Source organism: Streptomyces atratus (genome assembly GCF_900119365.1).
GTDB classification, from domain to species: Bacteria; Actinomycetota; Actinomycetes; order Streptomycetales; family Streptomycetaceae; genus Streptomyces; species Streptomyces atratus_B.
Map to the genome: position 1 here is coordinate 229,190 of NZ_FPJO01000003.1, position 112,042 is coordinate 341,231.

107 protein-coding genes, 6 tRNA genes and 9 pseudogenes (2 of these 122 cut by a window edge) are annotated in these 112,042 nt (G+C 71.4%); 81 read left to right on the forward strand and 41 right to left on the reverse strand.

The genetic code is table 11. The features are described 5' to 3' along the window. Positions 1–158 carry the beginning of a RecB family exonuclease gene (locus BT364_RS07905; RefSeq protein ID WP_256259641.1) on the reverse strand. Its footprint begins 688 nt before the window's first position, so the window shows 158 of its 846 coding nt (coding positions 1–158); the start codon lies at positions 156–158; its stop codon lies off the left edge, out of view. Positions 159–329: 171 nt separating this feature from the next. On the opposite strand from BT364_RS07905, the gene BT364_RS07910 reads away from it, so the two are divergent. The 3 genes from BT364_RS07910 (at position 330) to BT364_RS07920 (ending at position 3,373) form a co-directional block, all read left to right on the forward strand. After that, positions 330–1,580 (forward strand): site-2 protease family protein, encoded by a 1,251-nt coding sequence (locus tag BT364_RS07910; RefSeq protein ID WP_072484398.1) that lies wholly within the window; start codon positions 330–332, stop codon positions 1,578–1,580. 61 nt (positions 1,581–1,641) lie between these two features. Next, complete coding sequence (locus BT364_RS07915; RefSeq protein WP_072484399.1) at positions 1,642–2,547, forward strand: tRNA (adenine-N1)-methyltransferase; 906 nt, start codon at positions 1,642–1,644, stop codon at positions 2,545–2,547. 247 nt (positions 2,548–2,794) lie between these two features. Continuing rightward, positions 2,795–3,373 carry a hypothetical protein gene (locus BT364_RS07920; protein WP_072484587.1) on the forward strand — a complete coding sequence of 193 codons (579 nt, stop codon included), beginning with the start codon at positions 2,795–2,797 and terminating at the stop codon, positions 3,371–3,373. Positions 3,374–3,412: 39 nt separating this feature from the next. Here BT364_RS07920 and BT364_RS07925 read toward each other — a convergent pair whose 3' ends face one another. Further along, positions 3,413–3,724 (reverse strand): ferredoxin, encoded by a 312-nt coding sequence (locus tag BT364_RS07925; RefSeq protein WP_072484400.1) that lies wholly within the window; start codon positions 3,722–3,724, stop codon positions 3,413–3,415. Positions 3,725–3,965: 241 nt separating this feature from the next. Here BT364_RS07925 and arc point away from each other — a divergent pair, with 241 nt between their 5' ends. The 6 genes and pseudogenes from arc to prcA all read left to right on the forward strand — a co-directional run bounded on the left by arc (position 3,966) and on the right by prcA (position 9,781). Further along, positions 3,966–5,732 carry a proteasome ATPase gene (arc, locus tag BT364_RS07935; RefSeq protein ID WP_072484401.1) on the forward strand — a complete coding sequence of 589 codons (1,767 nt, stop codon included), beginning with the start codon at positions 3,966–3,968 and terminating at the stop codon, positions 5,730–5,732. A 235-nt stretch (positions 5,733–5,967) separates the two neighbouring features. Further along, on the forward strand, positions 5,968–7,479 hold the full coding sequence (gene dop, locus BT364_RS07940; protein ID WP_072484402.1) for a depupylase/deamidase Dop: 1,512 nt from the start codon (positions 5,968–5,970) through the stop codon (positions 7,477–7,479). Between the two features lie 121 nt (positions 7,480–7,600). Continuing rightward, positions 7,601–7,819: a ubiquitin-like protein Pup gene (locus BT364_RS07945; RefSeq protein ID WP_072484403.1), complete on the forward strand. Its 219-nt coding sequence runs from the start codon at positions 7,601–7,603 to the stop codon at positions 7,817–7,819. A 106-nt stretch (positions 7,820–7,925) separates the two neighbouring features. Beyond that, positions 7,926–8,113: pseudogene (locus tag BT364_RS42625) on the forward strand (endonuclease domain-containing protein); the annotation flags it as partial. Beyond that, a complete protein-coding gene (gene prcB / locus BT364_RS07955; protein WP_072484404.1) occupies positions 8,065–8,910 on the forward strand; it encodes a proteasome subunit beta in 846 nt (281 codons plus the stop codon). The pseudogene BT364_RS42625 and the gene prcB, both read left to right, overlap by 49 nt. Positions 8,911–8,968: 58 nt before the next feature. Then, positions 8,969–9,781, forward strand: coding sequence for a proteasome subunit alpha (prcA, locus tag BT364_RS07960; protein WP_072484405.1), 813 nt, complete (start codon positions 8,969–8,971; stop codon positions 9,779–9,781). 68 nt (positions 9,782–9,849) lie between these two features. Here prcA and BT364_RS07965 read toward each other — a convergent pair whose 3' ends face one another. Further along, complete coding sequence (locus BT364_RS07965) at positions 9,850–10,890, reverse strand: LacI family DNA-binding transcriptional regulator (protein ID WP_072484406.1); 1,041 nt, start codon at positions 10,888–10,890, stop codon at positions 9,850–9,852. A gap of 134 nt (positions 10,891–11,024) precedes the next feature. Here BT364_RS07965 and BT364_RS07970 point away from each other — a divergent pair, with 134 nt between their 5' ends. The 13 genes and pseudogenes from BT364_RS07970 to BT364_RS08030 all read left to right on the forward strand — a co-directional run bounded on the left by BT364_RS07970 (position 11,025) and on the right by BT364_RS08030 (position 24,819). Next, positions 11,025–12,284: an MFS transporter gene (locus BT364_RS07970; protein ID WP_072484407.1), complete on the forward strand. Its 1,260-nt coding sequence runs from the start codon at positions 11,025–11,027 to the stop codon at positions 12,282–12,284. Positions 12,285–12,293: 9 nt separating this feature from the next. Beyond that, entirely contained in the window at positions 12,294–13,655 is a 1,362-nt protein-coding gene (pafA, locus tag BT364_RS07975; protein ID WP_072484408.1) for a Pup--protein ligase, read from the forward strand. 126 nt (positions 13,656–13,781) lie between these two features. After that, complete coding sequence (locus tag BT364_RS07980; protein ID WP_072484409.1) at positions 13,782–14,735, forward strand: FKBP-type peptidyl-prolyl cis-trans isomerase; 954 nt, start codon at positions 13,782–13,784, stop codon at positions 14,733–14,735. Between the two features lie 46 nt (positions 14,736–14,781). Beyond that, entirely contained in the window at positions 14,782–15,156 is a 375-nt protein-coding gene (locus BT364_RS07985; RefSeq protein ID WP_072484410.1) for an FKBP-type peptidyl-prolyl cis-trans isomerase, read from the forward strand. Between the two features lie 131 nt (positions 15,157–15,287). Continuing rightward, positions 15,288–16,935: pseudogene (locus BT364_RS07990) on the forward strand (IS1182 family transposase). Between the two features lie 115 nt (positions 16,936–17,050). After that, complete coding sequence (locus BT364_RS07995) at positions 17,051–18,004, forward strand: helix-turn-helix transcriptional regulator (protein WP_072484411.1); 954 nt, start codon at positions 17,051–17,053, stop codon at positions 18,002–18,004. 16 nt (positions 18,005–18,020) lie between these two features. Then, positions 18,021–18,977 (forward strand): helix-turn-helix transcriptional regulator, encoded by a 957-nt coding sequence (locus tag BT364_RS08000; RefSeq protein WP_072484412.1) that lies wholly within the window; start codon positions 18,021–18,023, stop codon positions 18,975–18,977. 19 nt (positions 18,978–18,996) lie between these two features. Beyond that, the gene (locus BT364_RS08005; protein ID WP_072484413.1) at positions 18,997–19,293 is read left to right on the forward strand and encodes a CpXC domain-containing protein; all 297 of its coding nucleotides are present in this window, start codon (positions 18,997–18,999) and stop codon (positions 19,291–19,293) included. 19 nt (positions 19,294–19,312) lie between these two features. Next, positions 19,313–19,510 carry a hypothetical protein gene (locus BT364_RS08010; RefSeq protein WP_072484414.1) on the forward strand — a complete coding sequence of 66 codons (198 nt, stop codon included), beginning with the start codon at positions 19,313–19,315 and terminating at the stop codon, positions 19,508–19,510. 213 nt (positions 19,511–19,723) lie between these two features. Then, complete coding sequence (gene tatA, locus BT364_RS08015; RefSeq protein WP_072484415.1) at positions 19,724–20,017, forward strand: Sec-independent protein translocase subunit TatA; 294 nt, start codon at positions 19,724–19,726, stop codon at positions 20,015–20,017. A gap of 49 nt (positions 20,018–20,066) precedes the next feature. Beyond that, on the forward strand, positions 20,067–21,014 hold the full coding sequence (tatC, locus tag BT364_RS08020; protein WP_072484416.1) for a twin-arginine translocase subunit TatC: 948 nt from the start codon (positions 20,067–20,069) through the stop codon (positions 21,012–21,014). Positions 21,015–21,031: 17 nt separating this feature from the next. Further along, positions 21,032–21,940: a diacylglycerol kinase gene (locus tag BT364_RS08025; protein WP_072484417.1), complete on the forward strand. Its 909-nt coding sequence runs from the start codon at positions 21,032–21,034 to the stop codon at positions 21,938–21,940. A 44-nt stretch (positions 21,941–21,984) separates the two neighbouring features. Next, positions 21,985–24,819 carry a DEAD/DEAH box helicase gene (locus BT364_RS08030; protein WP_072484418.1) on the forward strand — a complete coding sequence of 945 codons (2,835 nt, stop codon included), beginning with the start codon at positions 21,985–21,987 and terminating at the stop codon, positions 24,817–24,819. Positions 24,820–25,048: 229 nt separating this feature from the next. Here BT364_RS08030 and BT364_RS08035 read toward each other — a convergent pair. The 3 pseudogenes from BT364_RS08035 to BT364_RS42630 form a co-directional block, all read right to left on the reverse strand. After that, positions 25,049–25,324: pseudogene (locus BT364_RS08035) on the reverse strand (LLM class flavin-dependent oxidoreductase); the annotation flags it as partial. 206 nt (positions 25,325–25,530) lie between these two features. Further along, positions 25,531–26,109: pseudogene (locus BT364_RS08040) on the reverse strand (amidase family protein); the annotation flags it as partial. A 62-nt stretch (positions 26,110–26,171) separates the two neighbouring features. After that, positions 26,172–26,861: pseudogene (locus tag BT364_RS42630) on the reverse strand (PucR family transcriptional regulator); the annotation flags it as partial. Between BT364_RS42630 and BT364_RS08050 the strand changes: the two are divergent. Further along, positions 26,785–27,552, forward strand: a complete 768-nt coding sequence (locus BT364_RS08050; RefSeq protein ID WP_256259629.1) for a DUF917 domain-containing protein — start codon at positions 26,785–26,787, stop codon at positions 27,550–27,552. The pseudogene BT364_RS42630 and the gene BT364_RS08050 overlap by 77 nt on opposite strands. Positions 27,553–27,638: 86 nt before the next feature. Here BT364_RS08050 and BT364_RS08055 read toward each other — a convergent pair whose 3' ends face one another. The 4 genes from BT364_RS08055 to BT364_RS08070 all read right to left on the reverse strand — a co-directional run bounded on the left by BT364_RS08055 (position 27,639) and on the right by BT364_RS08070 (position 31,901). After that, the gene (locus BT364_RS08055) at positions 27,639–28,082 is read right to left on the reverse strand and encodes an SPW repeat protein (RefSeq protein ID WP_072484420.1); all 444 of its coding nucleotides are present in this window, start codon (positions 28,080–28,082) and stop codon (positions 27,639–27,641) included. Between the two features lie 148 nt (positions 28,083–28,230). Then, positions 28,231–29,853 (reverse strand): molybdopterin-dependent oxidoreductase, encoded by a 1,623-nt coding sequence (locus BT364_RS08060; protein ID WP_177328060.1) that lies wholly within the window; start codon positions 29,851–29,853, stop codon positions 28,231–28,233. 58 nt (positions 29,854–29,911) lie between these two features. After that, entirely contained in the window at positions 29,912–31,276 is a 1,365-nt protein-coding gene (locus BT364_RS08065; protein WP_072484421.1) for a cryptochrome/photolyase family protein, read from the reverse strand. Between the two features lie 40 nt (positions 31,277–31,316). Continuing rightward, complete coding sequence (locus BT364_RS08070) at positions 31,317–31,901, reverse strand: sigma-70 family RNA polymerase sigma factor (RefSeq protein ID WP_072484422.1); 585 nt, start codon at positions 31,899–31,901, stop codon at positions 31,317–31,319. A 140-nt stretch (positions 31,902–32,041) separates the two neighbouring features. On the opposite strand from BT364_RS08070, the gene BT364_RS39890 reads away from it, so the two are divergent. Continuing rightward, positions 32,042–32,179 carry a hypothetical protein gene (locus BT364_RS39890; RefSeq protein ID WP_371268358.1) on the forward strand — a complete coding sequence of 46 codons (138 nt, stop codon included), beginning with the start codon at positions 32,042–32,044 and terminating at the stop codon, positions 32,177–32,179. A 114-nt stretch (positions 32,180–32,293) separates the two neighbouring features. Continuing rightward, positions 32,294–32,684 (forward strand): annotated as a pseudogene (locus BT364_RS08075) (ABC transporter permease); the annotation flags it as partial. A 9-nt stretch (positions 32,685–32,693) separates the two neighbouring features. Here BT364_RS08075 and BT364_RS08080 read toward each other — a convergent pair. Then, positions 32,694–33,164, reverse strand: a complete 471-nt coding sequence (locus BT364_RS08080; protein ID WP_072484423.1) for an ABA4-like family protein — start codon at positions 33,162–33,164, stop codon at positions 32,694–32,696. After that, positions 33,161–34,135 (reverse strand): hypothetical protein, encoded by a 975-nt coding sequence (locus BT364_RS08085; RefSeq protein WP_072484589.1) that lies wholly within the window; start codon positions 34,133–34,135, stop codon positions 33,161–33,163. The genes BT364_RS08080 and BT364_RS08085 overlap by 4 nt, the downstream gene beginning before the upstream one ends. A gap of 155 nt (positions 34,136–34,290) precedes the next feature. Between BT364_RS08085 and BT364_RS08090 the strand changes: the two genes are divergently transcribed. Further along, complete coding sequence (locus tag BT364_RS08090) at positions 34,291–34,968, forward strand: MerR family transcriptional regulator (protein WP_072484424.1); 678 nt, start codon at positions 34,291–34,293, stop codon at positions 34,966–34,968. Between the two features lie 63 nt (positions 34,969–35,031). Here the strand turns inward: BT364_RS08090 and BT364_RS08095 are convergent, their stop codons facing one another. Both BT364_RS08095 and BT364_RS08100 read right to left on the reverse strand, forming a co-directional pair. After that, positions 35,032–35,874, reverse strand: a complete 843-nt coding sequence (locus tag BT364_RS08095) for a siderophore-interacting protein (RefSeq protein WP_072484425.1) — start codon at positions 35,872–35,874, stop codon at positions 35,032–35,034. A gap of 47 nt (positions 35,875–35,921) precedes the next feature. After that, positions 35,922–36,830 (reverse strand): 5'-3' exonuclease, encoded by a 909-nt coding sequence (locus BT364_RS08100; protein ID WP_072484426.1) that lies wholly within the window; start codon positions 36,828–36,830, stop codon positions 35,922–35,924. 350 nt (positions 36,831–37,180) lie between these two features. On the opposite strand from BT364_RS08100, the gene BT364_RS08105 reads away from it, so the two are divergent. From BT364_RS08105 to BT364_RS08120, 4 genes are all read left to right on the forward strand, one after another. After that, on the forward strand, positions 37,181–38,254 hold the full coding sequence (locus tag BT364_RS08105) for a quaternary amine ABC transporter ATP-binding protein (protein ID WP_072484427.1): 1,074 nt from the start codon (positions 37,181–37,183) through the stop codon (positions 38,252–38,254). Then, a complete protein-coding gene (locus BT364_RS08110; protein WP_072484428.1) occupies positions 38,247–40,883 on the forward strand; it encodes an ABC transporter permease/substrate binding protein in 2,637 nt (878 codons plus the stop codon). The genes BT364_RS08105 and BT364_RS08110 overlap by 8 nt, the downstream gene beginning before the upstream one ends. A gap of 160 nt (positions 40,884–41,043) precedes the next feature. Further along, positions 41,044–41,589: a helix-turn-helix domain-containing protein gene (locus BT364_RS08115; protein WP_072484429.1), complete on the forward strand. Its 546-nt coding sequence runs from the start codon at positions 41,044–41,046 to the stop codon at positions 41,587–41,589. 12 nt (positions 41,590–41,601) lie between these two features. Beyond that, entirely contained in the window at positions 41,602–42,306 is a 705-nt protein-coding gene (locus BT364_RS08120; protein WP_072484430.1) for a helical backbone metal receptor, read from the forward strand. Here the strand turns inward: BT364_RS08120 and BT364_RS08125 are convergent. Then, positions 42,245–43,396 carry a TDT family transporter gene (locus BT364_RS08125; RefSeq protein WP_072484431.1) on the reverse strand — a complete coding sequence of 384 codons (1,152 nt, stop codon included), beginning with the start codon at positions 43,394–43,396 and terminating at the stop codon, positions 42,245–42,247. The genes BT364_RS08120 and BT364_RS08125 overlap by 62 nt on opposite strands. A gap of 70 nt (positions 43,397–43,466) precedes the next feature. On the opposite strand from BT364_RS08125, the gene BT364_RS08130 reads away from it, so the two are divergent. After that, complete coding sequence (locus BT364_RS08130) at positions 43,467–44,402, forward strand: LysR family transcriptional regulator (protein WP_072484432.1); 936 nt, start codon at positions 43,467–43,469, stop codon at positions 44,400–44,402. Between the two features lie 62 nt (positions 44,403–44,464). Next, positions 44,465–45,421, forward strand: a complete 957-nt coding sequence (locus BT364_RS08135; protein ID WP_072484433.1) for an aminoglycoside phosphotransferase family protein — start codon at positions 44,465–44,467, stop codon at positions 45,419–45,421. Positions 45,422–45,490: 69 nt separating this feature from the next. Here BT364_RS08135 and BT364_RS08140 read toward each other — a convergent pair whose 3' ends face one another. Then, positions 45,491–46,186 carry a FadR/GntR family transcriptional regulator gene (locus BT364_RS08140; RefSeq protein ID WP_072484590.1) on the reverse strand — a complete coding sequence of 232 codons (696 nt, stop codon included), beginning with the start codon at positions 46,184–46,186 and terminating at the stop codon, positions 45,491–45,493. Between the two features lie 211 nt (positions 46,187–46,397). On the opposite strand from BT364_RS08140, the gene BT364_RS08145 reads away from it, so the two are divergent. Beyond that, entirely contained in the window at positions 46,398–47,333 is a 936-nt protein-coding gene (locus tag BT364_RS08145; RefSeq protein WP_072484434.1) for a DUF2510 domain-containing protein, read from the forward strand. A gap of 15 nt (positions 47,334–47,348) precedes the next feature. Here the strand turns inward: BT364_RS08145 and BT364_RS08150 are convergent, their stop codons facing one another. Further along, complete coding sequence (locus BT364_RS08150) at positions 47,349–48,551, reverse strand: amino acid deaminase/aldolase (protein ID WP_072484435.1); 1,203 nt, start codon at positions 48,549–48,551, stop codon at positions 47,349–47,351. Between the two features lie 479 nt (positions 48,552–49,030). Between BT364_RS08150 and BT364_RS08155 the strand changes: the two genes are divergently transcribed. Then, positions 49,031–49,933 (forward strand): hypothetical protein, encoded by a 903-nt coding sequence (locus BT364_RS08155; RefSeq protein ID WP_072484591.1) that lies wholly within the window; start codon positions 49,031–49,033, stop codon positions 49,931–49,933. After that, a complete protein-coding gene (gene mycP / locus BT364_RS08160; protein WP_072484436.1) occupies positions 49,930–51,126 on the forward strand; it encodes a type VII secretion-associated serine protease mycosin in 1,197 nt (398 codons plus the stop codon). Before BT364_RS08155 ends, mycP begins: the two co-directional genes overlap by 4 nt. Positions 51,127–51,371: 245 nt before the next feature. On the opposite strand, the pseudogene BT364_RS44080 reads toward mycP, so the two are convergent. After that, a pseudogene (locus BT364_RS44080) lies at positions 51,372–51,698 on the reverse strand (serine hydrolase); the annotation flags it as partial. Between the two features lie 268 nt (positions 51,699–51,966). Here BT364_RS44080 and BT364_RS08170 point away from each other — a divergent pair. Further along, complete coding sequence (locus tag BT364_RS08170; RefSeq protein ID WP_072484437.1) at positions 51,967–52,743, forward strand: SseB family protein; 777 nt, start codon at positions 51,967–51,969, stop codon at positions 52,741–52,743. A 312-nt stretch (positions 52,744–53,055) separates the two neighbouring features. Here BT364_RS08170 and BT364_RS08175 read toward each other — a convergent pair whose 3' ends face one another. Next, entirely contained in the window at positions 53,056–53,418 is a 363-nt protein-coding gene (locus BT364_RS08175) for a DUF1844 domain-containing protein (RefSeq protein WP_072484438.1), read from the reverse strand. Positions 53,419–53,761: 343 nt separating this feature from the next. Here BT364_RS08175 and infC point away from each other — a divergent pair, with 343 nt between their 5' ends. The 9 genes and pseudogenes from infC (at position 53,762) to BT364_RS08225 (ending at position 62,611) form a co-directional block, all read left to right on the forward strand. Beyond that, positions 53,762–54,466, forward strand: a complete 705-nt coding sequence (infC, locus tag BT364_RS08185) for a translation initiation factor IF-3 (protein WP_218172412.1) — start codon at positions 53,762–53,764, stop codon at positions 54,464–54,466. Between the two features lie 123 nt (positions 54,467–54,589). Continuing rightward, complete coding sequence (gene rpmI, locus BT364_RS08190; protein ID WP_072484441.1) at positions 54,590–54,784, forward strand: 50S ribosomal protein L35; 195 nt, start codon at positions 54,590–54,592, stop codon at positions 54,782–54,784. 109 nt (positions 54,785–54,893) lie between these two features. Next, on the forward strand, positions 54,894–55,277 hold the full coding sequence (gene rplT, locus BT364_RS08195) for a 50S ribosomal protein L20 (protein WP_072484442.1): 384 nt from the start codon (positions 54,894–54,896) through the stop codon (positions 55,275–55,277). Between the two features lie 125 nt (positions 55,278–55,402). Next, the gene (locus BT364_RS08200; protein WP_072484443.1) at positions 55,403–56,233 is read left to right on the forward strand and encodes a TrmH family RNA methyltransferase; all 831 of its coding nucleotides are present in this window, start codon (positions 55,403–55,405) and stop codon (positions 56,231–56,233) included. Between the two features lie 103 nt (positions 56,234–56,336). Further along, positions 56,337–57,500 (forward strand): sensor histidine kinase, encoded by a 1,164-nt coding sequence (locus BT364_RS08205; protein WP_072484444.1) that lies wholly within the window; start codon positions 56,337–56,339, stop codon positions 57,498–57,500. Between the two features lie 146 nt (positions 57,501–57,646). After that, positions 57,647–58,774: a phenylalanine--tRNA ligase subunit alpha gene (gene pheS / locus BT364_RS08210; RefSeq protein WP_072484445.1), complete on the forward strand. Its 1,128-nt coding sequence runs from the start codon at positions 57,647–57,649 to the stop codon at positions 58,772–58,774. After that, a complete protein-coding gene (gene pheT / locus BT364_RS08215; RefSeq protein ID WP_072484446.1) occupies positions 58,774–61,287 on the forward strand; it encodes a phenylalanine--tRNA ligase subunit beta in 2,514 nt (837 codons plus the stop codon). The genes pheS and pheT overlap by 1 nt, the downstream gene beginning before the upstream one ends. 413 nt (positions 61,288–61,700) lie before the next feature. Then, a pseudogene (locus tag BT364_RS08220) lies at positions 61,701–61,979 on the forward strand (transcriptional regulator); the annotation flags it as partial. Between the two features lie 101 nt (positions 61,980–62,080). Beyond that, on the forward strand, positions 62,081–62,611 hold the full coding sequence (locus BT364_RS08225; protein WP_072484447.1) for an NUDIX domain-containing protein: 531 nt from the start codon (positions 62,081–62,083) through the stop codon (positions 62,609–62,611). A gap of 72 nt (positions 62,612–62,683) precedes the next feature. On the opposite strand, the gene BT364_RS08230 is transcribed toward BT364_RS08225, so the two are convergent. Next, a complete protein-coding gene (locus BT364_RS08230) occupies positions 62,684–63,544 on the reverse strand; it encodes a 3-hydroxybutyryl-CoA dehydrogenase (RefSeq protein ID WP_072484448.1) in 861 nt (286 codons plus the stop codon). A gap of 189 nt (positions 63,545–63,733) precedes the next feature. On the opposite strand from BT364_RS08230, the gene BT364_RS08235 reads away from it, so the two are divergent. Beyond that, entirely contained in the window at positions 63,734–65,011 is a 1,278-nt protein-coding gene (locus BT364_RS08235; RefSeq protein ID WP_107408188.1) for a glycoside hydrolase family 10-like protein, read from the forward strand. Between the two features lie 96 nt (positions 65,012–65,107). On the opposite strand, the gene BT364_RS08240 is transcribed toward BT364_RS08235, so the two are convergent. After that, positions 65,108–65,320 carry a DUF1918 domain-containing protein gene (locus BT364_RS08240; protein WP_072484450.1) on the reverse strand — a complete coding sequence of 71 codons (213 nt, stop codon included), beginning with the start codon at positions 65,318–65,320 and terminating at the stop codon, positions 65,108–65,110. 85 nt (positions 65,321–65,405) lie between these two features. Beyond that, positions 65,406–66,392, reverse strand: a complete 987-nt coding sequence (locus BT364_RS08245) for a DMT family transporter (protein ID WP_072484451.1) — start codon at positions 66,390–66,392, stop codon at positions 65,406–65,408. Between BT364_RS08245 and BT364_RS08250 the strand changes: the two genes are divergently transcribed. Both BT364_RS08250 and BT364_RS08255 read left to right on the forward strand, forming a co-directional pair. Continuing rightward, on the forward strand, positions 66,391–67,860 hold the full coding sequence (locus BT364_RS08250) for an aminotransferase-like domain-containing protein (protein ID WP_072484452.1): 1,470 nt from the start codon (positions 66,391–66,393) through the stop codon (positions 67,858–67,860). The genes BT364_RS08245 and BT364_RS08250 overlap by 2 nt on opposite strands. Before the next feature lie 146 nt (positions 67,861–68,006). Beyond that, positions 68,007–68,582 (forward strand): histidine phosphatase family protein, encoded by a 576-nt coding sequence (locus BT364_RS08255; RefSeq protein WP_072484592.1) that lies wholly within the window; start codon positions 68,007–68,009, stop codon positions 68,580–68,582. A 333-nt stretch (positions 68,583–68,915) separates the two neighbouring features. Here BT364_RS08255 and BT364_RS08260 read toward each other — a convergent pair whose 3' ends face one another. The 3 genes from BT364_RS08260 to BT364_RS08270 form a co-directional block, all read right to left on the reverse strand. Then, a complete protein-coding gene (locus tag BT364_RS08260; RefSeq protein ID WP_072484453.1) occupies positions 68,916–69,659 on the reverse strand; it encodes a Clp protease N-terminal domain-containing protein in 744 nt (247 codons plus the stop codon). A gap of 79 nt (positions 69,660–69,738) precedes the next feature. Further along, entirely contained in the window at positions 69,739–70,248 is a 510-nt protein-coding gene (locus BT364_RS08265; RefSeq protein WP_072484454.1) for a hypothetical protein, read from the reverse strand. A 109-nt stretch (positions 70,249–70,357) separates the two neighbouring features. Beyond that, the gene (locus BT364_RS08270) at positions 70,358–70,855 is read right to left on the reverse strand and encodes a peptidylprolyl isomerase (RefSeq protein WP_072484455.1); all 498 of its coding nucleotides are present in this window, start codon (positions 70,853–70,855) and stop codon (positions 70,358–70,360) included. Positions 70,856–71,394: 539 nt separating this feature from the next. On the opposite strand from BT364_RS08270, the gene argC reads away from it, so the two are divergent. From argC to BT364_RS08300, 5 genes are read left to right on the forward strand one after another with little or no spacing between them, the layout of a single operon-like run. Beyond that, on the forward strand, positions 71,395–72,423 hold the full coding sequence (gene argC, locus BT364_RS08280) for an N-acetyl-gamma-glutamyl-phosphate reductase (protein ID WP_072484457.1): 1,029 nt from the start codon (positions 71,395–71,397) through the stop codon (positions 72,421–72,423). Continuing rightward, positions 72,420–73,574: a bifunctional glutamate N-acetyltransferase/amino-acid acetyltransferase ArgJ gene (gene argJ, locus BT364_RS08285; RefSeq protein ID WP_072484458.1), complete on the forward strand. Its 1,155-nt coding sequence runs from the start codon at positions 72,420–72,422 to the stop codon at positions 73,572–73,574. The genes argC and argJ overlap by 4 nt, the downstream gene beginning before the upstream one ends. Next, positions 73,571–74,473 carry an acetylglutamate kinase gene (argB, locus tag BT364_RS08290; RefSeq protein ID WP_072484459.1) on the forward strand — a complete coding sequence of 301 codons (903 nt, stop codon included), beginning with the start codon at positions 73,571–73,573 and terminating at the stop codon, positions 74,471–74,473. The genes argJ and argB overlap by 4 nt, the downstream gene beginning before the upstream one ends. After that, positions 74,470–75,666, forward strand: a complete 1,197-nt coding sequence (locus BT364_RS08295) for an acetylornithine transaminase (protein WP_072484460.1) — start codon at positions 74,470–74,472, stop codon at positions 75,664–75,666. Before argB ends, BT364_RS08295 begins: the two co-directional genes overlap by 4 nt. Positions 75,667–75,676: 10 nt before the next feature. Then, positions 75,677–76,213 carry an arginine repressor gene (locus BT364_RS08300; protein ID WP_072484461.1) on the forward strand — a complete coding sequence of 179 codons (537 nt, stop codon included), beginning with the start codon at positions 75,677–75,679 and terminating at the stop codon, positions 76,211–76,213. Between the two features lie 24 nt (positions 76,214–76,237). Here BT364_RS08300 and BT364_RS08305 read toward each other — a convergent pair whose 3' ends face one another. Next, complete coding sequence (locus tag BT364_RS08305) at positions 76,238–76,939, reverse strand: L,D-transpeptidase family protein (protein WP_072484593.1); 702 nt, start codon at positions 76,937–76,939, stop codon at positions 76,238–76,240. Positions 76,940–76,994: 55 nt separating this feature from the next. Beyond that, positions 76,995–77,609, reverse strand: a complete 615-nt coding sequence (locus tag BT364_RS08310; RefSeq protein WP_072484594.1) for a pyridoxamine 5'-phosphate oxidase family protein — start codon at positions 77,607–77,609, stop codon at positions 76,995–76,997. Between the two features lie 282 nt (positions 77,610–77,891). On the opposite strand from BT364_RS08310, the gene argH reads away from it, so the two are divergent. From argH to BT364_RS44090, 4 genes and pseudogenes are all read left to right on the forward strand, one after another. Continuing rightward, positions 77,892–79,325 (forward strand): argininosuccinate lyase, encoded by a 1,434-nt coding sequence (gene argH / locus BT364_RS08315; protein ID WP_072484462.1) that lies wholly within the window; start codon positions 77,892–77,894, stop codon positions 79,323–79,325. Positions 79,326–79,439: 114 nt separating this feature from the next. Beyond that, positions 79,440–80,411: an aldo/keto reductase gene (locus tag BT364_RS08320; protein WP_072484463.1), complete on the forward strand. Its 972-nt coding sequence runs from the start codon at positions 79,440–79,442 to the stop codon at positions 80,409–80,411. Positions 80,412–80,489: 78 nt separating this feature from the next. After that, a pseudogene (locus BT364_RS44555) lies at positions 80,490–80,633 on the forward strand (sigma factor); the annotation flags it as partial. Positions 80,634–80,671: 38 nt separating this feature from the next. Continuing rightward, entirely contained in the window at positions 80,672–80,971 is a 300-nt protein-coding gene (locus tag BT364_RS44090) for a sigma-70 family RNA polymerase sigma factor family protein (protein ID WP_442759018.1), read from the forward strand. Here the strand turns inward: BT364_RS44090 and BT364_RS08335 are convergent. Beyond that, positions 80,961–81,494, reverse strand: a complete 534-nt coding sequence (locus BT364_RS08335) for an HAD domain-containing protein (RefSeq protein WP_072484466.1) — start codon at positions 81,492–81,494, stop codon at positions 80,961–80,963. The two genes, BT364_RS44090 and BT364_RS08335, sit on opposite strands and share 11 nt — an antisense overlap. Before the next feature lie 82 nt (positions 81,495–81,576). Between BT364_RS08335 and BT364_RS08340 the strand changes: the two genes are divergently transcribed. Both BT364_RS08340 and BT364_RS08345 read left to right on the forward strand, forming a co-directional pair. After that, the gene (locus BT364_RS08340) at positions 81,577–82,128 is read left to right on the forward strand and encodes a TetR/AcrR family transcriptional regulator (protein WP_072484467.1); all 552 of its coding nucleotides are present in this window, start codon (positions 81,577–81,579) and stop codon (positions 82,126–82,128) included. Further along, positions 82,125–83,669, forward strand: coding sequence for an MFS transporter (locus BT364_RS08345; protein ID WP_072484468.1), 1,545 nt, complete (start codon positions 82,125–82,127; stop codon positions 83,667–83,669). Before BT364_RS08340 ends, BT364_RS08345 begins: the two co-directional genes overlap by 4 nt. Positions 83,670–83,767: 98 nt before the next feature. On the opposite strand, the gene BT364_RS08350 is transcribed toward BT364_RS08345, so the two are convergent. Further along, entirely contained in the window at positions 83,768–84,439 is a 672-nt protein-coding gene (locus BT364_RS08350; protein ID WP_072484469.1) for a lysophospholipid acyltransferase family protein, read from the reverse strand. Positions 84,440–84,672: 233 nt separating this feature from the next. Between BT364_RS08350 and BT364_RS08355 the strand changes: the two genes are divergently transcribed. The 3 genes from BT364_RS08355 to BT364_RS08365 all read left to right on the forward strand — a co-directional run bounded on the left by BT364_RS08355 (position 84,673) and on the right by BT364_RS08365 (position 87,040). Further along, positions 84,673–85,845 (forward strand): glycerophosphodiester phosphodiesterase, encoded by a 1,173-nt coding sequence (locus BT364_RS08355; protein ID WP_072484470.1) that lies wholly within the window; start codon positions 84,673–84,675, stop codon positions 85,843–85,845. A 94-nt stretch (positions 85,846–85,939) separates the two neighbouring features. Next, on the forward strand, positions 85,940–86,500 hold the full coding sequence (locus BT364_RS08360; protein WP_072484471.1) for a sigma-70 family RNA polymerase sigma factor: 561 nt from the start codon (positions 85,940–85,942) through the stop codon (positions 86,498–86,500). A 36-nt stretch (positions 86,501–86,536) separates the two neighbouring features. Continuing rightward, positions 86,537–87,040, forward strand: a complete 504-nt coding sequence (locus tag BT364_RS08365; protein ID WP_072484472.1) for a GNAT family N-acetyltransferase — start codon at positions 86,537–86,539, stop codon at positions 87,038–87,040. Here BT364_RS08365 and BT364_RS08370 read toward each other — a convergent pair. Continuing rightward, on the reverse strand, positions 87,037–87,474 hold the full coding sequence (locus BT364_RS08370) for a hypothetical protein (protein ID WP_072484473.1): 438 nt from the start codon (positions 87,472–87,474) through the stop codon (positions 87,037–87,039). The two genes, BT364_RS08365 and BT364_RS08370, sit on opposite strands and share 4 nt — an antisense overlap. 2 nt (positions 87,475–87,476) lie before the next feature. After that, on the reverse strand, positions 87,477–87,836 hold the full coding sequence (locus BT364_RS08375; protein ID WP_072484474.1) for a hypothetical protein: 360 nt from the start codon (positions 87,834–87,836) through the stop codon (positions 87,477–87,479). A gap of 618 nt (positions 87,837–88,454) precedes the next feature. Here BT364_RS08375 and BT364_RS08380 point away from each other — a divergent pair. From BT364_RS08380 to BT364_RS08415, 8 genes are all read left to right on the forward strand, one after another. Beyond that, complete coding sequence (locus tag BT364_RS08380; RefSeq protein ID WP_072484475.1) at positions 88,455–89,516, forward strand: methionine ABC transporter ATP-binding protein; 1,062 nt, start codon at positions 88,455–88,457, stop codon at positions 89,514–89,516. Then, complete coding sequence (locus BT364_RS08385) at positions 89,513–90,184, forward strand: methionine ABC transporter permease (RefSeq protein ID WP_072484476.1); 672 nt, start codon at positions 89,513–89,515, stop codon at positions 90,182–90,184. Before BT364_RS08380 ends, BT364_RS08385 begins: the two co-directional genes overlap by 4 nt. 75 nt (positions 90,185–90,259) lie before the next feature. Beyond that, positions 90,260–91,126: a MetQ/NlpA family ABC transporter substrate-binding protein gene (locus tag BT364_RS08390; protein WP_072484477.1), complete on the forward strand. Its 867-nt coding sequence runs from the start codon at positions 90,260–90,262 to the stop codon at positions 91,124–91,126. Positions 91,127–91,267: 141 nt separating this feature from the next. After that, positions 91,268–91,915, forward strand: coding sequence for a GNAT family N-acetyltransferase (locus BT364_RS08395; protein WP_107408193.1), 648 nt, complete (start codon positions 91,268–91,270; stop codon positions 91,913–91,915). A gap of 105 nt (positions 91,916–92,020) precedes the next feature. After that, positions 92,021–93,259: a precorrin-6y C5,15-methyltransferase (decarboxylating) subunit CbiE gene (gene cbiE, locus BT364_RS08400; RefSeq protein ID WP_072484478.1), complete on the forward strand. Its 1,239-nt coding sequence runs from the start codon at positions 92,021–92,023 to the stop codon at positions 93,257–93,259. A 335-nt stretch (positions 93,260–93,594) separates the two neighbouring features. After that, the gene (cobT, locus tag BT364_RS08405; protein ID WP_072484479.1) at positions 93,595–97,125 is read left to right on the forward strand and encodes a nicotinate-nucleotide--dimethylbenzimidazole phosphoribosyltransferase; all 3,531 of its coding nucleotides are present in this window, start codon (positions 93,595–93,597) and stop codon (positions 97,123–97,125) included. 191 nt (positions 97,126–97,316) lie between these two features. Further along, a complete protein-coding gene (cobA, locus tag BT364_RS08410; protein ID WP_072484480.1) occupies positions 97,317–98,573 on the forward strand; it encodes a uroporphyrinogen-III C-methyltransferase in 1,257 nt (418 codons plus the stop codon). Positions 98,574–98,673: 100 nt separating this feature from the next. Beyond that, a complete protein-coding gene (locus BT364_RS08415) occupies positions 98,674–99,492 on the forward strand; it encodes a TrmH family RNA methyltransferase (protein WP_072484481.1) in 819 nt (272 codons plus the stop codon). A 4-nt stretch (positions 99,493–99,496) separates the two neighbouring features. On the opposite strand, the gene BT364_RS08420 is transcribed toward BT364_RS08415, so the two are convergent. Continuing rightward, a complete protein-coding gene (locus BT364_RS08420; RefSeq protein WP_072484482.1) occupies positions 99,497–100,837 on the reverse strand; it encodes a serine/threonine-protein kinase in 1,341 nt (446 codons plus the stop codon). A 610-nt stretch (positions 100,838–101,447) separates the two neighbouring features. Between BT364_RS08420 and BT364_RS08425 the strand changes: the two genes are divergently transcribed. The 3 genes from BT364_RS08425 (at position 101,448) to BT364_RS08435 (ending at position 103,166) form a co-directional block, all read left to right on the forward strand. Continuing rightward, positions 101,448–101,654, forward strand: coding sequence for a hypothetical protein (locus tag BT364_RS08425; RefSeq protein ID WP_072484483.1), 207 nt, complete (start codon positions 101,448–101,450; stop codon positions 101,652–101,654). Between the two features lie 208 nt (positions 101,655–101,862). Further along, positions 101,863–102,825: a phosphotransferase family protein gene (locus BT364_RS08430; RefSeq protein WP_072484484.1), complete on the forward strand. Its 963-nt coding sequence runs from the start codon at positions 101,863–101,865 to the stop codon at positions 102,823–102,825. A gap of 68 nt (positions 102,826–102,893) precedes the next feature. After that, positions 102,894–103,166, forward strand: coding sequence for a TFIIB-type zinc ribbon-containing protein (locus tag BT364_RS08435; protein ID WP_072484485.1), 273 nt, complete (start codon positions 102,894–102,896; stop codon positions 103,164–103,166). A gap of 151 nt (positions 103,167–103,317) precedes the next feature. Here BT364_RS08435 and BT364_RS08440 read toward each other — a convergent pair. The 5 genes from BT364_RS08440 to BT364_RS08460 form a co-directional block, all read right to left on the reverse strand. Then, positions 103,318–103,392, reverse strand: a tRNA-Val gene (locus tag BT364_RS08440). 23 nt (positions 103,393–103,415) lie between these two features. Next, positions 103,416–103,487 (reverse strand) — tRNA-Val (locus BT364_RS08445). Positions 103,488–103,505: 18 nt separating this feature from the next. After that, positions 103,506–103,577: transfer RNA gene (locus tag BT364_RS08450), tRNA-Val, on the reverse strand. Between the two features lies 1 nt (position 103,578). Then, positions 103,579–103,652, reverse strand: a tRNA-Cys gene (locus BT364_RS08455). A 37-nt stretch (positions 103,653–103,689) separates the two neighbouring features. Further along, positions 103,690–103,762, reverse strand: a tRNA-Gly gene (locus BT364_RS08460). Positions 103,763–103,925: 163 nt separating this feature from the next. On the opposite strand from BT364_RS08460, the gene BT364_RS08465 reads away from it, so the two are divergent. From BT364_RS08465 to BT364_RS08475, 3 genes are read left to right on the forward strand one after another with little or no spacing between them, the layout of a single operon-like run. Next, on the forward strand, positions 103,926–104,960 hold the full coding sequence (locus BT364_RS08465; protein ID WP_072484486.1) for a chorismate-binding protein: 1,035 nt from the start codon (positions 103,926–103,928) through the stop codon (positions 104,958–104,960). Continuing rightward, on the forward strand, positions 104,960–105,781 hold the full coding sequence (locus BT364_RS08470; RefSeq protein ID WP_072484487.1) for an aminotransferase class IV: 822 nt from the start codon (positions 104,960–104,962) through the stop codon (positions 105,779–105,781). The genes BT364_RS08465 and BT364_RS08470 overlap by 1 nt, the downstream gene beginning before the upstream one ends. A gap of 42 nt (positions 105,782–105,823) precedes the next feature. Then, on the forward strand, positions 105,824–106,660 hold the full coding sequence (locus BT364_RS08475) for a GNAT family N-acetyltransferase (RefSeq protein ID WP_072484488.1): 837 nt from the start codon (positions 105,824–105,826) through the stop codon (positions 106,658–106,660). A 12-nt stretch (positions 106,661–106,672) separates the two neighbouring features. Here the strand turns inward: BT364_RS08475 and BT364_RS08480 are convergent, their stop codons facing one another. Beyond that, positions 106,673–107,188, reverse strand: a complete 516-nt coding sequence (locus tag BT364_RS08480) for a DsbA family protein (protein WP_072484489.1) — start codon at positions 107,186–107,188, stop codon at positions 106,673–106,675. A gap of 202 nt (positions 107,189–107,390) precedes the next feature. On the opposite strand from BT364_RS08480, the gene BT364_RS08485 reads away from it, so the two are divergent. The 3 genes from BT364_RS08485 (at position 107,391) to BT364_RS41385 (ending at position 109,261) form a co-directional block, all read left to right on the forward strand. After that, entirely contained in the window at positions 107,391–107,846 is a 456-nt protein-coding gene (locus BT364_RS08485) for a hypothetical protein (RefSeq protein ID WP_072484490.1), read from the forward strand. 109 nt (positions 107,847–107,955) lie between these two features. Next, positions 107,956–108,966 (forward strand): LacI family DNA-binding transcriptional regulator, encoded by a 1,011-nt coding sequence (locus BT364_RS08490; RefSeq protein ID WP_371268384.1) that lies wholly within the window; start codon positions 107,956–107,958, stop codon positions 108,964–108,966. A gap of 139 nt (positions 108,967–109,105) precedes the next feature. Next, positions 109,106–109,261, forward strand: coding sequence for a hypothetical protein (locus BT364_RS41385; RefSeq protein WP_177328061.1), 156 nt, complete (start codon positions 109,106–109,108; stop codon positions 109,259–109,261). Positions 109,262–109,265: 4 nt separating this feature from the next. Here BT364_RS41385 and BT364_RS08495 read toward each other — a convergent pair whose 3' ends face one another. Together BT364_RS08495 and BT364_RS08500 are read right to left on the reverse strand one after the other, a co-directional pair. Next, entirely contained in the window at positions 109,266–109,853 is a 588-nt protein-coding gene (locus tag BT364_RS08495; protein WP_072484492.1) for a CGNR zinc finger domain-containing protein, read from the reverse strand. A gap of 312 nt (positions 109,854–110,165) precedes the next feature. Beyond that, positions 110,166–110,579 (reverse strand): SsgA family sporulation/cell division regulator, encoded by a 414-nt coding sequence (locus BT364_RS08500; protein ID WP_003959770.1) that lies wholly within the window; start codon positions 110,577–110,579, stop codon positions 110,166–110,168. A 190-nt stretch (positions 110,580–110,769) separates the two neighbouring features. On the opposite strand from BT364_RS08500, the gene BT364_RS08505 reads away from it, so the two are divergent. Together BT364_RS08505 and BT364_RS08510 are read left to right on the forward strand one after the other, a co-directional pair. Further along, positions 110,770–111,258, forward strand: a complete 489-nt coding sequence (locus BT364_RS08505; RefSeq protein ID WP_072484493.1) for a TIGR02611 family protein — start codon at positions 110,770–110,772, stop codon at positions 111,256–111,258. A 54-nt stretch (positions 111,259–111,312) separates the two neighbouring features. Further along, positions 111,313–111,384: transfer RNA gene (locus BT364_RS08510), tRNA-Val, on the forward strand. A 372-nt stretch (positions 111,385–111,756) separates the two neighbouring features. Here BT364_RS08510 and BT364_RS08515 read toward each other — a convergent pair. Further along, positions 111,757–112,042, reverse strand: partial view of an SCO7613 C-terminal domain-containing membrane protein gene (locus BT364_RS08515; protein WP_177328062.1) — the final stretch only. The gene runs 2,252 nt beyond the window's last position; only the last 286 of its 2,538 coding nucleotides appear in the window; its start codon lies beyond the right edge, outside the window; the stop codon is at positions 111,757–111,759.

Here is a 112,042-nt window from a genome sequence, read left to right on the forward strand (position 1 = left end):
ACCAGAGCCGTGGCCCGGCCCGCCGTGCGCTCCACCGCGGGGTTGTCGAAGAGCCGCTCCAGCACCGCATGCACCAGCGTGCCCCGGGTAGCCGCCTCACTGGGCCTCTCCGGCAGCCTGTCGATGACCCGGAAGCGGTACAGCAGCGGACACTGCATGAAATCGCTCGCCCGCGACGGCGACAGGGACGAAGGCGGCTGAGCGGGCCGCGGCAGGGTGGTCATGTCGAAGACCCTACGGCCCGCCACTGACAGCGGGCGGCATACCATCGACCACACAGCCTCGAACACTGCATGATCGTGCCTCAGGGCACCGACCGAAGGGACCCCGTGGACGAGAGCGGCGACAGCGGGCGGCCGCAGCCCGGCGCAGGGGGAACGACCCCTGGCACCGGCCCCGGCAAGGGTGAACCGCAGCGCCCCGAAGAGCCCGGGGGCGGCCTTCTCATGGGCCGTCCCTTCGGTGTGCCGGTGTACGTCGCGCCCAGCTGGTTCCTGGTGGCCGCGCTGATCACCTGGGTCTTCGGCGGCCAGCTCGACCGGGTGCTGCCCGAACTGGGCACGGCGCGCTATCTGGTCTCCCTCTTCTTCGCGATCGCCTTCTACGCCTCCGTGCTCGTCCACGAACTCGCCCACACCGTCGTGGCGCTGCGCTACAAGCTGCCGGTGCGCCGCATCCAGCTCCAGTTCTTCGGCGGCGTCTCCGAGATCGAGAAGGAGTCCGAGACCCCGGGGCGCGAATTCATGCTCGCCTTCGTGGGGCCGCTGCTCTCCCTGGTGCTCGCGGGCGTGTTCTACGTCGGGATGAAGTTCGTCGCCCCCGGCACCGTGCCCGGTGTCCTGCTCGCCGGACTGATGATCTCCAACCTGCTGGTGGCCGCCTTCAACCTCCTCCCCGGCCTCCCGCTGGACGGCGGGCGGATGCTCCGCGCCGTCGTCTGGAAGATCACCGGACGGCCGATGAGCGGCACCGTCGCCGCCGCCTGGGTCGGCCGCGCCCTCGCCGTCATCACCCTGATCGGTCTGCCGCTGCTCACCCACACCGGGACCTTCGGCAACGACCCCGGCGACCTCAGCGGCATGGACACCATCACCGACGCGCTGCTCGCCGCCATCCTCGCCGCGATCATCTGGACCGGAGCGGGCAACAGTCTGCGCATGGCCCGCCTGCGCGAACACCTCCCCGAGCTGCGCGCCCGCACCCTCACCCGGCGCGCCGTCCCGGTGGAGTCCGCCACCCCGCTCTCCGAGGCCCTGCGCCGGGCCAACGAGGCGGGCGCCCGCGCCCTCGTCGTCGTCGACGGACACGGCGAGCCCAAGGGCATCGTCCGGGAGACGGCCATCGTGGGCGTGCCGGAACACCGCCGCCCCTGGGTGGCCGTCAGCGGCCTCGCCCAGGACCTCACCGAAGGCATGAAGGTCTCCGCCGAGCTGTCCGGCGAGGCGCTCCTGGACCGGCTCAAGGCCAGCCCGGCCACCGAGTACCTCGTCCTGGAGGAGACCGGCGAGATCTACGGCGTCCTCTCCACCACCGACGTCGAACGCGCGTTCGTCGCCGCCCTGGCCAGGCCGGCCGCCTGACCGCCGGGGCCCGCCCCGGGCTCGCGGTCGGCGCCCCGGGAATCACCGGTACGCTGGTCACATGTCTGAACCGACCGGTGCCGCCCGCCGACGCGGGCCCTTCAAGGTCGGGGACCAGGTCCAGCTCACCGATCCCAAGGGACGCCACTACACCTTCACGCTCGAAGCCGGAAAGAACTTCCACACCCACAAGGGTTCTTTCCCGCACGACGAGCTGATCGGTGCTCCCGAGGGCAGTGTTGTCCGGACCACGGGAAACGTCGCCTATCTCGCGCTGCGCCCGCTGCTCCCCGACTATGTCCTGTCCATGCCCCGCGGCGCCGCCGTGGTCTACCCCAAGGACGCGGGGCAGATCCTGGCCTTCGCCGACATCTTCCCCGGCGCCCGCGTCGTGGAGGCCGGCGTCGGCTCCGGCTCGCTCTCCACCTTCCTGCTGCGCGCCATCGGCGACCAGGGCATGCTGCACTCCTACGAGCGCCGCGAGGACTTCGCCGAGATCGCCCAGCAGAACGTGGAGCGCTACTTCGGCGAGCCGCACCCGGCCTGGCAGCTCACCGTCGGCGACCTCCAGGACAACCTCTCGGACACCGACGTCGACCGCGTCATCCTGGACATGCTCGCCCCCTGGGAGTGCCTGGAGGCCGTCTCCAAGGCCCTGGTGCCCGGTGGCATCCTCTGCGCGTACGTCGCGACCACCACCCAACTCGCCCGGACCGTCGAGTCCATCCGTGAGATCGGCTGCTTCGCCGAGCCGCAGCCCTGGGAATCGATGATCCGCAACTGGCACGTCGAGGGCCTGGCCGTCCGCCCGGACCACCGCATGATCGGCCACACCGGTTTCCTCGTCACCGCCCGCCGCCTGGCCGACGGTGTGGAACCCCCGCTGCGCCGCCGCCGCCCCGCCAAGGGCGCCTATGGCGAGGACTACGACGGTCCCGGCAGCCAGAGCGGCTCCTCCCGCGGCTGACCCGCGCAACGCACCGGCGCCGCCGTGGAGTTCCCGGACCGACCCGGGAACTCCACGGCGGCGCCCTTTCGTTGCCGGTACGAGGACACCGTCCCCACCGGCCGGGCAATCCGTTCCCACCCCACCGTTCCGCCGTTCTGCGAGGTGTGGCACGATGCTGGCCACCCCGCGCCACCGCGGCGGTCCCACCGGCGCCGCCGCCCATCCCGGCATCCTCCAACCACAGGAACCACAGGAGACATCCCGCGTGCAGCCCTCCGAGCTCCCGGACCTCGCGCACACCGACACCAAGCCGCTGCACTGGCTCGCCACCGCGACCGCCATAGCCGCCGTCGTCGCGGCCGCCGGCCTGCTCCAGCCGGACCCCACGGCGTCGGCCTCCACCCCCCACCGCACCGAGGCGCGGCACGGCACCACGGCCGCCACCGCTCCCGATCCGGCACGGGCGGACTTCCCGCTGGAATGCGGCGGACAGGAACGCACCGTGGCCAAGCAGGCCACCGGCGACCTGGACGGCGACGACCGCCCCGAGACCGTCGCGGTGGTCCACTGCGCGGCCGGCTCGGGCACCCCGCCCAGCGGCGTCTACGTCCTCACACGCGGAAGCGGGGCCGCACCGCGGGTCGTGGCGACCCTGGTGGACCCCGCTCAGCAGATGAGCATCGGCGATTTCGCGGTGCGTGACGGAATCATTTCGGCCACTCTGTTCGGCTACTCCTCGGACGCCGTGGCACGCTGCTGCCCCGACCAGCAGGAGCGGGTCACCTGGCAGTGGAAGGGCGGCGCATTCGTCCGCGCCACCCAGGCCGCCCCGAGCAGCGCCTGACCCGTCACCGGGCGTGAGCGGAGGCTCGCGACCGCCGGATCAGGCGGCCTCGGGCCCGTACACCTCGACGCTGTCCGAAACGCGGCGTACATGGATGCAGTCGCCCGGGCACTCCTTGGCCGAATCGACGACGTCCTGGAGCAGGGGCAGCGGAACGGGCGTGGTCGCGCCCCTGTCCTGCAGGAGTTCGTCGTCCGCGCTCTTCACATACGCCAGACCGTCGATGTCCAGCTCGAACACCTCGGGCGCGTACTGGACGCAGATGCCGTCTCCCGTGCAGAGGTCCTGATCGATCCAGACCTCCAGCTCCTGTGCGTCGCCTCCGTTGGGAGCGTCCTGCTGCACGGTCATTTCTCCTGCCGTTCCCTGCGTATCCGAACCAAAAGAAGCCAGCCCTGACGGGTGTTGAACGGTTCGACGATACAACCGGCCGCTTTCCGATGTTGAAGGGTGGGTATTCCCCTGTCACGAGGGGGAACGCAAGGGTGAAGATCGGACACGCCCCGCAGTCTTTGTGATCTAGGGGTTTCAATCATCACCCACCCAGGTAGGGTCAGGAAGCGTCCAGCTCCCCTTGGAGGAGGTGAGGACCGTGGCAGCCCACGACGATGACATCAACCGCGGCATCCGGCCCGGGCGGGGGTCCGAAGACCCAGCCGGCCAGGTCGCCTATCTCGAGCAGGAAATCGCCGTCCTGCGACGTAAGCTCGCCGACTCTCCGCGCCATACGAGGATTCTCGAAGAGCGGATCGTCGAGTTGCAGACCAACCTCGCAGGCGTGTCCGCACAGAATGAGCGGCTCGCCAACACATTGCGCGAGGCCCGCGACCAGATCGTGGCCCTCAAGGAAGAAGTCGACCGGCTCGCACAGCCGCCGGCCGGGTTCGGTGTGTTTCTGCAGGGCAATGAGGACGGCACCTGCGACATCTTCACCGGGGGCCGGAAGCTCCGGGTGAACGTCAGTCCCAGTGTCGAGCTCGACGACCTCCGGCGCGGCCAGGAAGTCATGCTCAACGAAGCGCTCAACGTGGTCGACGCCATGGAATTCGAGCGGGCCGGGGACATCGTCACTCTCAAGGAAATCCTTGAGGACGGCGAGCGGGCCCTGGTCATCGGGCATACCGACGAGGAACGGGTGGTGCGGCTCGCCGAGCCGCTGCTGAGCATCTCCATCCGCCCCGGCGACGCCCTCCTGCTCGAACCCAGGTCCGGCTACGTCTACGAAGTGGTGCCCAAGAGCGAGGTCGAGGAGCTCGTCCTCGAAGAGGTGCCGGACATCGACTACGACAAGATCGGCGGCCTGGGCGACCAGATCGAGCTGATCCGGGACGCGGTCGAGCTCCCTTACCTCCACCCCGACCTCTTCAAGGAACACGAACTGCGTCCGCCGAAGGGCATCCTGCTCTACGGTCCGCCCGGCTGCGGAAAGACACTCATCGCCAAGGCCGTCGCCAACTCCCTTGCCAAGAAGGTCGCCGAGGTCACCGGCCAGCCGGCGGGCAAGAGCTACTTCCTCAACATCAAGGGTCCGGAGCTTCTCAACAAGTACGTCGGCGAGACCGAGCGGCACATCCGCCTGGTCTTCCAGCGTGCCCGTGAGAAGGCGAGCGAGGGCACCCCCGTCATCGTCTTCTTCGACGAGATGGAGTCCCTCTTCCGTACCCGGGGATCCGGCGTCAGCTCGGACGTGGAGAACACCATCGTCCCGCAGCTGCTCGCCGAGATCGACGGCGTCGAGGGCCTGGAGAACGTCATCGTCATCGGCGCCTCCAACCGCGAGGACATGATCGACCCCGCGATCCTGCGACCCGGCCGCCTCGATGTGAAGATCAAGATCGAGCGCCCCGACGCGGAGGCCGCGAAGGACATCTTCGCGAAGTACCTCACACCGTCGCTGCCGCTGCACGCGGACGACCTCGCGGAGCACACCGGCTCCAAGGAAGCCGCGGCGCACGCCATGATCCAGTCCGTCGTCGAGCGGATGTACACCGAGTCCGAGGAGAACCGCTTCCTCGAAGTCACCTACGCCAACGGCGACAAGGAAGTCCTGTACTTCAAGGACTTCAACTCCGGAGCGATGATCCAGAACATCGTCGACCGGGCCAAGAAGATGGCCATCAAGGCCTTCCTCGACCAGGGCCAGAAGGGCCTTCGCGTCTCCCACCTCCTCCAGGCCTGCGTGGACGAGTTCAAGGAGAACGAGGACCTGCCGAACACCACCAACCCGGACGACTGGGCCAGGATCTCCGGCAAGAAGGGCGAGCGGATCGTCTTCATCCGTACGCTCGTCACCGGAAAGCAGGGCGCGGACACCGGCCGCTCCATCGACACGGTGGCGAACACCGGGCAGTACCTGTAAGAACACGGACAGGCTGCGGATGCCCGGCCGGGCATCCGCAGCCGATTGCTTTCGGTCCAGCTGACGCGACACCGCAGCAATGACGTAATTGATCTCCCCACCAGCACAGAGGCGCTCTAGGCTCTTGCGTACCGCCCGGTCGCGCAGTGCGAGGACGGGCAGTGCACGCGCACCGACAAGCAGCGGTACTTGAGCGCCGCCCCTCAAGGGAGCGCCGCCGGGCAAGGAGGGCCGCATGACCGTACGGCGAGTAATGGGCATCGAGACGGAGTACGGGATCTCCGTCCCCGGCCACCCCAACGCCAATGCCATGCTCACCTCGTCCCAGATCGTCAACGCCTACGCAGCGGCGATGCACCGGGCGCGCCGCGCCCGCTGGGACTTCGAAGAGGAGAACCCGCTGCGGGACGCGCGAGGTTTCGACCTCGCCCGCGAGACCGCGGACTCCAGCCAGCTCACCGACGAGGACATCGGCCTCGCCAATGTCATCCTCACCAATGGGGCCCGCCTCTACGTCGACCACGCACACCCCGAGTACAGCTCCCCGGAGGTCACCAATCCGCGGGACGCGGTCCTCTGGGACAAGGCCGGCGAACGCATCATGGCCGAGGCCGCCGAGCGCGCGGCCCAGCTCCCCGGCGCCCAGCCGATCCACCTCTACAAGAACAACACCGACAACAAGGGCGCCTCGTACGGCACGCACGAGAACTACCTGATGAAGCGGGACACCCCGTTCTCCGACATCGTGCGCCATCTGACCCCGTTCTTCGTCTCCCGCCAGGTGGTCACCGGGGCGGGGCGCGTGGGAATCGGCCAGGACGGCCACGAGCACGGCTTCCAGATCAGTCAGCGCGCCGATTACTTCGAGGTCGAGGTCGGGCTGGAGACCACGCTCAAGCGCCCCATCATCAACACCCGCGACGAACCCCACTCCGACGCCGAGAAGTACCGCCGGCTCCACGTGATCATCGGGGACGCGAACCTCTCGGAGATCTCCACCTATCTCAAGCTCGGCACCACCGCCCTGGTCCTGTCCATGATCGAGGACGGCTTCATCAACGTCGATCTCGCGGTCGACCAGCCGGTGCGCACCCTGCATCACGTCTCCCACGACCCGACCCTGCAGTACCTCGTCACGCTGCGCAGCGGCCGCACCCTCACCGCCGTACAACTGCAGATGGAGTACTTCGAGCTGGGCCGCAAGTATGTCGAGGAGCGGTACGGGGCCGATGCCGACGAGCAGACCAAGGACGTCCTGATCCGCTGGGAGGACACCCTCAACCGGCTGGAGAACGATCCGATGAGCCTGTCCGGCGAGCTCGACTGGATCGCCAAGCGGGAGCTCATGGAGGGCTACCGCCGCCGCGACAGCCTGGACTGGGACGCGGCACGGCTGCACCTGGTGGATCTCCAGTACGCCGACGTGCGGGCCGAGAAGGGCCTGTACAACCGGCTGGCGGCCCGCGGGAAGATGAAGCGGCTGCTGGGCGAGGGCGAGGTCGAGCGGGCCCGCACGAGGCCTCCGGAGGACACCAGGGCCTACTTCCGCGGCCGCTGCCTGGAGCAGTACGCCGACGACGTGGCGGCGGCCTCCTGGGACTCGGTCATCTTCGACCTGCCGGGTCATGACTCGCTGCAACGGGTACCCACCCTGGAACCGTTGCGTGGCACCCGCGACCACGTCAAGGAGCTCCTGGACCGCTGCCGCACGGCGGAGGAGCTGGTCCAGGTCCTCTCGGGCGGCTGAAAGGGCAGGGATCGGGGAATCATCGGGATGTCCCCCGGACGTTGAGGGAAGTACCGGGCCGATGTCGGAGCCCGTGGGTAGGGTCTGAGTCAAGTGCTTCGAACCGAGCGGGGTGAGCTAGATGGCGACCAAGGACACCGGCGGCGGACAGCAGAAGGCGACGCGTTCCAGCGAGGAGGTCGAGGAGCAGGCGCAGGACGCCCAGGTCTCCGAGGACCTCAAGGACCGCCAGGAGAAGCTGAGCGACGACGTCGACTCGGTTCTGGACGAGATCGATGACGTGCTCGAGGAGAACGCGGAGGACTTCGTGCGGTCCTTCGTTCAAAAGGGCGGACAGTAGTTCACGAGTGTGAACACGGGGAGCGGAGAGAGCGGTGCGCGCGGTACGGGCCGGGTCGGCCCGTACCGCGCGGGCGCAAGCGGCACCGCGAGCCGTGCAGCTGCCCCCCGCCGTTCATGTGGACCACCGCCGCCGGACGGGTAGGGTCCGTGGCGTAACCGCATCAACTGCAATTCGGCCATCCGCAAGTTGGGAGACGATCCTGACGCCTTGCTCAGGGCCGTCGTTTACCTGGAGGGAAACGCGTGGAAGCCAACACTCGTAGCACCGGGCGTCTACCAGCTGCCTTCCTGACGCCGGGATCCTCTTCGTTCATGGATTTCCTGTCCGACCACTTGCCCGGGATGCTCCCGGGCAACAGGAACCTGCCGCCGCTCCAGGGGGCCGTCGAGGCGCCGCACGGGACGACCATCGTCGCGGCGACGTTCGACGGCGGCGTGGTCCTGGCCGGTGACCGGCGCGCGACCATGGGCAATGTGATCGCGCAGCGCGACATCGAGAAGGTCTTCCCGGCCGACGAGTACTCGGCGGTGGGCATCGCCGGCACGGCCGGGCTGGCCGTGGAGATGGTCAAGCTCTTCCAGCTGGAGCTGGAGCACTTCGAGAAGGTCGAGGGAGCACAGCTCTCCCTGGAGGGCAAGGCGAACCGGCTCTCCACGATGATCCGCAGCAATCTGGCCATGGCCATGCAGGGCCTCGCCGTCGTGCCGCTCTTCGCCGGCTTCGACATCGACCGCGAGAAGGGCCGCATCTTCTCGTACGACGTCACCGGCGGCCGTTCCGAGGAGCACGGCTACGCGGCCACCGGCTCCGGGTCGGTCTTCGCCCGCAGTTCGATGAAGAAGCTCTACCGCCAGGACCTGACGGAGCAGGAGGCGCTCACCCTGGTCGTACAGGCGCTGTACGACGCCGCGGACGACGATTCGGCGACCGGCGGTCCGGATGTGGCCCGGCGGATCTACCCGATCGTCACCGTCATCACCGACGAGGGCTTCCGGAAGCTGGACGAGGCGGAATCCTCCGAGATCGCCCGCTCCGTCCTGGAGCGCCGGCTGGAGCAGCCCGACGGCCCGCGCGCCGCGCTGCTCTGACCTCCGTTCCGCTGCTTCTTCGATGCTCTTGTCACTGACAGAAAGGGACGGATAACCGGTGTCGACGCCGTTCTATGTCTCACCTCAGCAGGCCATGGCCGACCGGGCGGAATACGCCCGGAAGGGCATTGCCCGTGGTCGCAGCCTGGTTGTGCTGCAGTATGCCGACGGCATTGTGTTCGTCGGTGAGAACCCGTCCCGTGCACTGCACAAGTTCAGCGAGATCTACGACCGGATCGGCTTCGCCGCCGCCGGCAAGTACAACGAGTACGAGAATCTCCGCATCGGCGGCGTGCGCTATGCCGATCTGCGCGGATACACCTACGACCGTGACGACGTGACGGCCCGTGGGCTGGCCAATGTTTACGCGCAGACGCTGGGCACCATCTTCTCCAGCGCGGCCGAGAAGCCGTACGAGGTGGAGCTGGTGGTCGCCGAGGTGGGCGCCGAGCCCGAGGGTGACCAGATCTACCGGCTGCCGCACGACGGCTCGATCGTCGACGAGCACGGCTCGGTCGCGGTCGGCGGCAACGCCGAGCAGATCAGCACCTTCCTGGACCAGCGGCACCGCGACGGGATGACGCTCGCCGAGGCGCTGAAGCTGGCGGTACAGGCGCTGTCGCGCGATCCCAACGGCAGCGAGCGGGAGATCCCCGCGGAGCGGCTGGAGGTCGCGGTCCTGGACCGTACGCGGCCGCAGCAGCGGAAGTTCAAGCGGATCGTCGGCAGGCAGCTGGCGCGGCTGCTGGAGGCGGACGGCGGCTCCGCGCCGACGGACGCCCCCTCCGACACCGAAGAGGGCGAGGGCGGAGAGTCCGCCGCCGCGACGGATGCTCCCAAGTCCACCGACTCCGGCGGGGACGTGGAGTAGTCCTCCGAGGGACGGCCCACCGCTGTTCCCGTGCCCCGGCCCGCCGCACTCGGCGGGCCGGGGCATTCTCATGCGTGCGGGGCGTCCGCGGGCGGGGCCGACGACGACCCTCGGGCCACCAGGTGCACGGGGAGACTGCCGGGCTCGGCCGGCCGGTCGTCCAGGACCGCCAGCAGCGCCGCCATGCCGCGCTCCCCGACCTGCTCGGCGGGCAGCCGCACGGTGGTGAGCTCCGGCTCGACGGCCGTGGCCAGGGCCAGATCGTCGAAGCCGGTGACGGACAGGTCGTCGGGCACACGGAGGCCGAGCCTGCGGGCGGCCTTGCAGGCACCGGCGGCGAGGATGTCGTCGTCGCAGACGATGGCGGTGGGCCGGGGGCCCGGGGCGGCGAGCGTGTGCTCCGCCGCGATGCGGCCCGCGTGGACGTCGAGCGCCGCGGGGACGGTCCGTACGGAGGTGCCGGCAACCGCCCGCAGGGCGTCCTGGAGCGCCCGGCCGCGCACCGCGAAGGTCCAGGAGTCCACCGCCGAGGCCAGGTGGACGAAGCGGCGGTGGCCGAGGGTCAGCAGATGGTCCGCCACCTGCCGCATCCCGTCGGCGATGTCCAGATTGACGCGGGCCGAGACCCCGGTGTCCGCCGGGTCGCTGTCCAGCATGACCAGCGGCAGGCCCGCGCCGCGCAGCTCGTCGAGCGCGCCGGCGGCCATGGAGGAGGCGATCACGCCGTCCAGGGAGGCGCTCGCCGAGTCGAAGGGGTCCCGGGCCGGGCCGGTGCCGTCGGGGGACGGGTAGAGGACGACGCCGAAGCCGTGTTCGGCGGCGACCGCGGCGGCACCGGTGTAGACGCGTGCGAAGAACTCGTTGGTGAGCGCCGGGACGACCAGCAGCGCGGTCCTGGTGCGGCCCAGGCGCAGGTTGCGGGCGGCGAGATTGGGCCGGTAGCCGAGCTCGTGGGCGGCGCCGCGCACGCGCTCGGCGGTGGCCTCGGAGACCCGGCCGCGCCACTTGCCGCCGAGCACGAGGGAGACGCTGGCCTGCGAGACGCCCGCGGCCCGGGCGACGTCGCGGCTGGTGGGCCGGGTCGGGACGGGCTGTGCTGCGCTGGTCACTCGGACCTCCGGGCCGGTCGGGGCAGGCGCCGTGAGGTGGACCTGCGGACTGGGCACATGGTACGTATGAACCTCGACGTTATACGTAAAACCTCGGGGTCGTCGGACCGCTCGGGGGAGAGGGGCTACGGGACATGGCCGCGGGATATCTGGACATCCTCCGGGCGCGGCATGCCGCCCGGCTGCTGGCGGGAACCCTGGTGGGACGACTGCCGAACGGCACCGCCCCCGTCGCGATCGTGCTGTTCACCCGCGCCGAGGGCGGCAGCTACGCCCTCGCCGGAGCGCTCGCGGCCGTGTACGGGCTGGCCACCGCGGTCGGCCAGCCGCTGCTGGGCCGCGCCGTGGACCTGTACGGCCAGCCACGCGTCCAGCTCCCGGCCGCCGTGGTGTCGGCGCTCGGCATGGCCCTGCTGGCCCTGGCGGGCCTGGAGTCGCTGCCGCTGGCCTATGCGGCGGTGGCGGTGGCCGGCGTCTTCACGCCACCGCTGGAGGGTGGCCTGCGGGCCCTGTGGCCGAGCGTTCTGGGGGGTGAGGACCGGGTGCACCGGGCGTACGCCCTGGATGCCGTCGCCCAGGAGGTCATGTTCACCGTGGGCCCGCTGCTGGTGACGGTGCTGGTCTCCCTCTGGTCGCCCGCCGCGGCCCTGCTCGTCATCAACGCGACGGGGGTCCTGGGGGCGCTCTCCGTCGTCCTCTCCGAGCCCTCCCGGGCCTGGCGCTCCGCACCCCGCGAGGCGCACTGGCTGGGCGCCCTGCGCTCGCCGGGGCTGCTGGCGCTGCTCGGGTCGTTCTTCTTCGTCGGACTGGCGCTGGGCTCGATCACGGTGGCCGGTGTGGCCTACGCCGACGACCACGGCCGGGAGTCGGTGTACGGCTGGCTGATGGCCGCGCTCGGGCTGGGCGCGCTGATCGGCGGCGCGGTCTACGGGGCGCGGCAGTGGGCCGGGGCGCCGGAGCGCCGGCTGCGGGTCATCGTCGCGCTGCTGGCACTGGGCTATCTGCCGCTGATGCTGACCCCCGGAGTGGTCGCCATGACCGCACTGGCGGCAGTGGCCGGAGTCTTTCTGGCACCCGCCATCGCGTGTTCCTTCATCGTGGTCGACCGGCATGCCCCGCGGGGCACCGTGACCGAGGCGTTCTCCTGGCTGGTGACGACCTTCGGAGTCGGTGCGGCGGCGGGAACGGCCGTGGCGGGCCCGGCCGTCGAGCTGGGAGGCACCTCGTGGAGTTTCGCCGTGGCGGCCGCCGGTGGGGTGGCGGCCCTGCTCGTCCTGCTGGCGACGGGAAGGGTACTGGCAGTTCCCGGGCGTACCGCCGTTGCCGTACAGGGATCGGAAAATGATCGAAACGGTGCTGTCGAACCCGGTTTCAGCTCAGGCCATCAGGCGTAATGTTCAGTCATGGACCGCCGCATTTTCGGGCTGGAGAACGAGTACGGCGTCACGTGCACGTTCAGGGGACAGCGCCGACTGTCCCCTGATGAAGTGGCGCGCTACCTCTTCCGCCGTGTTGTGTCATGGGGCCGCAGCAGCAATGTCTTTCTGCGGAACGGCGCCCGCCTCTACCTCGACGTGGGATCGCATCCGGAGTATGCAACCCCCGAATGCGACAACCTGACCGAACTGGTCACCCACGACAAGGCCGGCGAGCGCATTCTCGAAGGCCTGCTCGTCGACGCCGAACGCCGCCTGCACGAGGAGGGAATCGCGGGCGACGTCTATCTCTTCAAGAACAACACCGACTCGGCGGGAAACTCCTACGGATGCCATGAGAACTACCTCGTGGCCCGGCACGGAGAATTCTCCCGGCTCGCGGACATCCTCATTCCCTTCCTCGTCACGAGGCAACTGATCTGCGGCGCGGGCAAGGTGCTGCAGACCCCCCGGGGCGCGGTCTACTGCGTCAGTCAGCGTGCCGAGCACATCTGGGAGGGCGTCAGTTCCGCGACCACGCGTTCCCGCCCGATCATCAATACGCGTGACGAACCGCACGCGGACGCGGAGCGGTACCGCCGCCTCCACGTCATCGTCGGTGACTCCAACATGTCCGAGACGACCATGCTGCTCAAGGTCGGCGCGACCGATCTGGTGCTCCGCATGATCGAAGCGGGCACGGTGATGCGGGATCTGACGCTGGAGAACCCGATCCGGGCGATCCGGGAGGTCAGCCACGACACCACGGGGCAGCGCAAGGTGCGCCTGGCCAGTGGCCGTGAGGCGTCCGCCATCGAGGTGCAGCGCGAGTACTACGAGAAGGCCGTCGACTTCGTCGACCGCCGTGGCATCCGCACCGGAACCGTCGCCCGGGTCCTGGAGCTCTGGGGCCGCACCCTCGACGCGGTCGAGGCCGAGGACCTCGACCGGATCGAGACCGAGATCGACTGGGTGATGAAGTACAAGCTCATCGAGCGGTACCGGGCCAAGCACAACATGACCATGTCGCATCCGCGGGTCGCCCAGATAGACCTCGCATACCACGACATCCACCGCCGTCGCGGCCTGTACTACCTGCTGGAGCGCAAGGGGCAGGCCGCCCGCGTCTGCAACGACCTGAAGATCTTCGAGGGCAAGTCCGTGCCCCCGCAGACGACCCGGGCGCGGCTGCGCGGCGACTTCATCCGCCGGGCGCAGGAGCAGCGGCGGGACTTCACCGTCGACTGGGTCCACCTCAAGCTCAACGACCAGGCGCAGCGCACCGTGTTGTGCAAGGACCCGTTCCGTTCGGTCGACGACCGTGTGGAGAAATTGATCGCGGGTATGTGAGCCGGCGCAGGACGATCCCGGCCACCGACGCGACGCGGGCCCCGTACGTTCCTCGTACGGGGCCCTGCGTACGCCCTAGAGTGTCGGGGACTCAACCAACTGTGCCGTCTGAGATCTGAGGAACAAGTGCGCCGACTTGCCGGCCTTCTCGTCGTCCCCCTGTTGCTGCTGACAGCGGCCTGCGGCAACGAGAAGGGCTCCGATTCCGATTCCGTTTCCGCATCCGCCGCGTCGAAGGACGGGTTCCCCGCGATCACCGCGGGCGCGAAATTCGGTGAGAAGCCGACCCTGGCCAAGGGCACGGGGAACCCGCCCAAGGAACTGAAGACGAGAGTCGTCAGCCAGGGAGACGGCGCCACGCTCAAGAACGGCGACGCGATCCAGGTCAACTACCTCGGTCAGTCCTGGGACTCGGACAAGCCCTTCGACAACAGCTTCGACCGCAAGCAGCCGTTCGACCTGACTCTCGGCGCCGGGATGGTCATCCAGGGCTGGGACAAGGGCCTCGTCGGCCAGAAGGTCGGCAGCAGGGTCCAGCTGGTCATTCCGCCGGACCTCGGCTACGGCGCCCAGGGCCAGGGCGACATCAAGCCCAATGCCACGCTCGTCTTCGTCGTCGACGTCCTGAAGGCGACGCAGATCCCGGCCTCCGCCAAGGGCACCGAGGTAGCCCAGGACAACCTCGACCTGCCGAAGGTCGGCACCAACACGGACGGCAAGGCCCCCAAGGTCACCGTCCCGACCAAGAGCGACCCGCCGACGAAGCTCGTCTCCAACTACATCCTGGAGTCCAAGGGCGACATCGTGAAGGACACCGACAGCGTCGTCGTGAACTACGTCGGACTGACGTGGAAGGACGGCAAGACCTTCGACAGCACCTACGCCACGGGCAAGACGCAGACCTTCCCGCTTGCCCAGGTGACCTTGAAGGGGCTGAAGAACGGGCTGGTCGGCAAGAAGATCGGCAGCCGGGTGCTGCTCGTCATCCCGCCGGACCAGGGCTTCGGTGACAAGGCGCAGCAGAGCATCCCCGCCAAGTCCACGCTGGTCTTCACCGTGGACCTCCTGGCGAAGATGTAAGACTGTCCCGGTTGCCCAGCAGTTCATCAGTAAGAGGAGCAAGTCAGTGAGCATCGAGAAGCCCGAGATCGACTTCCCGGGTGGCGAGCCGCCGGCCGATCTGGAGATCAAGGACATCTGGGAGGGCGACGGCCCGGTCGCCAACGCCGGCGCCACCGTCTCCGTCCACTACGTGGGCGTGGCCTTCTCCACCGGCGAGGAGTTCGACGCCTCCTGGAACCGCGGCACCCCGCTGCAGTTCCAGCTGGGTGCCGGCCAGGTCATCGCCGGCTGGGACAAGGGTGTCCAGGGCATGAAGGTCGGCGGCCGTCGCCAGCTGACCATTCCCGCGCACCTCGCGTACGGCGACCGCGGCGCCGGTGGCGGCCGCATCGCGCCCGGCGAGACGCTGATCTTCGTCTGCGACCTGGTCGCCGTCTGATCCGCATCCGTGTGATACGAGGGCCCGTGCCGCGAGGACGCTGTTGGTAAATCGGGTGTGGGCGTGACGACGGCCTGCACGACCCCGTTGGGGTTGTGCAGGCCGTCGTCGTCGTGTGAGGGGTGGGTTCGGTGTCGTTGCGTGGGGTGGATCTGGGGGAGATCCCGGAGGAGACTGCTCGGCTGGCACGTGCGGTGTTCCCGAAGGGCTGCCTGGTGATGCGGGTGCGGGATGTGCTCGGGCCGGTGTTCTCGGATGCTGATTTCGAGGAACTTTTCCCGGTCAGGGGGCGGCCGGTGGTGTCTCCGGCCCGGCTCGCGCTGGTGTCGGTGTTGCAGTTCGCCGAGGGGCTGACCGACCGGCAGGCCGCGCACGCGGTCCGCTCGCGTCTGGACTGGAAGTACGCCCTTTCACTGGAGCTGGCCGACACCGGATTCGACTTCTCGGTGCTCAGCGAGTTCCGTGCCCGGCTGGTCGGCGGCGAGGCCGGCCAGATGGTGTTCGACGCGGTACTCCGGGCGGCTGGCGAGGCAGGGCTGGTCAAGGCGGGAAAGCGGCAGCGCACGGATGCTACCCACGTGCTGGCCGCGACGAGAGACCTGAACCGGCTGGAGTTCGTGGTCGAGACACTGCGGGCGGCACTGAACCAGGTGGCGGAGGAGGCCGGGGACTGGCTGGTGACGGTGTCGCCGCCGGAGTGGTTCGACCGCTACTCGGCCAGGCCGGAGGACAGCCGCTTCGCGTCCCGGTGGGCAGCCCGCGTCGAACACGCCGACCAGTGCGGGACCGACGGCATGACGCTTCTGAAGGCCGTCCGGTCGGCTGCGTCACCGCCCTCGTTGCAAAGCCTGCCCGCGGTGGAGTTCCTCCGGCAGACCTGGGTGCAGCAGTTCCACCACGTCGAGGGCACCGTGCGCTGGCGCGGGACGAAGGACCTACCCCCCCGGTCTGATCCGCTTACGGACCCCCTACGAGCCCGAGGCCCGCACTGGTTCGAAACGGGACCTGGGCTGGTCCGGCTACAAAGTCCACCTCAGCGAGACCTGCGAGCCCGACGCCCCGCATCTGATCACCCACATTCGCACCACGCCGGCGCCCGTCAACGACGTCCTCGTCCTGGAAGACATCCACACCGCCCTGGCCGAACGGGGTCTGCTGCCGGACGAGCACCTGGTGGACGCCGGATACATCGACGCCGAACAGATCCACCACGCCCGCCGCGATCACGACATCGAGCTGGTCGGCCCGGTCAAGTCCACCACCGTGAAGGGACAGGCGACCGGAGACATCTTCGACAACACCCGCTTCACCATCGACTGGGACCAGCGCCAGGCCGTCTGCCCCGGCGGACAGACCAGCGTCGTCTGGCGGGAAGCCCAGAGCCAGTTCGACGCCCCGGTCACCCGGGTCCGGTTCGCCGCCCGGCACTGCGACCCCTGTGAGCTGCGGACCTCGTGCACCAGCTCCAGGACCGGCCGCAACCTGACCCTGAGACCGAAGACCGAGCACGACATCCTTCAGCAGGCCCGTATCGAGCAGGACACCGACCACTGGCGCCGACGCTACGGACACCGAGCCGGCGTCGAGGGCACCATCTCACAGGGCGTCCAGGCGTTCGGCCTGCGCAGATCCCGCTACCGCGGCCTCGCCAAAACCCGGTTGCAGCACCACTTCACCGGCGCCGCCGTCAACCTCGCCCGCATCGACGCCTGGCTCACCGGCAGACCACTCGCCAGGACCCGCGTCTCACCCTTCGCAGCACTCCGCCCCGCTGGATGAGATCCAGCGGGGCGGAATAAACCAACAGCGTCCGCGAGGCACGGGCCCTCGCTTTTGTCCCGGCACCGCGTAGCGGTACGGTCGACGGTTGTAGAGCGAAACAGAAAGGGCATCGATGGCGATTGCCAAGGCCGAGCGGCTGATGAACCTGGCGCTGTGCCTGCTGGGGACCCGCCGTCCGCTCAGCAAGCGCGAGCTGCGCGGATCCATCGAGGCCTATCTGGAAGCGGGCTCCGACGACGCCTTCAACCGGATGTTCGAGCGCGACAAGGACGACCTGCGCGAGCTCGGCCTGATCATCGAGACCGTGGAGAACCTGGACGGCGAGACGGGGTATCTCGCCCGCCGCGACAGCAACCGGCTGCCCCCGATCACGCTGGACGCCGAGGAGGCCGCCGCGCTCGGGCTGGCCGCCAAGGTCTGGCAGCAGGCGCGGCTGGCCGGCGCGGCCAGCGGTGCGCTGCAGAAGCTGCGGGCCGCCGGGATGCCGGAGGCCGAGGACGCGTACGAGGTGCACAGCGCCCTCGAACCGCGTATCCCCGTCCATGAGGCGGCGTTCGAACCGCTGATGCTGGCCTGCCGCGACCGCCGCCCGGTGACCTTCGACTACCGCAAGGGCAACGCCGCCAAGCCCGAACAGCGCCAGGTCGAGCCGTGGACCCTGGAGTGCTGGCGCGGACACTGGTATCTGGCCGGCTGGGACCGGGACCGCGGCGCCGAGCGGGTGTTCCGGCTCTCCCGGATCACCGGCCGGGTCCGCTCCCGCGCCGGGGCGTTCACCACCGAGGTGCCCGACGTCGTGACCGTACGGGAGACGGTCGAGAGCTGGGCGGGAGAGACGGCCACCAGGACCGCGCTGATCAGGCTGCGTACCGGTGCCGGCTACCCGCTGCGCTCGCGCGCCGTGGCGGTCCGGGAACTCGGGAACGGGTGGGACGAGTTGGAGATTCCGTACGGACACGGTCTGGACGCCTGGCTCGTCGAGTTCGGTCCGGACATCGTCGTACAGGAACCCGCCGACCTGCGGGCCGATGTGGTGGACCGGCTGCGCGCCGTGGCCAAGGACTGAGAGAGAAACAGCACCCATGGCCACGAACGCGATCGACCAGACCCGCCGGATGCTCTCCCTGGTGACGTATCTGCGCGAGCGCCCCGGCGCCCATGTCCAGGATGTCGCCCGCGCCTTCGGGATCACCGAGGACGAGCTGATCTCGGACCTCGACGTACTGCCCATGTGCGGTACGAGCTTCCGCGGCGGGGACCTGCTGGACATCGACACCGACGGCGACCGCATCTGGTGGCACAACCCGGACGACGTCGCCGAGCCGCTGCGGCTCGCGGCCGACGAGGCGACGGCCCTGCTGGTCGCCGCCCGCGCCGTGGCCACGCTGCCGGGGCTGCGCGAGAGCGACCGGCAGGCGCTGCTGCGGGCCACCGCGAAGCTGGAGACCGCGGCCGGCGAGGTGGGGGCGGCGAGCTCGCGGCTCTCGGTCACCTTCGAGTCCGAGGGCGGCGTCTTCGCCGATGTGGACCGGGCGATCTCCGAGCGGCGCCGGCTCTGGCTGCGCTACTACTCCCCCGCGCGCGACGAGCTCACCGAGCGCGAGGTGGACCCGATCCGGCTGTTCGCCGTGGGGCACACCTACATGGAGGCCTGGTGCAGGTCGTCCGAGGACCGGCGTACGTTCCGGCTCGACCGGGTCGCCGAGATCCGGCTGCTGGACGAGCCGGCCGCGCCGCCCGAGCTGGAACTGCGGGATCTGTCCGAGGGCCTCGTCCAGCCGGCCGCCGAGGACCCGGAGGTCGTGGTCGAGGTGGGCCCCGGCGGACGCTGGGTCGCCGAGTACTACCCGCACGACAGCGCACAGGAACTGCCCGACGGCGGAATGCGGATCGCCCTGCGCACCCCCGACCCGGCTTCGCTGCGCAGGCTCGCGCTGCGACTGGGCGGCGAGGGCCGCATCGTCTCCCCGCCGGAGCTGGCACGGAGCGCACAACAGGCGGCCCGTGCGGCGCTCGCCGCTTACGACGTACAGGTCTGAGCGGAAACCTGAGGGAGATATGAGCAATATGTCTGTGGTGTCAGGTGTTCCGACCGTGGTGGTGCCCGAGTCCGTACGGTTCAAGGCGGCCTGCCCGGACTGCCGCGAGCGGTTCGAACTGGCCGCGGCCGCCATCCGCCTCGCCGTGGGGGCGAGCCGCCGGACGACGTTCTACTCCTTCACCTGCCCGCAGTGCGGCGCGGCCGTCCGCAAGCCGGCGGGGGAGCGGATAGTCGAGCTCCTCAGCCGGGGCGGGGTGCGGACGCTGCGCCTCCACACCGGCAACCAGACCCTTTCCACGCCGTCGGCCCCCTAGACATATCGAGGCTCTGCGCATGTTCTGGCCCATGCTCGCCATCGCCCTGGGATTTCTCGGGATCGCCGTACTCGGCGTGCTGGCCGTCAAGGTCTTCATCGAGGCCCAGCGGCTCGGGCGCCAGGTGACGCGGACCACCGAGCGCATCAACCGCGCAGCCGAGGACCTCGAAAGGGCGGCGACGGACCTTGCCGCGACCGGCGAGGCGCTGCGCTAGCAGGGGAGCGGGCTCTTGATCCACTGGCACGGAGGTACGCTGCTGAGATCGGCCCAGGGGGAGGCGCGGGCCGCAAGCGGGAGTATGCACGGGCATTGCCTTGCGTTTACCCCTGCGGGTTACGATCGCTGTCAGCGCGCAGGTCGGACGTGTGTCCGGCCAAATGGGTAGCGAGCCCGCCCTCCAGTCGCCTCAGTGAGAAGGAAGTCGCACATGATCGGCAATCTGAAGCCCCTCGAGATCGTTCTGATCATCGCCGTCATCTTGCTGCTCTTCGGTGCCAAGAAGCTTCCCGACATGGCGCGTTCGCTCGGCAAGTCGGCCCGCATCCTCAAGAGTGAGGCCAAGGCCATGAAGAAGGACGACGCGGAGCCGGCGGGGCCCACCACGGAGACCGCTGCGGACACCGCACCGCAGGCAGCGCCCGCCCGTACCATTCAGGCCGCTCCGGGAGACGTCAGCAGCGCCCGTCCGGTCAGCGAGGCCAAGCCCACCACCCAGAACTGACAGCTGACCCGCTCCACCGACAGCTGCCGCACGAGACGAGGGAAGTGGGTTGCTCAAGTCTGCCCGCAAGCAGGAGAAGGACGACGAGGGGCGGATGCCTCTCCTCGATCACCTGCGTGAGCTGCGCGATCGACTGCTGAAGTCGGTCCTGGCCATCGTGATCACCGTGATCGCGGCAGCGTTCTTCCAGAAGGAAATCTTCGAGTTCCTGATGAAGCCGATCCTGGATTCGGTCGGCTGTAAGAACGGCGCCGTGACCATGATCAATGGTCGACCGTGTGCGGAGATGACCACCAACGGTCTGCTGTCACCGTTTACCATCGCGTTGAAGGTGTCCCTGATGACGGGTGTGTTGGCGGCCACCCCCGTCTGGCTCTACCAGCTGTGGGCATTTGTGGCCCCAGGCCTGCACAAGCACGAGAAGCGCCATGCGATTTCCTTCGTCGCGGCCGGGGTGCCGCTCTTCCTGGCCGGCGCCTACCTGGCGTACGAGATCCTGCCGCAGACTGCCCAGATCATGCTTGGATTCACGCCCGACAACGTGAAGAACCTGCTGCCGCTCGATGACTTTCTCGACTTGATCACCCGCATGGTGATCGTCTTCGGGCTGGCCTTCGAGCTGCCACTGCTGCTGGTCCTGCTCAATATGACCGGGGTCCTGTCCGGCGCTCGCATGCTGCGCTGGTGGCGCGGGATGATCATCGGACTCACCGCGTTCGCGGCCATCGCGACACCGGGCGGCGATCCCATCTCGATGCTTCTGCTCGCGGCTCCGCTCGGGGTGCTGTACTTCATCGCGGTGGGTTTCTCCCTCCTCAACGACAAGCGCAGGCGGCGTTCCAATCCCGATGCTGACCTCGACGACGACGAGGCTTCGGAGCTGGACCTCACCCCCGAGGACGTCGGTGAGATCGAATCGGTCTCGTCCGCCCGGGCGTTGCCCACCCAGGCGAGCTCGGACCGTGACCGGGGCAACGGTTACGACGACATCACCTGACCTTGTAAGGTCCCCGGGTGACCAGCGAGATCACCCTTTTCGTCAATCCCACCGCGGGACGCGGCCGGGGCGCGCACGCCGCGCAGCCGGCCGCTTCCGCGTTGCGGGCCGCCGGATTCTCCGTGCGCACGGTGCTCGGTGAGGACGCCGACGACGCCCTGCGGCGGGCCCGTGAGGCCGTCACGGGTGGGACCGGTGCGCTGATAGCCGTGGGCGGGGACGGCATGATGTCCCTCGCCCTGCAGGCCGTCGCGGGAACGATGACCCCGCTCGGGGTCGTCGCAGTCGGCACCGGGAACGACTTCGCCCGCGCGCTCGGGCTGCCTATACGGGACCCTGCCGCCGCCGGACGGCTGGCCGCCGAGGCGCTCAAGGGCGGTGCCGTGCGCGAGATCGACCTGGGCCGGGTCGGTGAGCGGTGGTTCGGGTCGGTGCTCGCCTCCGGCTTCGACTCCCGGGTCAACGACCGCGGCAACCGGATGCGTTGGGCCGGCGGACGGTTCAAGTACGACCTCGCGATCCTCGCCGAACTCGCCGCGTTCAAGCCCATCCCGTACCGCGTCAGGCTGAACGGCGGACCGGTCAGGGAGATCGAGGCGACGCTCATCGCCGTCGGCAACGGAACGACGTACGGCGGAGGCATGCGGATCTGCGCCGACGCCGTCATGGACGACGGGCTCTTCGACGTGACGGTCGTCGGGGACTGCAGCCGCACCACCCTGCTCAAGGTGTTCCCCCGCGTCTACAAGGGGACGCACCTCGACCACCCGAAGGTCACCGTGCACCGGGTCTCCTCGATCGAGCTGGCCGCAGCCGGTGTCACCGCGTACGCGGACGGTGAACAACTCGGGGCGCTGCCGTTGACCGCGCACTGTGTGCCGGGAGCGGTGAGGGTGCTCGTGCCGGGTTCTCCCACCGGGATTTAAAGATCGCGTCACTGTCAGAGGTGGCGGGTAGGCTCGTAAGCAAGATGACAGAGGACCTCTCACCAGCTGAGCGATACCAGGCTTCTCGGATCCGTGCCGCCGAGCAGGCCACCGCACTCGCGCCCTTCCGTGAGCTGTACGAATTCGATCTGGACCCCTATCAGATCGAGGCCTGCGAGGCCCTGGAGGCCGGCAAGGGGGTGCTCGTCGCGGCCCCGACGGGCTCGGGCAAGACCATCGTCGGCGAATTCGCCGTGCACCTCGCCCTCGAACAGGGCCGCAAGTGTTTCTACACCACCCCCATCAAGGCCCTGTCCAACCAGAAGTTCACCGACCTGGTCAAGCGTTACGGACCGGAGAAGGTCGGCCTGCTGACCGGCGACAACAGCGTCAACGGTGATGCCCCGGTGGTCGTCATGACCACCGAGGTGCTGCGGAACATGCTGTACGCGGGCTCGCAGGCGCTGCGGGGCCTCGGCTACGTGGTGATGGACGAGGTGCACTACCTCTCCGACCGCTTCCGGGGTGCCGTCTGGGAGGAAGTGATCATTCACCTCCCGGACTCCGTGACCCTGGTGTCACTGTCGGCGACCGTTTCCAACGCCGAGGAGTTCGGCGACTGGCTGGACACCGTCCGCGGTGACACCGAAGTGATCGTCTCCGAGAGCCGACCCGTGCCGCTCTGGCAGCATGTCCTGGCAGGCCGCCGGATGTACGACCTCTTCGAGGAGGAGACCGACCACGGCGGCCGCGGCGCCGGACGCCGCGAGGTCAACCCCGATCTCGTCCGGCTCGCCCGGATGGAGAACCAGCGCGGGTACAACCCGCGTGAGCGCCGCCGCGGCAAGATGGTCCGCGAGGCCGACCGTGAGCGTGAGCGGCGCCAGCGCAGCCGGATCTGGACCCCGGCCAGGCCCGAGGTCATCGACCGGCTGGATGCCGAAGGACTGCTCCCCGCCATCACGTTCATCTTCAGCCGGGCCGGCTGCGAGGCCGCCGTGCAGCAGTGTCTGCACGCCGGACTGCGGCTCAACGACGAGGACAAGCGGCGCCTGGTCCGCGAGATCGTCGAGGAGCGGACCGCGTCCATTCCCGGCGAGGACCTCCACGTCCTGGGCTATTACGAATGGCTCGAAGGACTGGAGCGGGGCATCGCCGCGCACCACGCGGGCATGCTGCCGACGTTCAAGGAAGTCGTCGAGGAGCTGTTCGTACGCGGGCTCGTCAAGGCCGTCTTCGCCACCGAGACCCTCGCTCTCGGCATCAACATGCCCGCGCGCTCCGTGGTGTTGGAGAAGCTCGTCAAGTGGAACGGCGAGCAGCACGCCGACATCACCCCCGGCGAGTACACCCAGCTGACCGGGCGGGCCGGGCGGCGCGGTATCGACGTCGAGGGCCACGCGGTGGTGCTGTGGCAGCGCGGCATGGACCCGGGGGCACTGGCCGGGCTCGCGGGTACGCGTACGTATCCGCTGCGGTCCAGCTTCCGGCCCTCCTACAACATGGCCGTCAACCTGGTGCAGCAGTTCGGGCGGCACCGTTCGCGCGAGCTGCTGGAGACCTCCTTCGCACAGTTCCAGGCGGACCGGTCGGTGGTCGGCATCTCCCGGCAGGTCCAGAAGAACGAAGAGGGACTGGAGGGCTACCGGGAGGGGATGACCTGCCACCTCGGTGACTTCGAGGAGTACGCGCGGCTGCGCCGCGACCTCAAGGACCGGGAGACCGAACTCGCCAAGCAGGGCGCCACGCAGCGGCGGGCCGAGGCCGCGGCGTCCCTGGAGCGGCTCAAGCCCGGCGACGTCATCCAGGTACCCACCGGCAAGTTCGCCGGACTGGCACTGGTCCTCGACCCCGGCCTGCCCGCCGGGCGGACCAACGGGCACGGCCACCGCGGGCTCGAATACCACGACGGGCCGCGGCCGTTGGTGCTCACGGCCGAGCGTCAGGTCAAGCGGCTCGCCTCGATCGACTTCCCCGTTCCGGTGGAGGCGCTGGAGCGGATGCGGGTGCCGAGGTCGTTCAACCCGCGTTCCCCGCAGTCGCGCCGGGACCTGGCCTCCGCGCTGCGGACCAAGGCCGGGCACATAGTCCCCGAGCGGCACCGCAAGGGGCGGTCCGCCGCGGCCGACGACCGGGAGATCGCCCGCTACCGGGCGGAGCTGCGCGCGCACCCCTGCCACGGATGCGCCGAGCGCGAGGACCATGCGCGCTGGGCCGAGCGGTATCACCGCCTGCAGCGCGACACCAGGCAGCTGGAGCGGCGGATCGAGGGGCGGACGAACACGATCGCCCGCACCTTCGACCGGATCGTGGCGCTGCTCACCGAGCTCGACTATCTGCGGGGCAACGAGGTCACCGAGCACGGGCGCCGGCTGGCGCGGCTCTACGGCGAGCTCGATCTGCTGGCGAGCGAGTGCCTGCGGGCCGGGGTGTGGGAGGGGTTGAACCCCGCCGAACTCGCGGCGTGCGTCTCGGCGTTGGTGTACGAGGCGCGGCAGGCCGACGACGCGGTGGCGCCGAAGCTGCCGTCGGGGCCCGCGAAGACCGCGATGGGCGAGATGGTCCGGATCTGGGGCCGGCTCGACGCGCTGGAAGAGGAATTCGAGATCAACCAGGCGGAGGGTGTCGGGCAGCGCGAACCCGACCTCGGCTTCGCCTGGGCGGTCTACATGTGGGCGTCGGGGCGGACGCTGGACGAGGTGCTGGGCGAGGCGGAGATGCCGGCCGGGGACTTCGTGCGGTGGTGCAAGCAGGTGATCGACGTGCTGGGGCAGATTGCGGCCGCGGCGCCTCGGGACGGGAGTTCTGTGGCCCGGAGTGCGCACAAGGCGGTGGATGCGGTGTTGCGGGGGGTTGTGGCGTACAGCTCTGTGGGGTGAGCCGGCCGCTGGGTGCGGGTGCGGGTTCCCGGGGCGGGCGTTGTGGTGTGGGCTGCGGTGGGCTGTTGCGGAGGTGCGCCTGCGGCGGGCTTTCCCCTGCCCGCCCCTTCCCGTAGCCGGGGGTCCGCCCCCGGACCCCCGCTCCGCAAGCGCCGGAGAGGCTGTATATGCCGGCCGCAACCGGGGCTCTGCCCCGGGCCCCGCTCCTCAAGCGCCGGAGGGGTCCAGGGGTCGCGAAGGTCTTGGCCGCGAACGTCGGGTACGAGACGTTGGGGCGGTGCGCCACCAGGATCTGGAGCTTCTCGGCGCGGGCCGCGACGTAGGCGGCGGCCGGCGACGGGACGGGGGAGCCGGAGCCGTAGGCGAACAGCACCCGGTCCCAGCCGTGGTCCTCGTGCGCGCGGGCCGGTCTGAGGATGTACTCCTTGTCGAGGGACGGCCCGGAGCGGGGTGTCACCTCGGAACCTTCGTTCGTTGCTGCGATGCCGAGAAACCCGACGGGCATGGCGAAGCCTCATCTCGTGCTGCGGAAAACCGGTCGTGGGAAGCGCTGACGTGGAAACGGTCAGCGGCAACACGAGGCGGACCACACTCGACCGAAGTCGATGTGGTCAGGGGTGACCAGCCGCAGCTGAGGGCGCATCTGCCCAGTGGAACAGGTGTGTTGGTGACCAGTCAACTGTTTCCGGGTCCCATGGCCGGGACCCGGTCCAGCAGGGTGGCGATCCGGGCCAGCCGTTCGTCGGTGTGCGCCGGACCGATCAGCATCACGCCGAACCGCAGGCCGTCCACCTCGCCGGCGGGGGCCGCCACCGCGCACAGGCCGAGCAGGTTGGTGGAGCTGGTGAACCGGCCGAGGCGGGCATTGGTGCCCACCGGGTCCGCAGCGACCTCGGCGAGCGTGGGATGCCCCGGCGCGGCGGGCAGCAGGAGGGCGTCCGCGTCGCCGAGTGCGGCCGTCGCGGCGGTGCGGAGGACGGCCAGCCGGGCCTGGTCGGCGAAGAGCCGGTGTGCCGGGATGTCGCGGGCCGCGGTGATGATCCGGGCCACCACGGGGTCGAGGTCGGGGCCGGCGGGCGTGCCGTCGATGAAGGCGCCGACCGCCGTATAGCGCTCGGCGACGAACGCGCCGCCGTACAGCATCGCCCCGGCCTCGGTGAACGGCGTCAGGTCGACCGGCCGGAGCAGCGCGCCCGCCGCTCGGAGCCGGGCGGCCGTCGACTCGTACGCCGCCGCCCAGCCCGGGGCGAGCTCGCCGAGCTGTCCGGTGGGCGGGACCGCGATCCACCAGAATCCGGCTCGTTCAGATCGGCGCCCGTCAGCTGGACGATCTTGCGGATACGGGCGCCCACCGCGTTCCGGTGCAGATGGAGCGCCTCCGCGGCGCGGGCGGGCGAGTTGTTGTGGTCCAGATAGCCCTGGAGCGTGCGCAGCAGTGGCTCGGCGCGTTCCGGGCCCAACGCCAGCACCGGGGCGAGGAGTTCGCTGACCGCCTCGCGCGCCGTGTCGGAGGTGTACCACTCCAGCAGCATCCGGTCCAGGCCCACCGCGTCGTGCGCCGCCACCGCGGGCCCCGCACCGCGCGGCACTGCGGCCCGGGCCTCACGGGCCGAGGTGCGGATGCCCAGTGGGCCCCGGTGCGATGAGCCCACGCCGCACCGCAATCCGGCCTCCGGACGCAGTCCGGCCAGCCGGTCCACCACTCGGCGGGCGCGGGCCAGGGTGGCGCGCCGCCCGTCGGCTCCCGGGTCGGCGGGCCAGGTGCTGAGCAGGACGAGGGCGTCGTCGACCAGCGCGGCGTTCCACTGGACGGTGTCGGCGGCCTGCGGCGCGGGGGCGGGTGGGGCGGTGGCGGTGCCGGAGAGCGCCGCCGCCCCGTCCCAGGTGCGCAGCAGGGTCAGCGCCTGGGACATCACCGCGTCCAGGGCCTTCGGCCGGGCCGCCACCCACATCGCGCCGATCGAGGTGGGCGGCGTCAACTCCATGCTGCCCATCGCCTGCGCCGCCGAGGCGGGGCTGCCGCTGGTCGACGGCGACGCCATGGGCCGCACCTTCCCCGAGGCGCAGATGGTGCTGCCCGGTCTGATCGGGGTGGCCAACACCCCGATGGCTCTCGCCGACGACAAGGGCAACAGCATCATCGTCGACGCCGTCTCCGACCATGCCGCCGAGCGCATCGCGCGGGCCGTCTGCGTGGAGCTCGGCTGCCAGATCTCCAGCGCCGACACCGTGATGCGGGGCGACCAACTCGCCGACGGGCTCGTCCCCGCCACGCTGACGCTCGCCGAGCGGCTCGGCGCCGCCGTGCGCGAGGCGCGCGCCGCGCACACCGACCCGGTGCTCGCGGCCCGTGCGATGCTGTCCGGCACGCATCTGCTGACCGGCAAGGTGATCGACGTGAGCCGCCGAACCCAGGGCGGCTTCGCCCGGGGCAGCGCCCGGATCGAGGGCATCGGCGAGGACGCGGGCCGGGTGCTGGAGCTCGGCTTCCAGAACGAGCATCTGCTGGCCACCCGCGACGGCGAGACGGTCGCCACCACGCCGGACCTCATCTGCGTGCTGGACACCGACACCGGCGACCCGGTGACCACCGAGGGCCTGCGCTACGGCCTGCGTGTCAGCGTCCTCGCGGCGCCCTGCGACCCGCGCTGGACCACCCCGGGCGGCCTGGCGCTCGCCGGGCCGCGGTACTTCGGGTACGACGTGGACCATCTGCCGTTCCGGGAGAGCTGACCCACGGGCCGGACCACACCGGCGCCCGGCCGGTCCGCGTGGAGCGGGCCGGCCGGGCATCCCCTTCCGCCGGGCGATCCCTTGTCTCAGGCCGCGCGCTTGCCGCTCTTCATGGACACGGCCACGCAGACCAGTCCCAGCAGCACGGTCAGACCGCCGATGATGACGTTGCTGAGGACGATGCCGAGGCCGGGGCTGCTGCCGACGATCCACGTCGAGAGGATCGTCCAGATACCCATGGCACAGATGGCCCAGCTCAGGCCGTACATGCGCTCCGGCATGGCGGTGAACCCGAGGCCCAGCGCGGCGATCGCGATACCCATGATCAGGTTGTGCGTCGCGAGTGCGGGCTGACTTGCCGTGAAGTGCAGTACCCACGGCGAGATGGCGCAGTAAAGACCGACGAGGAACACCGGTGCGTCGACAAGGGCCACATCGCGGCCACCGAGCATGCGGGCATAGCGATCGCGCATTTCGGAAACATCCGGGTGACTGGCCATGTCACGGCCGGTGTGCGAGAGGTTTGACATGGGGTTCGTCTCCTTCGCTCCTGCAGACCAACCCGCCACTTCTGTGCGATAAGCGGCCTGCAATGTCATTCTGCGCTTATGTCGCCCTTATGTGTAGATTCCAGGCCCGCGAAATCCGTGGGAACCGCATGGGACCCCCGTACGCCGTTCAGGACACGTCGACCACCACCGAGTGCCAGCCGGTCGCGCCATTGGGCACGGTGCCCGTGCGAACGCCGGTCTGGGTGGCGCCGGTTCCGTCGGTGGCGCGGACCTGGAGGGTGTGACGGCCGGACGTCGCGGGCCACTCCCACACCCACTGGCGCCAGGTGTCCCGGGTGTCCGCGGCGGCCGGCCGGGCCATGTGCCACTCCCCGCCGTCCACCCGGACCTCGACCCGGGCGATGCCCCGGTGCTGGGCCCAGGCGACCCCGGCCACCGGCACGATGCCGGCCTTCGGGGAGGCGAGCGGGCGGGGGGTGTCGATCCGTGACTCGGTCTTGACCGGTGCCTGCTGGGCCCAGTCCCGTCTGACCCAGTAGGCGTCGTAGGCGGCGAACGTCGTCAGCTCGATGTCCTCGATCCACTTGCAGGCGGAGACGTATCCGTACAGGCCGGGTACGACCATCCGGACCGGGAAGCCGTGCTCGAAGGGCAGCGGCTCGCCGTTCATGCCGAAGGCCAGCATCGCGTCGCGCCCGTCCATGACCTCCTCGACCGGGGTACCGATCGTCATGCCGTCGACGGAACGCGCCACGATCTGGTCGGCGGGGCCGCCCTTCGACGGGGGGCGCACTCCGGCGTCGCGCAAGAGATCGGCCAGCCGCACGCCGAGCCACCTGGCGTTGCCGACATAGGGTCCGCCGACCTCGTTGGACACGCAGGCCAAGGTGATGTCGCGTTCGACGGCCTCCCTTCGCAGCAGGTCGTGGAGGCCGACGGTGACGGGCCGCGTCACACCCTTGCCATGGATCCTCAGCCGCCATGCAGCGGCGTCGACGCGTGGCACGACCAGAGCCGTGTCCACCCGGTAGAAGTCCTCGTTCGGGGTGATGAACGGGCTCAGCCCCCGGATCTTCAGATCGGCTCCGGCCGGGACCGCCGGTGCGGCGGATCGCGGTGCCGGGAGGACCAGGTCATGACGGGAGGCGGAGGCTCCGGCCTGGACGGAGGAGGTGAGCCGCCGGCCCAGGAGTCCCGCGCCGGCGGAGGCCGCCGCCGTGGCGGTGGCCGCGACCACGAAGCCCCGGCGGTCGAAGCCGCCGTCCGCCCCTTTGCCCCGCTCCCCGGCCGGGGTACGAGGCGCAGGTACGAGCCGTCCGACCAGCAGATACAGCACTGCGACGGCCACCGCGGCACCCACCACCGAGGGCAGCGCGTCGGTCGGCACGCCCTCCGGACGCCCTGCCGCCGCCACGGCCCCGACCAGGCCGAAGACCAGGACGGCGGCCGAACCCATCCGCCGGTGCCGCAGCGCCAGCACCCCGATCGCCATGGCGAAGAGCGCCAGAAGGATCAGGATCCCGAGCTGGAGCACCGGCTTGTCGGCGGTGCCGAAGTTCCGTACGGCGAAGTCCCGCACGACCGGGGGAACGCGGTCGATCACCGCACCGCCCACCGCCGTGACCGGGCCCGCCTCGGGACGTACCGGAGCCGCGGCCAGCTCGGCGACCGCCAGGGCGCAGAACCCGGCGATCAGACCGCTGAGCGCGGCGAGGGCGGTGCGCGTCCTGCCCGGTCGCGGGGGCCGAGTGGGCCCGGTCCGCTGTGCGTCGTCTCGATCTCCACTCACGACCGGGATTCGTCGCCCGGCGCCGGGCGGATTGGTCCGTCACCCGATCGGTGGCGGGTCAGTCCAGGCCGCGTGCCCGTTCGAACCGGGCCCGTGCCTCCGCCAGACCGACGAGCGGATCCGGGTAGTCGATCGCGGCCCGGCGCGACCCGGTGATCTTCCACGGCTCGTGGATCTCGCCGTCCGCCAGTTCCGTGAGCTCCGGCACCCAGCGGCGCACATAGGCCCCGTGCGGATCGAAGCGCTTGCCCTGGACCACCGGGTTCAGGACCCGGTGGGGGCGGGTGTCGGTGCCGGTGCCCGCCATCCACTGCCAGTTGAGCTGATTGTTCGCCACGTCACCGTCGACCAGCAGGTCCAGGAAGTGCCGGGCACCCACTCGCCAGTCCGCGTACAGCGTCTTGGTGAGGAAGCCGGCCACGAGCATCCGGCCCCGGTTGTGCATCCAGCCCTCGTACGCCAGCTGTCGCATCGCCGCGTCGACCAGCGGATAGCCGGTGCGCCCCGCACGCCAGGCCTCGATCTCGTCCGCGTCGGACCGCCAGCGGTCGTGCCGTGTGCGGTAGTCCTCGCGGGCGGCGTCCGGCCGTGCGGCGAGTACCTGGTGGTGGAAGTCCCGCCACGCCAGCTGCCGCACGAACGCGTCGGCGCCCGGTCCACCGCGCTCCCTCGCCCGGTTGATCACTTCGGCCGCCGAGAGAGAGCCGAAGTGGAGGTGGGGGGAGAGCCTGGAGGTCGCGTCACCGGCCAGATCGTCGTGGCCACTCTCGTACTCGGCCAGCGGGCCGTGCAGCCAGGACGACAGCAGCCGGCGTCCGGCAGACTCGCCACCCCCGGCGAGCCCGGGGGAGACGCCGGCCACCTCCGCCCGCCCCGGCAGCGGCCCCGACTCCACTCCGTCCGGCAGCCGCACCGCGCGGGGCGCGGCCAGTGTTCCCCGTACGCCCGCCTCCTCCCAACGGCGCAAGTACGGCGTGAACACCGCGTAGTGATCACGGCCCGCCGGGACGACCCGGCCCGGGGCGACCGCGGTGACCACCGCGTCGTGGACGTGCAGGGTGCAGCCGACCGCCGCGAGAGCCGTACGCAGCCCGCTCTCGCGGTGCGTCGCGTACCCGCTCACCCCGCCGGCGACGTGCAGACTCCGCGCACCGGTCTCCACGGCCACGGCACGGGCGGCGGCCACCACGTCGCCGTCCCGGACGACGAGCCGTCCGCCGCGGCGGCGCAGAGCCTCGTCGAGGTCGACGAGGCAGTCGGCGAGGAACGCCCGCCGGTTCGGTACGTCGAAGCCGGCCCGGTGGATGCCCCGGTCGCGTACGAACAGCGGAACGACGGCATCCGCGTCCCGTACCGCGGCCCGCAGCACCGGGTTGTCGTGCACCCGCAGGTCGGAGGTGAACAGTGCGACGGAGACGGTCATGCAGGTGTGTCCTTTCCGGTGCAGGTCATGCGGGCGTCGTTCATGCGTTGCTCCCCAGGCAGTCGCGCAGCCGGATCAGCCCGTCGCGCAGCCGTGTCTTGACCGTCCCGAGCGGTACGGAGAGCAGCTCCGACACCTCGCGCTGGGTCAGCCCCTGGTAGTAGGCGAGGGTCACGGACTGGCGCTGCAACTCGGAGAGCGTCCGCACGCAGCTGCGGACCTGTTCGCGCTCCAGCCGGGTCTCCACCTGCTCGGTGACCTGGTCGAAGGCCGGCGTACGGTCCAGCAGCGCCGCCCTGTGCTCACGGGCCGACGACGCCTCGGCCGAGCGCACCCGGTCCACGGCCCGGCGGTGAGCAAGGGTCAGCACCCAGCTCATCGCGCTGCCCCGGGAGGCCCGGAAGCGAGCGGCCGACCGCCACACCTCGACCAGGACTTCCTGCGCGACCTCCTCCGACTGGGCACGATCGCGCAGCACGTTCCGTACGAGCCCGAGGACGGGCCCGCTCACCGTCTCGTACACCGCGGCGAAGGCTTCCTGGTCGCCCCGGGCGACCAGCCCGAGCAGTTCCTGGAGATCGGGCCCCGCCGACGGCGCTCCGCTGATGTACAGGGCTTCCTTCACGCGGGCTTCCTCCCTGACCGCGCATCGGCTCTCCGAGGTGATCCGGGACCGACGGCAGCGCGGATGGGTCGGTGCGCGAGATCCTTCCACGCCTCCCGAAATTCGCGATGCATCGTGGTTGACGCGTCTGAGCCGGCGCGGTGGTCGCCGCCGTCACCGTGGCCCACCCCTCCCTCGACGACGTCCATCTGCGCTACGCCGGACGCGGCTTCGCCGAGGCCGAAGCCGCGTCGGCCCGGCAGACCCCCGTCCTCACCGCCGCCGGAGGCAACCGATGAGCAGCCGAGCACTTGCCCAGACCTGATACTTGACTCAGCGTCAGCTCATGGGGATCGTCCGGCAGCCGATCTTTCTGGCGATCTCCCTGGTCCAGCCGGTGATCTGCCTGGGCCGCCGGAGCTGCCTACCCGGGCGGCGCGGGCGGACTGCTGATCCTGGTCGTCGCCTCGGTGCTGCTCGGTACGGTCTTCGGCGCGCTCTCCAACGCCCTGGGGATGCTGGTGCGCCGGCGCGGAGTCGATCAGCGGCATCAACACCTTCCTCCTGCTGCCGCTGACCTTCCTCTCCTCCTCCTTCATGGCCCCGGGCCGGATGCCGTCGTGGATGCGGCGCATCGCCGACTTCAAACCTGTCAACTGGGCGATGGTGGCGGGCCGTTCGGCGTTGAACGGCGACCCGGACCGGGGTGTGGTGCTCGGTCGCGGGGGAGCCCTTCTGGTTCTCGCGGTGGTGGCGGTCGGGCTGTCGACCCGTACGTTCCGCTCGTACCAGAAGTCCGTCTGACGCGCGCGCCTACGGCAGCGTCGCACCATCGACCCGGTCCGGGACCGAATCCCCGGGCCGGGTCCTCGGCTTCAGTACCGCCCTCAGCGCGAGGAAGACCAGCAGCCCGAACGGCGAGAGCAGGATCGTCAGCACCAGCAACGGCCCCATCACCAGCGGGGAGATCCCCAGCCGGCGCCCTTCCAGGAACATCCACTGGCCCAGCAGCAGATCCCAGGCGATCACCTGCGCCCAGATCGCCCCGGCCCCGTTCGCCAGCGCCATCAGATCGCGGAAGGTGTCGATGTCGGGGCTGCGCACCGCGTCCCAGAGCTCGGGGAAGACGGGCACGGCCATGACCAGGTAGAGCACCAGCACCGGCAGAACGGTGAGCGGCGAAGCGGCGATGCGTGCCGTGGGGCGCCAGTTGGGCGCCAGGATCATCAGCAGCCAGAACGGAGCCGCCAGGAAGAACGAGAGCTCGAAGAGTGCACCGGTCATGACAGAAGCTCCTTCTGGCTGCGATCGGAATCGGAATCGAAATCGGAACCGGAATCGGGACCGGCACCGGAGCCGTGGTGCGAATAGGGCCGCTGCTGTACGGGAGCAGGCCTCAGCGCCCAGAAGCAGGCGGCGACGGCGCTCGCGACCACGATCAGGGCGGCGGCGCCGAGCGTCGCACCGTCCGGGTGGATCAGCGGCTGGCCGCGCAGCGCCTGCCAGGTGACCAGCGCGACGACCGCCGCGTACGTCCCGGAGGCCACCAGCACCAGCCGCAGCCGGACCCGCGGGTCGCGCAGCCGCGGGAAGCGCGGGGCCAGGCAGACCAGTGCGACCAGGAAGAGCGGCAGCAGCTGGAGCGCGTGCATCCCGATGAAGTGCGGGATGCGCAGATCGCCGCCGGTCGTGGACCAGCCGGTCAGCGGCATCGACGGGCCGCCGTCCGGTACGCCGACGGTGTGCGCGCCGATCACATCGGCGGTGTCCAGGATCCCGGCCGCCCGCTGTTCGGGGGTGGGCTGAGTCATCAGGAAACCGAATCCGGCGCCCACCAGGGTGAGCAGCACGCCGGAGCGGATCGCCCAGGCGGAGGCGCGGTCGGTGATACGGGCGCGCAGCAGCAGGATCGCGATGACCAGTGTGCCGGTCCACAGGATGACGACGGTGACGGCCATCGCGCTGAACAGCGTCTCGTCGAACGGGGTGGCGTGGTTGAAGTGGCTCCGCTTCCCGCGGATCACCTGCCCGGTGATGATCGCCATCTCGACCAGGCTGGACAGCGCGACCACGGTCCCGGCCCACCAGCCGATGCGCCGGCCACGGATGACCAGCGTCAGCATCCAGGCGAGGGCGAGCGCGTACACGACGAACGAGACCGCGAATTTGAATGGTTTGAACCATATCGCCGCGCCCGCCAGGACCCGGTCGTCGGCTATGAGGCCGATGGCCGAGACGACCGTCATGACGGCCATCGCCGCGGTGAAGAGGACCAATGGCCGATGCCAGGAACGCCACGAAGACATGAGGACCCCTCGGAGATTATGGATAGCAGCACTTCCCGCTATCCGATAGCGGAACTATCTATGATGGGTCGGGGGATTGGCAAGGGCGGAAGGGAGAACACGCGGTGCGCATCGGCGAGTTGAGCAACAGGTCCGGGGTTCCGGTGCCGACGATCAAGTTCTATGTGCGTGAAGGGCTGCTGCCCGCAGGGAAGTTGACCAGCCCGAACCAGGCGAGCTACGACTCGGGTCATGAACGCAGGCTGCGGCTGATCCGCGCCCTGCTCGATGTCGGCGGGCTCTCGCTGGCTGCCATCGGTGATGTGCTGAGGGCAGTCGAGGATCCGGCACAGCCGGTGCACAAGGTGCTGGGTGTCGCGGCGAAACGTCTCACCCCGCCGCAACGGGACGAGCCGGGGCCCGAGTCGGAGGACGCCCGCGAAGAGGTGGCGGCGCTGCTGAAGCGGCGCGGCTGGCGGGCCGAGGCGCACGGTCCGGCGGGCGAGTCCCTGGCCGAGGTGATCGTCGCGCTGCGGCGGGCCGGCCACGGGGGGTTCGTCGAGCTGCTCGACGACTACGCGGCTGCCGCCGAACCGGTCGCGAGGGCCGACCTCGACTACGTGGGACGGCGGGTGGCGCGCGAGGACCTGGTGGAGAGCGTGGTGGTGGGCACGGTGCTGGGGGAGGCCATGTTCGGCGCGCTGCGACGGCTCGCGCAGGCGGACGCCTCCGCGCGGATGTACGACGGCGACGGGGCCGGTCCGGGCGGCGACGGGGCGGAGCCGCGCGGCGCCGAGGGGTGATTCAGTGCCCCGGACGCGCGTACGCCCCGGCCGCCGGCCGGGGCGTACGGGGGCGATCCGGTGTTACGCGGCGCTCTCCTGCTCGCGCTCCACCTGTGCGTTCCACTCGCGCTTGACCGAGCGCCAGGCGTCGTCGTTCTGACCGAGCCGCCAGTAGCCCGAGATGGACAGCCGGTCGAGCGGGATCTTGCGCTCCAGGCGCAGATGGCGGCGGATCTCCTTCACGAAACCCGCCTCGCCGTGGACGAACGCCTGGACCTCGCCCGCGGGGAACTCCAGCTCCTTCACGGCCGCGGTCAGCGCCTCGCCGACCGGGCGCTCCCCGCGGTGCAGCCAGGTGACCTCGACGCCGTCGGGCGTCACGATCTTCTGCTCCTCCGCCGCGTCCGCCACCTCGACGAACGCGTGCACCACCGCGCCCGCCGGCATCTGCTCCAGGGCCGCCGCGACGGCCGGCAGCGCGCTCTCGTCGCCCGCCAGGAGGTGCCAGTCCGCCGAGGTGTCCGGGCCGTAGCCGCCGCCCGGGCCCAGGAAGGTCACCTGCTCGCCCGGGACCGCCCGCATCGCCCAGGGCCCGGCAAGGCCCTCGTCGCCGTGGACCACGAAGTCGATCGCCAGCTCGCGGGCGACCGGATCCCAGGAACGCACCGTGTACGTACGGGTCGTGGGCCACAGCTCCCGGGGCTGCTCCTCGCGGATGCGGGCCATGTCGAAGGGGTGCGCGTAGTCGGCGCCCTCGGGGGCGAAGCAGAGCTTGACGTAGTGATCGGTGAACCCGGAGAGCCCGAAGCCGGCCAGGCCCGCGCCGCCCAGCACCACGCGCACCATGTGCGGGGTGATCCGCTCGGTGCGCACCACGTGGGCCCCCTGCGCCTTGGGTGCCTGCCGTGCCGGTCGTTCTGCCACGAGGTTCTCCCTGCTCCGATGTGCTTAGGCTTACCTAAGCTAGCATCTCAGTCGCGCAGAGTGGAGAGCAGGCGCTGGAGCGCACCGCCCAGTCCCCACCGCTTCGCGAGGGCTTCGAGGGTGGCGGGATCGCGCGGCCCGGCGGGCAGCGCGGGGTCGAACTCCGGCAGGGGTACGTCACCGGCGACCCGGACCACCTTCGGCGCGACGGCCACGTACTCCCGTGCCTCGTCGAGCCGCTTGCGCTGCGACGGTGTCAGTTTGGCCTTCGGGTCGTCGACGGCGGCCATGATCCCGGCCAGATCGCCGAAGGTGTCGAGCAGCTTCGCCGCGGTCTTCTCGCCGATGCCGGGGACGCCCGGCAGCCCGTCGCTCGGGTCGCCGCGCAGCAGGGCCAGATCGGCATAGCCGGAGCCGTCCACCCCGTACTTCTCCCGCAGCCACGCCTCGTCCGTCAGCTGGAGCGAGCCGACGCCCTTCAGCGGGTAGAGCACCCGCACCCCGCGCGCGTCGTCGACCAGCTGGTAGAGGTCCCGGTCGCCGGTGACGATGTCCACGGGGCCGGCGGCCAGGCCGGTGAGCGTGCCGATCACGTCGTCGGCCTCGTAGCCCGCGACGCCGACCCGGGCGATGCCGAGGGCGTCGAGCACCTCCTCGATGACCGGCACCTGCGGGGCCAGGGTGTCCGGGGTCTCCTCCTCGTCGGGCAGGCCCTCGGCGGTCTCCACCGCGACCCGGTGCGCCTTGTACGAGGGGATCAGCTCGACCCGCCAGTGGGGCCGCCAGTCCGCGTCCATGCAGGCGACCAGGTCGTCCGGCCGGTGGTCCTGCACCAGCCGCCCGATGAAGTCGAGCAGCCCGCGCACGGCGTTGACGGGTGTCCCGTCCGGGGCGCGTACCGAGTCGGGGACCCCGAAGTAGGCGCGGTAGTAGAGGGAAGCGGTGTCGAGGAGCATCAGGCGTCGCGTCACACCCCGATGATGCCGCACACCACCGACACCGGCCGTCGCGGACACCGGCCGCGAGGGCGCGTGACCAAGGGGGACGGGTGGCTGCAATCATCCGTTCACATGTGACCTGGATCACTCTTGTGTTTGGGTCGTGTAAGCGGGGGCAGGCGCGCAGCCGGAGCGGATCACGTACCGGTTTCAACCGGTGTGCGTGCCATGCGGACCGAATCCGCGCCGCTCCACGGTCTGCCGGAGGGGGTGGCAGACCGTTTTTCGGTTCAACCCGCGAGGTGTATGTGTCAAGGCTGCAAGCTGAACGCTTGTACAAAGTGTTCGGCAGACGACCCGATCAAGCCGTGCAGAAACTCGAAGGCGGCGCGGACCGCGACGAGCTGCGCGCCGACGGAACGACCGCAGCGGTGATCGACGCCTCGTTCACCGTCGAACCGGGACAGATCTTCGTCGTGATGGGTCTGTCCGGGTCCGGGAAGTCCACGTTGCTGCGCATGCTCAACGGACTTCTGGAGCCCACCGCCGGACGCGTGCTCTTCGACGGCCAGGACCTGACCGCCCTGAGCCCCGCCGAACTGCGCCACGTCCGGTCCTCCAAGATCAGCATGGTCTTCCAGCACTTCGCGCTCTTCCCCCACCGCAGTGTGCTGGAGAACGCCGCGTACGGCCTGGAGGTCCAGGGCGTCCCGCGTGCCGAGCGCGAGAAGCGCGCCGCCGAGGCGCTGGAGCTGACCGGCCTCGCCGGCTGGGAGAAGTCCTGGCCCGACGAGCTGTCCGGCGGCATGCAGCAGCGTGTCGGCCTGGCCCGCGCCCTGGCCACCGACGCCGACCTGCTGCTGATGGACGAGTCCTTCAGCGCGCTCGACCCGCTGATCCGCCGCGACATGCAGGACCAGCTGCTCGAACTGCAGAAGCGGCTGAAGAAGACCATCGTCTTCATCACCCACGACCTCAACGAGGCCATGCGCCTCGGCGACCGCATCGCCGTGATGCGCGACGGGAAGATAGTCCAGCTCGGTACCGCCGAGGACATCCTCGTCACCCCGGCCAACGACTACGTCGCCTCCTTCACCCAGGACGTCGACCGGACCAGGGTGCTGACCGCGGGCGCCATCATGGCCGAGCCGCACACCGTCCTGGGCAGCAGCACGGAGGACGGCAAGGAACTGCGCACCCCGGCCGACGTGCTCGCCGCCGCCCCGGCCACCGTCACCGAGTCCACGCCGATCATCGAGCTCTTCACGCCCTGCTCGCAGAGCGGTGTCGCGGTCGCCGTGACCGACGCCGAGGGCGAGCTCGTCGGTGTCGTACCGCGCGCCCGGCTGCTCGCCGTCCTCGGTGAGCCGATGACCCCCGCCGAGGCCCCGCAGGACGTCAGGCCCGGCACGGTCGGCACGAAGAAGGTGGCCAGTGTTTAGGCTCCCTCTCGGCGACTGGGTCGACTCCGCCGTCGACTGGCTCCAGACCCATCTGGCCTGGCTGTTCGACGCGATCAGCTCGATCGTCAGCAATATGTTCGACGGCATCGCCGCCGTGCTCTCCGCCCCCGCCCCGCTGCTCTTCGCGGGCATCGTCGCGGTCATCGCCTGGTGGCTGCGCGGCCTGCTCGCCGGTGTGCTCGCCTTCGTCGGCTTCGCCGTCATCGACTCCGTCGAGCTGTGGGACGAAGCGATGGACACCCTCACCCTGGTGCTCGTCGCCACCATCATCGCGCTGGTGCTGGCCGTACCGCTGGGGATCTGGGCGTCCCGCTCCAAGACCGTCAGCGCGGTGACCCGGCCGGTCCTGGACTTCATGCAGACCATGCCCGCCATGGTCTATCTGATCCCCGGCGTCATCTTCTTCGGCGTCGGCGTGGTGCCCGGCATCATCGCCACCATCATCTTCTCGCTGCCTCCGGGCGTCCGGATGACCGAACTCGGCATCCGCCAGGTCGACAGCGAGCTCGTCGAGGCTGCCGAGGCCTTCGGCACCACCAAGCGCAACACCCTGCTGCGGGTCCAGCTGCCGCTGGCCCTGCCCACGATCATGGCGGGCATCAACCAGGTCATCATGCTGGGCCTGTCCATGGTGGTCATCGCCGGCATGGTCGGCGGCGGCGGCCTCGGCGGCGCCGTGTACCGGGCCATCGGCAACGTGGACGTCGGTCTCGGCTTCGAGGCGGGCATCTCCATCGTCATCGTGGCGATGTACCTGGACCGGATGACCGGCGCGCTCGGCCGCGAGGTCTCCCCGCTCGCCCGCCGCGCGCTCGCCAGGGCGCAGGCGATGGCCGGCGGATTCAAGATCTGGAACCACCGCCCGCAGCCCGTCGTCGCGATCTCCGGCGTCGTCGTCCTCGCGCTCGTCGCGGGCGCCCTGGGCATCTTCGGCTCCTCCGGCCCGGACAAGGGCGAGAGCACCGCCGACGGTTCGGACATCGGCGCGGGCAAGAAGATCAGCATGGGTTACATCCCGTGGGACGAGGGCATCGCCTCCACCTTCCTCTGGAAGGAGATGCTGGAACGGCGCGGCTTCGAGGTCGACGTCAAGCAGTACGAGGCCGGCGCGCTCTACACCGGCATGGCCAACGGCCAGATCGACTTCGAGACCGACTCCTGGCTCCCGGTCACCCACGCCAGCTACTGGAAGAAGTACCAGGACCGCCTGGAGGACATGGGCTCCTGGTACGGCCCCACCTCGCTGGAGCTGGCCGTCCCCTCGTACGTGAAGGACGTCCGGTCGCTGGAGGACCTCAAGGGCAAGGGCTCACAGTTCAAGGGCCGGATCGTCGGCATCGAGCCGAGCGCCGGCGAGACGGGCCTGCTCAAGGACAAGATCCTTCCGGGCTATGGCCTGGACAAGGAGTACAAGGTCGTCGACGGCTCCACGCCGTCGATGCTGGCCGAGCTGAAGCGCGCGTACGCCAAGAAGGAACCGATCGTCGTTCCGCTCTGGTCGCCGCACTGGGCCTACAACCAGTTCGAGCTCACCAAGCTCAAGGACCCCAAGAACCTCTGGGGCAAGGGCGACGGCATCCACACCCTGGCCCGCAAGGGCTTCTCCGCCGACAACCCCGAGGTCGGCAGCTGGCTCAAGAACTTCAAGATGAGCGAGGACCAGCTCACCAGCCTTGAGGCGCAGATCCAGAAGTCCGGCTCCGGCAAGGAGCAGGAGGCGGTCCGCACCTGGCTGAAGGCCAATCCGGGCGTCGCCGACAAGTGGACCCCGGTCGCCGGGGCCGGCACGGCCAAGGGCGCGAACGGCAAGGACGAGCGCGACCGCGCCGTCGAGATGGCCTGGTTCCCCTGGGAGGAGGACATCGCCGCCACGTACCTGTGGAAGGCGGTCCTGGAGGAGCGCGGTTACAAGATCAACCTCAAGCAGTTCGAGGTCGGCCCGATGTACACCGCCATGTCGCGCGGCCAGATCGACGTGCAGTTCGACGGCTGGCTGCCCTACACCCAGAAGAACTACTGGGAGAAGTACGGCTCGCAGCTGAGCGACCTCGGTTCGTGGTACGGCCCGACGTCCATCGAGGTCGCGGTGCCCTCCTACGTGAAGGACGTCAAGTCCCTCGCCGACCTCAAGGGCAAGGGCTCGCAGTTCAAGGGCCGGATCGTCGGCATCGAGCCGGGCACGGCCACGATGGAGAACCTGAAGAAGAACGTCCTGCCGGCCTACGGCCTGGACAAGGAGTACAAGGTCGTCGACTCCTCGACCCCCGGCATGCTCGCCGAGCTGAAGCGCGCGTACGCCAAGAAGGAGCCCGTCGCGGTGCTGCTCTGGACCCCGCACTGGGCGTACAGCGAGTACGGCATGACCAAGCTGAAGGACCCCGAGAAGGCCTTCGGCGACGGCGACCGGCTGCACACCATCGCGTCAAAGGACTTCCCGGAGAACTACCCGCAGCTGACGAAGTGGTTCAAGGACTTCAAGCTGAGCGAGGACCAGCTCGCCGGCCTGGAGAACCAGATCCAGAAGCGCGGCGCGGGCCACGAGGAAGAGGCCGTGAAGGCCTGGATGGAGAAGAACCCGGGCATCGTGGACAAGATGGCCCCGCAGTAGGGCCTCCCGCAGGACCCGGAGCACCGGAAAGGGTGGGCACCGCCGACGGCGGGCCCGCCCTTTCCGGGTTTCCGGACGTTCATCATCCGGACGACCTTGCGCAACCGTATGCGTAATGTGCTGGCAGCCGGAAGGATGACGAGTCGGGAGGGAGCCGGACATGGACGAGAAGGAAGCACTCCGCGTGGGCGCCGCGGTCCGCCGAAGGCGCAGAACCCTGGGACTCACACTGGCCGCGGTCGCCGGCCGCAGTGGTCTGTCCGTACCGTTCCTCAGCCAGATCGAGAACGAGCGGGCCAGGCCCAGCGCCCGGTCCCTGGACCGGGTCGCCGAAGCGCTGGAGACCACCACGGCACGGCTGCGCGCCGCCGCGGACTCGGCGCGCGCCGTCGACGTGGTGCGCGCCGGCGAGGGCGACGGGGTACGCAGGGTGGTGCGTGGACGCCATCAGCTCAGCGCCCTGGAGTTCACCGGGGAGCTCGATCTCCGGCGCGAGTTCCAGCACCGGAACGACGAGGTGATGTACGTGGCGCAGGGCGCCGTCGAAGTGGAGGCCGAAGGGCAGGCGTACCGGCTGGAGCAGGGCGACACCCTCTTCCTGTCCGGCGGGGTGCGGCACCGCTGGCGGGCCACGGTGCCCGGCACGAGGCTGCTGGTCGTCGCGGTCGCCGAGCACATCGACGCCACCTACGACCCGCGCCGCTGAGCGGGGGCCGCCGTGCGAGTCGTCTCCCTGGTCCCCTCGCTCACCGAGGCCGTCGCGGTGACCGCGCCCGGACTGCTGGTCGGGGTCACCGACTGGTGCACCCACCCGGCCGGCCTGACCGCCGCCCGGATCGGCGGGACCAAGAATCCCGACGTGGCCGCGGTGCTCGCGCTCCGGCCGGATCTCGTCGTCGCCAACGAGGAGGAGAACCGCGAGGCCGACCTCGCGGCGCTCCGGGCCGCCGGTACCGAGGTGCTGGTCACCGAGGTCCGCACCCTCGACCAGGCGTTCGCGGAGCTCGGACGTGTCCTGGCCGCCTGCGGCCGGTCCGGGCCGCGCTGGCTGGACGAGGCCGAGGCGGCCTGGGCCGCACTGCCGCCGCCCCGTGCGCCCCGCCGCGCGATCGTGCCGATCTGGCGCAGGCCCTGGATGGTGCTGGGCCGCGACACCTTCGCCGGGGACCTGCTGGCCAGGCTCGGCGTCGAGAACGTCTACGCGGACCACGCCGAGCGCTATCCCCGTATCCCGCTCGACGTGCTCAACGCGGCGGGCGCCGGCCTGGTGGTGCTGCCCGACGAGCCGTACCGCTTCACCGCGGACGACGGGCCCGAGGCTTTCCCCGCACTGCCCGCCGCGCTCGTCGACGGGCGGTACCTCACGTGGTACGGGCCGTCACTGGTGCGGGCGCCTGCGGTGCTGCGAGCAGCGCTCCGCTGAACAGCCCGCGCAGCGTCCGTACCCCGGCCACCGCCCAGGCCGCCACCAGCAGCACGTACAGCGCGACGGCCAGCCAGGTGAGTGCCGTGAGACCGGTGTGCCGGGCCAGACCCGCGGCGCCCGTGACACAGGTACCGACCGGGAAGGTGAAGCCCCACCACGTCATGCCGAAGGTCATGCCGTTCCGCGCGGCCCGCACCACCAGCGCGACGGCCAGAGTCAGCCACAGCAGCGCGAAACCCATCACCGGCACCCCGTACACCACGGCGAACACCCCGAGCCCCGAGGCGTACGGCGCCCCGATCGCACCCGGCGCCACATCGGCGAGCTGATTGACCGCGGTCGTCGACTGCCCCAGCGGGCCGAGGACCAGGAACAGCGTGGGCGTCAGCGCGAGCGGCAGCGGCCCCCGGTGGACGAGCCGGGCGAAGATCAACGGCAGCATCACCAGCGTGGCCAGCAGACTCAGGCCGAACATCGCGTAGCAGGCCAGCAGCATCGCCTCCCGCCACTGACCGGCCGGCAGTTCCGGCACCAGCAGCGGACCGAGAGCCGCGGAGACCATCGGGGCCACCAACGGCAGCAGCCACACCGGCGACGCGGTGCCGGGCTCGATCCGGTGGCGTACGACCATCAGATACGGGATCGCGACCGCGGCGGCCAGCCCGATCAGCGTGCCCGCCGTGTACAGCACCACGTCCAGGGCGAGAGCGGCCCGGTGCCCGATGACATCCTGGCCGACCACCATCGTCGAGCCGCCGACGGCCAGCAGGGCCATCGACAGACAGCCGTAGAACGGGGCCACGGCCGGGTCGAGCAGATGGCTGCGGGCCTGGTCGCGATGGGCGACCCAGTGCCCGGTGCGGGCCACCAGCACCGCGACGAGCGCCACCACCGCCAGCACCCACACCACCGTGCAGGCCATCCGAAGCCCCGGGACGTGCACGGGCAGCGCGACACCCGCGCTCGCGACGATCGAGGTGCCCATGACGGCGGCGTACCAGTTGGGGCCGAGATACCGCAGGGAAGGCAGCCGCTCGGCGGCAGGGAGCGGGACCGGGGACTGCTGGGTCTGCGGAAAGATGGCCATGCCACGATTTTCTCGGCGGGGGCCGGGCCCCACCAGGGAGTCCACATCTATGAGGTCATAAGGTGGATTTATGACCGGCGAAGCGCATGTCCCTCTCTCCCACCGGATCCCCGACCTCGGAGCGCTGGAACTCCTGCTCGCCGTCGCCCGGCACGGCAGCCTGGGACGCGCGGCCCGGGAGACCGGCGTCACCCAGCCCGCCGCCAGCAGCCGCATCCGCTCCATGGAACGGCAGCTCGGCGTGGCCCTGCTGGACCGCTCACCGCGCGGCTCCCGGCTCACCGACGCGGGCGCGCTGGTCACCGACTGGGCGCGCAGGATCGTCGAAGCCGCCGAGGCGTTCGACGCGGGCGCCCAGGCGCTGCGCGACCGGCGCGACTCCAGGCTGCGGGTCGCCGCCTCCATGACCATCGCCGAGTACCTGCTGCCCGGCTGGCTGATAGCGCTGCGCGCCGAACGGCCGGACACGGCGGTCTCGCTGCTCGCCGGGAACTCGGCGGCGGTCGCGGGCCGGCTGCTGGCCGGCGAGGCCGACCTCGGATTCGTGGAGGGCCTGTCCGTGCCGGAGGGGCTCGACGGCACGGTCATCGCCCATGACCGCCTCGTCGTCGTGGTCGCCCCGTCCCACGCCTGGGCCCGCCGCCTCACCCCCCTCACCCCGCAGGAACTGGCCGCGGCCCCGCTGATCCTGCGCGAGCAGGGCTCCGGCACCCGCCAGGTCCTGGACGCCGCCCTCGCCGTGCACGGCGGCCTCGCCCAGCCGCTGCTCGAACTCTCCTCCACGACCGCGGTGAAGGGAGCGGCGGAGAGCGGCGCCGGACCGTGCGTCCTGAGCGAACTGGCGCTCGGCGAGGAGCTGTCCTCGCGGCGCCTGATCAAGGTCCCGGTCGCCGGAGTGCGCCTGCGACGCCAGCTCCGCGCGGTCTGGCCCTCCGGCCACCGCCCGACGGGACCGGCCCGCGACCTGCTGTCACTGACCGCGAGGGACGGCCGGGCGCGTCCGTGAGGTCCCGTACGCCCCGGCAAAACCGCTGGCGGGTGCCCGGCTCCGTGGCCAAGGATGCGCGGATGGATGTGATCGCTCCACCCGCCACCGGCGTCCGCCACCACTGGGCCGGCCTCCCCGCTCTTGTCCGGAGCGCCGTCGAGGACATCCTCGGCGCCCGTGTCGTCGAGGCGCGCAGCCAGAGCGGCGGGTTCTCGCCGGGCGTGGCCGCCCGCGTCCGGCTCGCGGACGGGCGGCGCGCCTTCGTCAAGGCGGTGAGCGCCGAGACGAACCCCAGCAGCCCGGACCTGCACCGGGCCGAGGCCCGGCACACCGCGGCGCTCCCGCCCGGCACCCCCGCGCCCAGGCTGCTCGGTTCGTACGACGACGGCACCCTGGTCGCCCTCGTGCTCCAGGACATCGACGGCCGCCAGCCCCGCATCCCCTGGGAACCCGCCGAGCTGGACCGGGTCCTGGCGGCGGTCGGTGAGCTGGGCACCGCCCTGACCCCGGCGCCGTTCGACGCGCCCGCCGCAGCCGTCCGCAAGGCCAGGATGTTCACCGGCTGGCGGACCCTGCCGGCCGAGGGGGACACGAGCCGGCTCGACCCGTGGGCGGCCCGCAATCTCGGCCTGCTCGCGGAGCTGGAATCGGGCTGGGAGGAACCGGCCGCCGGGGACAGCCTCGCCCACAGCGACCTGCGGGCCGACAACATCCTGCTCACGGACGAGCGGGTGGTCTTCGTCGACTGGCCCCACGCGCTGAGGGCCGCCCCCTGGTTCGACCTGCTGACGATGCTGCCGTGCGTGGCGGCACAGGGCGGCCCCGATCCGGAGACCGTCTTCACCACCCACCCGCTGGGCCGGGACGCCGATCCGGCAGGAGTCACGGCCGTACTCGCCGCGCTGACCGGCTACTTCGTAGCGAGTTCGCTGAAGCCGGCCCCGCCCGGCCTGCCGACGCTCCGGGCCTTCCAGCGTGCCCAGGGCGCTGCGGCGCTCCGCTGGCTGCGGGGGAGGCTCGGCCACAGGGCTCCTTGAGGCCACCCCACGGACATAAGGTGCCAATGGTGACGGAGCAGACCTTTGCGTCTTCCGTGTGCTCCGGGCTCAGGTCAGGAAACCGCGCAGCAGCGCGGCCGTACCGGCGCAGTGCTCGCGCATCACCGCGCGCGCGGCCTCCCCGTCCCCGTCGAGGACCGCCTCGACGAGGCTGGTGTGCTGGTGCTGCGAATGCTCCAGGTTCCGTACGAGCAGCGGGATGCAGTCCAGCAGGTCGTTCAGGGTGGCCCGGACGGCCGCGTACTGCGTGGTGAGCGAGGCGGACCCGGAGAGTTCGGCCAGGGTCAGATGGAACAGGGTGTCGCGCCTGCGGTAGTCCTGGAGCGGTGCCTCGTGCGTCGCCGTCAGGGCGGCGCGCAGCCGGTCCGCGCCCTCGCCGTCGAGCCCCCGCGCGGCGCACAGCTCGGCCGCTCCGGCCTCCAGCACCTCGCGGAAGCGCAGCACGTCCTCGATGTCGACGGACGCCACCCTCCGGCGCAGCTCGTCCTCGCCGGGGCTGTCGGTGCGCAGCAGCACGAACGTGCCGCCGTACCGGCCGCGCCTGCTCTCCACCAACCCCTGGTCCTGCAGGACCTTCAGCACCTCGCGCAGGGTGACCCTGCTGATCCCCAGCAGCTCGGAGAGGTCGCGTTCGGCCGGCAGCCGCCCGCCGCCCGGCACCAGCCCCAGCCTGACCACCTGGAGGATCTGCTCCAGGGCCTCCTCGAAGCCGTTCCCCGCCCGGACCGGCCGCAGCACGGGCATCAGGCGGTCGATGAACTCGCTCTCCCCGGCCACGGCCCGTTCCCCTTCCCCGGTCACTGGTCGGCCAACAATGGTTGACACTCACACCTTAAGTCCTGCGGCCGGCCCGGAACGGAGCATCCCCCGGCGGACCGGGCACCCCTCTGCGGACGATTCGGACAGACTGTCAATCGCCGGGTCCGGGCCGGTGACCGAACCCTAGAGTGGGGGAATGAGCAACGTGACACCGCCCGGCTGGTACCCGGACGCCGAGGCACCGGGCACCGAGCGCTGGTGGGACGGCACGGCGTGGACCGCGCTCACCCGCCCGGCGGCCCCGGCACCCCAGGGCTTCGGCCCGCCCGAGCCGGTCGCCGCCGCATCCGGCACCGGCACCACCGCCGACGGGGGCGGCACCAGGATCGTCGCGCTCGCCGTGGCCGGCCTGATCGTCGTCGGCGCCGCCGTCACCGGAACCGTCCTGCTGGGCAGGGACGACAGCGGTACGCGGCCCGAGGCCGGCCCGAGCAGCTCCGCACCCCCGGCCACCCCCACCGCGACGGCCACCCCGTCGCCCGGCGACTCACCGGCCGAGGACGACCCGAAGGTCCTCGTCGACCAGCTCAACGGCATCACACTGCCGATCCCCGACGGCTGGGAGAAACCCGGCAGGACCGTTGAAAAGGTCCTCACCATGCGCACCGTCGACTCCTACGACTGCCCCGGCAGCTCCTCCGACTTCTGCTACCACGCCACGGTCACCAGCCGCATCGCGAGCGCCACGGACATCACCTCCCCCGAGGAGCTCGCCAAGCAGGACATCGCCACCGCCGCCGACAGCGCCTACGAGAAGAACATCGTCGGCGACCGGATCCACGGCGGCATCACGTCCCACAAGCAGCTCGACTCCGGGTCCGTGAGCGTCGCCGGGCGCACCGGCTACCAGGTGCGCTGGCGTGTCAACACGGCCGAGGGGCCCGGCGGTTACGTGCAGTCGCTCGTCTTCCCGTCCACGATCGGCAGTGAAGCGCTGATCATCGTGCGCTGCGCCTTCGACGCGGGCCCCGACGGACCGCCGCTCTCGCTCATGGACACCATCACCAAGGGGATCCGGCCGATCGGCGACAGCGCGACGAGCGGTGGCGCGGGCAGCTCGATCGCGCCCTGACCCGGGCCGCCCCGCTCAGAGGAACGTACGGCCCTCGCCCCGGTACGTCGGCACGGTCGCCGTCACCCGGTCGCCCTCGATCAGCTGCAACTCGTCGAAGCGCTCGCACAGTTCACCGGCCTTCGCGTGCCGGAACCAGACCTTGTCGCCGATCAGCAGATCGTCGGCCGGGGCACCGAGCAGCGGGGTCTGCACCTCGCCCGGCCCCTCCTGCGGGTCGTAGCGCAGTCCCTCCGGCAGATACGGGACGGGCAGCCGGTCCGCGCCCGCGGGGCCGGACGCCGGATAGCCGCCACCGAGGACCGTCACCACCCCCACACCCGGCCGGCGCACCACGGGATGGGCGAACAGTGCCGCCGGACGGGCCGTGAACGACGTGTAGTTGTCGAACAGCCTCGGTACGTAGAGCCCCGACCCGGCCGCGATCTCGGTCACCGCACGCTCGGCGGCCGTGTGCTGCACGCTGCCCGTGCCGCCGCCGTTCACGAACTCCAGGTCCGGCGCCACCGCCCGTACCGCGCGCACCACCTCGGCGCGTCGCACGGCCAGTTCCCGCCGGGCCGCGGATTGCATCAGCCGGACCGCCCGGGAGCGCAGCGGCCGGCCCGCGACCGCGTCCCCGACCCCGGCGACATGACCTTCGTACGCCATCAGGCCCACCAGCCGGAATCCCGGCCGCCGCGCCACCGAGCGTGCCAGCTCCGCGAGTTGGGCGGGGGAGCGCAGCGGGGAACGCAGGGCGCCGACCCGGACCCGGCCGCCGAGCAGCTGGAGCGAGGTGTCCAGCTCCAGGCAGACCCGGATCTCCTCGCGGCCACCCGCCCGCGCCGCGTCGATCAGCTCAAGCTGGGCGTGGTCGTCGACCATCACCGTCACCGCGGCGGCCAGCTTCGGATCGGCGGCCAGCTCGGCGAGGGCGGCCCGGTCGGCCGTCGGATAGGCGAGCAGTACGTCCTCGAACCCGGCCCGCGCCAGCCACAGCGACTCCGCCAGCGTGAACGACATGATCCCGGCGAAGCCGGGCCGCGCGAGCACCCGTTCCAGCAGCGCCCGGCACCGCACCGACTTGCTCGCCACCCGTATCGGCTTCCCGGCCGCGCGGCGGACGAGATCGTCGGCATTGGCGTCGAACGCGTCGAGATCGACGATGGCGATCGGGGCGTCCAGATGGGCGGTGGCCCGGTTGTAACGGGTCCGGTCAGCGGCACGGGCAGTCATGGCCGCAGCTTGCCAGACGTCCGTACCGCTGGGTAGGGGGATGATCTGTACAGATCGTCCAGGGCGGGACGGCTGGCTCCCGCCGGGGGCCTCCCACCCCGTAGAGTGACGGGACGCGGCAACCAACGGGCCTGCCTGTGACGTCGATCCGCGCACGGTACGGAATGGGACCAGGGGGGCGGATGAGTACCGAGGCGCAGCGTGCTCCTGTCCCGCCCCGCCCCACGACCCCGCCAACACCGCCCCCAACGCAGGACTTGGCGGCGGCCTCCGCGGGCGCACCCGTTCCCGAACGCCCGGACACACCGCCGCCCGCGGCCCCCGCCCCGCCTGTGGAGACCACGGCCCGGCTCCGCCCCGTGCCCCCGGCCCCCGCGGCCGCCGCACCGGCCGTCAGCCCGCCTCCCACCACTCCGCCTCCCGCCCCGCCGCGCCCCGAGCAGCCACCCGCGGCGACCCGTCGGCGGCCCGTCGGCGCCGTGGACCTCACCCCGCGCCCGGGAGCCGCCCCGCCACCGGCCGGGCGGGCCCACGTCCCGTACCGGCAGCCGCAGCCGCAGCCGTACCGTGCACCCCACCCCGAAACACCCGCCGAGACCACCACCCGGCTGCGCCCGATCCGTACCCGGCACCCCGCCAGGACCGCGACCGCCGCGGTGTGTGTCGTGCTCGGGCTCGGACTGATCGGCGGCGCGGCCACCGGCGCCTGGCTCACCAGCGACTCCTCGGCCGACGCCGCCGCCCACAGCGCCTACACCGTGGGCCGCTCCGCCTGGCACAGCGTCCCCGTGGACACCCTCTTCCCCCGCACGCTGAAGGGCGACGGAGCGGGCCCCGGCGGCGCCGACCGGATCTGGACCCGGATCGCCGTCGCCCCGGACGGCGGCTGCCGGGCGGCCCTGGACCCGCTGCTGGCCAGGACGCTCGGCCCGGTCGGCTGCGAGCGCCTGCTCCGCGCCACCTACACCGACGCCACCACCAGCAGCGTCACCACGGTCGGGGTGATCTTCACCGAGGGCGACGCCGCGGCGATGAAGGCGCTGAGCACCCGCTTCACCGGCCAGCACCTCGGCCGGCGCACCGACCTGATGCCCCGTACCCACCCCGTCAAGGGCACGGCCGCCGCCGGATTCGGTGACCGGCAGCGCGCCAGCTGGACGGTCCACGTACTGACCGAGGTGCCCGTCGTCGTGTTCGCCGTGTCCGGCTTCGCCGACGGGCGCACCGTCACCGACCCGCAGCCCGCCGACCGGGCCATGGCTGCGAACGCCACGACGGCCGCCGCCCAGGCCGGGCTCGGCCACGAGGCCAAGGGCATTGCCGACCGGATCGAGCGCGGCCTGCGCCGGACCGTCACCGACCTCACGGAGAAGCCGGAATGAGCCGCCGCAGCCGCCGCCACCGCGCCCTGGGCGCGGTCTGTGCCGCCACCGCGTTCGCGCTCCTGCCCGCGGCGCCGGCCAGGGCCGACGCCATCCGGGACCAGCAGTGGGGCCTCCAGGCGATCCACACCGCCAAGGCGTGGCAGACCACCAAGGGCCGCGGAATCACCGTCGCCGTCGTCGACACCGGGGTCGACGGCAGCCTCCCCGACCTGGCCGGCCAGGTGCTGCCCGGCAAGGACATGATCGGCTTCGGCGCCCGCCGCGGCGACCGCTCCTGGGCCCGGCACGGCACCGCCATGGCGGGCATCATCGCCGGTCACGGCCATGGAGCGGGGCGCGACGACGGAGTGCTCGGCATCGCGCCCGAAGCGAAGATCCTCCCGGTGCGGGTCATCCTCGAAGCCTCCGACCCGGCCCGCGCCAAGGCCCGGGAGTCACGCGGCACGGCCCTCGCCGACGGCATCCGCTGGGCCGCCGACCACGGCGCCGACGTCATCAACCTCTCCCTCGGCGACGACAGCAAGTCCGCGCACCCCGAACCGGGCGAGGACGCCGCCATCCAGCACGCGCTGAAGAAGGGCGCCGTCGTCGTCGCCTCCGCCGGCAACGGCGGCGAGAAGGGCGACCACATCTCGTACCCCGCCGCCTACCCCGGTGTGATCGCGGTCGCCGCCGTCGACCGGTACGGCACCCACGCCGCGTTCTCCACCCGCCGCTGGTACGCCACCGTCAGCGCCCCCGGGGTCGACATCGTCGTCGCCGCGCCCGACCACCAGTACTACGTGGAGTGGGGCACCTCCGCCGCCTCCGCGTTCGTCTCGGGCGCGGTCGCGCTGGTCCGCGCCGCGCACCCGGAACTGACCCCCGCCCAGATCAAGAAGCTCCTCACGGACACCGCCCGCAGCGCCCCGGCGTCCGGCCGGGACGACGCCCGGGGGTACGGGATCGTCGACCCCGCGGCGGCGATCGAGGCCGGAGCCGCACTCCGCCCCGCCGGTCTGCGCGCCGAATCCGCCGAGACCGGCTACCGGAAGCGGTACTTCGGTACCGGCCCCACCCCCGAGCGCCAGGAGAGCAGCCCCGCGGGCTGGCTTGCCGCCGGCGCGGGCGGCCTCGGAGCGGTGCTGCTGGCCCTGGCCGTGGTGCTCTGGCGCGGCAGGGGCCGAGGTCCGGCCGCCGCACGGGGCTGACCGCCGCACCCGCTCACCGCGCGGCGCCGAGCGCTCCCACCGCGGCCCTCGCCACCGCCTCGACCAGCGCGATCCCCGATTCCTTCGTCCGGTGCCCGTCCGAGAGCACCGCCAGCAGACAGGTGCGCGCGCCGGCCCGGACCCGCCCGATGCTGTTGATGTCCCAGAGCCCCGGTCGTCGTCCGTGGCATCCTGCCGTTCTTCAGGGCCCAGTCGCCGCCGGCCGCCGACACACCCCACCGCTGACCGGCCTCGACCCGCTCCATCAGCCCGCGCAGATACGCGCGGGAGTCCTCGCTGAGCTCCGAATCCGTGCCGAACACCGCCCGCAGCAAGGCCAGTTGGTCCGCCGCCGTGGTCCGGGTCAGCCCCCACGCGTGCGCTGCCGTCGTCCCGGTCAGGCCCAGACGCGCATGGGCCGCGTCGAGCGCCTCCGGGCCGCCGACGGCCCGCAGCAGTGCGGTGGCGGAGGCGTTGTCGCTCCGCTCGATCACGGCGGTGGCACGGTCGTGCTCGACGGCGGTGAGCGCGCGCTGCTCGTCCTGGGCGAGCAGCAGCAGCGCCGCGACCATGTCCACCTTGACGATGCTGGCGGTGTCGAACGAGCCGCCCCCGCAGGCCGCCCGCGCCCCGCTCCCGGTGTCCAGCGCGGCGGCCGACACCCTCGCCCCACCCGCGTCGGTCAGCAGCGGCTCCACCGCCGCGGCCAGTGCCGCGTCGAGATCCACCGGCCGCTCCTCACTCCTCGTCGCAGGGACCGACGATACGGACCCGGCCGCGGGGACCGGCCGATGCCGACCTGTCGGCGGGGCGGGAAAGCCCAGGCACTACGCTCGCCCTGTGGCGCAGAAGAACATTCCGGACCCCGGATACTCCGACGACGACGGCACGGCCGACCCGGCACTGACCGAGGCGCTGGCCGCCTGGGCCGAGGACCGCAAGGCCGTCGGCCCGGTACTCGAAGCCCTCAAAGGCACCCGGCTCCTGGTCCCGGTCGTCGCGGTACTGGGGGAGGTGGAGGAGGACGATGAGGGGAGCCGCGGAGCGTCCGGCAAGGGTGATGGTGGGCGACGGGCGGGCGGGCTGCGTCGCGAGAAGACCAGCGACATGGCTGTCCCCACCCTCCGGGCGGGGGACCGCCGGGCCCTGCCCGCCTTCACCTCGACCGCCTCACTGGCCCTCTGGGACCCGCAGGCACGTCCCGTCGCCGTACCCCTGCACCAGGCGCTGCAGGCCGCCGCGCACGAGAAGGCGGACACGGTCGTCCTCGATCTCGCCGGCCCGGTCGCCTTCGAGCTGACCGGCCCCGCACTGCTCGCCCTCGCCGAGGGCCGCACCAGCGCCGACCCGCTGGACGACCCGGCCGTCACCTCGGCGGTGCGGAACGCGGTCGCCGCCGAGCCCGCGGTGCTCCGCGCCCACCTCGGCCCCGGCCAAGCCGACGGCACCCTCGCCCTCGTCCTCGCCCCCGGCGCGGACCCCGCCGAAGCGGCCCGCCGGGTCGCGGAGCTGCTGGCGGTCGACGAGGTCCTGCGCGCCCGCCTGGTGCGCGGACTGGATCTGGCACTGCTGCCGGCCGACGCCGCCGCGCCGGGCGAGCCCCTGTTCACCCGCTGAGCACGAGAAGAGCCCCCCGCCCGGAAGGGCGGGGGCTCTCGATGCTCGCGGAGACAGAAGGGAACAGCGGGGCGGGGCTGAGCCTGTCGGGTGACCCCTGATCGGGCGGTCACGCCCTGGCACGCACTCCCCCAAGGCCTTAAGGGCCAGGGGGGACCCCCTCCCGCGTTGCCGAAATGTCCTGGTAGCTCTTTCCCCGAACTCTCAGCTTCGTTCGAGCAGGGGAGACCCCATCCGAGGACATCCCGGCGCCCTGGAATCGTACGCACCAGACCGCGCCCGCTAGCCGATCGAAGGTCACCCGACAGGCTCTCAGCCGAAGACCGGGCCGGTGTACTTCTCGCCGGGGCCCTGGCCGGGCTCGTCCGGCACCAGCGACGCCTCGCGGAACGCGAGCTGCAGCGACTTCAGGCCGTCCCGCAGCGGGGCCGCGTGGAAGGAACTGATCTCGGTGGTGCTGGCGTCCAGCAGGCCGGCCAGCGCGTGCACCAGCTTGCGGGCCTCGTCGAGGTCCTTGTGGTCCTCGCCGTCCTCGGTCAGCCCGAGCTTCACGGCGGCGGCGCTCATCAGATTGACCGCGACCGTCACGATCACCTCGACCGCGGGCACCTCCGCGATGTCGCGGGCCATGTCGTCGAAGCCGGGGGAATCACTGGTGGGGGTCGCGTCACTCATGCGCCATACGATAGGCCCACGCCGATGCCGCCCCGCTCGCGGGAGCGGTGGGTGAGCAGCCGGTTAGCGTACGCCGGGGGGAGCTGCTAACCTTGTGTAACGACCGGCTGGGCAGCTATGTGCCCGGCCCACAAGTGGAGGCTCCGATCTCCCACCTGGCCGTCCTTCAGGGCGGCGGGTCATCCGGTCAGGCGGTGACCATCGTTCCGTACGGACGATGGGGCCGCCCGATGTGCCCCGCGGTTGACCGCGGTGGTTCCGGTTGTTCCAGGAGCCCCGCCTGTGTCCCGTCCGGGGCATTTTTGTTGCACTGGTGCGGTTGGTCTCACGAAACAGACGTTACGTGGCTGTCCGCCAGGCGGCCGCGTGGTGCTACCGAGGAGGATCCATCAGCGCCGAGCCCCGCATCAACGACCGGATTCGCGTTCCCGAGGTGCGACTTGTCGGTCCCAGCGGCGAGCAGGTCGGGATTGTTCCGCTTGCCAAGGCCCTGGAACTCGCACAGGAGTACGACCTCGACCTGGTCGAGGTGGCGGCGACCGCCCGTCCGCCCGTGTGCAAGCTCATGGACTACGGGAAGTTCAAGTACGAGTCGGCCATGAAGGCCCGTGAGGCGCGCAAGAACCAGGCGCACACGGTCATCAAGGAGATGAAGCTCCGGCCGAAGATCGACCCGCACGACTATGACACCAAGAAGGGTCATGTCGTCCGGTTCCTCAAGCAGGGCGACAAGGTCAAGATCACGATCATGTTCCGTGGTCGTGAGCAGTCCCGCCCTGAGCTGGGCTTCCGACTGCTCCAGCGTCTGGCTTCGGACGTGGAGGAACTCGGCTTCATCGAGTCCAACCCGAAGCAGGACGGCCGGAACATGATCATGGTTCTGGGCCCGCACAAGAAGAAGACCGAAGCCATGGCCGAGGCCCGCGAGGCCCAGGCCGCCCGCAAGGCGGGGCGTCAGGGTTCCACCCCCGACGCCGACGCCGAGGCCGCGGACACGGCTGCGCAGGCGCAGCCCGAGGCTCCGGCCGAGACACCTTCCGAGGCGTGACCTCAGGGGGCCGCCATCCAGGCGGCCCCCGGTCCCTCCCCGGAATTCCCACCAAGATCTGACGCCCCTGCTGCCCGGTGCCCGCACCGCGAGGGGCGCCACTGACGAGGAGAGAACGGCGCGATGCCGAAGAACAAGACGCACAGCGGTGCCAGCAAGCGCTTCAAGATCACCGGCTCCGGCAAGGTGCTCCGTGAGCGCGCAGGCAAGCGCCACCTTCTTGAGCACAAGTCGTCCAAGAAGACCCGCTCGCTGACCGGCACGGTCGTAGTGGCTCCGTCCGACGCCAAGAAGATCAAGAAGCTTCTCGGCAAGTGAGTCCGCGGCCCGCGGTGAACCCGTGGGCGGCGAACTCGACTCAGACCGGGACCAATTCGTTTCCGGGCCGTGTGAGTCCAACCACGGCCCCGCTACAAGGAGTTAAAAAGTGGCACGCGTCAAGCGGGCAGTAAACGCTCACAAGAAGCGCCGGGCAATCCTCGAGCAGGCCAGCGGTTACCGGGGCCAGCGCTCCCGCCTGTACCGCAAGGCGAAGGAGCAGGTCACCCACTCCCTCGTCTACAACTACAACGACCGCAAGAAGCGCAAGGGCGACTTCCGTCAGCTGTGGATCCAGCGCATCAACGCCGCTGCCCGCCAGAACGGCATGACGTACAACCGCCTCATCCAGGGTCTGAAGGCCGCCAACATCGAGGTGGACCGCAAGATCCTGGCCGAGCTCGCGGTCAACGACAGCAACGCGTTCGCCGCCCTCGTCGAGGTTGCCCAGAAGGCCCTCCCGAGCGACGTCAACGCCCCGAAGGCCGCCTGATCCAGGTCGCACTTCCTGTCTTCTGAGCCGGACCCGCAGGCGCTCGCCGTCTGCGGGTCCGGTGCGTTGCACGACACATTCCGTACGTCCGTCACCTCCGTACGCAGAGAGGCTCGCCGCCGACCATGGGCACCCCCGAACTGATCTCCCCGCGATCGCCGCGCGTCACCGCCGCCCGGCGGCTGGCCAAGCGCAACTTCCGCGGCAAGGAGCGCAGGTTCATCGCCGAGGGGCCGCAGGCCGTGCGCGAGGCCGCCGAGCACCGCGGCAGTGACGGCGAGCCGACACTGATCGAGCTGTTCGCCACCGTCGAGGCGGCCGAGCGGTACGCCGACATCGTCGCCGCCGCCCACACGGCCGGCGCCCGGGTGCACCTCGCCGACAGCGATGTGCTCGCCGATGTGTCGCAGACCGTCACCCCGCAGGGCCTGATCGGCGTCTGCCGCTTCCTCGACTCCCCGTTCGACGCGATCCTCGCCGCGAAGCCGAAACTCGTCGCCGTTCTCGCCCACGTACGCGACCCCGGGAACGCCGGTACGGTGCTGCGCTGCGCCGACGCCGCGGGCGCCGACGCCGTGGTGCTCACCGACGCCTCGGTGGACCTCTACAACCCCAAGTCCGTGCGGGCCTCGGTCGGTTCGCTCTTCCACCTGCCGGTCGCCGTCGGCGTCCCGGTCGAGCAGGCCGTGCAGGGGCTCCGGGCGGCGGGTGTACGGATTCTCGCCGCCGACGGCGCGGGCGACGATGATCTCGACGACGAGCTCGACGCGGGCACCATGGGCGGTCCGACCGCCTGGGTCTTCGGCAACGAGGCCTGGGGCCTGCCGGAGGAGACCCGGGCGCTGGCCGACGCCGTCGTACGGGTGCCCATCCACGGCAAGGCGGAGAGCCTCAACCTCGCGACGGCGGCCGCGGTCTGCCTGTACGCCTCCGCGAGGGCCCAGCGCCCGAGGTGATCGCGCCTCCGCGCCACCGCAGGGTGTCGCTCCGTCACCGACGACTAGTAGGGTGGCGAACTCGGGGGCCCACTGCACCGGTTCGAGAGGTGGGGTACGGGATATGGCTGTCGGCATGAGCAGGCCGCGCGAGACACATGCGGCCGTCGTGCGCGCCTGTGAACCCCCCGGCACGGCCGGTGAACCGGACGGGAGCCGGGAGCTCGGAGCCGTGGACGTGGGCGTCGATCCCGACGACCTGCCCGACGGCCTGGTCGTCGCCGACGAGACCGGCCGGGTCATCTGCTTCAACTCCGCCGCCGTCCGGATCACCGCGGTGCCCCGGGCCGCCGCCCTCGGCCGCTGTCTGGAGCACGCGCTGCCGCTGGAGGACCTCAAGGGCCGCCGCTGGTGGACCCTGACCGATCCCTACGGCGGCCTCGCCACCCGCGTCGGCCAGCCCGAACGCAATCTGCTGCTGCCCGGCGGCCGGGAGGTCCTGGTCTCCGCCCGTTACGTGCGCGAGCGCCCCACCGGCCCGGTGCGCCGGGTGGTGATCTCACTGCGCGGCACCGAGGCCCGCCGCCGCAACGAGCGCAGCCATGCCGAGCTGATCGCGACGGTCGCCCATGAGCTGCGCTCCCCGCTGACCTCGGTCAAGGGCTTCACCGCGACCCTCCTCGCCAAATGGGAGCGGTTCACCGACGACCAGAAGCGCCTGATGCTGGAGACGGTCGACGCCGACGCCGGCCGCGTCACCCGGCTCATCGCCGAGCTGCTCGACATCTCCCGGATCGACTCCGGGCGCCTGGAGCTGCGCCGCCAGCCCGTGGACCTCTCCGCCGCCGTCGAACGTCACATCCAGGCCCTCACCGCGAGCGGCCAGAACCCCGACCGCTTCCTCGTCCGCACCTGCCAGCCGCTGCCCGCGGTCTGGGCCGACCCGGACAAGGTCGACCAGGTGCTCGGCAACCTGCTGGAAAACGCGGTGCGCCACGGCGAGGGAACCGTCACCATTGAAGTCGCACCCGCACCCGCGAAGAGCGACGAGAAGGGAACGGCCGTCACCGTGAGCGACGAAGGCCCCGGCATCCCCGAGGAGTCGATGGGCCGTGTCTTCACCCGCTTCTGGCGGGGGAGCAAGCGCGGTGGCACCGGCCTGGGCCTCTACATCGTCAAGGGCATCGTCGAGGCGCACGGCGGCACGATCACGGTCGGCCGCGGCCCCGGCGGCGGCGCGGAATTCCGATTTATCCTGCCCGTGAGCACGCCGGCCTACCTGGTCTGAGCGGCCCACGGGCCTCCCACACATCCTGTGGCCCTTAGACTCGACCTTTGGCACCTTTGCGTCCTCCAGTCGTCGATCGGGGCCATGGGGGTCCGGGGCATTCCCCCGGTAAGCGCAGTATCAGCCAATCGGAAGCACGGGAAGAGATGTCGGCACCGAACAAGTCGTACGACCCAGTCGAGGTCGAGGCACTGAAACCGGAAGAGATCGAGCGCATGCGGGACGAGGCGTTCGCCGCCTTCGCCGCCGCCGGTGACCTCGACGCGCTCGCCCAGGCGAAGACCGCGCACACCGGGGGCACCTCGCCGCTGTCGCTCGCCAACCGCGAGATCGGCGCACTGCCGCCGCAGGCCAAGGCCGAGGCCGGCAAGCGCGTGGGCCAGGCCCGCGGCGCCGTCTCCAAGGCCCTCGCCGCCCGCCAGGCGGAGCTGGAGGCCGAGCGGGACGCCCGTGTGCTGGTCGAGGAGGCGGTGGACGTCACACTGCCCTACGACCGCACCCCGGCCGGTGCCCGCCACCCGCTGACGACCATCATGGAGCGTGTCGCGGACGTCTTCGTGGCCATGGGCTACGAGGTCGCCGAGGGCCCCGAGGCCGAGGCGGAGTGGTTCAACTTCGACGCCCTGAACTTCGTGCCCGACCACCCGGCCCGGCAGATGCAGGACACCTTCTTCGTCCAGGGCGCCGACGGCGCCAGGAACGACGAGTCCGGTGTCGTGCTGCGCACCCACACCTCGCCGGTCCAGGCCCGCTCCCTGCTCGACCGGGAGCCGCCCGTCTACGTCGTCTGCCCCGGCCGCGTCTACCGCACCGACGAGCTCGACGCGACGCACACCCCGGTCTTCCACCAGATCGAGCTGCTGGCCGTCGACGAGGGCCTCACCATGGCCGACCTCAAGGGCACCCTCGACCACATGGTCCAGGCGCTCTTCGGCCCGGACATGAAGACCCGGCTGCGGCCGAACTTCTTCCCGTTCACCGAGCCGTCCGCCGAGATGGACATGGTCTGCTACGTCTGCCGCGGCGCGTCCGTCGGCAACCCGGACCGCCCCTGCCGCACCTGCGGCAGCGAGGGCTGGATCGAACTCGGCGGCTGCGGCATGGTCAACCCCAAGGTGCTCATCGCCTGCGGCGTCGACCCCCAGAAGTACAGCGGATTCGCCTTCGGGTTCGGCATCGAACGGATGCTGATGTTCCGCCACAACGTCGAAGACATGCGAGACATGGTCGAGGGTGACGTCCGGTTCACCCGGCCGTTCGGGATGGAGATCTGATGCGCGTCCCGCTTTCCTGGCTGCGGGAGTACGTCGACCTGCCGGCGACGGAGACCGGCCGTGACGTACAGGCCAAGCTCGTCGCCGTGGGTCTGGAGGTCGAGACCGTCGAGCAGATCGGCGCCGGCCTCAAGGGCCCGCTGGTCGTCGGACAGGTACTGACCATCGAGGAGCTGGAGGGCTTCAAGAAGCCCATCCGCTTCTGCACGGTCGACGTCGGCGACGCCAACGGCACCGGCGAGCCGCAGGAGATCGTCTGCGGCGCCCGCAACTTCGCCGTCGGCGACAAGGTCGTCGTGGTCCTCCCGGGCGCCGTGCTGCCCGGTGACTTCGCGATCGCCGCACGCAAGACGTACGGCAAGACCTCGCACGGCATGATCTGCTCCACCGACGAGCTCGGCATGGGCGACGACGGCACGCACGGCATCATCGTGCTGCCGCCGGAGCACGAGGCGGGCACCGACGCGATCGAGCTGCTCCAGCTCGTCGACGAGGTCCTCGACATCGCCGTCACGCCCGACCGCGGCTACTGCCTCTCCATGCGCGGTGTGGCCCGCGAGACCGCCATCGCGTACGGGCTGCCGCTGCGCGACCCGGCGCTCCTGGACGTGCCCGCGCCGAACGCGTACGGCTACCCGGTCAAGGTCGCCGACCCGACCGGCTGCGACCGCTTCACCGCGCGCACCGTCGTCGGCCTGGACCCCGAGGCCCGCTCCCCGATCTGGATGCAGCGCCGGCTGCAGAAGGCCGGGATGCGCCCGATCTCGCTCACCGTCGACATCACCAACTACGTGATGCTGGAGCTCGGTCAGCCGCTGCACGCCTACGACCGCACCCGGATCGACGGGCCGATCGGCGTGCGCCGCGCCCAGCAGGGCGAGAAGCTCACCACCCTCGACGGCACGGTCCGCGTCCTGGACACCGAGGACCTGGTCATCACGGACAACCGCGGGCCGATCGGCCTCGCGGGCGTCATGGGTGGTGCCAACACCGAGATCGCGGACGTCCAGGACGGTGAGCACCGCACCACCGAGGTCGTCGTCGAGGCCGCGCACTTCGACGCGATCTCGATCGCCCGGACCGCGCGCCGCCACAAGCTGTCCTCCGAGGCGTCCAAGCGCTTCGAGCGCGGCGCCGACCCGCAGGCCGCGGCAGCCGCCGCGCAGCGCACCGTCGACCTGCTGGTGCTGCTCGCCGGCGGCACCGCCGAGGCCGGGGTCACCGAGGTCAGCGCCCCGGCCGTGCCCCGCACCATCGCGATGCCCGCCGACCACCCCGACCGGGTGGCCGGTGTCGCGTACGGCCGCGAGACCGTCGTACGCCGCCTCCAGGAGGTCGGCTGCGACGTCTACGGGCAGGACGAGCTGATCGTCACCGTGCCGTCCTGGCGCCCCGACCTCAGCGAGCCCAACGACCTCGCCGAAGAGGTCATCCGCCTGGAGGGCTACGAGAACCTCCCGTCCACCCTCCCGACCCCGCCGTCCGGCCGCGGGCTCACCGACCGCCAGCGGCTGTACCGCAGGGTCGGCCGGGCGCTCGCCGGATCCGGCTACGTCGAGGCGCTGAACTACCCGTTCATCGGCGACGCCGTCCTCGACCAGCTCGGGCTCGACGCCGACGACGCCCGCCGCCGCACCGTCAAGCTCATCAACCCGATCTCCGACGAGGAGCCGGCGCTGCGCACCACGCTGCTGCCGGGTCTGCTCGGCGCACTGCGGCGCAACGACGGCCGCGGCAGCCACGACCTCGCGCTCTTCGAGACGGGCCTGGTCTTCAGGCCGACCGGCGCCGAGACCAAGGCCGTCCGGCTGCCCGTCGACCGCCGTCCCACCGACGAGGAGATCGCCGGGCTCGACGCCTCGCTGCCGCGTCAGCCGCGCCGCGCCGCGGTCGTCCTCGCGGGCGCCCGCGAGCAGGCCGGCTGGTGGGGCAAGGGCCGCCCGGCCGACTGGGCGGACTCCATCGACGCCGCCCGCACGATCGCCCGTGAGGCCGGCGTCGAGGTGACCGTCCGCAGTGACCGGCACGCGCCGTGGCACCCGGGCCGGTGCGCCGCGCTGTACGTCACGGTGAACGGCGAGGAGACCCTCTTCGGGCATGCCGGTGAGCTGCACCCGCGCGTCGTGAAGGACCTTCACCTGCCCGAGCGCACCTGCGCCATGGAGGTCGAGCTCGATGTCCTGGAGCAGGCCGTCGACGGCGCGCTCCAGGCGCCCCGGATCTCCGCCTTCCCGGTGGCGACCCAGGACGTCGCGCTGATCGTCGCGGAGAACGTCCCGGCTGCCGACGTGGAGCGGGCGCTGCGCGAGGGCGCGGGCGAACTGCTCGAATCGGTGCGGCTGTTCGACGTCTTCACCGGTGAGCAGATCGGTGCGGGCCGCAAGTCCCTGGCGTACGCGCTGCGCTTCCGCGCGGCGGACCGCACGCTGACCGTCGACGAGGCGACGGCCGCGCGCGACGCGGCGGTGGCCCTCGCGGCCGAGCGGACGGGCGCGGTGCTGCGGGGCGCGTAGCGTCCGGCGCGGACACGGCGAGGAGGGGCGCATCCGGTGACCGGGTGCGCCCCTCCCGCATGCTCGCCGAGCGGCGAGGACCGCACCCGGGCTCCGGCGCGGCCCGGGGGAACCCGGATCCGAGCCGACCCCGCAGCCACCCTCCGATCCGTGGGCAGTGGGTCGTGCGGTCCGGCACCGTCCGCGCTGCCACGGAGTGCCGGGCAGGTCGGCAGAGCGGACGGTGCGGGTGCGGGTCGTCGTGCTGTACGAGGGGGAGCGGACGACCCGTCCGCCTCTCGCGAGACGACTGATTCAACCGATCCGCGCGTCGGCGCAACAGGGTGCGCAGCGTGACGGTTCGGGCATTGCGTTCACACCCCGTGTGAATCGTGCTCCACTGGTTCGGCACGCCTCGGCGTGCCGAACCACCGGTGGCGGTCGCGGGGATCTGCGCCTACGACTCCGACGCGCACGGGCTCGCCCAGCGCTACTTCCACCAGGCGCTGCGGCTGGCCAAGTCCAGCGGGGACAAGGGGTTCGGCGGCTATGTGGTCGCCCTGCTGGTCAACCAGTCGCTCCACCTCGCCGACTACCGGCAGTCCGTGGCCTTCGCCCAGGCGGCGCTGCGGGGCGCCGGAGACCACATCAGCCCCGCGCTCGCCGCCGACCTGTACGCGATGCAGGCCAAGGCGTACGCCTGCCTCGGCGACGCGGCGCACACCCCGCTCCCAGCCATGAGCGCCGTTACGTTCCGTTCCGGCGCTGCTCCTGCTGCGATGTTGCCACCTACTTGTCGAAAGGTGGCAGAAACGTGCAATGGACGAACCTGAACGAACAAACTGTGTATGAGAACCGCTGGTTCCGGGTCAATCTGGCGGATGTGGTCATCCCCGGCGGCGGCCGTCTCGACCACTACCTGATCCGGCTCCGCCCCGTCGCGGCGGCCACCGTCGTCAATGAGGCCAACGAGGTGCTCCTGCTCTGGCGGCACCGGTTCATCACGGACAGCTGGGGCTGGGAGCTCGCCGCAGGCGTCGTCGAGGACGGCGAGGACATTGCGGCCGCCGCCGCCCGGGAGATGGAGGAGGAGACCGGCTGGCGCCCCGGACCGCTGCACCCGCTGCTGACCGTGGAGCCGTCGAACGGCCTCACCGACGCCCGGCACCACCTCTACTGGTCCGAGGAGGCCTGCTGGACCGGCCCGCCCAGCGACGCCTTCGAGTCCTCGCGCCGCGAGTGGATACCGCTCAAGCTGGTCCCCGACATGATCGCCCGCTGCGAGGTCCCGGCCGCGGGCATGGCGGCCGGGCTGATGATGCTCCATCACTTACGGCTGGGCTGAGCCACCGCGGACCGCGAACGGGGCCGGACCGGGGATCGCCCGGTCCGGCCCCGTACGGGCACGAAGGATGGATCAGGAGTACGGGTAGAAGCCCGAGCCGGTCTTCCGGCCGAGCCTGCCCGCGTCCACCATGCGCTGGAGCAGCGGGGGCGCGGCGTACAGCGGCTCCTTGAACTCCGCGTACATCGAATCGGCGACCGAGGCCACCGTGTCGAGACCGATCAGATCGGAGAGCTTGAGCGGGCCCATGGGGTGGGCGCAGCCGAGCTCCATGCCGTTGTCGATGTCCTCACGGCTGGCGATCCCCGACTCGAACATCCGGATCGCGGAGAGCAGGTACGGAATCAGCAGCGCGTTGACGACGAAGCCCGAGCGGTCCTGGGCGCGGATCGGGTGCTTGCCGAGCACGTCCTGCACCAGGGCCTCGGAGCGCTTCACCGTCTCGTCGGACGTCGTCAGCGCGGGGATCAGCTCGACGAGCTTCTGCACCGGGGCCGGGTTGAAGAAGTGGATGCCGATGACCTGGTCCGGGCGGGAGGTCGCCACGGCCAGCTTCACCAGCGGGATGGAGGAGGTGTTCGAGGCGAGGATCGCGTCCTGCCGGGTCACCACCTGGTCGAGCACCTGGAAGATCTCGGTCTTGACCTGCTCGTTCTCCACGACGGCCTCGATGACGAGATCGCGGTCGGCGAACTCGCCCAGATCCGTGGTGAAGCTCAGCCGGGCGAGCGTCTCGTCGCGCTCCTCGGCAGTGATCTTGCCGCGCTCGGCGGCCTTCGAAAGGGAGTTGTGCAGCCGGGTGCGGCCGATCTCCAACGCCTCTCCGGTGGTCTCGGCCACCATGACCTCGAGACCGCTGCGCGCGCACACCTCCGCGATACCCGCGCCCATCTGGCCACAGCCCACCACTCCGACGCGTGCAATGTCGGCCATAGAGTCCGTCACCTCGTGCCTTTCGCTGTTCTGCGTGTCGCAGGTTCCCGTCTGATTCCGGTGCCCGCCCCGACCCCCCGACGTTACTCCGCGACCCAGGGGTCAGCGTGGGCCGGGGCGGGCATGCTCTGCGGTGCGCCCTGATACCCGGGTGACGGATGCGGACAGAGAGACGGCAGGTGCAGCGAAATGCGGCAATTGGGCCGAAGAGGCTTTGTGGCGGGTGCGGCCGGGGTGGCCGCGGGGGTGGTGAGCGGGGTCACCGCGGCCGGTGACGCCGTCGCGGTCCCGCTCCGGCGGACCGGGGCGCCGGCCGGCACGGGCGCTCACCATGTCGCACGGCGAGAGCTGCGCGGGATGTGGGTCGCCACCGTCGCCAATCTCGACTGGCCCTCGAAGCCCGGCCTGACACCGGCCGCGCAGCGCGCCGAGCTGATCGCGTACCTCGACGAGGCCGTGGCACGGAGGCTGAACACCGTCATCCTCCAGGTCCGGCCGACCGCCGACGCGCTGTGGCCTTCACCTTACGAACCGTGGGCCCAGTACCTCACGGGCGTCCAGGGCAAGGACCCCGGCTGGGATCCGCTGGGCACCGCGGTCACCGAGGCGCACCGCCGCGGTCTGGAACTGCACGCCTGGTTCAACCCGTACCGGGTCGCCAACCACACCGACCCGTCCCGGCTGGCCGCCACCCACCCGGCCAGACTGCACCCCGACTGGGTCCTGCCGTACGGCGGGAAGCTCTACTACAACCCCGGGATCCCCGAGGTCCGCCGCTTCGTCCAGGACGCGATGCTCGACGCGGTCCGCCGCTACGACATCGACGCCGTGCACTGGGACGACTACTTCTACCCGTACCCGGTGGCCGGGCAGGTCTTCGACGACGACGCCACGTACGCCAAGTACGGCGCGGGCTTCCCGGACAAGGCCGCCTGGCGGCGCGACAACACCGACAAGCTGGTGCGCGAGACCGCCGAGCGGATCAAGAAGATCAAGAAGAACGTCCAGTTCGGGATCAGCCCGTTCGGGGTGTGGCGCAACGCCGCTACCGACCCGCTCGGCTCCGACACCAGGGCGGGGGTGCAGACCTACGACGATCTGTACGCCGACACCCGCGGCTGGGTCAGGAAGGGCTGGATCGACTACGTCTGCCCGCAGATCTACTGGAACATCGGCTTCGCCGCCGCCGACTACGCCAAGCTGCTGCCCTGGTGGAGCGAGGCCGTGCGCGGCACGGGCGTGGACCTTTTCGTGGGGGAGGCGCTCTACAAGGCGGGCGACCCCGCCCAGCCCGCCGCCTGGCAGGACCCGGCCGAACTCTCCCGGCACCTCGACCTGGCCGCCGGGTACGACCAGGTGCGCGGTCACGTCTACTTCTCCGGGAAGGACGTGGTCACGGACCGGATCGGGGCCATGGACCGGGTGGTCGGCGACCACTACCGCAACCGGGTGCGCCCGCCCCGCTGACAGCAGCGGAGCGGACGCGATGTCGGGGGCGGGCCGCCAGGAGGCCGGCCCGCCCGCGGCCCGGGGGCGAAGAGCAGTGCCGCCCGCCGGAGGCCGCTACGGAGTCTCCGGAGCCTGCTTCCGGACGTGGGTGTGCTGTACGACGCTGTCGGGACCGGGTGAAATCAGGTGTTCGTGTCCGTCCGCGAAGCGGACGCGGTACGGGGGAGCGCCCCCGGCCCCGAGCACTTCGACGATCTCTGCGACCTTGTCGTGCTGCCCCACGGTCCTGCCGTGTGTCAGCAGCCGGTCGCCCGTGTGTGCCTCCATCGGGACTGACCTCCTCACGGGTGGCGGTCCATGTCGACAAGTCTATGACCGAAAGCCGACTTCGCCCGGTGGGGCGGTCCCGCCCTCACCGGGCCCGCCCCGCCCGCTGGGTGGCCGCGATGCAGACGAGCACCGCCAGGGCCGCCACCGGTGCCGCCGCCGAGACCGTCTCGCCGAGCAGGAAGAACGACCACACCAGGGTCAGCAGCGGCTGTGCGAGCTGGAGCTGGCTGGCCCGGGGCACCCCGATCTCCGCCATCCCGCGGTACCAGACGTACAGGCCGAGGAAGGTCGAAACGGCCGCCACCCAGACCAGACCGATCACCCCGTGCGCGGTCGGCCGCACCGGCTCGGCCGGCAGTGCGATCGCCGCCCCCGCCACCGCGAGCGGCAGACAGAGCACCAGCGCCCAGCCGACCACCTGCCAGCCCGGCATGACCCGGGCCAGCCTGCCCCCCTCCGTGTACCCCGCCGCGCACACCAGCAGCGCGCCGAACAGATACAGATCGCCGCCGGACAGCTCGCCCCCGCTCTGCTGCACGGTGAACGCGATCACCACGGCCGCGCCGGCCAGCGCCGCGGCCCAGAAGGCGCGGGGCGGCCGCGCCCCCGTCCGCAGCGAGGAGAACACCGCCGTGGTCAGCGGCAGCAGCCCCACGACCACGGCCGCGTGCGAGGTGGTCGAGGTCTGCAGCGCCAGCGTGGTCAGCAGTGGGAAGCCGATCACCACACCCGCGGCGACGACGACGAGCCCGGCCCAGTGCCGGCGGTCCGGCACCGCGACGCGTCCCAGCAGCAGCGCACCGCCCGCGATCACCGTGGCGAGCAGGGTGCGCAGCGCCACCAGCGACCAGGGGCCGAAGCTCTCCAGGCCCCAGGCCGTGGAGGGGAAGGTCAGCGAGAAGGCGAGGACGCCGAGTCCGGCGAGAAGGATGCCGCCACGGTTGGCCTCGGGAGCGGTGGCGCGGTCCGTGCCGCCGGCCGCAGCGGCGGCCCTGCGGCCGGTATCGGTGCCGGTCGGCGAACCGACCGCTATCGTGTTCTTGCTGGTAGCGCTATCCTTCACTCTCATGCAAGAGCGTAGCAGTGTCGCTGACTTGGTCGAATCCCTACGGGGCGAGCTGAACCGCTACTCACCCGGTGGAAAGCTGCCGTCCAGCCGGGCCCTCGTGGAGCGCTTCCGGGTCAGCCCGGTCACCGTCTCCCGGGCCATCGCCCAGCTCGTCGCCGAGGGCCTCGTGGTCACCAGGCCGGGCTCGGGCGCCTTCCGGGCGCAGCCCCGTACCGAGGTGCCCCCGCCGGGCGACACCTCCTGGCAGGAGGTCTCCCTCAGCGGCGACGGCGGCCCCGAGGTGGTGCCGCGCACCGTCGACGCCTCCGGCGTCCTGGTCACGCTCGCCGCACCGCCGCCCGGGGTCATCGAGCTGAACGGCGGCTACCTCCACTCCTCGCTCCAGCCGGAGCGGGCGCTCGCCGCCGCCCTCGCCCGGGCCGGCCGCCGCCCCGGCGCCTGGGGCCGGCCGCCCACCGACGGCCTCACCGAACTGCGGTCCTGGTTCGCCCGGGAGATCGGGCCCGCGCTCACCGCCGCCGACGTGCTGATCACCGCGGGCGGTCAGAGCGCCCTGGCCACCGCACTGCGCGCGCTCGCCCCGCCCGGCGCCCCGCTGCTGGTCGAGTCACCCACGTACCCCGGCATGCTGGCGGTCGCCCGCGCCGCCGGACTGCGGCCCGTTCCGGTGCCGGTCGACGCCGACGGCGTACGGCCGGAGCTGCTCGACGCCGCGTTCCGGGCCACCGGCGCCCGCGTCTTCGTCTGCCAGCCGCTCTTCCAGAACCCGACCGGCGCGGTCCTCGCCCCCGAACGGCGCGCCGAGGTCGTCCGGATCGCCCGCGCGGCGGGCGCCTTCGTCGTCGAGGACGACTTCGCGCGCCGGCTGGGCCACGAGGACGCCGGGCCGCTGCCCGCGCCGCTGGCCGCCGACGACCCGGACGGGGTGGTCGTCCATGTCCGCTCCCTCACCAAGATCGCTTCGCCGAGCCTGCGGGTGGGGGCGCTCGCCGCCCGCGGGCCGGTGCTGGGCCGGCTGCGGGCCATCCAGGTCGTCGACAGCTTCTTCGTCCCCCGGCCGCTCCAGGAGGCCGCGCTCGAACTCGTCGGTTCCCCGTCCTGGGGCCACCATCTGCGTTCCGTGGCGACCGGGCTGAAGAACCGTCGCACCGCCATGACGACGGCCCTGAGCCGGGAACTGCCCGCCCTCGCACTCCCGCACATCCCCGCCGGGGGCGGCAGCCTGTGGCTGCGCCTGCCCGAAGCGGAGGCCGGTACGGACGAGTCCGCGGTGGTCTCGGCGGCCCTGCGGGCGGGGGTCGCCATCGCGCCCGGCCGCCCGTACTTCTGCGCGGAACCCCCGTCCCCGCAGATCCGGCTGAGCTTCGCCGCGGTCGCCGGGGCGGCCGAGATCGCCGAGGGGATCCGGCGGCTGCGCTCCGCCTGCGACGAAGTCCTGACCGGTTCCACGGGCGGCTTCCAGCCCTGACCGGGGTGGCCGACGCGATCCCTGAGAAGGCCGCTTCAAGCCAATAGAGGGCCGGCGCCGCCGGATCCGCCGCGGTCCGGGCCGGGCCGGAAGGACTCGTGATGGACCTCTTGACCGGAAGGGTGTTCGGATCCACGATCACCGCCATGACTTCCAGAGTCTCGTTGGTCGCCGCGGCACGCAGCTCCGCCGCGCTCGCCGAGCGCTTCGACGACGACCGGCCACTCGACCACACCGGTCTGTACGAGATACGGCTCGCCGCGCCCGCTCTCATGCCGCTGGGCGCCGCCGAGTTGCGCTACTGCTCGCCGACTCCGCGCAGCCGCGCGACCGGCGACGCGCTCGGCTTCGCCCCGCTCGTCCAGCCGGCCCTGCGCGACTGCGACATGGGCCGCTGGCGCGGCTGGACCCTCGCCGACGTCACAGCATGCGAACCCGCGGCGGTCGATGCCTGGCTGGCGGACCCGCGCTCGGCCCCGCACGGCGGTGAACCGCTGCTCGCGTTCATCTTGCGGATAGGGGGCTGGCTGGACACCCGCCCTGCATGCGACGGCGCCATCGTCGCCGTCGCCGAACCGGCGGTCGTCCGGGCCGCGCTCGTCTACGCGCTCAAGGCGCCGCCGTCGACGTACTGGAGCGTGGACGTCGGGCCGCTCTCCACGGTCACGCTCACGGGTGTGCCCGGCCGCTGGAGTCTCAGGCTCGAAGCGGGAGTCCGCTGAAATTTCCTGGAGAAATTCCCGGCGGATTTCCGGGAGTACGGGGAGCCGGGCGCCGTGGCCGCCGTACGTGCCGACGGGCCCGCGCTCTGTCTCCGGGGCGGCCGGGCGGACGGTGCCCGCGTCCGGCTCCGGAGCGGACGGCCCTGGTCAGCGTCCGGTGAGCGGACAGGGGCGACCGCTCGGTGCGCCCCGGCCCTCGACGGCCGGAGGTCTCGCGGGCCTCGTCGCCCCGGTGGCCGTGCACTGGCCGGAATTCGTTGCGGCGGGGCCGCCGCCTGCGTACGACGACCGGCGCCGGGTCCGCCGGGGTGTGCGGCGGACCCGGCGCCTCGTTCAGCCCTCCTCCCGCGAGCCGGTGAGGAGGGTGAGGGCCTCGGCGATGCCCGTCTCGGCGGTCGCCTTGTCGATGCCGAGGCCCGTCAGCACGCCCGCGCCGTCCTCCTGCTCCAGCAGCGCGAGCAGGATGTGCTCGGTGCCGATGTAGTTGTGGCCCATCCGAAGGGCCTCCCGGAACGTCAGTTCCAGCGCCTTGCGGGCTTCGGCGTCGTACGGGACGATCTCCGGCAGCTCACCGGTGACGGCCGGTGGCAGTGCCTCGGTCGCGGCCCGGCGGACGTCCTCCAGCGTGATGCCCTGGGCCTTGACGAACGCCGCGGCCAGCCCCTCCGGCTCGCTGAGCAGCCCCAGCACCAGGTGTGCGGTGCCCACCTCGTCGTTGTGTGCGGTGCGGGACTCGTTCTGCGCGGCCATCACGACGTTCCTGGCCCGAGGGGTGAAGCGGCTGAACCCCTGACCGGGGTCGAGATCCGACACCTCGCCGGGGTCCTTGGCCACGAACCGCTTCTGGGCCGCCTGCCTGGTCACCCCCATGCTCTTGCCGATCTCGGTCCAGGAGGCGCCCGAGCGCCGTGCCTGGTCCACGAAGTGGCCGATCAGATGGTCGGCGATGTCACCGAGGTGGTCCGCGGCGATCACCGCGTCGGAGAGCTGGTCGAGGGCGTCGGTGTGCACCTTCTTGATGGCCTCGATCAGGTCGTCGAGGCGTACGGGATGCGTCGGGCGTACGGGATTCACCATGTGTCAACCGTAGGTTGACAGTCTCAAGGTGTCAACCATTGGTTGACAGTGGGGGTCGGTGGGGCGAGGCATCACGGAATCACCGGGGCGGCGCGGATGCGTTGCAGAAGACGCATGCGTCCCAGTACGCCGGCGCGCACAGCACGCGGTGCTGTACGCACGAGGCCATGGCGGCCTCCTCCGGACCGGGAAAGGGGGAAAGGGCGTTCTGCGGCTCGGCGTCGGCAGGGTCGAACGCCTCGACCATCTCCCGGTACTGCCGCAGGAATCCCTCGGCGAAGGGCGGTTCGTAATCCAGCTCGTCCCACCGGTGCCTGCGCAGGGCCAGATCGAGTACCCGCAGGACGAAGTCCTTCGCCGCGGCCTGCTCGCCGGGGGAGCTGCCCCAGTCGATCTCCTCCAGGTCGAATCCGACCACCCCGCGCCCCACGGCGCTCTGGTCCTTCAGGGTCAGCAGGGTGGCGAAGCGGTACTCCCAGACGCTCTCGGCGAGATCGGACACGGCCAGCATGAGCACGTCGATGAAGACGTCCGTGCTCCCGTTGGACATGGACAGACTGCGGCCTCCGCCGTGGAATGTGTTCCCCATCCCGACACCGTAGCGAGGCCGGGCGGCGATGTCCGGCCCCGGTATGACGGAGCGCGCCGCCCGGCGGGGGTGCCGGGCGGCGCGCTCGTTCAGCGGGTGCGGGTGCGGGTCAGATGGTGCCGCTGTCCGCGATGGTGATCTTCGCCTGCGTGCGGCCGCTCTGCGAGCCGAGGGCCTCGATCTTCTTGACCAGCTTCATGCTGTCCTCGTCGTCGACCTCGCCGAAGACCACGTGCTTGCCGTCCAGCCACGACGTCACGATCGTCGTGATGAAGAACTGCGAGCCGTTGGAGTTGGGGCCGCTGTTGGCCATGGACAGCTGGCCCGGCTTGGTGTGCGACAGCTTGAAGTTCTCGTCCGGGAACTTGGCGCCGTAGATGCTCTTGCCGCCGGTGCCGTCGCCCCGGGTGAAGTCGCCGCCCTGCAGCATGAAGTCCGGGATGACACGGTGGAACGAGGAGCCCTTGTAGCCGAAGCCCTTCTCGCCGGTCGCCAGCTGGCGGAAGTTCTCCGCGGTCTTGGGAACGATGTCGTCGAACAGCTTGAACGTGATCCGCCCGGCGGGCTCGTCGTTGATGGTGATGTCGAAGTAAACCTTGCTCGTCATGGAACCATCCTGACATCGACTCGTTCGGCGCGTACGGGCGGGCACGGGTGACACGCCCACTCGGGGGCGTCCGCTCGCCCGCGGTGCTCCTGCATGCGTGCCGGACCCTGCGGGCCCGGCCAGGTCCGGACGAAGGGCCCCAGGTCGGCGGGTGTGCCGCAGGTGGGCGCCGATCTGCAGGAACGCCGGGACGAGCGGGGCCGCGGGGGCGACCGTTGCCGAGCCGGGTCGCGATGGCGTTCACCGCGTCGCCGTCGACGTGGAGCGAGGTGACGCGGTCCCGGGACCAGGGCGCGACCCCGCGCCGGGACCCGTGGCCGAGGCCGTCCCGGCGTACCTCGAAGTACTCCCCGGGCTCGCCGCGCACGGCCCGTACGACCTGGTTCACCGCGATCCCCACAGCGCCCGGCGCGAGGCCTGTCAGGAGGCCGATCGCCTTGCTGCTGCCCGCCGACCCCTCGCCGGGGGAGTCGAGCACCAGGATCTTTGCATAAAAGTGCATAGCTGCGTATAGTCATGCCATCGACGAGGAGGTTTCGATGGTGGTACGCGCAGCAGTGGCAGGGGCGAGTGGATACGCCGGCGGGGAGCTGCTCCGCCTCCTGCTGGTTCACCCCCAGGTCGAGATCGGGGCACTCACGGCCAACTCCAACGCCGGGCAGAAGCTCGGCGCGCTCCAACCGCATCTGCGGCCGCTCGCCGACCGGGTGCTCCAGCCGACCACCCCCGAGGTCCTCGCCGGGCACGATGTCGTCTTCCTCGCCCTCCCGCACGGACAGTCCGCCGCCGTGGCCGAGCAGCTCGGTGATGAGGTGCTGGTCGTCGACATGGGCGCCGACTTCCGGCTCAAGGACGCGGCCGACTGGGAGAAGTTCTACGGCTCCCCGCACGCCGGCACCTGGCCCTACGGCCTGCCCGAACTGCCGGGCGGGCGTTCGGCACTCGCCGGTTCCAAGCGGATCGCGGTGCCCGGCTGCTACCCGACCGCCGTCTCGCTCGCGCTCTTCCCGGCGTACGCGGCCCAGCTGGCCGAGCCCGAGGCCGTGATCGTCGCCGCGTCCGGCACCTCCGGGGCGGGCAAGGCGGCCAAGCCGCATCTGCTCGGCTCCGAGGTGATGGGCAACATGTCCCCGTACGGTGTCGGCGGCGCCCACCGGCACACCCCGGAGATGATCCAGAACCTCAGCGCGGCGGCCGGGGAACCGGTCACGGTCTCCTTCACGCCGACCCTGGCGCCGATGCCCCGCGGCATCCTCGCCACCTGCAGCGCGAAGGCCAGGCCCGGTGTGAGCGCCGAGTCCCTCCGTGACGTGTACGAGAAGGCGTTCGCCGACGAGCCCTTCGTCGAGCTGCTCCCCGAGGGGCAGTGGCCCGCCACGGCGTCCGTCTACGGTTCCAACGCCGTACAGATCCAGGTCGCCCACGACGAGGCGGCGGGCCGGATCATCGTGATCAGCGCCATCGACAACCTCGCCAAGGGCACCGCAGGCGGTGCCCTGCAGAGCATGAACATCGCCCTCGGACTTCCCGAGGACACAGGTCTTTCCACGATCGGAGTCGCACCGTGAGCGTCACGGCAGCACAGGGGTTCTCCGCGGCGGGCATCGCCGCGGGAATCAAGGAGAGCGGCAACCCGGACCTGGCCCTGGTGGTCAACCACGGTCCGCGTCGCGCCGCCGCGGGCGTCTTCACCTCCAACCGCGTCAAGGCCGCCCCCGTCCTCTGGTCGGAGCAGGTGCTGAAGGGCGGCGAGGTCACCGCCGTCGTGCTCAACTCCGGCGGTGCCAACGCCTGCACCGGCCCGAAGGGCTTCCAGGACACCCACGCCACCGCCGAGAAGGCCGCCGAGGTCCTCACCGGCCACAACGCGGGCGAGATCGCGGTCGCCTCGACCGGGCTGATCGGCACCCTGCTCCCGATGGACAAGCTGCTGCCCGGCATCGAGCAGGCCGCCGCCGCCCTCAGCGAGCACGGCGGCGAGAAGGCCGCCATCGCGATCAAGACCACCGACACCGTCCACAAGACCGCCGTCGCGGGCGGCGAGGGCTGGACCGTGGGCGGCATGGCCAAGGGCGCGGGCATGCTCGCCCCGGGCCTCGCCACCATGCTGGTCGTCCTCACCACCGACGCCGACATCGACGCCGCCGGACTCGACTCCGCGCTGCGCGCCGCCACCCGTACCACCTTCGACCGGGTCGACTCCGACGGCTGCATGTCGACCAACGACACCGTGCTCCTGCTGGCCTCCGGAGCGAGCGGAATCGCCCCGGAGCAGGCAGAGTTCGCCGAGGCCGTACGGAAGGTCTGCGCCGACCTCGCCCGGCAGCTCATCGGTGACGCCGAGGGCGCCTCCAAGGACATCCGGATCGAGGTCGTGGGCGCCGCGACCGAGGACGACGCCGTCGAGGTGGGCCGCTCCATCGCCCGTAACAACCTCCTCAAGTGCGCCATCCACGGCGAGGACCCCAACTGGGGCCGGGTCCTCTCCGCGATCGGCACCACGAAGGCCGCCTTCGAGCCCGACCGGCTGAACGTCGCCATCAACGGCGTCTGGGTCTGCAGGAACGGCGGCGTCGGTGAGGACCGCGACCTGGTCGACATGCGCTACCGGGAGGTCAAGATCACCGCCGATCTCGCGGCCGGTACCGAGTCCGCCGTCATCTGGGCCAACGACCTGACCGCGGACTACGTCCACGAGAACAGCGCGTACAGCTCATGAGCGCGGCGCGGAAACACACCGCCCTCCCGAAGGCGCAGATCCTCATCGAGGCACTGCCCTGGCTGACCCGGCACAACGGCAAGACCGTCGTCATCAAGTTCGGCGGCAACGCCATGATCGACGACGAGCTGAAGGCGGCCTTCGCCCAGGACGTGGTCTTCCTGCGCCAGGCCGGCCTCAAGCCCGTCGTCGTGCACGGCGGCGGCCCGCAGATCAGCGCCCAGCTCGACAAGCAGGGCCTGGTCAGCGAGTTCAAGGCGGGCCTGCGCGTCACCACGCCCGAGGCGATGGACGTCGTACGGATGGTGCTCGCCGGACAGGTCCAGCGCGAACTCGTCGGCCTGCTCAACCAGCACGGCCCGCTCGCCGTCGGCATGACCGGCGAGGACGCCCGCACCATCACCGCCGTCCAGCACCGGCCGAACATCGACGGCGAGCTCGTCGACATCGGCCGGGTCGGCGAGATCACCGCCATCGACACCGGGGCGATCCAGGCGCTGCTGGACGACGGCCGGATCCCGGTCATCTCCTCCATCGCCCGCTCCGCCGACGACAACCACGTCTACAACGTCAACGCCGACACCGCGGCCGCGGCGCTCGCCGCCGCGCTGAACGCCGAGACGCTGATGGTCCTCACCGACGTCGAGGGCCTCTACGAGGACTGGCCCAACAGCGACGACGTGATCAGCCGGCTCACCGCGGCCGAGCTGGAGCAGCTGCTGCCGGAACTCTCCAGCGGCATGGTGCCGAAGATGCAGGGCTGCCTGCACGCCGTGCGCAACGGCGTCGAGACCGCCCGCGTGATCGACGGCCGGGTCCAGCACTCGATCCTGCTGGAGATCTTCACCGACGAAGGAATCGGCACGATGGTCGTGCCCGATGCACAGGGGGAGTCATGAGCAACCAGGAGCTCGCACAGCGCTGGAGCCACGCGCTGATGGACAACTACGGGACCCCGAAGCTGTCCCTGGTCCGCGGCGAGGGCGCCCGGGTGTGGGACGCCGACGGCACCGAGTACCTCGACTTCGTCGGCGGGATCGCGGTGAACGCGCTGGGGCACGCCCACCCCGCCGTCGTCGAGGCCGTCTCCACCCAGATCGCCTCCCTCGGCCATGTCTCCAACCTCTTCATCGCCGAACCGCCCGTCGCCCTCGCCGAACGGCTGCTCCAGCTCTTCGGCCGAAGTGGCCGCGTCTACTTCTCCAACTCGGGCGCCGAGGCCAACGAGGCCGCCTTCAAGATCGGCCGGCTGACCGGGCGGACCCACATGGTCGCCACCGAAGGCGGTTTCCACGGCCGGACCATGGGCGCGCTCGCGCTGACCGGCCAGCCCGCGAAGCGCGACCCGTTCCTCCCGCTGCCCGGTGACGTCACGCACGTCCCGTACGGTGACGCGGACGCCCTGCGGGCCGCCGTCACCACTGACACCGCACTGGTGATCATCGAGCCGGTCCAGGGTGAGAACGGTGTGGTCGTGCCGCCCGCCGGGTATCTGGAGGCCGCCCGGGAGATCACCCGCGCCACCGGCACCCTGCTGGTGCTCGACGAGGTGCAGACCGGCATCGGCCGTTGCGGCCAGTGGTTCGAACACCAGGCCCACCAGGGCGTCGAGCCCGATGTCGTCACCCTCGCCAAGGGCCTCGGCGGCGGACTGCCGATCGGCGCGACCGTGGCCTTCGGCCCGGCGGCCGAGCTGCTGAAGCCGGGCCAGCACGGCACGACCTTCGGCGGCAACCCGATCGCCTGCGCCGCCGGACTCGCCGTCCTGGACACCCTGGCCGCCGACGGAGCCCTGGACCGGGTCAAGCGGCTCGGCGAGAAGATCAGGGACGGCGTGGAGGGTCTCGGTCACCCGCTGGTATCCCATGTCCGCGGCTCCGGACTGCTGCTGGGTATCGTGCTCACCGAGCCCCTCGCACCCCAGGTGCAACAGGCGGCTCAGAGCGCCGGAATCCTGGTGAACGCACCCGCCCCCGATGTCCTGCGGCTCATGCCGCCGCTGATCATCGGCGACGCGGAAGTGAACGCGTTGCTCCAGGCACTGCCCGGCGCTCTCGACGCGGGACAAGGGGACGGACGATCCGGAGAATGAGGCGACGACGATGACCGAGGCGCAGGAAACCGAGTACGGCGGGCCGTCCGTGCCGCAGACCCGCACCGCACGCCACCGCCGGATCGTGGACATCCTGAACCGGCAGCCGGTGCGCTCGCAGAGCCAGCTGGCCAAGCTCCTCGCCGACGACGGGCTGAGCGTCACCCAGGCGACGCTCTCCCGCGATCTGGACGAGCTGGGCGCGGTGAAGATCCGCAACACCGGCGGCGAGCTGATCTACGCGGTGCCCAGCGAGGGCGGTTTCCGCACCCCGCAGGCACCGCTGGGCGGGTCGGCGAAGGAGGAGCGGATGCGGCGGCTCTCCGCCGAACTGCTCATCTCCGCGGAGGCATCGGCCAACCTCGTGGTGCTGCGCACCCCTCCGGGCGCGGCCCAGTTCCTCGCCTCGGCCATCGACCAGGCCGAACTGCACGACATCCTGGGCACCATCGCGGGCGACGACACCCTGATGCTGATCAGCCGTGACCCGGCGGGCGGTCAGGCGCTTGCCGACCATCTGCTGCGACTGGCGCAGAACGAGCGCTGAGCGGACCGGTGTTGCCGGCTTCCGTCAGTAGCGCGTGATCGCGGTCGGGCCCGAGCGGGTCCCGATCGCGATGTGCGGACGGCGGACCGGGTCCACCCAGTCGAGGATCCGGTCCATCGCGGCCGCCGGTACGGAGACACAACCGGCGGTCGCGCCACGCCCGTTGACGTGAAGAAAGATCCCGGCGCCGCGACCCCGTACCGGCCGTTCGTAGTTGAACCCGATGACGAGCGCGCGGGCGTACTGCGTCGGATACGCGATCAGATGTTCCGCCTCGCCCGCCCGGCAGTCCTCGGGCCGTGGCTCCACCCAGCGGTTGTAGGCCCGCGCCGCGTTGTCCTGGCACCACCACGACCGGTCGTTGACCCGGCGGTAGGGATGGACGGTGCCGGCCGGTGCGGGCTTGATCCCGAAGGCGTACGGCAGGTCGTACAGACCGGTGGGGGTGGTGTTCGTGCCCTGCTTGCGCGACGCGCCCTCGGCCAGGCCCCTCGCACCGAACCTGGCGGGTGTGGACCCGCCCTTCACCCAGACTCCCCGGCGCAGATTCCACCAGGTGACGGTGCCCGTGGTGGAGCCCTCGGCCGGGGCCTCGGCCGTGATCAGCTGAGTGCCGCCGCCGGTGTCGGCCATCCGCTGCGGGAGCGGCGGCGGGGCGGCGGGCCGGGCCGCGACCGAGCCCGCCAGCGCGAGCAGTACCGAGAAGGTCACCAGAGATCTGCGCATGCCCGGACGGTAGACCCTCCGCCCGGCCGCCACCCGTGGTTGTGCTCCGTACGGCTCAAAGACGATCCGCCGAGCCCCGCTCCGCCCGGGGCATCGCCGGCAGTGGGAGCGGCAGCCCCAAAAGCCCGTCGATGCTCGTCGCGATGTGCTCCTTCTTCTCGAAGTAGGCACTGAGCGAGGCGTCGTCCTCGCGGGCGAATCGCTGGGCGTGCAGCGGCCGGTCCTCGTCGTACGACATGAACGGTACCCCGTAGCCGCAGGCGTCCCGGATCAGCTCGGCCCGCACCACGATGACGGCGCGCAGCCCGTGGAGGCCGGGGTCCACGTCAGGGAAGTGGGCGAGCAGCGCGCCGAACCGGGGATCGTCGCGGAAGACCGGCTCGCCGCGGCCGTGCACCCGCACGATGTTCGGCGACCCCTGGAAGGCGCACCACATCAGCGTGATCCGGCCGTTCTCGCGGAGGTGGGCGATGGTCTCGGCATTGCTGCCCGCGAAGTCCAGGTAGGCCACGGTCAGCTCGTCGACGACGGCGAACGAACCGCTGACGCCCTTGGGGGAGAGGTTGACCGTGCCCTCGCCGTCCAGGGGCGCCGTCGCGGTGAAGAAGATGTGCTGCTCTTCGATGAAGGTCCTGATCCGTCCGTCGATACGTTCATATGTTTTCCCCATGGTGGCCATTGTCGGAGTCAACTCCGATGTTGGCGAGGTGATTTCACCTGGCGGGACGCCCCTTCGAGGGCGTGGGCGGCAATCGCGTCTTTGACAAAACATGCAGAGGTCTGCATAGTTATGCCCATCGGTGATCGCGCCGTGCGGAGAGACCGTGACCGGGCGCAGGCCCGGGCAGCGTGACCTCGCCCGACCCCCAGCAGTTACGTCTCCGCCTTCCCGGCCCTCCGCACGGGGAGGCGGCCGCACACCCACCACCCTGTTCTTCCCGAGGAGCACGCAGTGAGCAACGGCAACGGCAACAGCGACGTACGCCTCTGGGGCGCCCGCTTCGCCGACGGTCCGGCCGAGGCGCTGGCGAAGCTGTCCGCCTCCGTCCACTTCGACTGGCGGCTCGCGCCGTACGACATCGCCGGTTCCCGCGCCCACGCGCGCGTGCTGAACAAGGCGGGCCTGCTCACCGAGGACGAGCTGAGCCGCATGATCGCCGGTCTCGACCAGCTCGAAGCCGATGTCGCCGACGGCTCCTTCACCGGTACCATCGCCGACGAGGACGTCCACACGGCGCTGGAGCGCGGACTGCTGGAGCGCCTCGGCCCCGACCTCGGCGGCAAGCTCCGGGCCGGCCGGTCCCGCAACGACCAGATCGCCACCCTCTTCCGGATGTACCTGCGCGACCACGCCCGGATCATCGGCGGCCTGATCGCCGAACTGCAGGGCGCGCTGGTCGGCCTCGCCGAGGCGCACCCGGACGTCGCGATGCCCGGCCGTACGCATCTGCAGCACGCCCAGCCGGTGCTCTTCGCCCACCACGTCCTGGCCCATGCGCAGTCCCTGTCCAGGGACGCCGAGCGGCTGCGCCAGTGGGACGAGCGGACCGCCGTCTCGCCGTACGGCTCCGGCGCCCTGGCCGGGTCGTCCCTCGGCCTCGACCCGGAGGCGGTCGCCGCCGACCTCGGCTTCGAGCGCGGGTCGGTCGGCAACTCGATCGACGGAACGGCCTCCCGCGACTTCGTCGCCGAGTTCGCCTTCATCACCGCGATGATCGGTGTGAACCTCTCGCGGATCGCGGAGGAGGTCATCATCTGGAACACGAAGGAGTTCTCCTTCGTCACCCTGCACGACGCCTTCTCCACCGGCTCCTCGATCATGCCGCAGAAGAAGAACCCGGACATCGCCGAGCTGGCCCGCGGCAAGTCCGGCCGGCTGATCGGCAACCTGACCGGCCTGATGGCCACGCTGAAGGCCCTCCCGCTCGCGTACAACCGCGACCTCCAGGAGGACAAGGAGCCGGTCTTCGACTCCTGCGACCAGCTGGAGGTCCTGCTGCCCGCCTTCACCGGCATGATGGCCACCCTCACCGTCAACCGCGAGCGCATGGAGGAGCTGGCCCCGGCCGGCTTCTCGCTCGCCACCGACATCGCCGAGTGGCTGGTCAAGCAGGGCGTGCCGTTCCGCGTCGCCCACGAGGTCGCCGGTGCGTGCGTCAAGGAGTGCGAGCAGCACGGCATCGAGCTCGACGAGCTGACCGACGAGCAGTTCGCCAAGATCTCCGAGCACCTCACCCCCGAGGTCCGCACGGTCCTCGACGTGGCCGGTGCGCTCGCCTCCCGCAGCGGCCGCGGCGGTACGGCCCCGTCGGCCGTGGCCGTCCAGCTCGCCGAAGTGAAGACCGACCTCGCCACCCAGCAGGCCTGGGCCACCGCGAAGAACTGATCGCGACAAGGACGCCATCGGGGCGGGGAGCGGCCGTACGCTCCCCGCCTTCCGGTTTCCGTGAGCTGGGTTACGTTGACGGGGGAGCACACCCGATCGACGAGGAGCCCAACGATGCCTTTCGCCCGGCTGGCCACAGCGACCACACCGACCGCCCACATCGGGCTCGGCCTGGCGGCGGTCGGCAGGCCCGGCTACATCAACCTCCACCGCGACCGCGATCTGCCCGCCGACCGCAGCGTCGGGGCGATGCGCGAGCGCACCCACGAGCTGCTCGACGCCGCCTACGCACAGGGCGTCCGCTACTTCGACGCGGCCCGCTCCTACGGCCGCTCGGAGGAGTTCCTGGCCGACTGGCTGACCGCGCGCCCCGAGGCCGACGACGTCGTCATCGGCAGCAAATGGGGCTACACCTACACCGCCGGGTGGAGCATCGAAGCCGAGGCGCACGAGGTCAAGGACCACAGTCTCGCCACGTTCCTGCGCCAGCGGGCCGAGACCGAGGCGCTGCTCGGCGACCGCCTCGACCTCTACCAGATCCACTCGGTCACCGCCGACAGCCCGGCCCTCGCCGACAAGGAGCTGCACGCCCGGCTGGCCGCGCTCGCCGCGGAGGGCGTCAGCATCGGCCTCTCGACCAGCGGCCCCGCCCAGGCCGACGCGATCAGGGCCGCCCTCGCCGTCACCGTCGACGGCGAGCCGCTCTTCCGTACGGTCCAGGCCACCTACAACGTCCTGGAGACCTCGGCCGGAGCGGCGCTCGCCGAGGCCCATGCCGCCGGACTCACCGTGATCGTCAAGGAGGCCATGGCCAACGGGCGGCTCGCCGGTACGGAAGCCCCCGCCGTGGTCCGGGAGATCGCCGACGACGTCGGCCTCGGCAGTGACGCGGTGGCCCTGGCGTTCGTGCTGCACCAGCCCTGGGCCGGGGTGGCGCTCTCCGGTGCGGCGACCGTCGACCAGCTCGCCGGGAACCTGCACGCGCCCCTCGTCGACCTCGACGAGGAGCGGCGCGCCCGGCTCGACGCGCTGGTGGAGGAGCCCGAGGCGTACTGGCGGCACCGCGCCGGGCTGCACTGGAGCTGACCGGAGAGCGCCGGGGTCCGTCCGTCACATCGGCGGGGTTCCGTACGTCAGTGCTGTGACGGAACACGACGGAGGAATCTGACTGTGGACGGACATGAGTTCCTGGCGGAGCGCTTCGAGAAGAACCGGAACCAGCTGAAGGCCGTGGCCTACCGGATGCTCGGCTCGACGAGCGAGGCGGAGGACGCCGTCCAGGAGGCCTGGATCCGGCTCAGCCGCTCCTCCTGGCCGCCGCCCGCGACGGCGACTTCGGGGCCCTGGTGGCCGTGCTCGACCCGGGCGTGGTGGTGCGGTCCGACGTCGGCGCCGACGGGGTCGGTGCTCCGGCCCTGGTGCGGGGCGCCGAGGCCGTGGCCCGTCAGGCGATGATGTTCGCGCCGTTCGCGCGGTCGTCGCAGCCGGCACTGGTCGACGGGGAGCCGGCCGTCATCGCGACGCGCGAGGGTCGGCGGTTCGCGGTCATGGTCTTCACGGTCGTCCGGGGGAAGGTCGCCGAGATGTCCGTGATCAACGACCCGGCCCACCTCCCCGGCCTCGATCTGACGGTCCTCAACGACTGACGGGCCCGCCCGGGCCGCTGCCGTCCGCCCACGCCGCGAGCGCCGCGAAGTCGGACGGCAGCAGCCCGGTCCAGGGGTCGACCCAGCGGAGCAGCGCTTCGGTGGCCCCCTGGCCCAGGACCCACTGCCGGTCCTGCTCGGCGATCTCGTCGTCGACCCAGGCGAACGGCCGGCCGGCCGCGTACTCCACGACGTACTGCGTCTTCCAGTACGTGCCGTCCGGGGCGCTGCCGTGCATCGAAGGCCAGTCGATGTACGGCAGCGGGGGCAGCCCGAGCCGTGGCCCGATCCAGACGTTCGCCTCGTCCTTCCAGGTCGTCGCCCAGACCAGCTCGTACCGGTCGGCCAGGGCCAGCAGCGCCCTGCCGTGCTCCGGGTTGAGGAGAACGGGGAGCGGCGGACCGTAGTCCCACCCCGTCGGCCGCGTCAGATGCTTCGCATAACCATCCGGTGGCCGCGGGTGCGCGAGCGCCGCGTAGGGATTGAGCGGACCGTCGATGTCGATCAGCAGCAGCGGCTTCATGGCGCCATGGTCCACCCTCCCCGCGGGGTGGGCACGCCTTTTCGGTGAGACATTGTTGTCTCATGTGGTCTATGCTTGTCTCATGAGTCTCGACCGTGAGCAGGTGCTGCGCAGCGCCGCAGCTCTGCTGACCCGCAAATCGACCGCCACCATGGACGAGGTCGCCAGAGCCGCAGGCATCGGGCGCGCCACCCTGCACCGGCACTTCGCCGGACGGGACGCCCTGGTCAGAGCGCTGGAGAACCTGGGCATCCAGGAGGTCGAAGCGGCCCTGGACGCCGCCGCGCTCGACGAGGGCCCCGCGCAGGACGCGCTGCGCCGCCTCGTCGCGGCCGTCGAACCGAGCGCCGGACTGCTCTCTTTCCTCGTCACCGAGAACCAGCTCTTCGAGGGCGAAGAGGTGAACGAGGGCTGGAGCCGCCTCGACGCCCGGGTCTCCGCCTTCTTCAGGCGAGGCCAGGAGCGCGGTGAATTCCGGATCGACCTCACCCCCGCCTGGCTGACCGAGGCCCTCTACGGGCTCATCTCGTCCGCCGCCTGGGCCGTCCAGGACGGCCGGGTCGCAAGCCAGGACTTCCAGTACATGATCGTCGAGTTGCTGCTCGGCGGTGCACGCCGGAGCGTGGAGCAATGAGCCGTATCGCACAGCAGGTGGAAACCCCGAACGAGCTGCACCGTCCCGGGCGGTGGCTCGCCCTGGCCGTGCTCGTCCTCGCCGTGCTGCTCGTGGCGATCGACGCCACCGTCCTCGGCCTCGCTACCCCCTTCCTCACCGAGGACCTCGAACCGACCGGCACCCAGCTCCTGTGGATCGGCGACGTCTACTCCTTCGTCATCGCCGGACTCCTGGTCTCGATGGGCAGCCTCGGCGACCGCATCGGCCGCAAGAAGCTGCTGCTGTGCGGTGCGGCGGCGTTCGGCGCGGTCTCGGTGCTCAACGCCTACGCGCACACCCCCGAGATGATGATCCTGGCGCGGGCGCTGCTCGGTGTCGCGGGCGCCACCCTCATGCCGTCCACGCTCGCCCTGATCCGCAATCTCTTCCACGACCCGCGCGAGCGCAGCCTGGCCATCGGCATCTGGGGAGCGATGGCCTCGGCGGGCGCGGCCGTCGGCCCCGTGGTCGGCGGACTGCTGCTGGAGCACTTCTGGTGGGGCTCGGTCTTCCTGATCAACCTGCCGGTGATGGCGGTCCTCGTGGTCGTCGGCGCCAAGATGATCCCCGAGTCCAGGAACCCGGCGCCGGGCCCCTGGGACCTGGTCAGCGTGGCGCTCTCCTTCATCGGCATGATCGGCGTCGTGTACGCCATCAAGGAGCTGGCGGCGCACGGCCCGAGCTGGGGGACCGTCGTCACGGGCCTCGGCGGCGTGGCCGCGCTCTGCTGGTTCGTACGCAGGCAACTCACGCTGCCCGCACCCCTGCTGGACATGCGGCTCTTCCACCACCGGGGCTTCTCGGGCGCGGTCCTCGCCGACCTGCTGACCATCCTCGGCCTGTCCGGGCTGGTCTTCTTCCTCTCCCAGTTCCTCCAACTGGTGCAGGGCCGGGGCCCGTTGGAGGCCGGCCTCGCCGAACTGCCCGCGGCCGTCGGCGCGGTCGTCGCGGGTCTGATCGCAGGCCGGGCGGCCCGGCGCTTCTCGGTGCGTTCGGTGGTGACCGGCGGTCTCGGGGCGATCGGCCTGGCGCTCGCCGCGGTCACCCTGATCCACCAGGAGACCGCCTACCCGCTGATCGGCGCGGTGCTGCTCGTCGTCGGAGTGGGTGCGGGCTTCGCCTTCACCATCACCTCGGACGTGATCCTCTCCAGCGTCCCGAAGGAGCAGGCGGGCTCCGCCGGCGCGGTCTCCGAGACGGCGTACGAACTCGGCGCGGCCCTCGGCATCGCCCTGCTCGGCTCCATCGTCACCGGCGTCTACCAGACCTTCCGGTCGCCCGAGGGCACCCCGCCGGCCAACGCCGCCGCGGCGCACGAATCGCTGGGCGGCGCGGTCGAGGCGGCCCACGGTCTGCCGGCCCAGCAGGCGCAGGCGCTGCTCGCCGCGGCGCAGGACTCGTTCGTCGAAGGACTGCGGCTCGCCGCGGGGGTCGGCGCGGCGGTCCTGCTGGCGGCGGCCGTAGCCGCCTGGTTCCTGTTGCGCGGTCAGAAGCTGGAGGACGGCATCGTGCACCAGTAGCCGCCGGGACACCCGGACGCGCGGAAGGGCCCGTACCACCGGGAAACCGGGGTACGGGCCCTTCCGCATGTCCTGCCGTCGGCGCCTCGCGCCTCAGCTCACGCGGCCTTCGCCTTCGTGGCGTACATGTCGACGTACTCCTGACCGGACAGCCGCATCACCTCGGCCATCACGGAGTCGGTCACCGCCCGCAGCACATAGCGGTCGCGGTCCATGCCCTCGTAGCGGGAGAACTCCATCGGCGCACCGAAGCGGACCGTCACCTTGCCGGGACGGGGCAGGCCGGCCCCACCGGGCTGCAGCTTGTCCGTGCCGATCATCGCGAACGGCACCACCGGCGCGCCCGTCATCAGCGTCAGCCGGGCGATGCCCGTACGGCCCCGGTACAGGCGGCCGTCGGGGGAGCGGGTGCCCTCGGGGTAGATGGCGAACGCCTTGCCCTCCTCCAGCACCCGACGGCCTGTCATCAGCGCCGCGACACCGCCGCGGCCGCCGTCCCGGTCCACCGGGATCATGCCGCAGCCGGTGAAGAACCAGGCCATCGCCCGGCCCTTGAGCCCCTTGCCCGTCACGTACTCGTCCTTGCCGATGTAGAACACCGGCCGGTCGCAGCAGATCGGCATGATCATCGAGTCGATGAACGTCAGATGGTTGCCCGCGAGGATCACCGGACCGTCCCCGGGGATGTTCTCCATACCCTCCACCTGGGGGCGGAACATCAGGCGCAAGATCGGTCCGAGCACTGCCTTGATGAGTGCGTGTCGGGACAACGGTTCCTCCGGTGTAGTGGCCGGGCCGGCCGAGGAGCGGGATCGTGACGGTCCATGCAGGTGAGGACGATACTCGCGGGAACTCGCTGATCGCACATCGGTTCACGGAGCGGATACGCGGCGTTGACATGAGTTTCCGCCATGTTCGTCCAGGAGCTGCCCTCACGACGGTACCGCTGCCTACGCTCGGGCCTCGCCCGACAGGTGCCAGACATCACACGCGAGGAGCATTCATGACTGAGCGCGCGCAGGCCGGTCCCGGCCGCAGAACCATGCTGGGAGCGGGAGCCGCCGTACTGGGCACGGCAGCCCTCGGACTGGCCGGCGGGCCGGCCGCCGCCGACACCGCGGTCAACACCGCGGGACGCCACGGCGGTCACGGCTTCCGCCTCGACCTGCCGGTGCCCACCGTCATCGGACACCGCGGCACCAGCGGCTACCGGCCCGAGCACACCCTCGGCTCCTACCAGCTGGCCCTCGACATGGGCGCGCACATCGTCGAGCAGGACCTGGTGCCGACCAAGGACGGCCACCTCGTATGCCGTCACGAGAACGACATCACCGCCACCACCGATGTCTCCGACCACCCCGAGTTCGCGAGCCGCAGGACCACGAAGAAGGTCGACGGCGTCTCCCTCACCGGCTGGTTCACCGAGGACTTCACCCTCGCCGAACTGAAGACGCTGCGCGCCAAGGAGCGCATCCCCGGCACCCGTCAGAAGAACACGCTCTACGACGGCCGCTGGGAGATCCCCACCTTCGAGGAGGTGCTGCGCTGGGCCGACCGCGAGGGCCGCAGGCGCTCAAAGCCCGTCTGGCTGTACGTCGAGACCAAGCACCCCACCTACTTCCGCGGTCTCGGTCTCGGCCTCGAAGAGCCGCTCGCCAAGCTGCTGCGCCGCTACAACCGGCACCGTCAGCAGTCGCCGCTCATCCTTCAGTCCTTCGAGCCCAGCAGCATCCAGCGGCTCGCGCGGCTCGTCGCGACCCCGCGCGTCGTGCTGCTCTCCGGCGCGGGCGCGCGCCCCTGGGACTTCGTGACGTCCGGGGACCCGCGCACCGTGGCGGACCTGGTGAAGCCCGAGGGGCTGAAGTGGATGGCCTCCTTCGCGCAGGGCATCGGCCCCACCCTGGACCTGGTCATCCCCAAGGACGCCTCGGGGCGGCTCACCGCACCGACCACCCTGGTCGAGGACGCGCACGCCCAGGGCCTGGTCCTGCACCCCTACACCATGCGCAACGAGAACACCTTCCTCCCCGCCGACTTCCGGCGCGGCACGGACCCCAACGCCTACGGCGACGCGTTCGGCGCGTTCCGGGTGTACTTCGCGACGGGCATCGACGGAGTCTTCTCCGACAACCCCGACACGGCCCTGCTCGCCGCGGCGGACTTCGCCGCGAAGTGACACCGGCGTCAGCACCCGGCCGGGGCATGCCACGGTCGGGTGGTGCTCGCCCGGTACGGCAACCGGCCGCAGGCGCGGGCGCGTCGGCCGGGGCATGACGCTTCTCGATCCCGTTCCCGCAGGACCCGCCCCCGCGTCCCTGGTCCGTGACCTGCACCCGCTGGTGAGCGCCGAGGCCGTGGCCGAGGCGGCCGCCTCGGCCACGGGCGCGGCGATCGAACCGGCCGATCTCGAACAGGCCGTCTGGCTGCGGCTGCTGGAACGGCTCGCGGGGGAGGGGCCGCCGGTCGACCCGGCCCGCTGGGTGCGCGGGGCCGTACGGGGAGAGGCCCGCAGGGCCCGCCGCACCGCCCGGCACGAACGTCCCTACCGCGACGACACCGCCGCGGACCCGGCCGGCTGCCCCGAGAGGCTCGCCCTCGGCGCCGACGAACGCCGGGCGCTGCGCGCGGCGGTGGACCGGCTGCCCGGCAGGTGTGCCCGGCTGCTGGCGGCGATGCTCGCGCCCAGCGATCCCACCTACCGGGAAATCGCAGGGAAGTTGGGTATGTCACAGGGGAGTTTGGGCCCGATCCGTTCCCGTTGCCTTGGATGTCTGCGCAGAATGCTCGCGGCGGAGGTTGCTGCTCCTGAACTGCGGGGAAAGGAGCGTTAGACAACCGGTGGATCAGGTGGGCGGAGGCATGCGCGGATGGGCATGAGCGTGATCATCTCGACGGCGACGGCACAGGACGCCGAACAGATCTTGAAACTCCAGTACCTCTGCTTCCAGAGCGAGGCGGAGCTGTACGGGAACTACCGGATCGACCCGCTCGTCCAGACCCTCGACTCGCTGCACACCGAGATCGCCACCAACCTGGTGTTCGTGGCGCGGCTGGGTGACGAGGTCGTGGGCTCGGTCCGGGGAGCGGTCGGTGCGGACGGCGCGGGGGAGATCGGCAGGCTCTGCGTCCACCCCCGGCTCCAGGGCCATGGTCTCGGTGCCCGGCTGCTGCGGGCGGCGGAGTCGGGACTCGCCGACGAGCGGTCGGCCACCCTGTTCCGGCTGCACACCGGTCATCGCAGCGAGAGCAATCTGCGGCTCTACCGGCGGGCGGGCTACGCCCCCGTGGGCAACGAGACCGGCCGGGACGGCGTCCTGATGATCCTGCTGGAGAAGGACGCCACCGAGCCCGCGTACGTGGCCAGCGCCTAGGCCGTCCTCGCCCGGCGCAGCCACATCATCCCGGTGATCGGCAGGATCACCGGGATGAACAGGTATCCCATGCCGAAGTCGGACCAGACGGTGGCGTCCGCGAACGCCGACGGCTCCGCCATCGTCCAGGTCCCGACGACCAGCACGCCCAGCAGCTCGGCGGCGCAGCACACCAGCGCGGTCCGCCGCGCCTTCTCGCCCCCGCGCACCAGTGAGTACGTGATGAACCCGTACACGAGCGCGGCGACGGCGGACAGCACATAGGCGAGCGGCGCCCTGCCGAAGTCCAGGATCATCTGGACGATCGAGCGGGAGGCGGCCGCTACGGTGAACACTCCGTAGAACCAGACCAGTACCCGGCCGGGCCCCGTACCGAGATCGAAGGGCTGCTTCTCGCCGGTGGCCGCCGCGGGAGTGCGTTCGGTTTCGGTCACGGTCAGTTTCCCCAGATGTCGTAGAGCCGTACTTCGAGGACGGCCAGCACGACCGCGCCCGCCGCCACCGTCACCGAACCCCACCGGGTCCGCTCGGTCAGCGACAGGAAACCGGCCGCGGGCACCGCGAGGAACGCCCCGATCAGATACGCGATGAAGATCGTCATGCCCTGCTCGGGCCGTTCGCCCCGGGACAGTTGCACGATGCCCACCACCAGCTGGGCCAGTGCCAGCAGCGAGACCACGGCCATCCCGATGAAGTGCCAGTCCTTGGTCGGCTGATCGCGGTACGCGGCGAATCCGCACCAGGCGGCGAGGGCGAGCGCGGTCACGGCGACCGCGACCGTCAGGGCGTCAAGCATGAGCCGAGGGTATTACGGAGCGAACGGCCCCCTGTGTGCGCCCCCGCTCCCGTCCGTGTGCGCCCCCGCCGCCGGACCGCGGGCCGGGCGGGCGGCAGGGACGAGGGCCGTGGCCTTGGCCACAGACCAGGGCCGCTCCGGGCCGGTCGCGGATGCGGTCATCGATGCCATCGCCGCCGTATCAGAGCAGGTCACAGCCGTGCGGGCGGAAATAGCGACGACGGGCCGAACCGGCTCGCGCCACCATCCACGCCTGTCCGCTATTCGGACAGGCGGATCGGGCGGAACGTTACGTCTGTTTTACTTGGGGCATGACCACGACGAGCAGCCGCATCCTTGCGACCGAGGCGATCACAACGCCCGGTGCTCGTTGTATGTGTCGAATGCGCACCTTCTGAGGGCCCCCCGCTCCTCGCGCCCCGAAGCGAGACCGAGCCCAGCCGTCCGCATCCAGCGGAACGAGCCCGCCCCCGCACCGCCGCCCGGCCACGCGCCGTTCCGAGCCGTGCCGGGACCCCGCTCGGAACGTCCGATCGAAACGTCCGAAACGGTCTCATCAGACGAATGCCCCGTGCCCGGCGGACACCGCGCCGCGCACTCGACAGTGACGGAAACCCTGTGATCACCACTTCGGGCCTCACGAAGGTCTACCAGTCGCGCGGCCGAGAGGTCACCGCCCTGGACGGCGTCGACCTGCACGTCCGCGAGGGCGAGGTGTACGGCGTCATCGGACAGAGCGGCGCCGGCAAGTCCTCCCTGATCCGCTGCATCAACCTCCTGGAACGCCCCACCTCCGGCACCGTGACCGTGGCCGGCCAGGACCTCACCGCACTCGCCGGACGCGGCCGCCGGGCCGGCAAGGAACTGCGCGAGGCACGCAGCCGCATCGGCATGGTCTTCCAGCACTTCAACCTGCTGGCCTCCCGCACCGTCCAGGACAACGTCGAACTCCCGCTGGAGATCCTCGGCGTCTCCGGCCGGGACCGCTCCCGCAAGGCCCTCGAACTCCTCGGCCTGGTCGGCCTCGCCGACAAGGCCAAGGCCTACCCCGGCCAGCTCTCCGGCGGCCAGAAGCAGCGCGTCGGCATCGCCCGCGCACTGGCCGGCGACCCCAAGGTGCTGCTCTCCGACGAGGCGACCTCGGCCCTCGACCCCGAGACCACCCGCTCCATCCTCCAGCTGCTGCGCGACCTCAACCAGCAGCTCGGCCTGACCGTCCTGCTCATCACGCACGAGATGGACGTCGTCAAGACGATCTGCGACTCCGCCGCGCTGATGCAGAAGGGGCGCGTCGTCGAGTCCGGCACCGTCGGCGAACTGCTCGCCACCCCCGGCTCCGAGCTGGCCCACGAACTGTTCCCCGTCGGCGGTACGGCCTCCGGCCCCGAGTGCACGGTCGTCGATGTCACCTTCCACGGCGACGCGGCCGGCCGGCCGGTGATCTCCCAGCTCTCGCGCACGTACAACATCGACATCTCGATCCTCGGCGCCGCGATGGACACCGTCGGCGGCAAGCAGATCGGCCGGATGCGCATCGAGCTGCCCGGCCGCTTCGAGGAGAACGTCGTCCCGATCGGCTTCCTGCGTGAACAGGGCCTCCAGGCCGAGGTCGTGACGGACGACGGCCCCGCCATCCCCGTACAGACCCCCGCCCCGCTCACCAAGGAGGTGGCGAAGTGACCTGGTCCGAAATGCAGCCGCTGCTCACCCAGGGGACCATCGACACCCTCTACATGGTGCTCTGGTCCACGGTCGTCACCGTGCTCGTGGGACTGCCGCTCGGCGTCCTGCTGGTCCTCACCGACAAGGGCGGACTGCTCCAGAACACCCCGGTGAACAAGGTCATCGGCGTGGTCGTGAACATCGGCCGCTCGCTGCCGTTCATCATCCTGCTGATCGCCCTGATCCCCTTCACCACCTGGGTCGTCGGCACCTTCATCGGCCCGTCCGCGATGATCGTTCCGCTCTCCGTCGGCGCCATCCCGTTCTTCGCCCGGCTCGTCGAGACCGCCGTCCGCGAGGTCGACCACGGGCTCGTCGAGGCCGTCCAGTCGATGGGCGGATCCATCCCGACGATCGTCCGCAAGGTCCTGCTGCCGCAGGCGCTGCCCTCGCTCATCTCGGGCGTCACCACCACCGTCATCGTGCTCATCGGCTACTCCGCGATGGCCGGCGCGGTCGGCGGCGAAGGGCTCGGGTCCAAGGCCGTCACCTACGGATTCCAGCGCTTCGACAACCAGTTCATGCTCATCACCGTCGCGCTGCTGATCGTCATCGTGACCGTGATCCAGCTGATCGGTGACCTGGCCGTACGCCTGCTCGCCCGCCGGGGCCGCACCGCCTCCTGAGACCTCCTCTCCGCTCACAAGCCCGAACTCCTTGTCCGGGCGCACCACCCTCACCACCAGAAAGAGGCACTTTTCGTGCGTAAGAACATCAAGATCACCGCGGCTGCCGCCGCCACCGCCGCCATCGCCCTCGGCCTCACCGCCTGCGGCACGTCGTCCGACCCGGGCGCCAAGAGCGGGACCGGTGCCAAGGCCGACACCTCCAAGGCGCTCGTCGTCGCCGCGTCCCCGACGCCGCACGCCGACATCCTGGACTTCGTCAGGAAGAACCTGGCCGAGAAGGCGGGCCTCAAGCTGGAGGTCAAGGAGTTCACGGACTACGTCCTGCCGAACACCGCGACCGAGACCGGCCAGGTCGACGCCAACTTCTTCCAGCACCAGCCGTACCTCGACGACTTCAACAAGAAGAAGAACACCCATCTCGTCTCGGCCGGCACCGTCCACCTGGAGCCCCTCGGTCTGTACTCCAAGAAGGTCAAGGACCTGAAGGACATCAAGGCCGGCCAGACCGTCGCCGTCCCCAACGACACCACCAACGAGGGCCGCGCCCTCCAGCTCCTCGCCGAGAACGGTCTCATCACCCTCAAGGACGGTGTCGGCACCAGCGCCAAGCTGAGCGACATCACCGACAAGAAGGGCCTGGAGTTCAAGGAGCTGGAGGCCGCCACGGTGCCCCGCGCCCTGAACGACGTCGACGCCGCCGTCATCAACGGCAACTACGCGATCGAGGCCGACCTCAAGCCCGCCAAGGACGCCCTCGTGCTCGAAAAGGCCGACGGCAACCCCTACGCCAACATCATCGCCGTGAAGAAGGGCAACGAGCAGGACCCCCGCGTCCAGAAGCTCGTGAAGCTCCTGCACTCCGACGAGGTCAAGAAGTTCATCGAGGACACCTACCAGGGATCCGTCGTCCCGGCCTTCGGCACCGCCGCCAAGTCCTGACACCCGTACGGCATTTGTCCGAGGAGCCCTGCGCACCCCACCAGAGGGGGCGCGGGGCTCCGTCGTGCGGACCCGACCATGCGCGGCACCGGGCCGATGCTGCATGCTGTGCCTTTAACGGTCTTCGGTATGGAGCTGCGCATGACTTCCACCTTTCCGGACATCTCCATCAGCACGGATCGGTTGGTGCTGCGCCCCTTCGACATGGCGGACGTCCCCGCGTACATCGAGATGATGAACGACGAACTCGTCATCGCCTGGACCGAGGCACCCCACCCCTACACCCAGGTCGACGCCGAACGCTGGGTCCGCAGGATCGCCCCCGCCCAGCGCACCACCGGTGACGGCATCGTCCTCGCCGTCACCGAGTTCCTCACCCAGCGGCTCGTCGGCTCGGTCCGGCTCCGCAACACCGACTGGCGCACCCTCTCCACCGAGGTCGCCTACATCACCGCCCCCTGGGCCCGCGGCGAGGGCTACGCCACCGAGTCCGTGCTGGCCGTGGCCCAGTGGCTCTTCCGTGACCAGGGCTTCGAGCGCATCGAACTGCGCACCGCCGCCGACAACACCGCCTCCCAGCAGGTCGCCCAGAAGCTCGGCTGCATCAGCGAGGGCGTCCTGCGCAACGCCCGCATAGCGCGCACCCGGACCGAGAACGGCACGGACGGCGGCTGGACCGACATCAGGACCGACCTGATCGTCTGGGGCCTGCTCCCCGAGGACCTCGAAGGCGTCGCCGAGCAGCTCGCCGACGCCGGCGGCTACGGCGCCTACAACGACTGGAACTGACCCCTCGAAGGGGCCCCGACGCCCTGTCGGTACGGACCGGGTACTCTCGCTCTGCCCCACCTCACCACCATCCCACCTGCGACGACTCCAGGAGGCTGACGACAGATGGCCGATCGGGTCACCGTGATCGGCTGGGACGGCTCGCCACTGACCGGAGCGGCCACGGCCGCCCTCTCGGCCGCCACGCTCGTCGCCGGAGCAGCCCACCACCTCGCACTCCCCGAAGTCCCGGCGAACGCCGAACGGATCCGCCTGGGCTCCATCGACCTGGCCGCCCGCCGGATCGCCGGCCACCGCGGCAGCGCCGTGGTCCTCGCCGACGGGGACCCCGGCTTCTTCGGCGTCGTACGCAACCTCCGCGCACCCGAACACGGACTGGAGGTCGAGGTCGTCCCGGCCGTGTCCTCCGTCGCCGCCGCGTTCGCCCGCGCGGGAATGCCGTGGGAGGACGCCCAAACGGTCGTCGCCCACCCCCGCACCCTGCGCCGCGCCGTCAACGTCTGCCGCGCCCACCACAAGGTCGCCGTCCTCACCTCGCCCGGCGCGGGCCCCGCCGAACTCGCCCTGCTCCTCGAAGGCGTCCACCGCACCTTCGTCATCTGCGAGGAACTCGGCACCACCCGCGAACGGGTCACCGTCGTCACCTCCGACAAGGCCGCCGACCACGTCTGGCGCGACCCCAACGTGGTCATCGTCATCGGCGGCGGTCCCGAACCGCAGGCCACCGGCGCCTGGATCGCCGGCCGCCACCCCGCCTACCCCCGTGGCGTACGCGGCTGGGCACTGCCCACGGAGGCCTACGCGAGCAGTGCCCCCGAGGGCGGCCAGGACAGCGGCGAGGGCGAGTCCCCCGGGCTGCGCGCCGCCCAACTGGCCCGCCTGGGCCCCCGGACCGGCGACCTCCTCTGGGACATCGGCTCCGGCAGTGGGGCCCTGGCCGTGGAGGCCGCCCGCTTCGGCGCGGCGGTCCTGGCCGTCGACAGCGACCCGGCCGCCTGCGCCCGTACCGCAGCGGCGGCGCGGGCGTTCGGAGTCCAGCTCCAGGTCGTCGAGGGCCGGGCCCCGCATGTGCTGGAACGGCTGCCGGAACCCGATGTCGTACGGATCGGGGGCGGTGGGGTCCCCGTCGTCACCGCCGTCACCGAACGGCGGCCGGAACGCATCGTGACCCATGCCTCGACGCGGGACGAGGCCGAGGCGCTCGGTGCGGCCCTGAGCGGAAACGGGTACACCGTCCGCTGCTCGCTCCTCCAGTCCGTCGAACTCGACACGGCCGCTTGGGCGGAGCGCGAACGCTCGGTCGTGTTCCTCCTCTCGGCACTGCGCTCCGACCTCGCCCCGTGACCCCGTCGGCGTACAGCGGGAGGTAGGCTGGCCGATCGTTGCACCGCGCCCGGGACGTTCGTCGCTTCGTTCGTCAATGTCCGGAAAAGGGGACCGTTTTGGCCCCCGTTGTGGTACGGCAGAACCGGGGGATGCGCGACGTGGCGCAGTCCACAGCGGGCCGTGGCGAAATGAGCTGCCGCGGCGGCGAACAGCCGCGAGAATGCAGTATGTCCGCGACCGATTCGTGCCGCGCGGCGAGCCCGCTCGTTCTTGTTGACGAGCGCCGGCGTGCCGTGTTCGGGCGTCCCGGGCGAAGGGCCGTAAGGAGCACTGACGATGGGCGAGGGGTACGCATGAGTGACACCGGCCAGATCCCGGGTGAGGGACTGCCGGAGAACGCAGGCACGGTGGAGCAGCCGGGCGTCGCCGCCCCGGATGCCTACGCCTACCTCGCTCCCTCCGAGCATGTCTCCGAGGACGACGACCTCCTCCTGATGCCCAGCCCGCAGGGAGCCTGGAGCGACCCGCAGGCCGTACCGGCCCCGGGCCAGTACCCCGAGGGGGTCGCCGCCCAGGCGCCGGTGCCCGGACAGACCGCCCACCAGGCCCCGCCCGTGGCACAGCCCTATGCCCAGCCGGCCGGCGAGACCCCCGCACAACCCCAGGGGCCCGTCCAGGTCCAGGTGCAGGAACCCCCCGTCCAGGCGCAGGTCGCGGACGTGTACGCGGCCCAGCAGGCGGTGGCGGAGCCGCTGCCCGAGACCGGCCAGGGGACTCATGAGTCCGGTGGCCGCGACTCCGGTTCGGTCGACCTGAGCGGCGTACGGATTCCTTCGCCCGCCCCGGCCCCCGCTCCGGCGGCCCAGCCGCAGCCCCAGGCCCCGGTGCGCCGTCCGCTGCACCGCGGCCCGGTCGCCGCCGACGGCTCGCCGTCGTACGGCGGGACGCCGACCGGCGGAGTGGTGCGTTCGCTCGCCGACCGCGGCCCCGCGGGCGCGCCCCAGGCGCAGGCCCGGCCCCAGGCCCCCGCGCGGCACGCCGGTCCGCCGACCACCGGCCCGGAGTACTTCGAGATGCCGGCCGAGGACGCGTCCGCGCTGCCGGGCCCGCAACTCGGAGAGATCCTGCCGCAGGGCGGCAGCCCGTGGGCGGCCCAGGCACCGCAGCCGGAGGCCGCGCCGGTGGCGGCAGAACCGGCCGTCGCGGAGCCGGCCGTCGCGGAGCCGGTCGCTCCGGAGCCCGTCGCCGAGCCGGTGCAGGCGGCCCAGCCGGTTCAGGCCGCTCCGGTCGTGGAACCGGAGGCCGTGGTCGCTCCGGCCGCCGAGCCGGTACCGGCCGTGGCCGGGACGCCCGCCGAGACCCCTGTCGAAATCCCCGCCGAAGTTTCCGCCGACGCCGGGGCGCCCGCCGAAGCGATCGCGCCGCAGGGCACCGCGGAAGCCGTTCCCATGGGCCAGTTCGTGCCCGTGGAGGGTTCGGTGCCGACGACTCCGCACCTGGCGCCGACGCCCGTCGTCGAGCAGACCGTCGAGGCGGAGCCCGAGGCCGAGCGCGTGCCGATCGCCATGGAGCCCGTGCAGGCACCTCAGCCGGAGATCGCGGAGGCCGAGCAGGCGGCGGATGCCGGGGGAGCCGTCGAGCCCGCCGCGCATGCCGAGCCGGTCGAGCCCGCCGCGAACGCCGAGGCCGCCGAGCCCGTCGTGAAGGCCGAGCCGGTCGAGCCTGCCGAGCCCGTCGTGAAGGCCGAGCCGGTCGAGCCTGCCGAGCCCGTCGTGAAGGCCGACGCGGTCGCGAACGCCGTGCCTGCCGAAGCCCCCGCGCCCGCCCCTGCCCCCGAGGCCGAGGTCCTGACGGTGCCTGAGCCGGAGACCGAGCAGGGCCCGGAGGTCATCGAGACCCCGGACATCACGTCCCCCGAGGCCCCCGCGGAGGCCGTGGAAGGCGCGGAAGCCGCCCCGCTCGCGGAGCCCGCAGCGGCGGCGGTCGTGGCGACGGATGCTCCTGAGGCCCCCGAGGCCGGGCACGTGGAATCCGTACAGCCCGAGGCGCAGCCCCAGGAGCCCGCCGAGGCGGCCCGGGCCCCCGAGCCGGAAGCCGCCGAAGCGGAGGCCCCAGAGGTGTCCGAGGCCGACGAGGCCGAGGCTCCCGCAGGTCCGCCGGCCCCCGGCTACGACGACGCCGAGCGCGAGGCAGTGCTCCGCGTCATGCGTGAGCGCCGCGACATCCGCAACGGCTTCCGCAGCGACCCCATCCCGCACGAGGTCCTGCTCCGCGTCCTCGAAGCCGCGCACACGGCGCCCAGCGTCGGCCACTCGCAGCCCTGGGACTTCGTCGTCATCCGCTCGGCGGAGACCCGTCGCTCCATGCACGAACTGGCACAGCGTCAGCGCGACGCCTACGCCAAGTCGCTGCCCAAGGGCCGGGCCAAGCAGTTCAAGGAACTGAAGATCGAGGCCATCCTCGACACCCCGGTGAACATCGTCGTCACCGCCGACCCCACCCGCGGTGGCCGGCACACCCTCGGCCGGCACACCCAGCCGCAGATGGCCCCGTACTCCTCCGCGCTCGCCGTCGAGAACCTCTGGCTCGCCGCGCGTGCCGAGGGACTCGGCGTCGGCTGGGTCAGCTTCTTCGACGAGCGCGAGATGGTCCGCGCCCTGGGCCTGCCCGAGCACCTCGAAGTCGTCGCCTACCTGTGTGTGGGTTACGTCGACGAGTTCCCCGAGGAGCCCGAGCTGATGCAGGCGGGCTGGTCCAAGCGCCGCCCGCTGTCCTGGGTCGTCCACGAGGAGACGTACGGCCGCCGCGCCCTGCCCGGCGAGGAGCCGCACGACCTGCTCCAGGAGACCATCTCCAACATCCGCCCGCTCGACGCCAAGGCGCTCGGCGAGGCATGGGAACGCCAGAAGCGGATGACCAAGCCGGCCGGCGCGCTCGGCATGCTGGAGATCATCTCGGCACAGCTGTCCGGGCTCTCCCGGATGTGCCCGCCGCCGATCCCCGAGCCCGCGGCCGTCGCGATCTTCGCGGGCGACCACGGGGTGCACGCCCAGGGCGTCACGGCCTGGCCGCAGGAGGTCACCGGCCAGATGGTCGCCAACTTCCTCGGCGGCGGCGCGGTCTGCAACGCCTTCGCGGCCCAGGTCGGCGCCGAGGTGTGCGTGGTCGACGTCGGCGTGGCCATGGAGCTGCCCGCGACGCCCGGCCTCCTGCCCCGCAAGGTGCGCGCCGGAACGGCGGACTTCACGACCGGTCCCGCACTCACCCGCGAAGAAGTGCTCGCGGCGATCGAGGTCGGCATCGAGACCGGCCGCGATCTGGTCGCGGCAGGCAACAAGGGCCTGCTCATCGGTGAGATGGGGATCGCCAACACCACGGCGTCGGCAGCGCTGATCTGTGTGTACACGGGCATGGACCCGGCCGAGGTGACCGGACGCGGTACCGGCATCAACGACGAGATGCACGCCCGCAAGGTGGACGTGGTCCGTCGCGCCCTCGAACTCCACCAGCCCGACCCGGCCGACCCGATCGGCGTCCTGGCCGCGGTCGGCGGCCTGGAGCACGCCGCGATGGCCGGCTTCCTGCTGGGCGGCGCCTCGCTCCGTACGCCCGTCATCCTCGACGGCGTGAGCGCGGGCGCCGCGGCCCTGGTCGCCCGGGCGATCGCCCCGGAGGCCCTGGCCGCCTGCATCGCGGGCCACCGCAGCGCCGAGCCCGGCCATGTGGCCGCGCTCAACAAGCTGGGCCTGCGCCCGCTGGTCGATCTCGACCTCCGCCTCGGCGAGGGAACGGGTGCACTGCTGGCGCTCCCGATCGTGCAGAGCGCGGCGCGCGCGATGCACGAAGTGGCGACGTTCGACTCGGCAGGCGTCACCGAAAAGTAGTACGCGGCCACCGCCGACCCGGCCCGGCGCCACGCGCGCCGGGCCGGGTCCATGGTTTCCGGGCGGAGGCAGCCCCCGCCCGCGCCCCCGCGTACCCCGTATCGTGGACCCACCCCACAAAACCGCACGTCACAGCCGCTCCACCGCCGCAGCGGCCCGCACTTCGCATCGCACGAGGAGTCCGCACCGCCATGGCCGAGCACGCCGATCACCCCGCGTACCCCGTCGGACTGCGCCTGAGCGGGCGCCGCGTCGTCGTCGTCGGCGGCGGCCAGGTCGCGCAGCGCCGCCTCCCGGCGCTCATCGCGGCGGGCGCCGACATCACCCTCGTATCGCCGTCCGCGACCCCGTCCGTCGAGGCGATGGCCGATGCCGGAGAGATCCGCTGGGAGCGCCGCCGGTACGAGGACGGGGACCTCACCGACACCTGGTACGCGCTCATCGCCTCCGACGACGACGCCGCGAACGACGCCGCGTCCGCCGAGGCCGAGCGCACCCGTACCTGGTGCGTGCGCAGCGACAACGCCGATGTGGCCACCGCCTGGACCCCGGCCACCGGCCGCAGCGAGGGCGTGACCGTCGCCGTCCTCTCCACCGACGCCCAGGGCCGCGACCCGCGCCACTCCGCCGCCGTCCGCGACGCCATCGTCGAGGGACTGCGCGACGGCACGCTCACCGCCCCGCACCACCGCACCCGGCCCACCCCCGGTGTCTCCCTGGTCGGCGGCGGCCCCGGCGACCCCGACCTGATCACCGTGCGCGGCCGCCGTCTCCTCGCCGAGGCCGACGTCGTCATCGCCGACCGGCTCGGCCCACGCGACCTGCTCGACGAACTGCCGCCGCACGTCCAGGTGATCGACGCGGCGAAGATCCCGTACGGCCGCTTCATGGCGCAGGAGGCGATCAACCAGGCGCTCATCGAGCACGCCAAGGCCGGCAAGGCCGTCGTGCGGCTCAAGGGCGGCGACCCGTTCGTCTTCGGCCGGGGCATGGAAGAGGCCCAGGCGCTCGCCGCCGAAGGCATCCCGTGCACCGTCGTCCCCGGCATCTCCAGCTCGATCTCCGTACCCGGCGCGGCCGGAATCCCCGTCACCCACCGCGGGGTCGCCCATGAGTTCACCGTCGTCAGCGGTCATGTCGCGCCCGACGACGAGCGTTCGCTGGTCGACTGGGCGGCGCTCGCACAGCTGCGCGGCACCCTCGTGCTGCTGATGGCCGTCGACAAGATCGGCGCCATCGCGAAGGCCCTCGTCGCCCACGGCAAGTCCCCGGACACCCCGGTCGCCCTGGTCCAGGAGGGCACCACGGCATCCCAGCGCCGCGTCGACGCGACCCTGGCGACCGTCGCCGAACGGGCCGCCGCCGAAGACGTACGCCCCCCGGCCGTCATCGTCATCGGCGACGTCGTCGCGGTCGGCACCGGCACCGCACCGCTCCCCGCCGAGTAGCCGGCCCGGACACCGCCCACACCCCCGCAGAGTAACCAGCGGTGACGGATCTTCTCCCGAGCCGTTGGCACCACACACCGGACAAGGCAGTATCGAACCCGTGGCTGATCTCATCACCGTCGACGACCCCGACGACCCCCGCCTGCGCGACTACACCGGGCTGACCGATGTCGAACTCCGACGCAGGCGGGAGCCCGCCGAGGGCCTCTTCATCGCCGAGGGCGAGAAGGTGATCAGACGCGCCAAGCATGCCGGGTACGAGATGCGGTCGATGCTGCTCTCGGCGAAGTGGGTCGACCTGATGCGCGACGTCATCGACGAGGTCCCGGCCCCGGTGTACGCGGTCAGCCCCGAGCTCGCCGAGCGCGTCACCGGCTACCACGTCCACCGCGGCGCCCTCGCCTCGATGCAGCGCAAGCCGCTGCCGGCCGCCGACGAGCTGCTGACGACGGCCCGCCGGGTGGTCGTCATGGAGGCCGTCAACGACCACACCAACATCGGGGCGATCTTCCGCAGCGCAGCAGCCCTCGGCATGGACGCCGTCCTGCTCTCCCCGGACTGCGCCGACCCGCTCTACCGGCGCTCCGTCAAGGTCTCCATGGGCGCGGTCTTCTCCGTCCCCTACGCCCGCCTCGGCACCTGGCCCAAGGACCTGGAGACCGTACGGGAAGCGGGTTTCAGGCTTCTGGCGCTGACCCCGGACGAGAAGGCCGGCAGCATCGACGAGGCGGCACCGCACCGGATGGACAAGGTGGCCCTGATGCTGGGCGCCGAGGGCGACGGGCTGTCCACCCGGGCCCTGGTCGCCGCCGACGAATGGGTACGCATCCCGATGGCGCACGGCGTCGACTCGCTCAACGTGGGCGCGGCCGCGGCGGTCGCGTTCTACGCGGTGGCATCGGGCCGCCCGGAGAACTGACCGGCTACGGGAGCTGCCGGCCCTGGGGCGGGGTCTCGACCTGGGTCTGGATGCGGGTCTCGTGCCGGCCCGGATCCGTACCCAGCCCGCGGGACGGCCCCTGGCAACCCTGGGCCGCCGCGATGCCGAGCGCCACCAGCAGCGTCACCACCACGAAGACGACGAGCCGCTGTCGCAGCAGCCGCGGATTGGCGGGCCGCAGCCCCGCCGACGTCGGACGGGTCCCGGGCCGCGTGCCCGACCGGCCGTTCGTCCCGTTCGTACCCTGCGGACGCCTGCCGGACCGGGTGCTGCCCCGCGCCGGCTGCTGCTGACGGGGGCGCGAACCACCGGTCCGGGGCGCTCCGGACCGCGACGACGAGGACGGCCTGGTGCCCTGGGGCTGCTTCTGCTTCTGCTGACGGGGCGCGGGAGGAGCCGCGCGCCGCGTCTGCTGCTCGGTGTACGGACCGTCGAGGCGGCCGGTCGGCCGGTCCAGCTCCTGTGCCGAACGCTGCACGGGCGGCCGGCTCTCGTGCAGCCCCTGCGCCTCGCGCGCCGCGATCTCCTTGAGCCGCATGGAGAGTTGGAGCGTGCTCGGCCGCTCCTCGGGATCCTTGGCCAGACAGGCGCTCACCAGCGGCGCCAGCGCGTCGTGCACATCGTGCAACTGAGGCTCCTCGTGCACCACGCGGTACAGCATCACCTCGGAACTGCCGTGCCCGAAGGGCGAATCGGCCATGGCCGCGTACGCCAGCGTGGCACCGAGCGAGAACACGTCGGTCGCGGGCGTCACGGCCGCGCCGCGCACCTGCTCGGGCGCGAGGAACCCCGGCGAGCCCACCGCCGTACCGACATGGGTGAGGGTGGAGGCCCCGGTCGCCCAGGCGATCCCGAAGTCGATGATCCGGGGGCCCTTGGGGGAGAGCAGGATGTTCGACGGCTTCAGGTCACGGTGGACGACACCGGCCTCGTGCACCGCCACCAGGCCCTCGGAGAGCGCGGCCCCGATCGAGGCGACCTCGGCGGCCGACAGCGGTCCCTCCTCGGCCACCTTGTCGTGCAGCGAGGGCCCCGGGACGTACTGCGTGGCGAACCACGGACGGTCCGCCTCCAGGTCCGCGGCCACCAGGCGCGCCGTGCAGCCGCCGCGGATCCGCCGGGCGGCGGACACCTCGCGCGCGAAACGGGAGCGGAACTCCTGGTCCTCCGCCAGATCCGGGCGGATCACCTTCAGCGCCACCCGCTGTCCCCGCCGGTCCGAACCCAGGTAGACGACACCCATGCCGCCCGCCCCGAGCCGCCGGTGCAGCCTGAACGAGCCGACGACACGCGGGTCCTCGCGCCGGAGCCGCATCATCGCCATGTCTGCCCATCCCCGCTGCCTGGTCCGCCTGACGAGGCACAGCTTACGTACCCGGCGCCCGGGGCGCTCAGAGGCCGCGCCCTCACCGGTCGATCGATTGTCGGTGCGCGGCGCGGCCCATGACGGGGCGGCGCGCGGCCGGAGCAGGTTCGGTGCCGGCCGCGCCCGGACGCCAAGGCGGTTACGGTGAAGGGTGGTTGGAGCCGTGTCGGCCGGGCCGGCGGTACGGCGTGGACCCCGGCCCGGACGCCTGCGGGCGGCCTCCACCGGCACACCGGGGCCGGCGGCCGGGGACCGGGGGGAGCGGAGGGTGAGCGAGGTCACGGTGGCTGCGTCCGTACGCACCGTGGGCCGCGCCGTCCAACGACTCCGGCGTCGCGGGAAGTTCGCCGCACCCCCTCCGGGATGTCCCCGGGATCGGGCGCCCGGTCTCCACCCAGGGGAGTACATCCACGGCCCGGGGCTCATCCTCCGGGAGGCCCGGCAATCGGTACGCGGGCATGACGCCCCACGCCCCACGCCTCCCTAGTGTTGAGGTCAAGCGGCGGGCGCAGCACTCGTCCCCCGAGGTCACACGCCCGCCGCCCCACATCGAGTCAGGAGAGGAACCATGGCGGACACGGCAACGCGGACCACGATCCGCACGGGACGCAGGGGCCGTGCCTCGTTCGGCGGCCGCCCGTCGTCCGGCACTCGCCACCCACTGGTGGCGACGGCGATGGTTCTTCCTCTGGCGGCCCTGCTCGTAGTCGTCTTCGGCGGCTGGGACGCGGTGGTCACACAGGCGTCGTCCGTAGGCGTGATGCTGGGGCGCTGAGCGGCGCCCCGGGTCCGGAAGAGCGGTCCGGACCGGGACATCCGGCCAACAACCCCGTGGGGACGGGGGTGCGGCGGACGGCAGCGTTTGTCCGGTCAGCTGGGGAGCTGACCGGACATCGCGCTGTCCGGGCCCGTTCACGCCGTACGCTCATCGGGGGGCCCGGTGCGGACCGGCCGCCCGTACCTGTTCGCCACCGGGGGAGACCGTGACCACCGCAGTCGTACGCGCGCTGGGCGTCCTCGCCCACCGGGCCGCCCACACCCGCCCCGGGGAACCCTGCTTCTGCCCGCCCCCGACGGTGCTCGCGGACCGTGCGGACGGCACGGTGGTCCGCAGCGGGGCCGTCGTCGCCAAGGCCCACGCCCCCGGCACGGACACCCCCGGCCTGCTCACCCGCCTCGGCCTCGCGAACGCCCCGTGCCTCACCGGCATCCTGCTCGCCCCGCTGGAACCCCACTCCGCCGCACCTCTCGACGACCGCCCCGTCACCCTGTGGCCCCACGGCCGCCCCGTCGACCCCGGCGACCCCGACGCCGCCCCGTGGGAAGAGGCCGCCGCGCTGCTGGCCGGGCTGCACCGGACCCCGGCCCCGCCCTCCCTCGCGCTCCCGCCCATGCGGGGCCCCGCGAAGGCCGCGCTCGCCGTCGCCCGGATGCGCACCGCCCGGCCGGCCGACCCGGCCACCGCCCCCGTACTCGAAGCCTGGCACCGCCTGCCGGCCTGGGCCCGCGACGAGGTCGCCGCACCCGCACACCGTTCGTACTTCCTCTGCCACGGCGATCTGCACCTGGGCCAGCTCGTCCGCCACCCTGCCCCGCACGGCCCCTGGCTGCTCATCGACGTCGACGACGCCGGTCTCGGCGACCCCGCCTGGGACCTCGCCCGACCCGCCGCCTGGTACGCGGCCGGGATCCTGCCCCCCGAGGTCTGGCTCCGCTTCCTGGACGCCTACCGGGCGGCGGGCGGCCCCGCCGTACGCGCCGAGGGCGACCCCTGGCCGGAACTGGATGTGCCGGCCCGCGCCCTGACCGTCCAGTGTGCCGCGCTGGCGTTCGCCAAGTCCGCGACGGAGGACCGGACCCCGGATGAGGTGGAGCAGGCGATGATCGACGCCTGCGCCCGAATTGCATCCCTCCCGCCTGAGTTGGGCGCCGAACACTCGTCGTAGGCTGAACCGACCGTCGGCGGGCATGAATTCCGGCGACGGCGACCCGACGGCGAGGAGTGAGCCGAACCATGCAGTGTCCCAAGTGCCACGCACAGATGCACACGTACAACCGCAACGGCATACAGATCGAGCAGTGCAGCGGCTGCCGGGGAATCTTCCTCGACTACGGCGAGCTGGAGTCCCTCACCCGCCTGGAGGCGCAGTGGACGCAGCAGGCCCCGCCCGCCCCGCCGGCGCCGCAGGCCTACCCGGCCGCCCCGGCACCCGCCTGGGGTGCCCCGCAGCACCAAGGCGGCCACTACCGGCACAAGAGCTTCGGCCGCATGCTCTTCTCGTCCTGAACAGGCCGAATCGTCCTGAACGGGCCGGTACCGGCGAGTGCCTGACCGCGGGCCCGGACGCTTTCCGTCCGGGCCCGCAGTGCGTCCGTACCGGTGCCCATGCGCCGGAGCACGACAGAGCCCCGGTCGTCGGAACGACCGGGGCTCTGGCTGGTGCGCGATACTGGGATTGAACCAGTGACCTCTTCCGTGTCAGGGAAGCGCTCTCCCGCTGAGCTAATCGCGCAGGGTGAACCTGCGTGTACTGCGTGCGCGATACTGGGATTGAACCAGTGACCTCTTCCGTGTCAGGGAAGCGCTCTCCCGCTGAGCTAATCGCGCGGGATCCTTGCGGATCGGTGGACGATACTGGGATTGAACCAGTGACCTCTTCCGTGTCAGGGAAGCGCTCTCCCGCTGAGCTAATCGTCCTTGGAGGTGGAGACGGGATTTGAACCCGTGTAGACGGCTTTGCAGGCCGTTGCCTCGCCTCTCGGCCACTCCACCACGCATGGGGGTTCGGGAAGATCCCCCACCTTCTGCGAGCGGACGACCAGGTTCGAACTGGCGACCTCAACCTTGGCAAGGTTGCGCTCTACCAACTGAGCTACGTCCGCTTGTCTTTCCCGGTCCGCTTGCGCGTCCCGGCGACGTGTTGAACTCTAGCGGATTCCCGGGCCAGTACAAAAACGCGTTTGTGCAGCGTGCTGAGGTGCGCTCGCCCCGGCGCAGGTCATCGCGCGCCGTCCTAGACTCAACGACGTGCACGACCTAGCTCCAATGGCCCGCTTCGGCGGCCTCGTCGCGTCCGATCTGCAGGACGTGACCAGTGATCCCGCAGCCCTCGAATCGACCGGCTTCTGGGCCGTCTCCGCCGATTTCGAGGGCCGCCTCGTCTGCGCGCGCTTCGGTTCCGTACGTACGCGGGCGGTGCCCGCCCCCGTGCCGGGCGCCTGGCACGGGCCCGCGGCCGGTGACTGGACCTCGTCGCTGGACCGCGCCGCGTACGTCGCGGGCGTACGGCGGATCCGCGAGTACATCGCGGCGGGCGAGGTCTACCAGGCAAACCTCTGCCGGGTGCTGACCGCGCCGCTGCCCGACCCGGGCGCCGCGGACGTCGACGCGCTGACCGCGCTGCTCGCCCGCGGCAATCCCGCCCCGTACGCGGGGACGATCCGGCTGCCCGGGCACGGCGTCGAGATCGCCACCGCGTCCCCCGAGCTCTTCCTGAAGCGGGACGGCCGGACCGTCGAGTCGGGTCCGATCAAGGGCACCGGGCGGACCGAGGCCGACCTGCTGGAGAAGGACCACGCCGAGAACGTGATGATCGTCGACCTGGTCCGCAACGATCTGGGCCGGGTCTGCGCCACCGGATCGGTCACCGTCCCCGACCTCTGCGTGGTCGAGAAGCACCCCGGCCTGGTCCACCTCGTCTCCACCGTGCGCGGAGAGCTCGCCGAGGACGCCGGCTGGCCCGAACTCCTCGATGCGACGTTTCCGCCCGGCTCCGTCACCGGGGCACCCAAGTCCAGTGCCCTGCGGATCATCGGGGAGCTGGAGACCGCACCGCGCGGTCCCTACTGCGGAGGCATCGGCTGGGTCGATGCCGATCGCCGCACCGCCTCGCTCGCCGTCGGCATACGTACCTTCTGGATCGACCGCACCGGCACCGCCCCGGTCCTCCGCTTCGGTACCGGGGCCGGCATCACCTGGGGCTCCGACCCGGAACGCGAGTGGGACGAGACCGAACTCAAGGCGTCCAGGCTGCTCGCTGTAGCGTCGGGCGTTCACGAAGCAACCGGAAGGACCGCGTGATGAGGATTTGGGTCAACGGCGGACTGCGCGAAGCCGAGGACGCCAGGGTGTCCGTGCTGGACCACGGACTCACCGTGGGGGACGGCATCTTCGAGACGGTCAAGACCGTCGACGGCAGGCCCTTCGCCCTCACCCGTCACCTCGGCCGGCTGACCCGCTCGGCCCGTGGCCTCGGACTCCCCGACCCCGACCTCGACGAGGTCCGCCGGGCCTGCGCCGACGTCATCGATGCCAACCCGATGGCGCTGGGCAGGCTGCGCATCACCTACACCGGAGGACTCTCCCCGCTCGGCTCGGACCGGGGCGAGACCGGCCCGAGCCTTGTCGTCGCCCTCGGCGAGGCGGCCCGCCGTCCCGAGACCACCGCGGTGATCACCGTTCCCTGGACGCGCAACGAACGCAGTGCGCTCGCCGGGCTCAAGACCACTTCGTACGCCGAGAACGTCGTCGCCCTCGCCCGGGCCCACGAGCACGGTGCGTCGGAGGCGATCTTCGCCAACACGGCCGGGCAGCTGTGCGAAGGCACCGGGTCCAATGTCTTCGTCGTCCTCGACGGACAGCTGCACACCCCGCCGGTCGCCTCCGGCTGCCTCGCCGGGATCACCCGCGCGCTGGCCGTGGAATGGACGGGCGCGCAGGAGACCGAGCTGCCGTTCGACGTCCTGGAGCGGGCCGAGGAGATCTTCCTCACCTCCACCCTGCGCGATGTGCAGGCCGTCCACCGGATCGACGGCCGGGAGCTGCCCGGCGGGCCCGGAGCGGTGACCACCAAGGCCATGCGGATCTTCGACGAGCGGGCCGGAAACGACCTCGACCCGTAAATCGGGGTGACGGACCGGGGCGCAGCGGATAGAACATCTGCGATGACCACCACCCTCCGGCCGACCGGGCCGATCCAGCAGGGCGCCGACGGCGCGAAGAGCCGCATGTACGACGTGTGCGACAACGGGCGGCCCGTCGGCTCCGTCGAGATCGGCACCGACGCCGCGTTCGGTACGTCCGCCGGTGTGCTGCTCTCCCTGAACATCGACGAACCGAGCCGGCGGCGGGGCCGCGGCACCATTGCCTTGCTCGCCGCCGAAGAGGTGCTGCGCGGATGGGGCTGCGGTCAGGTGCGCCTGTCGGCCCCGGAGGGGAATGAGGGGGCCCGACGCCTGGCGGCCGTACTCGGCTACACCGAACGCAGCCGCAACATGGTCAAGGACCTCGGCCCGACGACCCCCGCGCTCCCGGACGGGGCCGAGGCCAGGGAGATGAGCGCCGAGGAGTTCGCGGCCTGGCAGCGCACCAGCGTCGACACGTATGCCCGGTCCTGGATCGACCAGGGCGTTCCGGCCGGACATGCCATGCACAAGTCCCGGTCCGACCATGCCCGCAACCTTCCGGACGGACTGGACACCGAGGGCATGTACTTCCACGTCCTCGTCGTCGGGGGCACGGTCGTCGGCCATGTGTGGGTGTCGGTGCGTGAGGGCGACGACGGCGGGACGACCGGGTTCGTCTTCGACGTCGAGGTGGCCGAGGAGTACCGGGGCCGCGGATACGGGCGTGCCCTGATGGCGCAGGCCGAGCACATCACCCTGGCCGTGGGCCCCCGCCGCCTCGGACTGCACGTGTTCGCCGCCAACACGCCCGCCCTGCGGCTGTACGAGTCGCTCGGGTACCGGACGACTCAGTACAACCTGGCCAAGAACCTCTGAGGACCGGGCCGCTCAGCCGCGCTCGGCGAGCAGCCGGTCGGTGATCTCCTCGATCCGTTCGCGCAGCCCGTCCTGGCTCTTGCCGCCGTCCAGCCGCTCGTCGCCGATCACATACGTCGGGGTGCCGGTGACCCCGATCGCCTTGCCCTCGGCCTGGTCGGCGTCGACGATCAGCATGTGGCGTCCGTCGATCAGCGCGGTGTCCATCTCCTCGGCGTCCAGGCCGAGTTCCCGCGCCACCTCGACGAGCAGCGGTTCGCCGGTGCGGGCGAGATCGGCGGTCCGGGCGAGCACCGCCTCGATGTACGGCCAGTCCTGGCCCTGGGCGGCGGCCTCCTCGGCGGCCTGCGCGGCGGCGTAGGCGTGCTTGTGCTTCTCCAGCGGGAAGTGGCGCAGCCGCACGTCCAGCCGGTCGCCGTACTTGGCCCGCAGGGCGTGGACATCGGTGAGGGCCTGGTGACAGTCGGGACACTGGAGCTCGCACCAGACGTCGAGGACGACGGGGGTCGCAGGGGTGGAATCGCTCATGCGGCCAGTCTCCCAGGGCCCGCGCGAGCCTCCCAATCGGCACCCGTTCCGCCACGGCCCGGTACTGCCCGGCGCACCGCCGATCGGCACCTGGGGAGGAGCCCGGCCCTGAAATGTCCCTGATGCGGTGCGGGATCGTGGCCACCGGGCCGGTCACCGGTGCAGGATGGAAGGGACGTTTCCCCTGCGCCTGGAGGCACCGATGCTTGCCGAGACCATCTGCTCCGCGGTGTCCGCGGCGGGCCTGGGCATCGCCGCCGTCACCGCCTGGCGAAAGCGCTTCCTGGCCGCGACCCGGATCGCCGCCTACTCCCTGGTCCCGATCGCGCTGGTGCTGACCGGGATCGTGGACTGGGTCGCCGGAATCGCCTTCAAGCCCAGTGTCTGGCTCGGTTTCGGGCTGCTCGCGGTGGCCTGGCTGCTGTTCGCGACCACGCGCGCGATCGAGCGCCGCAGCGGCGGCACCCGCAAGGAGCGCAGGGCCGCCGCACGGGCGGCGCAGGGCGAGGCGGTCACCCCTGCGGCCTCGGCGCCCTCGCTGGGGGCGGGGCTCCCGGAGTCCCAGGCGCGTCCGAAGGCGAAGCCCCGGCAGCAGTCCGCCGCACCGGGCGAGGACTTCAGCGACATCGAGGCCATCCTGAAGAAGCACGGCATCTGATCCCCGCCCCCTGGCCCGGAGGGCCGTCCCCGGGCGCCGTCCGTACGATGGGGACACGTCGCGGACGGGTGCGGCCGAAGCCATCAGTGGGGCAGGGCAAGTGGGGCGTGTGGCAGGGATCAAGGATGTGGCCCGGCAGGCCGGGGTCTCCGTGGGCACCGTGTCCAACGTGATCAACCGGCCCGAGGCGGTGCTGCCGGAGACCCGCGCCCGGGTGCTCGCCGCCATCGAGGAACTCGGTTACGTGCGCAGCGAGTCGGCACGCCAGCTGAGGGCGGGCCGCAGCCGGATCATGGCCCTGCTCGTCCTCGACATGGGCAACCCCTTCTTCGTGGACGTGGCCCGTGGCGCCGAGCGCGCCGCCCGGGAGGCCGGCCTCGGCGTCATGGTCTGCAACAGCGACCAGAGCCCGGCGGAGGAGGCCGAGTACCTCGGGCTCTTCGCCGAGCAGCGGGTCTGCGGCGTCCTGGTCACTCCGGCCGACGCGACCGGCCGGAACCTGGAGGCGTTCAGCCGTCACCGCATCCCCTTCGTCCTGGTGGACCGCGTGGCGTCCGGCGCGGGGACCTGCGCGGTCTCCGTCGACGACGTCCGCGGCGGCGCCCTCGCCGTGGGGCACCTGGTCTCGGCCGGGCACCGCTCGGTGGCGTACATCAGAGGCCCGGGCGACCTCCATCAGATCCGGGACCGGCGCGAAGGCGCCCTGTCGGCCCTCGCCGACGCCGGGCTCCCGCCCGAAGCGCTCGTGGAGATCCCCTCCGACCGGCTGGACGTGGCTGCGGGCCGCGATGCCGGGGCCCGACTGCTCGGCCTCGTGCCCCGGCCGACCGCGGTGTTCTGCGCCAACGACCTGCTCGCCCTGGGGGTGCTCCAGGCGCTGTACGCGGCGGGCGTCGGGGTGCCGCACGACATCGCCATCGTCGGCTACGACGACATCGAGTTCGCCGCCGCCGCTGCCGTGCCGCTCACCTCGGTCCGCCAGCCCGCGGTCGTGATGGGCAGGATGGCCGCGGAGCTCCTGCTGGAGGAGTCGGACGACGAGGACGGTACCCATGAGCACCGCAGTGTGGTGCTCCAGCCGGAGCTCGTGGTGCGGGCCTCCAGTTCGACACCGCGCTGAGATCCCGGAGCCGGACCGAATATCTGGCGGCCGATCGGACGCCGGAGCGAATTCCGACCGTCCGGGGTGGGTGAACTCCCGGTACGAAAAGGCGCGTTGATCGCCAACAGGGCCCCGAGTGAGTCATGATCGTCCCGAGATGGTGGACACCTCCCGGGGCGATGCCCCCGCAACCCCTGCCGAAGAGCCGCGCGGCTGCCTCTTCGCGCTCTCCCAGCCCCCTTTGATGATCTTCCTCGCGGTGGTCGGCAGTCTTCTGCTGATGGCCGCGTTGCATGATCTCTTCATGCTGTGAACGGTCAGCCGGCCGCTTCCTTGCGGCGTGCCCGGTACGCGGCCACATGCAGACGGTTGCCGCAGGTGCGGCTGGAGCAGTAGCGGCGGGAGCGGTTCCGGGACAGGTCGACGAAGGCGTGCCGGCAGTCCGGCGCCTCGCACCGCCGCAGCCGTTCCAGCTCGCCCGCCACCACGATGAAGGCCAGCGCCATGCCGCAGTCGGCCGCGAGGTGGTCGGCGATCGACGCGTCGGGTGCGAAGTAGTGCACATGCCAGTCGTAGCCGTCGTGATCGCTGAGCTGCGGTGTCGTGCCGGCGGCGGCGACGAGCGCGTTGACGAGTGCGGCGGCGGTCCGGGTGTCGTCCGTCGCGAAGATCTCGGCGAAGTGCGTCCGTACGTCCTGTACGGCCCGCAGGTCCTTCTCGTGGAGCTCGCCCACGCCGCTGATGCGATGGCGCCGCGCGAAGTCGTACAGAGCTTCGGTTCCGGCGAGACCGTCGCTCCGCTCGCCTTCCGGCTGCCCGCTCGCCGGCGGTTCGCTCTCCGGTGCGGTGTTCAACAGGTCGACCACCGTGTCGAGGGCGATCCGGGTGTCGTGGGGGATCAGCACGCTTTCGCTCCCTGCCTCCGGCGGGCGGGTCTCCGCCGATGCGGGCTGACTCTACTGGCTCGGCCGGAGCGCACAGCGGCCCGAGAGGCCCCATGAGGGGTGCGGAGAGCGGATACCGGCCACGGGCGGGTATCTGTGGCCGGTGGGTGCCTGCCCGGGGCGTGAGGGAGGCACCACGGGCTCCCCGGGGGCGCACGCCGACGCCGTCACCACGGTGGATTCCGTGATGGCGGCGCCGGCGTCACCGTATGAGGTTTTCCGCGCGGCGCCGTCTCCCCGAGTCGGACGGCGCCGTGCAGCTCTCGGCCTGGCTCAGCTCTCGGCCAGGATGTGTGAGAGCTCCGTATCGAGGTCGAAGTGGCGATGCTCGGTGCCCGGCGGCACCGCGGCGTCGGTCCGCTTCAGGAACGACTCCAGGGCTCTCGCCGGGGCTTCGAGCAGGGCTTCGCCCTCTGGGGAGCTCAGCGCGATACAGACGACGCCCTGGCCGTGACTACGGGATGGCCAGACGCGGACGTCTCCGGTTCCGGTGGGCCGGTGCAGCCCCTCGGCAAGGAGGTCGCGGGCGAATACCCATTCGACCGTCTCCTCCGCTCCGGTATGGAAGGTGGCGTGCACGGCATACGGATCGGCCGTGTCATACCGCAGGCCCGCGGGTACAGGCAGTGAGGACTCGCTCGACACAACGAGGCGCAGGTGCAGCTCGCAGCTGACCGTGGTGTTCATAAGCGCCAGGGCCTTTCGCTCAGTGTGCGCTCGGGGATTCGCACGTCGGCGAAATCGACATGCCACCTACGGTGGCGTTGTAAACCCCTCTGACCTTTTTGTGTTCCTTCAGGTAGCTCGTACGGCGGTGTGTGACTTTTGGTTATGCGGCCATTCCGGTGATGAAGACCGTTCCGGTAGGTTGGCTTCCATGAATGCGGAGCGCGACGCGCGGGACGGGGGCGCCGCACCGGCGGCACCGGTGGCCGACGCGGGGGACAGGACGGACAGCGTGACGGGTGAGGTGACCGAGGGTGTGACCAAGGAGCGGGATCTCGGCTCCCGGGCGCCCGGGTTCATCAAGGCGTCCAGGGCGCTGCACCTGAGCTGGCAGGTCGGCGTCTTCGTGGTCGGCCTCGCCGTGGTCGTGGCGGGCATCATCATGCTGCCGCTGCCCGGGCCCGGCTGGCTGGTGATCTTCGGCGGCATGGCGATCTGGGCGACCGAGTTCGTCTGGGCACAGCTGGTGCTCCGCTGGACCAGGCGGAAGGTCACCGAGGCCGCCCAGCGGGCGCTCGACCCCAAGGTCCGGCGGCGCAACATCATCCTCACCTCGGTCGGCCTGGTGATCATCGCGGTGCTGGTGGGGATCTACGTCTGGAAGTTCGGCATCACCATGCCGTGGAAGATCCACGAGTGACCCGGGGGTGGTCATGGGGCGCCGCTGACATGGGGTAATGTTTGGCCTGCGCCCGGGCGATTAGCTCAGTGGGAGAGCGCTTCGTTCACACCGAAGAGGTCACTGGTTCGAACCCAGTATCGCCCACCCCGAACAGAGGGCCCGTGAGACCGCAGAGTCTCACGGGCCCTCTGCGCTTCCCGTGTCCGGCCGGTTCTTCGGGTTCCGGCCGGACACCTCGAAGATTCACAAGCGCTTTCGTGAACGATTCAATCCGGGTGGTGGCCGGCGGAGGGGATCCGCTAATCGAGCAGAGGAAGCCGGATATCGCGGCCGGGCGGACTCCGGCGGCCGTGGGAATTCCCGCAAAGGGATCGACCGCCGGTATCCGCGGGCAATGCTCCGGCGATTCGCGAACTCCCGCCGGAATATGCCGAGGGAGCGGCCACCGGTGCGAACTGCTCGATTTCTCGGGCGAGTTCACCGAGGCCGCTCCCGGGCCGGTCGTACGACGCACTGTCAGCGCATCCGGCCCACCGTCTCCTTCAGCCGCCGCGCGTCGCGCAGCCGTTGCTCGTACGTCGCCCCGACCACCAGCAGCAGTACCCCGGCCAGCGCCGGCGGCAGCCAGCGGGGGAGCGCGCCGACGACCTGGACCACGTACGGCGCCAGTTCGTGCACGGCGTCCATGGCCAGCACCGCGCCACCGAGCAGCAGCAGCGCCTGGAGCCGCAGCCGGGCGCCCGCCAGTGTGATCACCAGGGCAGCCACGCCGAGCAACAGTGGCCGGGGCCAGTGCGGATCG

Coding starts and splice junctions, on each gene's coding strand:
- BT364_RS07915 (WP_072484399.1), top strand. CDS start 1,642: ATGTCTGAACCGACCGGTGCCGCCCGCCGACGCGGGCCCTTCAAGGTC.
- BT364_RS07925 (WP_072484400.1), bottom strand. CDS start 3,724: ATGACCGTGCAGCAGGACGCTCCCAACGGAGGCGACGCACAGGAGCTG.
- dop (WP_072484402.1), top strand. CDS start 5,968: ATGACCGTACGGCGAGTAATGGGCATCGAGACGGAGTACGGGATCTCC.
- BT364_RS07945 (WP_072484403.1), top strand. CDS start 7,601: ATGGCGACCAAGGACACCGGCGGCGGACAGCAGAAGGCGACGCGTTCC.
- BT364_RS07970 (WP_072484407.1), top strand. CDS start 11,025: ATGGCCGCGGGATATCTGGACATCCTCCGGGCGCGGCATGCCGCCCGG.
- pafA (WP_072484408.1), top strand. CDS start 12,294: ATGGACCGCCGCATTTTCGGGCTGGAGAACGAGTACGGCGTCACGTGC.
- BT364_RS07995 (WP_072484411.1), top strand. CDS start 17,051: ATGGCGATTGCCAAGGCCGAGCGGCTGATGAACCTGGCGCTGTGCCTG.
- BT364_RS08000 (WP_072484412.1), top strand. CDS start 18,021: ATGGCCACGAACGCGATCGACCAGACCCGCCGGATGCTCTCCCTGGTG.
- BT364_RS08005 (WP_072484413.1), top strand. CDS start 18,997: ATGAGCAATATGTCTGTGGTGTCAGGTGTTCCGACCGTGGTGGTGCCC.
- BT364_RS08010 (WP_072484414.1), top strand. CDS start 19,313: ATGTTCTGGCCCATGCTCGCCATCGCCCTGGGATTTCTCGGGATCGCC.
- tatA (WP_072484415.1), top strand. CDS start 19,724: ATGATCGGCAATCTGAAGCCCCTCGAGATCGTTCTGATCATCGCCGTC.
- BT364_RS08030 (WP_072484418.1), top strand. CDS start 21,985: ATGACAGAGGACCTCTCACCAGCTGAGCGATACCAGGCTTCTCGGATC.
- BT364_RS08055 (WP_072484420.1), bottom strand. CDS start 28,082: ATGTCAAACCTCTCGCACACCGGCCGTGACATGGCCAGTCACCCGGAT.
- BT364_RS08065 (WP_072484421.1), bottom strand. CDS start 31,276: ATGACCGTCTCCGTCGCACTGTTCACCTCCGACCTGCGGGTGCACGAC.
- BT364_RS08080 (WP_072484423.1), bottom strand. CDS start 33,164: ATGACCGGTGCACTCTTCGAGCTCTCGTTCTTCCTGGCGGCTCCGTTC.
- BT364_RS08085 (WP_072484589.1), bottom strand. CDS start 34,135: ATGGCCGTCATGACGGTCGTCTCGGCCATCGGCCTCATAGCCGACGAC.
- BT364_RS08100 (WP_072484426.1), bottom strand. CDS start 36,830: ATGCTCCTCGACACCGCTTCCCTCTACTACCGCGCCTACTTCGGGGTC.
- BT364_RS08115 (WP_072484429.1), top strand. CDS start 41,044: ATGGACGAGAAGGAAGCACTCCGCGTGGGCGCCGCGGTCCGCCGAAGG.
- BT364_RS08125 (WP_072484431.1), bottom strand. CDS start 43,396: ATGGCCATCTTTCCGCAGACCCAGCAGTCCCCGGTCCCGCTCCCTGCC.
- BT364_RS08130 (WP_072484432.1), top strand. CDS start 43,467: ATGACCGGCGAAGCGCATGTCCCTCTCTCCCACCGGATCCCCGACCTC.
- BT364_RS08135 (WP_072484433.1), top strand. CDS start 44,465: ATGGATGTGATCGCTCCACCCGCCACCGGCGTCCGCCACCACTGGGCC.
- BT364_RS08140 (WP_072484590.1), bottom strand. CDS start 46,186: ATGCCCGTGCTGCGGCCGGTCCGGGCGGGGAACGGCTTCGAGGAGGCC.
- BT364_RS08145 (WP_072484434.1), top strand. CDS start 46,398: ATGAGCAACGTGACACCGCCCGGCTGGTACCCGGACGCCGAGGCACCG.
- BT364_RS08150 (WP_072484435.1), bottom strand. CDS start 48,551: ATGACTGCCCGTGCCGCTGACCGGACCCGTTACAACCGGGCCACCGCC.
- mycP (WP_072484436.1), top strand. CDS start 49,930: ATGAGCCGCCGCAGCCGCCGCCACCGCGCCCTGGGCGCGGTCTGTGCC.
- BT364_RS08175 (WP_072484438.1), bottom strand. CDS start 53,418: ATGAGTGACGCGACCCCCACCAGTGATTCCCCCGGCTTCGACGACATG.
- rpmI (WP_072484441.1), top strand. CDS start 54,590: ATGCCGAAGAACAAGACGCACAGCGGTGCCAGCAAGCGCTTCAAGATC.
- BT364_RS08200 (WP_072484443.1), top strand. CDS start 55,403: ATGGGCACCCCCGAACTGATCTCCCCGCGATCGCCGCGCGTCACCGCC.
- BT364_RS08205 (WP_072484444.1), top strand. CDS start 56,337: ATGGCTGTCGGCATGAGCAGGCCGCGCGAGACACATGCGGCCGTCGTG.
- pheS (WP_072484445.1), top strand. CDS start 57,647: ATGTCGGCACCGAACAAGTCGTACGACCCAGTCGAGGTCGAGGCACTG.
- pheT (WP_072484446.1), top strand. CDS start 58,774: ATGCGCGTCCCGCTTTCCTGGCTGCGGGAGTACGTCGACCTGCCGGCG.
- BT364_RS08230 (WP_072484448.1), bottom strand. CDS start 63,544: ATGGCCGACATTGCACGCGTCGGAGTGGTGGGCTGTGGCCAGATGGGC.
- BT364_RS08235 (WP_107408188.1), top strand. CDS start 63,734: ATGCGGCAATTGGGCCGAAGAGGCTTTGTGGCGGGTGCGGCCGGGGTG.
- BT364_RS08240 (WP_072484450.1), bottom strand. CDS start 65,320: ATGGAGGCACACACGGGCGACCGGCTGCTGACACACGGCAGGACCGTG.
- BT364_RS08250 (WP_072484452.1), top strand. CDS start 66,391: ATGCAAGAGCGTAGCAGTGTCGCTGACTTGGTCGAATCCCTACGGGGC.
- BT364_RS08245 (WP_072484451.1), bottom strand. CDS start 66,392: ATGAGAGTGAAGGATAGCGCTACCAGCAAGAACACGATAGCGGTCGGT.
- BT364_RS08255 (WP_072484592.1), top strand. CDS start 68,007: ATGACTTCCAGAGTCTCGTTGGTCGCCGCGGCACGCAGCTCCGCCGCG.
- BT364_RS08260 (WP_072484453.1), bottom strand. CDS start 69,659: ATGGTGAATCCCGTACGCCCGACGCATCCCGTACGCCTCGACGACCTG.
- BT364_RS08265 (WP_072484454.1), bottom strand. CDS start 70,248: ATGGGGAACACATTCCACGGCGGAGGCCGCAGTCTGTCCATGTCCAAC.
- BT364_RS08270 (WP_072484455.1), bottom strand. CDS start 70,855: ATGACGAGCAAGGTTTACTTCGACATCACCATCAACGACGAGCCCGCC.
- argC (WP_072484457.1), top strand. CDS start 71,395: ATGGTGGTACGCGCAGCAGTGGCAGGGGCGAGTGGATACGCCGGCGGG.
- argB (WP_072484459.1), top strand. CDS start 73,571: ATGAGCGCGGCGCGGAAACACACCGCCCTCCCGAAGGCGCAGATCCTC.
- BT364_RS08295 (WP_072484460.1), top strand. CDS start 74,470: ATGAGCAACCAGGAGCTCGCACAGCGCTGGAGCCACGCGCTGATGGAC.
- BT364_RS08300 (WP_072484461.1), top strand. CDS start 75,677: ATGACCGAGGCGCAGGAAACCGAGTACGGCGGGCCGTCCGTGCCGCAG.
- BT364_RS08305 (WP_072484593.1), bottom strand. CDS start 76,939: ATGCGCAGATCTCTGGTGACCTTCTCGGTACTGCTCGCGCTGGCGGGC.
- BT364_RS08310 (WP_072484594.1), bottom strand. CDS start 77,609: ATGGGGAAAACATATGAACGTATCGACGGACGGATCAGGACCTTCATC.
- BT364_RS08320 (WP_072484463.1), top strand. CDS start 79,440: ATGCCTTTCGCCCGGCTGGCCACAGCGACCACACCGACCGCCCACATC.
- BT364_RS08335 (WP_072484466.1), bottom strand. CDS start 81,494: ATGAAGCCGCTGCTGCTGATCGACATCGACGGTCCGCTCAATCCCTAC.
- BT364_RS08340 (WP_072484467.1), top strand. CDS start 81,577: ATGAGTCTCGACCGTGAGCAGGTGCTGCGCAGCGCCGCAGCTCTGCTG.
- BT364_RS08345 (WP_072484468.1), top strand. CDS start 82,125: ATGAGCCGTATCGCACAGCAGGTGGAAACCCCGAACGAGCTGCACCGT.
- BT364_RS08355 (WP_072484470.1), top strand. CDS start 84,673: ATGACTGAGCGCGCGCAGGCCGGTCCCGGCCGCAGAACCATGCTGGGA.
- BT364_RS08360 (WP_072484471.1), top strand. CDS start 85,940: ATGACGCTTCTCGATCCCGTTCCCGCAGGACCCGCCCCCGCGTCCCTG.
- BT364_RS08365 (WP_072484472.1), top strand. CDS start 86,537: ATGGGCATGAGCGTGATCATCTCGACGGCGACGGCACAGGACGCCGAA.
- BT364_RS08375 (WP_072484474.1), bottom strand. CDS start 87,836: ATGCTTGACGCCCTGACGGTCGCGGTCGCCGTGACCGCGCTCGCCCTC.
- BT364_RS08395 (WP_107408193.1), top strand. CDS start 91,268: ATGACTTCCACCTTTCCGGACATCTCCATCAGCACGGATCGGTTGGTG.
- cbiE (WP_072484478.1), top strand. CDS start 92,021: ATGGCCGATCGGGTCACCGTGATCGGCTGGGACGGCTCGCCACTGACC.
- cobT (WP_072484479.1), top strand. CDS start 93,595: ATGAGTGACACCGGCCAGATCCCGGGTGAGGGACTGCCGGAGAACGCA.
- cobA (WP_072484480.1), top strand. CDS start 97,317: ATGGCCGAGCACGCCGATCACCCCGCGTACCCCGTCGGACTGCGCCTG.
- BT364_RS08420 (WP_072484482.1), bottom strand. CDS start 100,837: ATGGCGATGATGCGGCTCCGGCGCGAGGACCCGCGTGTCGTCGGCTCG.
- BT364_RS08425 (WP_072484483.1), top strand. CDS start 101,448: ATGGCGGACACGGCAACGCGGACCACGATCCGCACGGGACGCAGGGGC.
- BT364_RS08435 (WP_072484485.1), top strand. CDS start 102,894: ATGCAGTGTCCCAAGTGCCACGCACAGATGCACACGTACAACCGCAAC.
- BT364_RS08465 (WP_072484486.1), top strand. CDS start 103,926: ATGGCCCGCTTCGGCGGCCTCGTCGCGTCCGATCTGCAGGACGTGACC.
- BT364_RS08470 (WP_072484487.1), top strand. CDS start 104,960: ATGAGGATTTGGGTCAACGGCGGACTGCGCGAAGCCGAGGACGCCAGG.
- BT364_RS08475 (WP_072484488.1), top strand. CDS start 105,824: ATGACCACCACCCTCCGGCCGACCGGGCCGATCCAGCAGGGCGCCGAC.
- BT364_RS08480 (WP_072484489.1), bottom strand. CDS start 107,188: ATGAGCGATTCCACCCCTGCGACCCCCGTCGTCCTCGACGTCTGGTGC.
- BT364_RS08485 (WP_072484490.1), top strand. CDS start 107,391: ATGCTTGCCGAGACCATCTGCTCCGCGGTGTCCGCGGCGGGCCTGGGC.
- BT364_RS41385 (WP_177328061.1), top strand. CDS start 109,106: ATGGTGGACACCTCCCGGGGCGATGCCCCCGCAACCCCTGCCGAAGAG.
- BT364_RS08500 (WP_003959770.1), bottom strand. CDS start 110,579: ATGAACACCACGGTCAGCTGCGAGCTGCACCTGCGCCTCGTTGTGTCG.
- BT364_RS08505 (WP_072484493.1), top strand. CDS start 110,770: ATGAATGCGGAGCGCGACGCGCGGGACGGGGGCGCCGCACCGGCGGCA.